This is a genomic window from Micromonospora sp. NPDC049662, assembly GCF_040675055.1.
Lineage (GTDB): Bacteria > Actinomycetota > Actinomycetes > Mycobacteriales > Micromonosporaceae > Micromonospora.
Map to the genome: position 1 here is coordinate 1 of NZ_JBFAOC010000021.1, position 115,343 is coordinate 115,343.

The window sequence follows — 115,343 nt, forward strand, 5'->3', positions numbered from 1 at the left end:
CCCCCCCGCCCCCGGCCCCCCCCCCGGCCCCCCCCGGCGGGCGGGGGGCCCCCCCGCCTCTCGGGTTGCGTGTGGGGTCAGCCGCCGGCGAAGGTCACCTCGGTGCCGCACTTGGCCTTCTGGTTCAGGCAGGACTTCACCAGGGGTCCGATGTGGGCCGGGTCCCAGGCGTTCATGAAGTCGCCGTGCATGGAGGACGGCTTGCCGGAGGAGAGGCTCAGGCCGTTGCCACCCAGCGACTGGTAGTTGACCATGAAGGACAGGTTCGGCACCGCCACCGGGTACTTGCCGGTGCAGACGCCGTTGACCGGGTCGCCCATGTGCGACTTGTGGTCGGGTGAGTCGATGTTCTTGCCGTCCCAGCAGTCCTTGAAGACGAGCTGGAAGATGAGGTTGCCGCCGGAGGCGCAGACCGGCCAGTTGCCGTCGGCGCTGCGGCCGGTCTCGGCGCTGCCGGCGCACCAGAACTGGTTGCTACCGGCGTTCTTCGGCGTGTCGACCTGCTTCTTGGCGTCGCCCTCGACCATCCGCAGGCCCGGCGGGAAGGGCTTGACGGTCGACGGGTCCTTCACCCGTGAGCCGTAGTAGACCCGGAAACTCTTCATCGGTACGGGCTTGCCGTCCTTGCGCAGCTCCGGGGTCCAGTAGGCGCTCAGGTCACCGGGGGCGTTGCAGGTGGTCGTCGAGGAGAGCAGCTTGTCGGTCGTGGTGAACGCGTCGATCTTCGGGCCGAAGAAGGTGTGCATGTGCGACGCGCCCGGCAGGCCGGGGACGACGATCGGGTCATCCGGCGCCGAGTTGGCCAGCTCGCAGTCCGTGTGGAACTCGGGAACGCGGGTCGTTCCCGGCGTCACCGGCTTCGGCGTGATCGCGTTGAAGGCAGCCAGTTCCCGGTCCCACCTGGCCTGGTCGACCGGTACCCAGCCAGCCGCGGGCGCGGTGCCCGGCGTGGTGGGCGTGGCGCCCGGGGTGGTCGGGGTGGTGCCCGGGGTGGTCGGCGTCGCCGGGCTGGCGCTCGGCGTGGTCGACGCGCTCGGCGTCGTACCCGTCGCGGAGCCGAACGTGAACCAGTTCAGGTTCACGAAGTCCGACCGGGAGCTGCTCTTCATGACGGCGAAGACGGTCTGCGGGCCGGACGGCACGCTGGCCGCCGTGGCGGTCACCGTCGTCCACTTCTGCCAGCCGCCGGTGTGGGCGATCGGGAAGCTGGCCAGCAGGGCGCCGGTCTGCGTACCGAGGCGCAGCTCGACGGCGCCGCCGTCGGTGTTGTTCGCCGCCACCCGGGCCTTCAGCTCGGCGCCGGTGATCGAGACGCCGTCGTACCGCAGCCAGTCTCCGTTGCCGAGCCAGCCGACGTTCCGGCCGCCGTCGGCGTCGCCGGTGCTCTCGGTCTGCGCGCCGGACTGGGCCGCGAAGGCCTCAGCCTGGATCCGGCCCGACACGGCGACCTCTTCGGCCTGGGCGCCGGCGATGTAGATGCCACTGCCCACCAGGGCGGCGGCGACCCCCGAGGCGAGCGTGATGCGAGCGATGCGGCGGCGCTTGCGCGCCCGGTCCGGCGGTGCGACGTGCGCGGGGGGAGGAGTCCGCATTACCAGTGATTTCCTTCGAGTCGACGATAACGCTCTGTCGGATGAAGTATGTGCACGTCGGAGGCGCGCGGCAATCTGCGGAAAAAGAATTAAGGAGGGCCGTGGAGAACTGTCCTGGTGGCCGTCGAGCCGGCTCCGGATAACAATTTTTTGCCCTCGTACCCTTAAGTTTCTATTAATCCTGATGGCATGTCTTCCCGGACCGGCTTCTCCGGCTCGCGCGTCAGCCGGGGCCGCGCACCGTCCCGACTGAACCCGACCCGACGGCCCGGAGAACGGCTCGGCGTACACCGGCGGCGAGGCCGCCAAAATATCGTGGGTGGGGCTGTCGATCGGGACCGGCTCTGTTCGTAGCCATGGTGAGAGCCCGGCATCGAGACGGGCACCCACCCGCTGGAGGGCATGATGACCACCACCGCGAACACCACCCGCGCCGCCACGTCGACGCGCGGCGCGCTGATCTGGGCCGGTGCCGTCGCCACGGTCGCCGCGAGCGCGGCCACCATGGTCGTCGCCGCCGCCGGCCGCGCGGCGGGAGTCAGCCTCGACGTGAGCGGCGCTCCGATCCCGGTCGCCGGGTTCGGGATGCTGACGGCCGTCTTCTCCCTGGTCGGCGTGGTCCTGGCCGTGCTGCTGTCCCGGTTCGCGCGACGCCCGCGGCACGTGTTCGTCCGTACGACGGTGGCGCTGACGGTCCTGTCCCTGGTGCCGGACGTGATCGCCGACGCCGACACGACCACCAAGGCGCTGCTGATGCTCACCCACCTGGTCGCTGCCGCGATCGTGATCCCCGTCGTCGCGCGCCGCCTGGCCGCCTGAGCCGTCACCACCCCATCCCGCTGTCGAGCTACCGGAAGGATCGTCATGAAGCAGTATCTGCTGTCCGTGCACGCCGTCGAGGGCGCGCCCGCCATGTCCGACGAGGAGACCGAGGTCATGTTCGCCGAGACCGGCCGCATCAACGACGAGATGCGGGCGGCGGGCGTCTGGGTCTTCGGCGGCGGGCTCGTGTCTCCGGAGAGTGCCACCGTCGTGCGGATCGAGAACGGGTCCAGCACCATGAGCGACGGACCCTTCGCCGAAACGAAGGAGCACCTCGTCGGCTTCTGGGTCCTCAAGTGCGCCGACCTGGACCAGGCGCTCGCCTGGGCCGAGAAGTGCGCGGCGGCCTGCGGACCGATCGAGGTACGCCCCTTCGACGACCTGTCCCAGGCCTGACCCGGAGCCGGCCGGCCGACATGGATCTGGCGAGCATCTACCGCGCGGAGTACGGCCGCTGCGTCGCCACCCTGGCCCGTCTCCTTGGCGACATCAACCTCGCCGAGGAGGCGGTCCAGGACGCCTTCGCCACGGCGCTCGAGAAGTGGCGGACGCCGCCACCCAACCCGGGTGGCTGGATCGTGACGACCGCCCGCAACCGGGCGATCGACCGGCTCCGCCGCGAGTCGACCCGCGAGGCCCGGCACGCCCAGGCCCTGCTGCTCCAGCACCAGGACGCGCCCCAGGAGGTGGGACCCGTGCGGGACGACCAGTTACGACTCATCTTCACCTGCTGCCACCCGGCGCTCGCCCTCCAGGCGCGCACAGCCCTCACGCTGCGCCTGCTCGGTGGCCTCGAGGTCCCTGAGATCGCCCGGGCCTACCTGGTCCGGGAGACGACCATCGCCCAGCGGATCGTGCGCGCGAAGAAGAAGATCCGGGAAGCCGCCATTCCCTACCGGGTACCCGCCGACCACGAGCTGCCGGACCGGCTGCCGCCCGTGCTCACCGTGCTCTACCTGATGTTCAACGAGGGCTACACGTCCACCGCCGGACCGTTGATCAGGACCGACCTGTGCGCCGAGGCGATCCGGCTCGCCCGCGAGCTGGCCGCGCTGATGCCCGACGAGCCCGAGGTGCTCGGCCTGCTCGCCCTGCTGCTGCTGATCGAGGCACGTCGCCCGGCCCGGCTCGGCCCGAACGGTGAGCTGGTTCTCCTGGGCGAGCAGGACCGGTCACTGTGGAACGACACGTTGATCGCCGAGGGACACGACCTGGTCCGGCGGTGTCTGCGACGCAACCGGCCCGGCCCGTACCAGATCCAGGCCGCGATCAACGCGGTGCACACCGACGGCGTGGCCACCGACTGGCGGCAGGTCCTGGCGCTGTACGACCAGCTTCTCGTACTCACGCCGAACCCCGTCGTGGCCCTCAACAGGGCGGTCGCGGTGGCCGAGGCGCACGGTCCCGACGCGGCTCTCGCCGCGCTGGAGACGGTCGAGCTTCCCGGGTACCACCGGCTGCCCGCCACCCGGGCCGAGCTGCTGGCTCGGCTCGGACGCGACACGCAGGCCCGCGCCGCCTACGACGAGGCCATCGCGCTGACCGGCAACGATACTGAGCGCGCCTTCCTGAAGGCGCGGCGTAGCGAACTCACCCACAGGAGGAGACCGGCGTGAGCGCCACCTACACCTTCGACGTCTTCACCAGCCTCGACGGCTTCGGAAGCACCACCGGCAACTGGGGAGGCTACTGGGGCAAGCAGGGTCCCGAGCTGCTGGAACGTCGCCTTGCCACGTACACGGATGACCACCGCATGGTCTTCGGCGCCCGCACGTTCGCGCTGTTCCGACAGATGCTGGCCGACAGCGTCGAGGAGTCCGGCGTCCGCGACGCCTGGGTCACCCGCATGATCAGCCTTCCGGCCATCGTCGTGTCGAACACCATCGAGGAACCGCTCGACTGGCCGGACGCCACCCTGGTACGCGGTGACGCCGTCGACGTCGTCGCCCGGCTCAAGGAGGAGTCCGAGGTGCCGCTGCGGTCGCACGGCAGCCTCTCGATGAACCGGGCACTGCTGGCCGCCGGCCTGGTCGACTTCATCCAGGTGACGCTCTTCCCGGTGGTCACCGGTCAGACCGGGACCGAGCCGATCTTCCACGGTGCGGCCGACTTCGACCTGGAGCTGGTCGAGGGCCGCACGCTCGACGGCCGGACTCAGGAACTCGTCTACCGACCCACCCCGCACACCTGAACCCTCCCCGTCGGTCGTTCGGTAGCCTCTGACACGCTCTGACAACGTCTGACAAAGTCGTCTGACATGGGGGACTGATGAAGGACCAGCGTGCCGGGGAGTCTGGTCAGGACGGACGGCCCGCCCAGAGGTTCGCCGAGCAGTTACGGGCGCTGCGCGGCGCCGCGGGAGACCCCTCGTTCCGCAAGATGGCGGGGCGATCAGGACGGATCTCGCACACGACCCTGCACGAGGCCGCCGCCGGCACCCGGTTTCCCTCGTGGGAGACCACGCGGGAGTTCGTCCGAGCCTGCGAGGCGGACGAGGCCCTGTGGCGGCGTCGATGGGAGGAGGCGCAGCGCCCGGTGACGGCCGCCCGGTCCAGCGGGGACGGTGACCCCGCGCCGGTCCTCGCCGCGTCCGCGCCGGCGGAACAGGGCGTGGTGCAGGTCGTGGAGCATCCGGGGGCCGAGGATCGCGTCGTGACGACGCGGCGACGCCGTCTGCCGTGGCTGAACATCGCGGCGGTGGTGCTGGTGGTGGCGGTGGCCGGTGTCCTGGGCGCGACCGTTCGTGGCCGGTCGGGCGCCGACGGCTCCAGCGCACCGACGGCGTCACCGTCACCGTCCGCGTCACCGAACGCGACGGCGTTCTCGGACTCCCTGATCCCCGGAGACTCGAGCAGGTTCGTCGCCGACGTCACCATCCCCGACGGCACCCAGGTGAAGGTGAACGCCCAGTTCGACAAGGTGTGGTCTCTCGCGAACGTGGGAAAGGTCGACTGGCACAACCGGTACCTGGCGCGGATGGACCCCGCCGCAGACGGTGCCGGCTGCCGGACACCGGATCGGGTGCCGATCGGCGACACGCCGCCCGGCGAACAGGTGATGATCCGTGTTCGGGTCACCGCGCCGAGCCGCCCGGGCAGGTGCTGGGTCAGTTGGAAGATGGTCGACGAGGCCGGCCGGGAGTACTTCCCGACCCGGCGGCCGGTGTACTTCATGGTCACCGTGACCGCCTGAGGTCCGGCCGCGATGTCAGGCACGGGCTCCAAGCCAAGCTGACAACACCGCATTCATCGAGGTCGGTGACGGTCTGACGGATCTGACAGGCCGCCGGGGGTACCGAACAGCAGGGCGCTTCTCGCAGGGTGATGTCGAACCGAGAACGACTCACCGGCTACGAGGAGGACCCATCTTGCGACGTCCCTGGTTGACCGTCGGACTCGCCGCGCTCTGCGTGGCCGTCGGCGTCCCGGCCCACGCGGCGGCATCCGGCGCCACACCGCAGCGGACCGCCACCGCGGCCGCGCGGCCGATCGTGGACATGGAGGCCACCGTCCTGGCCGCCCAGATCGACCCCCGTCGGGCGGACAACACACTGACCCCCGGTGCGAAGAGCTCGGTGCTCGCCGTGGAGCAGGCGTTGCAGGCGCGGGGCCTGCTGAACGCGCAGTGGGTCGACGGCTACTTCGGCACGGTCACCGTCTCGGCGTACGCGGCGTACCAACGCTCGCTCGGCTACACCGGGCTCGCCGCGAACGGCCTGCCCGGCACGACGTCGCTGACGAAGCTCGGGCTGGACCGCTACACGGTCGCCAACACGATCGGTCCGGGCGCGAAGGTCCCGCGCGACGGGTACGTCGTCAACGCCCGGACCCAGGCGATGCTGGCCGAGGCGCAGCGTCTGCTGGGCCAGACCCTGGTGCTCGAACAGGGCTCGTACAACCCCGGGGGTGACCCGACCTCGGCCGGCACGCACGACGGCGGGGGTGTGGTCGACATCGCGGTCACCGGCATGACCGCGACCCGGCGCACCGCCGTCGCCCGGGCCCTGCGCCAGGTGGGCTTCGCCGCCTGGGTCCGCAACCCGAACCAGGGCGACTGGCCGTGGCACATCCACGCCGTGGCGATCAGCGACACGGACCTGTCCAGCCAGGCGCAGCACCAGGTCGGCGACTACTACCTCGGTATGAACGGTCTGGCCAACCAGGGCCCGGACGACGGACCCCAGATCCCGATCAAGACCTGGGAGCAGTACCAGCGCGGGCAGTGACCCGCACCCCCTCACCACCCTCGAAAGGACACCCATGAACATCCGGAAGAGCCTGGCCGCCGTCGGCGTCGCGCTGGCCGCGACCACCTCGATCCTCAGCGTCGCATCGCCCGCCTCGGCGGCGGCCCGGGACGGGATCTGCGACAGCGGCGAGTTCTGCTACTACTACAACAGCGACAACGCGGGATCGATCTCGGACTTCACCGGATCGCTCGACGACTACGGCACCGAGCAGCCCTCCTGCTACGACTTCAAGGGCGCTGGCGCCGGCAAGGGCCTGTGCATCAAGAACGAGGCCGCCTCGGTCTGGAACCGCAGCACCAAGACGGTCCGCGTCTACTACAACAGCGGCTACGCCGGTTCCTACCAGGACTTCGCGGCCGGTGCGAAGACCAACCTCAACGCCACGCTGAAGAACAACAACGCCTCGCACCAGTTCTCGCCATCGACGCGCACGAACCTGTCGTACGCCCTGTACCAGGCCAGTGGCGGCAGTGTCACGTGCGGCTTCGACGGTTACACCACCACGCCCGGCCGGCACGAGGGCATCGACATCGCCCGCAGCGTCGGTTCGGACGTGCGCGCCCTGGTCTCCGGAACGGTCACCTACGTCGCGCAGGGCAGCACCGGCAGCGGTGGCCTGTCCACGATCTCGGTCTACAACTCCTCGTCCAACAAGACCGTGATCTACCTGCACACCGCGCCGAGGTCCGGGGTGAGCGTGGGTGACGCCATCAGCAAGGGCCAGGTCATCGCCGACGAGTCGTGGCACGGGGTGTCCTCCAGCTCGGGCGCGCACACCCACGTCGAGGTCCGGGCCGGTCGGCAGACCCACGCGGCCGTCAGCGTCGGCGACCCCACCCTGGACAACGCCGACCCGACCGCGTTCTGGAACTCCCAGGGCTACAACGAGAAGTAGGACGTCATGAGAATCCGCAAGGGCCTCGCCATCGTCGGTGCCGTCCTGGCCATGTCCACCTCCGTCCTGAGCGTCGCCTCGCCGGCAGCGGCGGCCGAACGGGACGGGACCTGCGACAGCGGCGAGTTCTGCTACTACTACAACAGCAACCAGGCCGGCTCGGTCTCCGACTTCACCGACTCGCTGGACGACTACGGCACGACCCAGCCGACCTGCTACGACTTCAAGGGCGCGGGCGCCGGCAAGGGCCTGTGCGTCAAGAACAACGCGGCGTCGGTGTGGAACCGGACCGGCAAGACCGTGCGGGTCTACTTCAACAGCAACTTCGCCGGTACGACGCAGGACTTCGCGGCCGGGGCGAAGGGCAACCTCAACGCCACGTTGAAGAACAACAACGCCTCGCACGAACTGCTGAGCGGGCCGACGGGCTGCAGCACCGACGGCACCAACAGCAAGCTGCCGAGCACCATCCTCGTCTACCGGGTCAGTCTCGGGCGCGTCGACCGGGTCGACTTCAAGACGTACGTCAAGAACGTCCTCCCGAACGAGTGGGTGACGAGCTGGCCGGCCGCCTCGCTGGACGCCGGTGCGATGGCCGTGAAGAGCTACGCCTGGTACTGGGCGTTGCACTCGACCCGGAAGACCTCCGGCGGCCAGTGCTACGACGTCCGGGACGACACGGGCGACCAGGTCTACCGGCCGTCGTCGGCGCAGACCTCGACGTCGGCGGCGGTGGACCGGACCTGGTCGAACCGGCTGACCCGCAGCGGCAATATCCTGCGGGCGCACTACTGCGCGACCACCACCGCGTGCGGTGGCTGGGTGGACGGCGACTGGATGTCCCAGTACGGCTCGCGTGATCTCGCCAACTCGGGCAGCAGCTACCAGGCGATCCTGCGCCACTACTACCGTGACGTGGTCATCTCCTGACGTCCCGCGTCAACCGTGCCGCCCGCCGCACATCCGCGGCGGGCGGCACTGTCGTGGGCAGCCCGGACGGGTCGCCGGGCCGTGGGGACGCGCCGACGCCGCTCCCACGGCGACAGGTGGCAGACTCGGCGGAGTGAACGACATGGCCGCACCGACGATGGACGGTGAGCTGGAGAGCGTCAGTCTGGTGGACCTCGCCGTCGCCCGGTTGACCCGGGAGATCCTCAGCGGCAGGAGCGATCCGGGGGAACGCCTCGTCGAGGAGCAGCTCACCCGTCGGCTCGGGATCAGCCGGGCGCCGCTGCGGGAGGCGCTGCGGTTGCTGGCCCAGCAGGGGCTGGTCGAGCACGTGCCCCGGCGCGGCGTACGGGTGGCCACCCTCTCCGATCGTGACGTGCGGGAGCTGTACGAGCTGCGGGACGTCCTCGAACGATTCGCGGTGCGGGCGGGGATCCCGGTCGGCCGCGAGAGCGACCTGGCGGGGTTGCGGGCGACGCTCGACGAGATGCGGGAGGCGACCCGGGCCGGCGACCGGATGGCGGTCGCCGAGTCGCACCGGGCGTTCCACGTCGCGCTCGTCGCGCTCGCCGGCAATCGCCAGCTGTCCGCCGTGTACGGCTCGATCCTGGTGAAGTTGCAGCTCTACATGGCGATCAACCTGCGGCGTGAGGCGGAGGTGGCGCAGCCCTTGGACGGGGTCCACCGGCACGAGCGGTTGTTCGAGGCGGTCGCCGGGGGAGACCCGGAGGAGGTCCTCGCCGTGCTGTCCGGGCACGGCGCGCGCTCCTACCTGGACTAGCTGTACGAGCCATTGCCGCCCCCGACTCGCCCGTGGGAACATGCATCGATGAGGGTAAATCTCTTGCGTCGCAACAGGTCCCGCCTGTTGCTGACCGTGGCCGCGGCGGCCATGTCCATCGCGTCCCTGGGCCTCAGCACGCCGGCCGCCGCCGCGACCCCCGACGGCCACTACTGCTGGTACGTCCTGCCGGACAAGGTGCCGTGGAAGCCGGCCAACAACATCGTCAACTACACCGCGACGGTCACGTGCGACGGCGCGGTGCGGCGCGTCGACCTCGCGGTGGAGTTGCTGTACCACGGGACGAGCGGGGGTGCCGGCACGACCGTGAACGGCCGGACGACGCTGTGGACCGACGGCACCTCGATCCCCGTGGTCGCACTCGGCGTCACCACCCCGAACACGCTCTGCGACTCGGGCTTCTACTCGGGTCGAGCGACCGCCACCGTCCAGTACCGCTCGGGTGAACCGGAGTACATCACCAGATCGATCGCGTCGCAGCAGGTATCGCTGAACTGCTCGTTTCCGGAAATTCCGCCCACCGGCCCGAGTCCCAGCACGGTGACGGTCACTAACCCAGGCACCCAGAGTTCGCTCAAGGGGGACAACGGAGGGCTGCAGATGCAGGCCACCGGCGGCAGTTACTCGTACACCTGGACGGCGGTCAACCTACCGCCCGGGCTGACCATCGAACCCGGGACCGGCCGGATCAGCGGCACGCTCGCCCAGATCGGCTCCTACAACGTCACCGTCACCGCCGACGACGGATTCGGCAGCCTGGGCAGCACCACCTTCACCTGGAGCGTCCGCAAGGAATCTCCCTGCCCGCGCTGCTGATCAACGCCCGCGGCGCCCGTCCGGCCCGGACGGGCGCCACCTGGCCGCGCCGCCGCGCCTTGCCGGATCGCCGCCCCGGCTTCGCCTCGGCTCGGCCGCCCCCATGAAACAGGCCCAGCCGGCGGCCAATCGGCCGTCATGTCCCCGTTACAGAACGCGCCGCCCGCTGTAACAGAACGGTCGACAATCGACTGTATGCCAGAGTCAGTCGGATCCATCTCGGACCTGCGGACGGCGTACCGCGACGGTCGTCTGACGCCGACGGACCAGGTCGAACGCGTCCTCGACGGGCTCGCCGGAGGCGGTGCGGGCCCGGTCTGGATCAGCACCGTGCCGGCCGACGAGCTACGGGCCCGCGCCGAGTCGCTGACCCGCCACGGTGACCCCACCTCCCCGCTGTACGGGATCCCGTTCGCGGTCAAGGACAACATCGACGTGGCCGGCCTGGTCACCACGGCCGGCTGCCCCGACTTCGGATACGAGGCCGCGCAGGACGCGCCGGTCGTGCGGCGGCTCCTCGACGCCGGCGCGCTGCTCGTCGGCAAGACCAATCTGGACCAGTTCGCCACCGGCCTGACCGGCGCCCGCTCGCCGTACGGCAGTTGCGAGAGCGTCTTCGGCGGCGGCCTCATCTCCGGCGGCTCCAGCTCCGGATCCGCCGTCGCGGTGGCCGCCGGCCAGGTCAGCTTCGCTCTCGGTACGGACACCGCGGGCTCCGGCCGGGTGCCGGCGGCGCTCAACGGGATCGTCGGCCTCAAGCCCACCCGTGGCCTGCTCAGCACTGCCGGCGTGGTGCCGGCCTGCCGCTCGCTCGACTGCGTGTCGGTCTTCACGCCCGACGTGGCGGGCGCCGTCGACGTGCTGCACGCCGCCCGTGGTGTCACCACGGCCGACCCGTGGGGCCGTCCGTTACCGGCGGAGCGGGTGGTCGCCCGCATGCCGGGCACGCTACGCCTCGGGGTGCCCTGGGCAGAAGACCTCGAGTTCTTCGGTGACACCGGGCAGGAAGCCCGCTTCGCCGCCGGAGTGCAACTGCTGCGTACCCTCGTCGGATCTCTGCGGTCGGTGCCGCTCGGCGCCTTCTTCGCGGCGGGTGACCTGCTCTACCAGGGTCCCTGGGTGGCCGAGCGGCTCGTCGGCCTGGGCGACTTCCTGCGGTCGAACCCGGAGTCGGTGTTGGCGGTCACCCGGGCCGTGCTGGAGACCGGCTGGCGCTACGACGCGGTCGACGCCTTCCGGGGGCACCACCGGCTGCGTGAGCTGCGCGCCCAGGTCGACACGCTCTGGCAGGACGTCGACGTGCTCGTCGTGCCCACCGTCGGCACCACCTTCACGCTCGACGAGATCGCCGAGGACCCGATCGGGCGGAACGCCATGCTGGGCCGCTACACCCAGTTCGCGAACCTGCTCGACCTGGCCGCGGTGAGCGTGCCCAACGGCTTCACCGCCACCGGCCGGCCGGCGAGTCTCACCCTGCTCGGTCCGGCGTTCAGCGACACCACCCTGGCCCGGCTCGCCGCCACCCTCAGCACGGGCGGCGCGGCCAACCCGGACGTCGAGCCCGTTCCGCCGCCGGCTCCACGGCCGACGGACGTGCTGATCGCCGTGGTCGGCCGGCACCTGAGGGGCGAGTCCCGCAACGGCGAGCTGCTCGGCTACGGCGGGGCCTTCGCGGGCGCCGCCCGTACCGCGCCGCTCTACCGGCTCTACCGGATGGACACCGCCGACGGCGAGGGGCTGCCGGGGCTGGTCCGGGTCGCGCCGGACACCTCGGCCGGTCACCCGATCGAGGTCGAGCTGTGGCGGCTGCCCAGCGCCGCCCTCGGTGAGCTGCTGGCCGGCGTGCCGGCGCCCCTCTCGCTCGGTTGGATCCGGCTGCACGACGGGCGGGACGTGCTCGGCTTCCTCTGCGAGGCGTACGCCGCCAGCCCGCCGGCCGAGGACATCAGCGCCAGTGGTGGGTGGCGGGCCTACCGCCGCTCCGCCGCCACCCGGCGGTGAAGCGGGCCGCACCAGCGATCACGACAGGAGGCGAGAGGATGGGAAGCATCGGGCCGGTACCGGCCAACCCCTACCCGTGGCCGTACGACGGTGTGGTCGACACCGCGCGGACCGCGCTGCTCTGCATCGACTGGCAGACCGATTTCTGCGGGCCGGGCGGTTACGTCGACGCCATGGGCTACGACATCGGCCTCACCCGGGCCGGCCTGCCGGCCACCGCCCGGCTGCTGGAGCACGCCCGGTCGCTCGGGATGCTGATCGTGCACACCCGCGAGGGGCACGACCCCGACCTGTCCGACCTGCCGGCGAACAAGCGCTGGCGTTCGGCCCGCATCGGCGCCGAGATCGGCGGGGCCGGTCCGGCCGGCCGGATCCTGGTCCGGGGCGAGCCCGGGTGGGAGATCGTGCCCGAGGTCGCCGCGCTGCCCGGCGAGGTGATCATCGACAAGCCCGGCAAGGGCGCCTTCTACGCCACCAACCTCGACCTCGTGCTCCGGACCCGGGGCATCACCCACCTGATCCTCACCGGCATCACCACCGACGTCTGCGTGCACACGACGATGCGCGAGGCGAACGACCGGGGTTACGAGTGCCTGATCCTGGCCGACTGCACCGGCGCCACCGACAAGGCCAACCACGAGGCCGCCCTGCACATGGTCACCATGCAGGGCGGCGTCTTCGGCTGCGTCGCCACATCCGACGACGTCATCGCCGCCACGGCGAAGTGAGGTGAGCCATGCCGACCATCGCCACCGCGCGACCCGGCCCCTACTCCTTCGACATCTCGACCACCGCGCTGCTCGTCATCGACATGCAGCGGGACTTCCTGGAGCCCGGCGGATTCGGTGAGAGCCTCGGCAACGACGTGAGCCAGCTCCGCCGTACCATCGCGCCGCTCGCGGCCCTGCTGGCCGACGCCCGCGCCGTCGGCCTGGCCGTCGTGCACACCCGCGAGGGGCACCTGCCCGACCTGTCCGACTGCCCGCCGGCCAAGCTGAACCGGGGCGCCCCGAGCAAGCGGATCGGCGATCCCGGGCCCACCGGCCGGATCCTGGTCCGTGGCGAGTACGGCCACGACATCATCGACGAGCTCGCGCCACTGCCCGGCGAGCCGGTCGTCGACAAGCCCGGCAAGGGCGCGTTCCACGCCACCGACCTGGACGTCCTGCTCGCCGAGCGGGGCATCCGCAGCCTCCTGGTCGCCGGAGTCACCACCGAGGTGTGCGTGCACACCAGCGTCCGGGAGGCCAACGACCGGGGGTACGAGTGCCTCGTACTCGCCGACTGCGTCGGGTCCTACTTTCCCGAGTTCCACCGGGTCGGGCTCGACATGATCGCCGCCCAGGGCGGGATCTTCGGGTGGGTCGCCGACTCGACGCAGGTCCGAGCCGTGCTGCCCACCACGTCCGCGTTGCAACCCTCCTCCTGACCGGGAGCAGCCATGGTCTCCTCGAAGTCCACCGTCGTCCCGCTCCCGTTCTGGGTGCGTGGTGACACCAACGCGTTCTTCGGTTTCGGCGTCAACGTCCTGGTCAACGTGCTCACCCTGACCGGGCTCTGCATCGGGGTGGTGAAGCTGCCCGAGGGGGAGGTGTTCGGCACCATCCTGCCGGCGCTCGGCATCGCCCTGGTCGCCGGCAACATCTACTACACCTACCTGGCCCGCCGCCTGGCCCGTCGGGAGAACCGCACCGACGTGACGGCCCTGCCGTACGGGCCGAGCGTGCCGCACATGTTCATCGTCATCTTCGTCATCATGCTCCCGATCTACCTGCGCACCCAGGACCCGCTCCGGGCCTGGGAGGCCGGGCTGGCGTGGGCCTTCATCATCGGCGTGATCGTGCTGATCGGCGCGTTCGTCGGCCCCTACATCCGTCGGTACGCGCCCCGGGCGGCGCTGCTCGGCACGCTCGCCGGGATCTCGATCACCTTCATCTCGATGAACCCGGCCGGGCAGATGTGGCGGATGGCCTGGGTCGCCCTGCCGGTCTTCGCGCTGCTGCTGATCGGCCTGCTCACCGACACCAAGCTGCCGTTCAACTTCCCGATCGGGCTCGCGGCCCTGCTGGTGGGCACCGCGATCGGCTGGGCCGGCGGGGCGATGTCGGTGCCGGACGTGACGGCGGCCGCCCGGGACATCGCGGTCGCCGTACCCTCGTTCAAGCTGGACCTGTTGTTCACCGGGCTGTCCGACATGGCGCCGCTGCTGGCGACGGCCATCCCCCTCGGCGTCTACAACTTCACCGAGGGCATGACGAACGTGGAAAGCGCGGCGACCGCCGGGGACAACTACAACCTGCGCAGCGTGCTGCTCGCCGACGGCGCGGGCGCGGTGATCGGCGCGGCGCTCGGCTCGCCGTTCCCGCCCGCCGTCTACGTCGGCCACCCGGGCTGGAAGGCCGCGGGTGGCCGCAGCGGTTACTCGATGGCGACCGGCGTGGTGATCGCCGTGCTCTGCTTCCTCGGCATGTTCGGACTGCTCGCGGCGATCTTCCCGACGGCGGCCATCGTGCCGATCCTGCTCTACATCGGCCTGCTGATCGGGGCGCAGGCGTTCCAGGCGACGCCGCGGGCGCACGCCGCGGCCGTGGTCGCCGCACTGGTGCCGAACATCGCGGCCTGGGCGACCGGGCAGATCGACAACGCGCTGGCGGCGGCCGGCACCAGCGCCGCCGCGGTGGGCGACGACGCGCTCAACGGCGCCGGTGTCGTGTACGACGGGCTGCTGGTGCTGGGGCAGGGCGCCATCCTTGCCGGCCTGGTGCTCGGCGCGGTGGTGGTCTTCGTCATCGACAAGCGGTTCGTCCGCGCCGCGATCTTCGCCGGCTCGGGCGCGGTGCTGTCGTTCGTCGGGCTGATCCACGGCGAGCGGGTCGAGTGGAACGCCAACGGCCAGGTGGCGCTCGGCTACCTCTTCGTCGCGGTGATCTGCGCGGTCTTCGCGCTCGGTCGTCCCACGCCACGCGAACCGGACCCGGAGGAGGCCGAGTTGGACGAGGCGTCCGCGCCGGCCGCCGATCGGGCGGCCGACGAGCAGCAGACCGCGGCGGCGCGTGGCTGAGCCGCCGGGCCGACCCGACCGGATGGAGAGGACGGACCGGATGGAGATCGATCGCGCGGACGTGGTCGCCGAGGTGGCGGCGGCCTTCGGCGGATACGAACGGGCGCTCGTCGACGGTGACGCCGAGGCGATCTGCGGGTACTTCTGGGACTCCGACCGGACGGTGCGGTTCGGCCTCGCCGACCATCAGTACGGGCTGGAGGAGCAGCGCAAGTGGCGGGCCGCGCAGCCACCGCTGCCGGCCGGCCGCCGGCTGGTCGAGACGAGGGTCAGCACGTTCGGCGCGGACCTCGCGGTGGTGACGACCCGATTCGGGTACGCCGACAGCTCCGCCACGGGACGGCAGACCCAGACCTGGGTACGCCTGCCCGTCGGTTGGCGGATCGTCACCGCCCACGTCTCCGAGCCCGCGCCGAACCTCGACTGACCGGTCGACGGGCCGGCACCGGCCGGACGTGGTCGCAGCCCCGGTGCGGCCCGGCGGTCGACCGTGTACCGGTCGCTGTCCGCCGCGCACGACGAAGCGCCCCGTCCGCCGTGGACGGGGCGCTTCGTGGCGTCAGCCGGACGGCGTGCCGGGCGTCGGACGGTCCTCGTCGCCACGGGGCAGCGGCGTGGCCACCTCGATCCGGGGTGACCGGTCCGGCGGAAGGTGCGCGAGGTCGGCGATGACGACCACGTCCACCTCGCCGTCGACCATCTTCTGCTCGACGGTCTCCCACGGTGCGCGGATGATCCCGTTCAGCCGGTAGTCATGTCGGCGCAGGTGGTTCAGACACGTCGCGATGGCGTGTTCCGACGGCTCCATGTCGGCGGGTACCCAGATGATGGCTAGCTCCATGATCTCTCCTGATCAACGTCGTGGACGTGGATGGGTGATCAGGAGCTGCCGGGGCGGCGGGGGACCCCGCTGGACGGGTCGACTGGTGGCCCGACTGTCGAAGGGACCGACGGCGCCCCCTCGACGCAGCGGCCCGACGGACGGCGGCGTGTCGGTCGCCGACGCTGTCAGGTCGGCGCCCCCGGCACCGGTGCTGGTGGGCGCGGACACGAATGCCAGTGCCAGCGCGGGTTGCGCCGGTAGCGGACGGGGGGTCGGGATCGGCGGTGATGACGGTTCGGCGGTCATCGCCGCCCGCCCGCGCGCCGGCATGCGACGGTCGGCGGCGTCGGCGCGGGATGCCCGCACCGTCACCGGTGCCGACGACGGCGGGGTGGCGCGCGTCGTCGACGAGGTGACCGGCGTCCCCGCCTCCGGTGGCGGGGACGATCGCCGGGTACGGGGTGCCCGGGTGGGCGTGGGAGCGGTAGGTCCGCCCGTCGACGCCGGTGACGTGGTCACCAGCGGCAGCGGCAACGGCAGGGAGCCGGTGGTCGGCAGCGGGACTGCCGTCGGCAGAGGGAGCGCCGTCGGCACCGGGACAGTCGTCGGCAGGGGGAGCGCCGTCGGCAGGGGCAGGTCGAGGTGCGATGGAGTGTCGAGCAGGTCCCGCGCCAGCGATCCGACGATGCCGCCAGCGGTGGCGGTCTCCACCGGTCCGCTGGTCGTCGGCGTCGGCGTCGGGATCGGGATCGGCGTCGGCTCGGCGGAGGCGGGCTCGGCGCCCAGGGCGGCCGCGAGCGCGGCCGCGCCGAGTGCCACCGCGCCGAGGGCCACCGGCGGCGGGCAGTGCTTCGGCGGCGTCACGCGGGTGCCGCCGACCGCCGGGTCGGATCGGCCCCGGCACGTCGCCGCCGCCCGAGCGGTCGCTCGTCGACCCGCGGCGTCCCACCCATGAGCGGATTGTTGCCCCTCGGGAACGCGGGCTACACCTGTCGCCGGCCGATCGACGTCGCGCGCGGTGAGAGGGCGGGGCGGGCTGGCCCTGTGAGCGATAACAAGGATCGCTTCCATCGATACTGCCGCACGGTCCGGCCGCTGTGACCCCGTAGCAGCATCGTCGTGAGTCACTGCGGCCACCGCGGCGTATGTCCGGCTCGTTACATCTTGACGAACAGCATGTTATCGCTCACCCTCGATGCAGAGGTCCGCGGCGTCGGTGGCTCACCGGGCGAGTCCCGTGGTCGCGCCTCGACGCGCGGCGTCCCTCCGGGCAACGGACGCCGTCTCAGGACTCGTGCGGTTCCCGGCGAACGCCGGCCGATTCCGCGTGTGCCGGTGCGAGGTGGCCCAGGATGACCGTCCCGGATTCCTTGGCCCAGCCGGCGCGCGCCGCCGGGAACAGGTCGTCCTGAGCGAAGTGGCACCTCACCACCGCCGATGCACCTACAGAAGGATCGACATGAGACCTAGAAAAGCTCTGCTGGCGACGGCGACCCTCGCGGTCGCGCTGACCGCGGGTATGACGGTCGCGCTGGCACCCATGGCCAGCGCCGGAACGACGTTGAAGGCGTCGGCGGCCGAGAAGGGCCGCTACTTCGGCGCCGCCGTCGCGACGGGCAAGCTCTCCGACAGCCAGTACGTCAGCATCCTGAACGGCGAGTTCAACAGCGTCACCCCCGAGAACGAGATGAAGTGGGACGCCACCGAGCCCCAGCAGGGTCGGTTCAGCTACACGGGTGGTGACCGTCTCGTCAGCCATGCCCAGGCCAACGGCATGAGCGTGCGCGGACACGCGCTGCTGTGGCACGCCCAGCAGCCGAGTTGGGCGCAGGGCATGTCCGGCACCGCGCTGCGTAACGCCGCCATCAACCACGTCACCCAGGTCGCCACCCACTTCCGGGGCAAGATCTACGCGTGGGACGTGGTGAACGAGGCGTTCGCCGACGGCGGCTCCGGCGGGCGACGCGACTCGAACCTGCAGCGCACCGGCAACGACTGGATCGAAGCGGCGTTCCGCGCCGCCCGCGCCGCCGACCCGGGCGCCAAGCTCTGCTACAACGACTACAACACCGACGGCATCAACGCGAAGTCCACCGGCATCTACAACATGGTCCGCGACTTCAAGTCCCGCGGCGTGCCGATCGACTGCGTCGGCTTCCAGTCCCACCTCGGCACCACGCTGGCGAGCGACTACCAGGCCAACCTGCAGCGCTTCGCCGACCTCGGCGTCGACGTGCAGATCACCGAGCTGGACGTGATGACCGGCTCCAACCAGGCCAACATCTACGCCTCCGTGACCCGCGCCTGCCTCGCCGTGGCGCGCTGCACCGGCATCACCACCTGGGGCGTGCGGGACAGCGACTCCTGGCGCGGCTCCGACAACGCCCTGCTGTTCGACCGGTCGGGCAACAAGAAGGCGGCGTACACCTCCGTCCTCAACGCTCTCAACGCGGGCAGCGGCACCCCGACCACCCCGCCGCCGGGCTCCGGGGTCGACACCACCGCCTGGTACGTCCTGATCAACCGCAACAGCGGCAAGGCCCTGGACGTGTACGAGCGGGCGACCACCGACGGCGCCCGGATCGACCAGTGGACCCGCAACGACGGCGCGTGGCAGCAGTGGCAGTTCGTCGACTCGGGTAGCGGCTACTACCGACTGAAGTCCCGTAACTCCGGCAAGGTGCTGGACGTCTACAACCGCTCGACCGCCGACTCCGCAGCGGTCGTGCAGTGGACCGACGGCAACGGCACCAACCAGCAGTTCCGGCTGGCCGATTCCGGGGGCTACGTGCGCCTCATCAACCGCAACAGCGGCAAGGCCGTCGAGGTGCAGGGCGCGTCCACCGCCGACGGCGGCAACGTCGTGCAGTACGCGGACTGGGGCGGCAACAACCAGCAGTGGCAGTTGGTCAAAATCGGCTGACATCCGTCGATCGAGTCGGCGCGGTGGCGCGGACGCTCGTCGTCCGCGCCACCGTTTCCGCTCCCCGCAGCGTCTATTGGTATGCGGCCGTTGCGTCGTGCGCGAGAACACGCCACGCTTCGGACAGCAGATGGACAAGCCCGGCACTATTGGAGAGCATCAATTTCATGATTATCCGGTCCGCCACCCCGCCACCAACCTCGGAAGACGTGCCCCCCGAGGAGATCCCCGAGGATCGGCCGCCGGCCGACTGGGGTCGTTGGAACTGGGCGCGTTCCGAATGGACCGTGGCGGTGGCGGCGAGCCTGCTACTGGCGGTGGTGCTGACCTGGCCGACCCTGCGCCACCCGGCGACCACGATCCCCGGCGACCTGGGTGATCCGCTGTTGCAGGCGTGGCAGGTCGCCTGGTCGGGGCATGCCCTGCTGAACAGCCCGGGTGACCTCTGGAACTCGAACACGTTCTACCCCGAGACGTACACGTACGCCTACAGCGACACCCTGCTCGGGTACGCCCCGATGGGGATGCTGGGCTCCGGTTTCACGGCCGCCGTGATCCACTACAACCTGCTGTACGTGCTGCTGCACGCGCTGGCGTCGTTCGGGGCGTACGCCCTGGCACGGCAGCTCGGCTCGAACCGTTGGGGCGGCGCGGTCGCCGCCGTCGCCTGGGCGTACGCGCCCTGGCGGCTGGCGCACTCGGGGCACCTGAACATCCTGTCCAGCGGGGCGATCGCGCTGTCGCTGGCCATGTTGGCCCGTGGCCACGGCTGGTCGCTGCGCCACGGGTACCGGCCCGAGCTGCGCAAGCCGGGCTGGGCGGTGGCCGGGTGGCTCGTCGCCGCCTGGCAGGTCAGCCTCGGGTTCGGCATCGGCCTGCCGCTTGTCTACTTCCTGCTGGCCACGGTCCTGGTGGCGGCCGGCTGCTACGGCTGGTCCTGGTGGCGCAAGCGGGAACGGCCCCCGTTCGGCCGGCGGCTGCTGATCGCGGATCTCGTCGGCGGCGGGGTGTTCGGCCTGGTGACCCTGCTGCTGGGCATGGTCTACCTGCGCGTCGTCGACCTCAACCCGCAGGCCGAGCGGACGCTGGACTGGACGAAGATGTTCTCGCCCCCGCTGATCGGGTTCGTCACCGCGCCCGCCGACTCGTGGCTGTGGGGGGAGCGGCACGCCGGCGCGCGCGAGCAGCTCTCCTGGCCGCCGGAGATGGCGCTGCTGCCGGGCATGATGGTGATCGGGCTGGCCGCGGCGGGTCTGTTCCTCTCGGCGTACCCGCTGCGGCACCGGGTCGCGCTGGGGCTCGGCGTGGTCGGCACCGTGCTGTTGGGGCTGGGCGCCACCCTCGGCGGTGACGGGGACCCGGGCTACCTGACCCTGTCCACGCTCCTGCCGGGCTGGGACGCGTTGCGGACGCCCGGCCGGATGATGCACTGGACGAGCCTGCTGCTCGCGGTGCTGGCGGCCGGCGCGGTGACCGCACTGGCCGAGTCGCTGCGACAGTCCACGCCCCGCCAGTGGGCGCGGACCCTCACGCCGCTGGTCCTGTTGATTCCCCTGACGGTGGTCACCCTGGAAGGCGTCAACTCCACGCCCCACCTGACCGTGCCGCCGCCGCCGGCCGCGATGCGGACGGTGCAGGACCCGATCCTCGTGCTGCCGGCCGGCGGGGTGGGCGACCTGACGTACATGTTGTGGACGACCGACGGGTTCCCCCGCGTGACGAACGGTCTCGCCGGCTTCGAGCCGGTCAGTCAGGCGCAGACCCGGACGGCGGTGGCGTCGTTCCCCGATCCGGTCAGCGTCGCGCACCTACGGGGGATCGGCGTGCGGTCGGTGGTCGTCGTGCCGAGCCGTGCCGTGGGAACGCCGTGGGAGAGCATCGCGACCCGACCCATCGACGGGTTGGGCATCACCCGGGAGGATCTCGATGGCACGCTGGTCTACCACCTCTGACCGCGTGAACGGCGGATGCCCGGGTACGGGCGGGGTGAGGTGACGAGCATGCGACTGTCCGTCGTGGTGCCCTGCTTCAACGAGGAGGCGTCGGTCGAGCGGCTGCACGAGACCGTGTGCGCCGCCCTCGCCGAGCTGCCCGACGTCGAGGTCGAGGTGGTGTACGTCGACGACGGCAGCGAGGACGGCACTCTCGAGGCGCTGCGTCGGCTCGCCGCCGCCGATCCGACCGTCTGCTACACGTCGCTGAGCCGCAACTTCGGCAAGGAGGCGGCGATGCTCGCCGGGTTGCAGCGCGCCACCGGTGACGCGGTCGTCATCATGGACGCCGACCTGCAGCATCCGCCCCGGCTGCTGCCGGAGATGGTGACGCTGTACCAGCAGGGCTTCGACCAGGTGATCGCCCGGCGGGACCGGCGCGGCGACCGGTTCGTGCGCATGGTCGCCTCCCGGTCCTTCTACCGGGTGATCAACTGGTGGATCGACGTGCGCCTCCAGGACGGCGCGGGCGACTTCCGCCTGCTGTCCCGGCTCGCGGTGGACGCGATACTGGCGATGCCCGAGTACAACCGCTTCTCCAAGGGCCTGTTCTCCTGGATCGGCTTCCGTACGGCCGTCGTCGCCCACCCCAACGAGACCAGGCAGGCCGGGCGGAGCAGGTGGACGCTCAGCAAGCTCTTCAACTACGCGTTCGACGGTCTGTTGTCGTTCAACAACCGGCCCCTGCGCCTGGCCATCTACGGCGGCCTGTTCCTCACCCTCATCGCGCTGGCCTACATGGCGTGGGTGGTCGCCGACGCCGTCGAGAAGGGCATCGACGTCCCCGGGTACACGACGATCATCGTCAGTGTGATCGGGCTCGGCGGCATCCAGATGACCATCCTCGGCGTGATCGGCGAGTACATCGGCCGGATCTACTACGAGACCAAACGTCGACCGCACTACCTGGTGCAGGAGACCGAGTACCTCCTGGCCGAGACCGGCGAGGCGTCGCGGCGGCCGGTGCCGCCCGCGCCGCGCTCTCCGGTACGGGGCCAGCGGGTGACGTTGGCCCGGGAGAATCCCCTCTCCCGGCCGGCGCGGCCCGACGTCGGCGACCGCGACCGGAGCTGAGCTGAGCGGGGCCTGCGGGCGGTCAGCGCCTGCAGGCCCGGCACGCTGTGCGGGTACGGAGGTGGTAGTCGCTGGACGCGGTGAGGAGGCCGAGCCCCAGGAGGCAGTACGCCGACATGGCCACCCAGAGGAACGCGTCGGAGAATTCGCTGGCCGACCCGGACGCCACCTGCGCCATCCCCATGCCGAAGTAGGCGACGATGGCCGCCCCGAGCCCGAATCCCGGCACCAGCAACAGCCGGCGGGGAATCCGACGACCGGCGAGCAGGGGAACCCATCCCGGCCAGACCTCACCCCAGTGGTGCACCAGCGCCAGCGGCAACAGCACACCGGCCAGCACCAGACCGATCTCCAACCCGATGATGGAGGCGTCCTGCGCCACGTTGTCGAAGCCCACCACGGCCTGCGCGGCGAAGCGGGTGACGAGCCCGGCCACCGCCACGTACGCCGCCCAGCGTGCCCACGGCGCGGGCGTCGAGCGTCGGTGGCCGGGTCGGACGGTGCGGCAGCAGGCGGGGCAGTCGCCCCGGGTGCGGCGCTGATAGTCGAAGACGGCCAGGCCGAGGAGCGCCGCTCCGGTGGCGCAGCCGAGCCGGCTGGCGAACGCCACCGGGTCGAACGACGGGCCGGGCGCGAACAGCAGGAGGCTCACCAGCTCCGGCAGTAGGATCGCCGCCGCCGCGACCAGCGCGCCGGCGACGATCCAGGCCAGCCCCGCGAGCGCCGGTCGCCAGGTCGCCGTGCGGTCCAGGGCGACCGTCACCGCGCCCGCGACCAGGCACAACGCCACCGACCGCCAGCCCGTGAAGCCGAGCAGGTCGGACCCGAACGGTGGGAATTCCGGCGGCGGGCCGACCGTCCACACCAGGCGTAGGCCGCCGTAGGCCACGGCCCAGCCGAGCATGGCGTACGTCAGGCCGTGGCCGCTGCCACGGGTGCGGGGTGCCGTCGTCGTCATGCCTGTGATCCTCGCGGCGTCTCCGCCGCCGGGCTTCCCTCCGGCCGGGGATGGCGCTCCCCGGCCGGAGGGATCTGGCTCACGCCCGCCGCCTCCCGGCGGTCAGAGCGTGAACACGAGGGTCGAGATGCTCCGCGCGCCGACGTTGATGGTGGCCTGGCCTCCGTTCACGCTTGTCGGCTGGCTCGCCGCGTTGGCGTTCTGCGAGGTCAGGTAGTACTCCGCTTTGCTGACGTTCTGCGGGGCCTGGATCACGGCGTTGTTGACCGCGCTGTTCGACCGGTTGAGGATGACCAGCGTGATCTTGCCGTCCCCCTGATAGGCCGTCACCTCCAGCGGGGACGCCTTGGAACTCTTGGTCAGGGCCACCCGCTGGTAGCCCGGCCGGACGTACTTGGCGTACTGGGAGAACGCGTACCCGCGCTTGAGCGGGGCGCCGGCCGTGGTGCCGTAGGCCGCCTCGCCGTCACCGATGAAGGAGTAGTAGCGCTTGCCGTACCACCAGATGTAGGCGGCCCAGTTGGCCTCCATCGACCTGTGCACCGTCCGCATGATGTCGTCGAGCGTCTCGTTCCAGACGGCCAGGTTGCTGGGGTTGCCCCAGATGTTCGAGCCGCCGCCGTCCGCCGCGTGCAGGTTCCACTCGGTCATCCACACCGGCTTGTTGTACTGGGCGGCCAGGTTGTACGGCGCCAGCCGTCCTGCGGACTCGGTGCCGTACAGGTGCCCGCCGATGTAACCGATGTTGTTCCGAGCGGTCGCGTCGTTCAGGGTCGGGTCGGTGTAGCCGTAGTTCAGGTTGACCGCCTCGGCGACCATCAGCTTGCTGTTCTGCACCTTCGAACCCTGGTCGCGGACGAAGGTGCGCAGCTCGGTGCCGCTCCAGTCCATCGAGTCGTAGTCGGGGTGCCAGTCCGGCTCGTTCTGCACGGACGTGACGTCGATGGTCACACCCTGACCCCGCATGTACTGCACATAGCTGTTCAGATGGTTCGCGTAGTCGTCGTAGTAGTCGGTCTTCAGCTTGCCGCCGCCGGTGCGGCTGTTGTTGGTCTTCCACGCGGCGGGTGCGGTCCACGGCGAGGCGAGGATCTTCACGTTCGACCCGTACGCCTTCGCCGTCTTCAACGAGTTGACGTGGGTCGCCCATTCGCTGGACTCCGGCGAGAGGCCGGTACGCACGATGGACAGGCCGAGCTGGTTGGCGCCCAGCCCGACCAGCGTCTGGGTGTCGGTGGTCGACCAGGCGCTACCCCAGATGGACTGGGCGGCCCCGAACCCGTCGACGGTCTGGTACCTGGTGTTGCTGTTCACCGTGATGTCGGCCGGGCCGGTGGGCGGTGGGGTGGTCGGTGGCGGTGTGGTCGGCGGTGGCGTGGTTGGGGGCGGCGTGGTCGGTGGCGGCGTCGTCGGGGCCGGTGTCGTCGGCGTCGGCTCGCCGGTGCACGTCACGCCGTTGAGCGCGAAGCTGGACGGATCGGGGTTGCTGCCCGTCCACGAGCCGTTGAAGCCGAACGACGCGGTGCCGTTGGTCCCGATGGCGCCGTTGTAGCTGACGTTCTTGGCGGTGACCGCGGCGCCGCTCTGGGTCAGCGTCGTGTTCCAGGCCTGCGTGACGGTCTGTCCGGCGCTGTAGGACCAGTTCAGCGTCCAACTGCTGACCGGGTCGCCCAGATTGGTGATGGTGACGTTCGCGCCGAAGCCGCCCTGCCACTGCGATGACACGGCGTAGTTCACGGCACAGCCGGCGGCTGCGGCGCCGGCGGGCGCGGCCAGTGCGACCGCCGTCGATGCCAGCAGGACGGCGCCCGCCGACACCAGGGCGGCGTTGGTGACCCTTCGTTTTCTCATCAGACTTCTCCCGAGGTGGTGGTGGTGGCGGCCGACGCGTCCGGGCTGGTCGGTTCGGAGAGCGTCGGTACGCCCGGCGTCGCCGGGAGCGCTCCCAAGCGCGCGAGGCGGGGGCTGTCGGATCTGCTGTCCGGATCAGCCGGGCCGGTCACCCTCGACCTGCCGGTCGCCGAGCCCCACGCCGCGACGATTCGCGGAGGGGGTCACCGGGGGAACGCCGGTGCGGCGGCCGGGAGTCGACGCCGGATCGGCCCTCGCGCCGGCGGTGCTGTGGGGCGCGACGAGTGACGATGCGACGAGCGGGTCCGGCGGGGCTGCGGCACCCTCCTTTGTCGACCGGCTCGTGGGGCGGGCGGCCGCTCTGCTCATTCGCGGCTCGCGGGTGAGTGCCGCACAGCGAGCGCGCGAAACAGTTTCTCGTAGCCAGGAATTTATTTCGTTCAATGCCCCCTTGTCAACGCCACACCACCCCGCCCTCGCTCCTCTCTCCCCGCCCCCCCGGTGATCATGAAGTCGTTGCCGTGGTTGTCGGCGTGTCGTGGCGATAACTTCATGATCACCGGAGCCCGGGGGGTGCGCTGCAACAAACCTGCAAGCGGTAGGTGTTGCTTCACGGAAAACGCTTTCCTACGATCGTGTCACGTCGATGTTTCGTCCCCGGATCGAGTGGGTGCGCCTCGGGCGCTGTCGGTTGTGTGCCGCTTGGCCAGCGGCTCCGCCTCGGACGTCAGGGTGGCGGCATTGCCGACGATCGATGCGTAATTGATTGTCGCCTATTCCGGGTCGGGTGACGGCCGTCCGCTGACGCCTTCCGACATCGACGCGTCACACCGATTCTTCGAAAGTGAGGCGAGATGAGACGAACACTCGTACGCCGTCTTCCGGCGGCACTCGTGACGGTGGCTGTCGGGGTCGCGGCCGGCGTGACTCTTCAGGGTCCCCGGCCGGCGGCGGCGGTGGGCGCCGCCACCGGTTACGCCACCCAGAACGGCGGGACCACCGGTGGCGCGGGAGGACAGACGGTGCGCGCCAGTACGGGCACCGCGATCCACGCGGCCCTGTGCGGACGGGCCAGCAGCAGCACCCCGCTCACCATCGAGGTCACCGGGACGATCAACCACGGCAACACCAGCAAGGTGTCGGGATCGAGCTGCAGCACGGCGGACGGCGTGATCGAGCTGAAGCAGATCAGCAACGTCACCATCATCGGGGTCGGCAGTGGAGCCGTCTTCGACCAGGTGGGCATCCACATCCGCGACTCCCGCAACATCATCATCCAGAACGTCACGGTCCGGAACGTCAAGAAGTCGGGTTCGCCGACCTCCAACGGCGGGGACGCCATCGGCATGGAGAGCGCCGTCCGCAACGTCTGGGTCGACCACGTCACGCTGGAAGCGTCCGGCGGGGAGTCGGAGGGGTACGACGGCCTCTTCGACATGAAGAACGACACCCAGTACGTGACCCTGTCGTACAGCATCCTGCGCAACTCGGGGCGCGGTGGTCTCATCGGGTCCAGTGAGAGCGACCTGTCGAACGGCTTCGTCACGTTCCACCACAACCTGTACCAGAACATCGATTCCCGTACGCCGTTGCTGCGCGGCGGCGTCGCCCACGTCTACAACAACAGCTACGTGAGCCTGAACGAGTCCGGTATCAACTCCCGGGCCGGGGCCCGAGCCAAGGTCGAGAACAACCACTTCCGCGACTCGAAGGATGTCCTGGGCACGTTCTACACCGACGAGCGCGGCTACTGGCAGGTCAGCGGCAACATCTTCGACAACGTCACCTGGTCCAACCCGGGCAGCGACAACTACCCGGCTGGCCCCAATCCGACGTCCACCACCACCGTCAGCGTTCCGTACGCCTACCGGCTGGACGGCGCGAGCTGCGTGCCGAACGTCGTCGGCCAGACGGCGGGTGCCAACACGGGCCTGCGGGTGTCCGACGGAAGCTGCTCGCCGCAGACGCCAGCGCCCACCACGCCAGCGCCCACCACGCCAGCGCCGACCACGCCGCCACCCACCGGGACGAATCTGAGCCTGGGCGCCGGCGCGGACGGTTCCAGCAAGGCCAGCGGGACCAGCTACGGCAACGTGCGCGACGGCGACATCGCCACCTACTGGTCGCCGGCCGGCTCGACCGGTTCGATCTCGATCAAGTGGGGATCCGCCATACGGGTGTCCCGCGTGACCATCCGGGAGCCCTCCGGCACCCAGGGCTCCATCGGGTCCTGGCAGCTCGTCAACCACGACACCGGCGCCGTCCTGGCCTCCGGTGCGGGTGCGGGTGCGATCACGTTCGCCGCGACGACGCTGAGCAAGATCACTTTTAAGATCAACAGCTCCAGCGGTACGCCCCGGGTCGGCGAGTTCGAGACGTACGCCAGCTGACCATCCGGTGGCGGGCGCGTCGGGCACGCGGTGAGGAGCGGTATTCCGCAGAGGTGTGAATATGACCCTGAGGAATGCCGCTCTTCAACCCGTCGCCATGGTGCGCCCGGCAACGGCCCGTGGCCGTGCTGAAGAGCGACGACCGGCTCAGGCCGGTGCCCCGATCCGCAATCACGTTCGGTTGTCGCGGCGTCACTGTTAGCATGCGGCAATGTCCGCAGGTCAACGGGGGATCCAGGCAGGCGACGGTGATCCCGCGGTGACCGACGCGGGTCGCCTGGCGGCGTTCAGCGACGGCGTGTTCGCCATCGTCATCACCCTGCTGGTGCTCGACCTGCGGGCACCGGATTTCCACGAGGGCGGGCTGGCCGAGGGGCTTCTCGATGAAGGGCCGTCATACCTGGCCTTCGTCGTGTCGTTCATCTACGTCGGGGTTCTCTGGCTGAACCATCACGCCGTGCTCCAGTTGGTGCGGGGCACCACCCCGGCGTTCAGCTCGATCAATCTCGGCATTCTCTTCGGCGTGGTGATCATTCCCTTTCCCACCGCAGTCCTGGCGTCGGCGCTGGCCGACGGCAACACCGACGACCTCCGGGTCGCCGTCGTCCTGTACGCGTTCGCCGCCTCGCTGATGTCGGCGCCCTGGTGGGTGCTCTTCTCCTATGTCCGCCGCCACCCGGCGCTGCGGGCCGACACCATCGGCCAGGACCAGGTACGGGTGCAGGAGTTCCGCCCGATCGTCGGCCTGGTCCTCTACGGCCTGACCGGTCTGCTCGGCTGGCTGGTGAACCCGTTCCTCGGCCTGATCGGCGTGGTCGTGATGATCATCTTCCACGGCGCCACCAGTCAGGGGCTCCGCTCCGGGCGGTGGTGGCCGGGGCGCGCCACCCACCGACGCTGACCCCGCCGCACCTCGGTTCGCGCAGCTCGCGGCGTTGCGGCTATGTTTGCGCACGCTCGGGGGAGCGTCAGGGGGACAGGGACATGAACATCATCGGTGATCGGATGGCGGCGGCGTACGACGACGCCATCGAGGATCTGTGCGGAGCGACACCGAAGGGCTACTACGCGCGGCGGGGCACCGCCCGTGCGGCGGTGACCCACGCGGGAGCGGCGACGCTGAACGTGGCGTACGACCTGTCGCGCGAGCCGGATCTCGACGCCCTGCACGAGCTGGCCACCGAGGTGTCCGGGCAGGTCGAGGCCTGGTCGATCGTGGTCCGGGACGGTGTCGACGGCGCGGTGGCCGATCTCGCCACCCGGCACAGGCTCGCCGCGCGCAGCGAGCTGCCCCTGCTGGCCTGCGGGGTGGACGAGCTGGTGTTCCGGGCGGACGAGGCGCAGCGCGAGCGCGTACGGCAGGTCGGCGCGGCGGACAGCGATCGGTACACGGACGTCCTGACCAGGGGCTTCGAGGTGCCGGACGGTCTGTTCGGGTCGCTGATGGGGGGCGCGGTGCTCGACGCCGAGCGGATCGACGGATACCTGTACGAGGAGGCCGGCCAGGTCCTCGGCACCGGTCTCGGGATGCGCACCCGCGGTGTGGTCGGCGTGTTCAACATCGCCGTCGTCCCGGACGCGCGTGGTCGCGGCCTGGGCCGCGCGATCACCGAGAAGGTGGTACGTGACGGCGTCGCGGCCGGCGCGGACGCGGCGTACCTGCAGTCCAGCGCGCTCGGCCGGCCGCTGTACGAGTCGATGGGCTTCCGTTTCCAGGAGAACTGGATCGCCTTCCATGCCTGAGCAGCCGCCGCCAGGGTCGGAGAGCCGCGACGCACGAGGGGGAAAGTAACCGTGAGCTTCAGTGACGACGTCCGCTCGGCCTTCCGTCGGGGGGAGAGCGACGCGGTGGTACGGATGAGTACGGCGGAGATCGAGCGTGCTCGTGCCGTCGGCGACGCGGCGGGCGAGGTGGAGGCCCGCTACAGCCTGGCCCGGGTGGCGATTCGTGGCGGCGACCTGGCGCTCGGGGAGACCCGGGCGCGCGAGGCCCTCGACGTCGCGGTTCGCTCGGGTGACCGCGCGCTCCAGGAGCGGCCGAGGCACGTGCTGGCGGCGGTGGCGCGGATGGCCGGCGACCTGGACCGGGCGCGGGACCTGTATCGCGAGAGCATCGCGCTGAACGAGTCGCTGGGCCGACCGGAGACGGTGAATTCCGAGACGCACAACCTGGCCTTCTGCGAGCTGGGTCTCGGTAACCTCGCCGAGGCGCGCAAGCTGTTCACCCTCAGCCGTACCCGGGTGTTCCAGCACGGCTGGGACGACTTCGTGCCGTACGTCTGCGTGGCGGGTGCGGCGCTCGCGTCCGCCGAGGGTGACCATTCGCGGGCGGCGCTCATGGTCGGCCTCGCGGACGCGGCGTTCGCGGCGATCGGCCAGGTGCCGGACCCGGACGACGCGGCCGACCTCGCCGCCGTGCGCGACGCCGCGATCGGGGCGCTCGGCCCCGCCGCCTACGCCGCCGCGCAGGAGCGGGGTCGGCACCTCGATCCCCGTACGGCGTTCGACGACGAGCACTGAGAGGACCAGCGGGTCAGGCCGACCGGGCGGCGGCGACGGCCTGGCCGCGCTCCGACTCGGGAAAGCGCCGGAGCATGGCGCGCACCTCGTCGGCGCTGACGTTGGCGCCGAACAACTCGCTACCCGGTTCGAGGCGTACGCCCTCGGCGAGCGGGCCGGCGATGACCGGGTCGAAGCCGAGGGCGTCCACCAGCGAGGCCACCGGGGCGACGTCCGCCTCGTCGTCGCCGGCGATCGCGATGGCCTTGCGGCCGGCCGTGCCCGCCGGCCGGGCCCCGTCCTCGAGATCGTGGTAGCCCATGTGGTTGAACGCCTTGACGACCCGCGACCCGGCCAGGAACGCCTGGACGATCTGGCTGGACGAGGTGCGCGGATCGGTCAGGTCGTCGCGGATGCCGTCGACCTCCCACCAGTAGTTCATCGCGTCGACGACGAGCTTGCCCCGCAGCGCCTCGGCGGGCAGCGTGCGGTACTTGCCCAGCGGTAGGGCGAGGACGACGATGTCGGCGTCCGCCACGGCGTCGACGGCGGTGGTCGCCACCGCTCCGGGCGTGAGCACCTCGACGGTCAGGGCGATCTTCGCCGGATCCCCGGAGCCGGCGACGAGCACCCGGTAGCCGGCGGCGAGCGCGAGCCGGGCGAGGACGGTGCCCACCTTGCCGGCGCCGAGGATGGCGAGGGTCCGTGGTCGGTCGGATCCGCTGTCGTTCATGTCTTCCTCTCCGAGGATCAGCCGGCGGGTCAGCTGGCCAGGATGTCGCGGACCATGGGGATCACCCGCGAGCCGTACAGCTCCACGGCGCGCATCCGGGCGCTCACGGGCTGCGCCCCGGCGGTGTAGATGAGGTCGAACCGGCCGACACCGAGACCCTTGATGGCGGCGGCCATCCGGCGGGCGACCGTCTCCGGCGAGCCGATGTAGAGCGAGCCGTGCTCCACTTCCGAGTCGAACTCCTGGCGGCGGATCGGAGGCCAGCCGCGCAGCGCGCCGATCCGGTCGCGCATGACCCGGTAGTACGGCCAGAACAGCTCCTTCGCCTCCTCGTCGGTGTCGGCGACGAAGCCGGGCGAGTGCATCCCGACCGGGTGCGCGGTGGTGCCGAGCTGGTCGGCGGCCCGCCGGTAGAGGTCGATGTAGGGCGCGAAACGCTCCGGAGCGCCGCCGATGATGGCGAGCATGAGCGGCAGGCCGTACCGGGCGGTCCGTACCACCGACTGTGGTGAGCCGCCGACGCCCACCCAGGTGGTGAGACGTCCCGACTCCGTCTTGGGAAACACGTCGGCGTCGGTGAGCGGGGCGCGGGTGGTGCCGCTCCAGGTGACCGGCTGTTCGTCGAGCAGCTTCGCGAACAGCTCGATCCGCTCCTCGAACAGCACGTCGTAGTCGGCCAGGTCGTAGCCGAACAGCGGGAAGGACTCGGTGAACGAGCCCCGGCCGAGGATGACCTCGGCCCGACCGTGCGACAGCGCGTCGACCGTGGCGAAACGCTGGAAGACGCGGACCGGGTCGTCCGAGCTCAGCACCGTGACGCCGGAGGAGAGCCGGATCCGCGAGGTACGGGTGGCGATGCCCGCCAGCACCGTCTCCGGCGTCGACACCGAGTACTCGGGCCGGTGGTGCTCGCCCAGGGCGATGACGTCGACGCCGAGGTCGTCGGCGAGCACCGCCTCGTCGACGACCTGCCGGATGGCGGCGGCGTGGGAGACGGGCTTGCCGGAGTCGTCCTCCGGCACGTCACCGAAGGTGTCGAGGCCGAACACGAGATCAGACATTGGTGGGCTCCTTCGCCAACAGCTCCCGGACCCGTGGCGCGACCTCGCTGCCGAGCAGCTCGATGGTGCGCGCCCGCGCCTCGCGAGGCAGGTGCATGATGTCGTACTTCAGGTCGAACCGACTCAGCCGCAGGTCGCGGGCCATGGTTGCGATCTTGCGGGCCACCGTCTCCGGTGACCCCACGAACAGCGCGCCGTGGTCGATCTCGGCCTCGTAGCGCGCGCGGTCCGGCTTGTAGAAGCCGCGCTCCTCGGCGAGCCGCGCCACGGTGGGCTGCCAGTACCGCCACCACGTCTCGACGGCCTCCTCGTCGGTGTCCGCGACGAGGCCGAGCGAGTGTTGCCCGACCGGTTGCGCGGCCTGACCGAACTGTTCGAGCGCCCGATGGTAGAGGTCGACGTGGCCGGCGAACCGCTGCGGGCGTCCACCGATGATCGCCAGCATGAGCGGGAGACCGTGCCGGGCGGCGCGGATCACCGAGTTGGGGCTTCCTCCGACGCCGATCCAGGTGGGGATTCCGCCCGGGCGCATGCGCGGATGGAGTCGTTGCGCGACCAGGGGAGTGCGTACGGTTCCCGACCAGGTGACCGTTTCGTCACGTTGAAGCTGGAGGAAGAGGTCCAGCTTCTCCTCGAACAACCGCTCGTAGTCCGCCAGGTCGTAGCCGAAGAGGGGGAACGACTCGGTCGCGGATGCCCGTCCGAGGACCAGTTGGGCCCGGCCGTCGCTGACCGCGTCCAGGGTGGCGAACTCGTGGTAGAGCCGTACCGGGTCGTTCGTGCTCAGGACGGTGACCGAGGTGCCGAGCCGGATCCGGTCGGTCGCCGTGGCCATGGCCGCGAGCAGGACGGGGGTGGCCGAGTCGTTGTGTCCCTCCCGGTAGTGCTCGCCCAGGCTGAACACGTCGAGCCCGACCGACTCCGCGAGCCGGGCCTCGTCCACCAGCAGCCGGACGGTCTCGGCGTCACTCAGGGTCCGGTCGCCGTCCGTGGCCACCTCGCCGAACGAGTTGAGCCCCAGTTCGAAGGGTGCGGCGGACATGTCTCCTCCTCGGCGTTCTTCGCCGTCGACACGCGGGAAGTGGCCTTCCCGGTTGACGTGTCAATGATGCTAACCTGCGAATTGACACGTCAATTCCCCGGAGGGTTCGATGGTCGACACCACACCCGAACGGCGCGGGGGCCGGCAGTTGCCGACGGCGGAGGAGCTGCGGATCTGGCGGGACTTCGTCGAGACGACAGAGGCGCTCACCTCCCGGGTCGGGTCGCGTCTCCAGGTCGACTCTTCCCTCTCGCCGGGTGACTACGCCGTCCTGCTCGCCCTCAGCGAGGCTAAGGAGCGGCGGATGCGCTCCGCCGCCCTGGCCGCGCAGATCGGGTGGGAGCGGAGTCGACTCTCGCACCACCTGGGACGCATGGAACGACGCGGGCTGATCCGTCGCGAGGAGTGCGCGACCGTCCCGCGCGGGGCGGAGGTGATCCTCACCCCGGCCGGGGCCGAGGCGTTCCAGCGGTCCACCTACCCGCACCTGCGCACCATCCGGGAGCTGTTCGTCGACGCTCTCACGCCGGACCAGCTCCGCGCGGCCGGCGACATCGCGCGGGCGCTGCGCGAGCATCTCGGGCCGCGCGCCGACGAGTAGTCGGCGCATGGAGAGCGGCACATCGGGTACGCGCCTGCGGCCGTCGAGTCCGACGAGCGCCGCGCAGCCCGAGGAGCAGGACATGTCGATCGCGGGGCGGGTACGACTCGCGCCGAACGTCTCCCTGGTGCTGCTGGCGTCGATCCTCGTGTCGTTCCTGGCCGCCTCGGCGGCCCCGACCCCGCTCTACGGGATCTACCAGGAGCGCTGGCACTTCTCGTCGGTCACGACCACCGTGGTGTTCGCGGTCTACGCGCTCGCGGTGCTGGCATCGCTGCTCACCTTCGGCAAGCTCTCCGACCACGTCGGCCGGCGTCCGGTCCTGGCCGCCGCGATCGCCGTACAGATCCTGTCGCTGCTGGTGTTCATCCTCGCCAACGGCGTACCCGCGCTGCTGGCCGCCCGCCTCGTGCAGGGGCTCGCGGCGGGCGCGGCGACGGGCGCCGTCGGCGCGGCCATGCTGGACATCGACCGCGCTCGCGGGACGCTCGCCAACTCGATCGCACCCGGCCTCGGCACCGGCAGCGGGGCGCTGCTCTCGGCGCTGTTCATCCGCTACCTGCCCGCGCCGACCCGCCTGGTGTACGTCGTCCTCGTCGCGGTCCTGCTCATCCAGGCCGTCGGGGTCGCGCTGATGCCGGAGACCGTCACCCGGATGCCGGGCGCGCGGCGCAGCCTGCGACCGGAGATCAGGCTGCCGCGCCCGGTACGCGGGCCGGTGCTGGTCGTCGCTCCGGTGCTGTTCGCGGTCTGGGCGCTGGCCGGCTTCTTCGGCGCGCTCGGCCCGGCGCTCGTGCGCAGCCTCATGGACACGTCGATCGTGGTCGCCGGTCTGGTGCTCTTCGTCTTCGCGCTCTTCGGGTCGGTCGCCGTCCTGCTGTTGCGCGACACCGCCGCGCGGACGGTCATCCTGACCGGGATCGTCGCCCTCATCCTGGGCATGGTCGTCACGGTGGTCTCGGTCATGGCCGACTCCGTACCCGGGTTCTTCGTCGGTCTCGCGCTCGGCGGCGTCGGCTTCGGCGGCGGGTTCCAGGGCAGCCTCAAGACGATCATGCCGCTGGTCGAGGCGCACGAACGCGCCAGCGTGCTGTCGCTGCTCTACGTCGTCTGCTACGTCGGTTTCGGCCTTCCCACCGTGATCGCCGGCTTCCTCGTGGTGTACGCCGGGGGCCTCCCGCGGACCGCCGACGAGTATTCCGTCGCCGTCATCCTGCTCGCGCTTGTCGCCCTGTTCGGGCTGCGCCGGGCGACGAGGGCGGCGCCGGGCTGATGCCCCGAACGCCGCACCTCACCGGCGCGTAGGACGTAGCGTGGTCGTCGACGGTGGGGCGAGGAACCCAGGAGGTCGCGATGAGTCCGAACGCCGGTGAGGGCGATCTGACGTCGTATCGGTCGGCGACCGACCTGGCGGACGCGCTGCGGCGCGCGGCGGCGGCCCACGACGAGCACGAGAAGCGCACCGGCCAGCGGGACGACAACTGGCCCGACTGGTACGCGAGGTACCTGGTGGCCGAGAAGTCCGGGGCGACGCTGCCCGAGTGAGCGACACCCAGCCGCGCCCGCCGGTCCACTGAGGCCGACGCGGGCGCAGCTGCCGCAATCATCCGATGTATACGCGGCGGGTGGCCTGACCCGCACCGTCGTCATGCGCGCCGATCCGCGCCACGACCACCGGTGATCGACACGACATCGCTGATATGGGGCTGACCGGGCGGCGGGGTGCCCCCACATGGCCGCACTGGCGTCGATCATGGTCGGTGCGCAGGGCGGCAGCGATGATCGCGCAAGCAATCGACCGTTGCCTATTGCGTGACACCGGAGTAATCTTCCCGAAACACATCGGACGTTTGGTCGTCCACCGGGTCTGCCTACGACCTGCGCAGCATGGTCGGTGTCACCGCGCGGATCCACCATCGGGGGTCGTCGTTGTCGCGCTTGGGTGGCCACATCGGTCACCGTTTGGAGGATCGATGTCAGACCTGACCCGGCGGCAGGCCCTCAAGATCGGTGCGGCCGGCGCGGGTGGCGCCCTGCTGCCGCTGCCGTGGACGGCGACCGCCAACGCCGACTCCGTCGCGCCGCCGCAGGTGCTCGCGGCCAACGACCTCGCCCTCTGGTACGACGAGGGCGCCGGGACGGACTGGCTGCGGGCCCTACCGATCGGCAACGGCCGGCTCGGCGCCATGGTGTTCGGCAACGTCGACACCGAGCGACTTCAGCTCAACGAGGACACCGTCTGGGCCGGCGGCCCGCACGACCCCAGCAACACCCGGGGCGCGGCGGCCCTGCCGGAGATCCGGCGGCTGGTCAACGCCAACCAGTGGACCCAGGCCCAGGACCTGATCAACCAGACCATGATGGGCAACCCCGGCGGGCAGTTGGCGTACCAGACCGTCGGCAACCTCCGGCTCGCCTTCGGGTCGGCCAGCGGAGCGTCCCAGCACAACCGCACGCTCGACGTCACCACCGCGACGGCCACGACCTCGTACGTCCTGAACGGCATCCGCTACCAGCGTGAGGTCTTCGCCAGCGCGCCGGACCAGGTCATCGCGATGCGGCTGACGGCCGACCGCGCCACCTCGATCAGCTTCACCGCCACCTTCGACAGCCCGCAGCGGACGACGGTGTCCAGTCCGGACGGCACGACGATCGGCCTCGACGGCATCTCCGGGAGCATGGAGGGCGTCACCGGGCAGGTCCGCTTCCTCGCCCTGGCCAACGCCACCGTCACCGGCGGCAGCGTGTCCAGCTCGGGCGGCACCCTGCGGGTCACCAACGCCACCAGCGTCGTCCTGCTGATCTCGATCGGCTCCAGCTACGTCAACTACCGCAACGTCGGTGGCGACTACGGGGGCATCGCCCGGCAGCGCCTCAGCGCGGTGCGCGCCTACAGCTACGACCAGTTGCGCACCCGGCACGTCGCCGACTACCAGGCGCTGTTCGGACGGGTGACCCTCGACCTGGGCCGCACCTCCGCCGCCGACCAGACGACCGACGTGCGCATCGCCCAGCACAACAGCGTCAACGACCCGCAGTTCTCCGCGCTGCTGTTCCAGTTCGGGCGGTACCTGCTGATCTCGTCGTCGCGGCCCGGCACCCAACCGGCGAACCTGCAGGGCATCTGGAACGACTCGCTGACCCCCTCCTGGGACTCGAAGTACACGATCAACGCCAACCTGCCGATGAACTACTGGCCGGCCAACACGACCAACCTGGCCGAGTGCCACAACCCGGTCTTCGACATGGTCCGGGAACTCGCCGTCACCGGCGCGCGCACCGCCCAGGTGCAGTACGGCTCCGCGAGTGGCTGGGTCACCCACCACAACACCGACGCGTGGCGGGCCACCGCGGTCGTCGACGGCGCGTTCTGGGGCATGTGGCAGACCGGCGGCGCGTGGCTGTCCACGTTGATCTGGGACCACTACCAGTTCAACGGCGACATCGAGTTCCTGCGGACGAACTACCCGGCCATGAAGGGCGCGGCGCAGTTCTTCCTCAACACCCTGGTGACCGAGCCGACCCTCGGTTACCTGGTGACCAACCCGTCGAACTCACCGGAACTCAGCCACCACTCGAACGCCAGCGTCTGCGCCGGTCCCACGATGGACAACCAGATCCTGCGGGACCTCTTCGACGGCGTCGCCCGCGCGAGCGAGATCCTCGACGTGGACAGCACCTTCCGGGCGCAGGTACGCGCCACCCGGGACCGCCTTCCACCGATGAAGGTCGGCTCGCGCGGCAACATCATGGAGTGGCTCTACGACTGGGTGGAGACCGAGCCCAACCACCGGCACATCTCGCACCTGTACGGGCTCGCGCCCAGCAACCAGATCACCAAGCGCGGCACCCCACAGTTGTTCGAGGCCGCCCGGCGGACCCTGGCGCTGCGCGGCGACGACGGCACCGGCTGGTCGCTGGCCTGGAAAATCAACTTCTGGGCGCGGATGGAGGAGGGCAAGCGGGCTCACGACCTGATCCGCTACCTCGCCACCACCGCCCGGCTCGCCCCGAACATGTTCGACCTGCACCCGCCCTTCCAGATCGACGGCAACTTCGGCGCCACCGCCGGCATCGCCGAGATGCTGCTCCAGAGCCACATCGGTGAGCTGCACATCCTGCCCGCGCTGCCGCCGGCCTGGCCCAGCGGCCGGGTGACCGGCCTGCGGGGTCGCGGTGGGCACACGGTCAGCATCACCTGGGCCAGCGGCGCCGCCACCGAGGTGCTGGTGCGACCCGACCGCGCCGGCACCGTCCGCCTGCGGTCGCGGTTCCTGACCGGCACCGTCAGCGTCGTCGACACCGCCGACGGCACGTCGCCCCGGGTCACCCGGGTCGAGTCCGACCTGGTCGAGGTCACCGTGCAGGCCGGGCGCACCTACCGGGTCACCAGCACGGGCGCCACCACGCCGACGTTGGAGCAGAGCTTCACCAACGCGGGCATCACCAACGACAGCAACACCAACGTCGGCAACTTCGACGGCAACGGGGCCACCCTGTCGGCGCAGGCCCTGGCGCAGGCCGGCGCGAGCCCGGGCGGCACGGTGAGCCGCAACGGGGTGAACTTCCGCTGGCCCAACGTCAGTCCCGGCACGGCCGACAACGCCATCGCCTCGGGTCAGACCCTCGGTATCAGCGGCACCGGCAGCACGCTCGGCTTCCTGATTACCGGCACCTACGGCGCGGTCTCGGGGACCGGCACGGTGGTGTACGCGGACGGGACCCGCCAGACGTTCACCCTGAGCACGCCCGACTGGTACGGCGGCCCGGCGTCCGGCGCGACCGCCGCCATCGTGTCCGCGTACCAGAACCGGCCCAACAACGGCCGACAGGCCACGGCGGCGTGCGTCTACTACGTGGGCGTCGCGCTGCAGAACAAGGCGGTGACCCAGGTCGTGCTGCCCAACATCAGCGCACGGGCGGCGGCGAACGTGCCGACGATGCACGTCTTCGCCATCGCGATCGGGTCCTGACATCGGCTCGCGTCGCGCCGCCGGTGACGGCACGGTCACCGGCGGCGCGGCGTGACAAGTCCCGACTCGTACGCCCACACGACCAGCTGGGCGCGGTCCCGGCAGTGCAGCTTCGTCATGGCCCGGTTCACGTGCGTCTTGGCGGTCAACGGGCTGATCACCATGCGCTGGGCGATCTCGTCGTTGGTCAGCCCTCGCGCCACCAGCTCGACGATCTCCTGCTCCCGGGCGGTCAGCACATCCCGACCGGCCGTCGGCACGGCCGGCGGTGGCCCGGCCGCGAACTCGCTGATCAGCGTGCGGGTCACGGCCGGCGCGAGCAGCGCGTCGCCACCGGCCACGACGGCGACGGCCTGCAACAGGTCGGCGGGATCGGCGTCCTTGAGGAGGAAACCGCTCGCGCCCGCGCGCAGGGCGGCGAAGACGTACGAGTCGAGCCCGTAGTTGGTGAGGATGAGCACGCGGGTGGCGGCGAGGTCCGGATCGGCGGCGATGCGCCGGGTCGCCTCGATCCCGTCGAGGCCGGGCATCTGCACGTCCATCAACACGACGTCCGGGCGGAGACGTCGGGCGAGCTGCACGGCCGAGGCGCCGTCGGTGGCCTCGCCCACGACCTCCAGGTCGTCCTCGGCGGCCAGCAGGGCCCGGAAGCCGGCCCGCATCAGCGCCTGGTCGTCGGCGAGCAGAACCCGGATCATCGGTGCGACCGTCCGGTCATGCCGGCTCGTCCAGCGGGAACGTGGCCCGCACCGTGAACCCCTGGTCGTCGTTGGCGGCGGCCAGCAGGGTGCCGCCCAGTCCGGTGACCCGCTCACGCATCCCGCGCAGTCCCACCCCCGGCGTCGGGGGACGGGCCGGCGACGCCTGCCCGTCGTCGCTCACCGCGACGGTCAGTCCGGCCGGCGCGTACTCGACGTGCACGCGTGCGGTCGCGGCACCGGCGTGACGGGCCACGTTGGTCAGGGCCTCCTGGACGACCCGGTAACCGGCCTGGTCGACCTCGTCCGGCAGACGCCGTGGCCGGCCGGTGACGGTCACCTGGACCGGCACGCCGACCGCACGGGTCCGTTCGGCGAGTTCGTCGACGCGGGCCAGCCCGACACGGTCGTCGTCGGGCGCGCGCAGGACGTCGAGGGTGGTGCGCAGTTCGCGCATCGCGGCGGCGCTGGCCTCCTGGATCGCCAGTAGCGTGGCCGAGGGCTCGTCGCCCTGCTTGCGGGCCAGGTGAACGGCGATCCCGGCCTGCACCTTGATCACCGAAATGCTGTGCGTCAGGGAGTCGTGCAGGTCGCGGGCGATGCGCAGCCGCTCTTCGCCGGCCCGCCGCAACGCCATCTCCTCGCGGGTGCGTTCGGCCTCGACGGCCCGCTGCTCGACCTGCTCCAGGTAGGCGCGGCGTTGCCGGCCGACCAGCCCGGCCACGTTCGCCGCCACGAACCATCCCAGCAGCAGGGCCGTCCGCTCGGCGATCAACTGGTTGGGACGGTCGACCGGGGCCACCGAGACGTCGCGGGCCAGAAAGCCACCGAGGAAGACGACGCTGGCCACGGCGGCCGCCGCCCGGTGCCCCCGCCAGGCGGTCACGTAGACCACGCCGAGGACGGGGAAGGCGGCCGACACCCCCGAGTGCACCCGGACGTGCAGGGCCAGCATGGCGACGGTCACCACGCCCAGCGCGAGCACCGGATGCCGCCGGCACACCCCGAGCGCCGCGGCCATGACGAGGACCAGAGCGACGTCGAGCGCCCCGACCGTCGCGGCGTCCGGTGCGAGCGCGGCGTTGCCGAGCAGGAGACCGCCGAGGGCGAGGCCGCTGAGGACGTACGGCAGGTCGCGGCGCATGGTCGCACTGTAGAACGGCCGTCGTTGGTGGAGCATCCCGCGCGCGCGGTAGATCCGGCGTACCACGGTCGTGGTATCCCGGCGGCGCGAAGTGTCTGCGCCGGCACGACGTCTTTGGCGGCCGTCGCCACGAGCATCGACCGCATGACATACCGCTTCTTCACCCCCGTACCCACGAGGGCGGCCACCGGCCGCACCGCGGAGGTCTACCAGCAGCTACGCGAGGACTTCCTCGGACCGCTGCCCACCTTCCAGGCGCTCTCGGCCGTGCCCGAGGTGCTGGCCGCGACCTGGTCGCTGATGCGCGAGGCCCTGCTCGCCGGCGACACGTCCCGGGTCGACCGCGAACTCGTCGCGGCGGTGGTGTCCCGGGCCAACGGCTGTCAGTTCTGCCTCGACGCCCACGTGCTGCTGCTGCACGCCCTGGGCGAGCACGGGTTGGCCGAGGTCGTCGCCCGGGGCGAGACACCCGCCGACCCGAGGCACGCCGAACTCGACCGCTGGGCCCGGGCCAGCCGCAGCCCCCGCACCGGCGAGTGGACCAGCCCGTACGGCCCCGAGGTCACCGGCACCCTGCTCGCGTTCCACTTCGTCAACCGGGTCGTCTCGGCGCTGCTCGACCCCGACCTGCTCCCCGGCGGCCTGCAACGCGCCCCGATGGTGCGGTCGGTCGGTGGCCGGCTGTACGCCAGATCCGCCCGGGAACCGAAGGCGCCCGGACGCAGCATCGGGCTGCTGCCCACCGGTACGACCCCGCCGCCGGCCTGGGCGGGGGACAGCCCGGTCGGGGTCGCGTACGCGTTGTTGCGGGACGCCGCCACCCGGGGCGGCGACCTGCTGGGTGACGTCGCCCGCCAGACCGTGACGGCCACCGTGCGCTGGGAGGACGGGCGGTTCCCGACCCGGCCCGCGGACTGGGCCGTCGACCTGGTCCGGGACGTGCCCGGCCGGGACCGGGTCGGAACGCGGATCGCGTTGCTGGCGGCGTTCTCGCCCAGCGCGGTCAGCCCGGGCGACGTCGCCCTCTGGCGGCTGTCGCACCCCGCCGACGCCGACCTCGTCCGGATCGTCGCGTACGGCGCGATCACCGCCACCGACCACGTCGCCCAGGCGTTGACCTCGGCGCAGCTCTAAGGAGCCCAGCATGCGAAAGGCCTTCGTCATCAGCAGCGGCGTGCTCCTCACCGCGTTCGCCCTCCAGTTCGTCTTCGCCGCCGTCGGCGCGTTCACCAAGCCCGCCGAGGACGGCGCGTACGCCCTGCACAGCGTGAACGGCATGGCGGTCATCCCCGTCCTCACCCTGCTCACCGTCCTGTTCGCGGCGCTGGCCAGGGCGCCCGGTCGGCTCGTCGGGCTGGCGGTCCTGCCGCTGGGCCTGGTCGTCGTGCAGGCGCTGCTCGCCATGCTCGCCAACGCCGGCACCGACGCCGTCGGCGTCAGCACGCCGTTCGGCCTGGTCATCGGCGGGCTGCACGCGGTCAACGGCATCGTCGCGGTACACGTCGTGGTCGGCGTCATCCGGGGAGCGCGCCGGCTGGCCGCCGAGACGCCATCGGGCGACGCGCCGGTGGTCGTACCCCAGGGGGAGCCGGCATGACCACCGCCTCGCTGCTCGCGGCGGACCTCCTGCTGGCGGTCCTGGCCGCCGCCGGCTGGCTGGGTGGCGGGGTCGCGGCGGCCGCCCGGCGGCGGCCGCTGGCGCTCGCGCTGGCCACCGTCGCGCTGCTCGCCACGCTCGCCCGCGCGACGACCGTGCTCGCGCTCGCGCGCGTCGGCTGGTGGTTCGCCGCGGAGAAGGTCGTCGTCGCCGCGCCGCTGTCGCTCGCGGCGGTCGTCGTCGCCGGGCCGCGGCTGCTGCGGGCCGCGGGCGACATCCGGTCCGTCGCGCTGCCGCTCCTCTTCGCGGGGTACGCCCTGAGCGCCGCCCTGCTCGTCACGGTCCTGCACGGCTACCCGGTGTCGGCGTCGGTGGGGCTGCTCGCGGTCGCCGGGGTCGTCGCGGCGACCGCCCTCTCGTGGCGTCTGCTCGACGCGCGCCCGTCCCGGGCGGTGTCCCGGGCGGCGGTGGCGGTGGCGGTGGCGGCGCTGCTGGCCGGCACCGGGTTGGCCGTCACCCCGGGCCCGGCGCCCGCCGCACCGCATGATCACCGGTACCCGCAGGCCCGGATCTCCGACGAGCCCACCCGGCGGTTCACCCTGACGGCCGGTACCGCCACGGTGCGCGTCGGTGGCCACGACGTCGCGGCGTGGGCGTTCGACGGGCAGGTACCCGGGCCGGAGCTGACCGCCACCGTCGGCGACGTCGTGCAGGTGACGCTGCGCAACCGGGACATCGGCCGGGGTGTCACCCTGCACTGGCACGGGTACGACGTGCCGAACAGCCAGGACGGGGTCCCCGGGGTGACGCAGCCGGCGGTGCTGCCGGGCCAGGAGTTCGTCTACCGGTTCCGGGCCGACCAGGCCGGCACGTACTGGTACCACACCCACTCGGTGTCCGACGTCGGTGTGCGGATGGGCCTCTACGGCGTCCTCGTGGTGCGTCCCGGGCCGACGAGCGGCCTCGACGTGACGGTGCCGGTGCACACCCTCGGGGGGCGTCCGCTACCGGACGCGCGGGTGGAGCAGGTCGAGGCCGGCGTTCCGGTCCGGCTGCGGTTGATCAACACGGACAGCACCACGCACCGCTACGCGCTGGCCGGAACCGACTTCCGGGTCGCCGCGATCGACGGCTACGACCTGGGCGGGCCGACGCCGCTGCGGGACACCGCCGTGCTGATCCCGGCCGGAGGTCGCTACGACCTGGTGTTCAGTGCCCCGGCCACACCGGTGGCGCTGTACGTCGACGGACGTCGGGTCTACTCGACCGGCGCGCAGTCGACGGCGACCGACAGGTGGCCCGTACTGGACCCGCTCAGCTACGGCCGGCCGGTCCCGACGCCCTGGTCCCGGTTCGACCGGACGTTCACGCTCGTCCTCGATCGCGGTCTCGACCTGCGTGGACTGCTTCCGCGCTACGCCCACACCGTCAACGGCGCGGCCGATCCGGACATCCCGCCGCAGGTCGTCCACCCCGGCGACGTCGTCCGGTTCACGATCGTCAACCGGTCGCAGACCGTGCACCCGTGGCATCTGCACGGCCATCACGTGCTCGTGCTGTCCCGCGACCGGCGGCCGGCCACCGGAAGCCCACTCTGGTTGGACTCGTTCGACGTCCGGCCCGGTGAGGTGTGGGAGGTGGCGTTCCGGGCCGACAACCCGGGGATGTGGGCCAACCACTGCCACAACCTGGGGCACGCCGACGCCGGGATGATGCTGCACCTCGTGTACTCGTGAGGACCCGGGCAGGGCCCGGCCCCCGTCGCGTGGCGGCGGGGGCCGGTACGTGGTGCGGTGGTGCGGGTCAGCTCGTGCGACAGCTGATCGTCGGCCAGGTCCAGTTGCCGTTGGCCATGATCGTGATCCCGAAGTTGTTGCCGTTGCCGTTCGGTCGGGCGGTCACCGTCCCGCTGGTGCCGCTGACGGACGCGTTCCAACTGTTCTGGATGGACTGACCGCCGTTGAGGTTGAGGCTGACGATCCAGTTGTTGGTGCCGCTGACCGCGACGTTCAGGTTGAACCGGTCACCCCACTGCTGGCCGGCGGAGAGCGTCGCGTTGCAGTTGCCGCCACCCGGGTTGCCGGTGGTGGGCCCGGAGGTCGGCCCCGAGGTCGGGTTGCCGCCGCTGCCCTCGGACACGGTGACGTCGGAGCTGCCGGCGCTCTGGTAGCCCTCGGTCGCCATGATCTGGTACGCGTGGTTGGTGCCGAGGTTCAGGCCGGCGCGGGCCCAGGCGTCGAAGTGGTTGGCCGTGGTGATGGTGCCACTCGAGCGCTTGTTCTGACGGACGCTCCAGTACTGGTAGAACGTCTGGTTGCCGTCGATCGACGGGGCGTTGACCCGCTGGCTGCGCAGGATGTCGTAGGTGCCGCCGTCGGTGGTGACCGTGCCCAGCCGCTGGGCGCCGTTGCTCGGGTTGTAGCTACCGAAGTTCTCCACCACGTAGTACTCGATGAGCGGGTTGCGCGTCCACCCGTACAGGGCGAGGTAGGTGTTGTTGTTCCCCGGGTTGTAGTTGGCCGAGTAGCTGACCGTCCGCCGCGAGCCGGTGGCCCAGCCCTTGCCGCCGACCCAGTTGTTGGTGCTCCGGTCCCAGCTGCTGGAGTACCGGCCGTTCTCGCGCAGCGTCATGCTGGCGTTGCCGCCGTCCTTCCAGAAGGAGAAGTAGTAGCCGTTGTGCGTGCCGGTCAGGCTCGAGGTGAGCGTCCGGTCGGCCTCGGCGTACGCGCTGGTGGCCGTGACCGCGACCGTGCCCGTGACGGCCAGGACGACCGCACAGGCGGCGCCGAGGAGCAGCCGTATCCGGCCGCGCCGCGGTGCTGCGGTGGGAGTGTGGTCGGTGTCGATCATGTAGGTGTTTCCTCCTCGTCACGGCTGGCACAGGGCCAGCGGTGCGGTGCGACCCGGCGGACTGTCGGCCACGGAGTCGTACCGCGTGGTGGTGGTAGACCGGTTGTCCCGCACGACGACCGGAGGCGGCAGTCGCGGCGCGGGTGGTGACGGCAATTGAGTGTCGTCGATGGGGACGGTATTGAGCCGGTCGTCCACTTGTCAACATTTTCCGGAAGGTCTGCGGCGGCGACCAGCGCGTCGCCATGCTCGAAAGGGTGCGCATCTTCCGAGGTCAGTAATCGATCAGGGGTGGCGACGGCGAGGGTGGTGACCGATCGATCGCCGGACAACATCCGACGAATACCGGCCGGAACTTCCGGAGACTTTCCGGACCCTCGGGCGGCACGCCGAGGCGCGGGATCGGGGAAAACTTGATCCGTTCCAAAAAAGTGAGCTAGTGTGCAGCGCGTGATGTCCGACCTCGAAGCGCAGCTGAGAGGGGTCTCGTTACGAGTGACGCGACCCCGGCTGGCCGTGCTCGCGGTGCTGCGGGATCACCCCCACGTCGACACCGACACGGTGATCGCGCTGGTCCGGGCGGACCACCCCACCATCTCCCACCAGGCGGTGTACGACGTGCTGCGCGCGCTCACCGACGCGGGTCTGGTGCGGCGCATCCAGCCGGCCCGCGCGACCGCCCGCTACGAGTCACGGGTGGGGGACAACCACCACCACGTCGTGTGCCGCTCCTGCGGCGCCATCGCCGACGTCGAGTGCGCCGTCGGCCACGCACCCTGTCTCACCGCCTCGAACGACCACGGCTTCGTGGTCGACGAGGCGGAGGTCGTCTACTGGGGCACCTGCCCCGGTTGCGCGGCCGACCGCATCTCCCAGCGATCCGCCAGTTCGGAAGGAAGTACATGAGCGACACCCAGGACAACGTCCCCACCAGCGCGCAGGGCGTGGACCAGAAGGCTGCGGCCGGTTGCCCGGTCGCGCACGACTCGGTGACCGCCCAGGGCAGCGAGAGCGAGAACCCGGCGATCGACTCGCCGACCCCGAAGACCGGTGGTCGTCCGCGCACCAACCGGGACTGGTGGCCGAACCAGCTCGACCTCTCGGTGCTGCACGCCCACTCGCACAAGGGCAACCCGCTCGGGCCGGACTTCAGCTACGCCAAGGAGTTCGCCAAGCTCGACGTCGAGGCCCTCAAGCGGGACATCACCGAGGTCCTCACCACCTCGCAGGACTGGTGGCCGGCCGACTTCGGCCACTACGGCGGCCTGATGATCCGCATGAGCTGGCACGCCGCGGGCACCTACCGCATCGAGGACGGCCGTGGCGGCGCCGGTGACGGTGGTCAGCGGTTCGCCCCGCTCAACAGCTGGCCGGACAACGCCAACCTGGACAAGGCCCGCCGCCTGCTGTGGCCGGTCAAGCAGAAGTACGGCCAGCAGATCTCCTGGGCGGACCTGCTGGTGCTCGCCGGTAACGTGGCCCTGGAGTCGATGGGGTTCAAGACCTTCGGCTTCGGCTTCGGTCGTGAGGACGTGTGGGAGCCCGAGGAGATCTTCTGGGGCCCGGAGGACACCTGGCTCGGCGACGAGCGCTACGCCTCCGAGAAGGAGATGGCGGCCGGCGTCGGCTCGACCGAGATGGGCCTCATCTACGTCAACCCGGAGGGCCCCCGCGGCAACGCGGACCCGGCCGCTGCGGCGCACTTCATCCGGGAGACCTTCGGCCGGATGGCGATGAATGACGAGGAGACCGTCGCCCTCATCGCCGGTGGCCACACCTTCGGCAAGACCCACGGCGCCGGTGTCGCGGACAACCACGTGGGCCCGGAGCCCGAGGGCGCCCCGATCGAGGCGCAGGGCCTCGGCTGGCTGAGCACCCACGGCAGCGGCAAGGGCAGCGACACGATCACCAGCGGTCTCGAGGTGACCTGGACCGACGTGCCGACGCAGTGGAGCAACCGCTTCTTCGAGATCCTGTTCGGCTACGAGTGGGAGCTGACCACCAGCCCGGGTGGCGCGAAGCAGTGGGTCGCGAAGGACGCCGAGGAGATCATCCCGGACCCGTTCGACCCGTCGAAGAAGTACCGGCCGACGATGCTCACGACCGACCTGTCGCTGCGCGTCGACCCGGCGTACGAGAAGATCTCGCGCCGTTTCCTGGAGAACCCCGACCAGTTCGCGCTGGCCTTCGCCAAGGCCTGGTACAAGCTGCTGCACCGCGACATGGGTCCGATCGAGCGCTTCCTCGGGCCGTGGGTCGCCGAGCCGCAGCTGTGGCAGGACCCGGTGCCGGCCGTCGACCACGCGCTGGTGGGTGACGCCGACATCGCCGCTCTCAAGGCGAAGGTCCTCGACTCGGGCCTCACGGTCGAGCAGCTCGTCTCCACCGCCTGGGCCTCCGCCGCGAGCTTCCGCAACACCGACAAGCGCGGTGGCGCCAACGGCGCGCGCATCCGCCTGGAGCCGCAGCGCAACTGGGAGGTCAACCAACCCGAGCAGCTCGCGACGGTGCTGAGCGCGCTGGAGGGCATCCAGCAGGAGTTCAACGCCGCCGGTGGGGCGAAGATCTCGCTCGCCGACCTGATCGTGCTGGCCGGTTCGGCCGCCGTCGAGAAGGCGGCGCGCGACGGGGGCGTCGAGGTGACCGTGCCGTTCCGGCCGGGCCGCACCGACGCCACCCAGGAGCAGACCGACGTCGACTCCTTCCGGGTCCTCGAGCCGCGCGCGGACGGTTTCCGTAACTACCTGCGCGCCGGCGAGAAGACCCAGCCGGAGGTGCTGCTCATCGACCGCGCCTACATGCTGAACCTGAGCGCGCCGGAGATGACCGTCCTCGTCGGCGGCCTGCGCGCCCTCGGGAACAACGTCGGAGGCGCGTCGCACGGCGTCCTCACCGACCGGCCGGGCGTGCTCACCGGTGACTTCTTCGCCAACCTGCTCTCCCCGGGCACCCGGTGGAAGGCGTCGGAGACCGACGAGCACGTGTACGAGATCCGCGACCTGGCCACCGACGAGGTGAAGTGGACCGCCACCGCGGTCGACCTCATCTTCGGCTCGAACTCCCAGCTGCGCGCCCTCGCCGAGGTCTACGCCAGCCAGGACGCGCGCGAGAAGTTCGTGCGTGACTTCGTGGCCGCCTGGACGAAGGTCATGGAGCTCGACCGGTTCGACATCGCCTGATCCCGCTTGACCCGACGAGCCCCGGCCGATCGGCCGGGGCTCGTCCGCGTCCCGGGCGGGTGGGCGTCGCGGCGCGGATCAGCCGGCGGGGCGTGAACGCAGAGGGCGGTAACCGTCGTACGAGTTTGCGATGCTGTGCCCGTCTATGAGCCCGACAGCACCTCACGTGAAGGAGCACCGCGATGGCGAAGGTCATCTCCACGCTGTTCATCTCGGCCGACGGCGTGGCCGAGATCGACCCGGACTGGCACTTCCCGTACTTCGACGAGAACATGGGTCGCGCCGTCACCGAGGACTACGACACGTCCGACGTGCTGCTGATCGGCCGGGTGACCTACGACAGCTTCGCCGGGGCCTGGCCCGACCGGGAGGCCGCCGGCGGCGAGGACGCCGGGTTCGCCAAGCAGCTCGGTGACGTCCGTAAGGTCGTCGTCTCCCGCCAGCCGGTGGACTTCACGTGGCGCAACTCGGAGCTCGTCGCCGGCGATCTCCCCGAGGCCGTCGCCGCGCTCAAGGCCGACCCCGGGATCAAGGGCATCCTCATCCCCGGGTCGATCTCGGTCGTCCAGCAGCTCCTCGCCGCCGGGCTGGTCGACGAGCTGCGTCTGCTGGTACACCCGGTGGCGGCCCGCAAGGGGCGCCGGCTCTTCGACGACGGCGACACGCCGTACCACCTGCGGGTCACCGCGACCGAGGTGTTCCCGACGGGCGTGCTCCGCGTGATCTACGCGCCGACGGCGGCGCCCGGCGCGGTCGGCTACGACGAGGTCGTCGACCAGGTGCCGTCCGGGAACTGAATCGGGCCGGCCCCGCCGCCGTGGGCGACGGGGCCGGCTCGACCTGGTCGGAACGGTTCGCTGTCGGTCAGGCGATCGCGCAGGTCGCGCCGTTGAGGGTGAACGCACCTGGCCGGGCGGTGTTGCCGGTGTGCGTGGCCTGGAAGCCGATGGTCAACGATCCGTTCGGCGGGATGCTGGCGTTGTAGGCGGCGTTGCGGGCTGTCACCTGGCCGGACGTGGGCGAGTAGGTCGCGTTCCAGCCCGAGGTGATGCTCTGACCGCCGGGCAGGGTGAAGACGAGCGACCAGCCGTTGACGGCGCTGGTTCCGGTGTTGGTGATGGTGATGTTCTCGGTCAGCCCGTTGTTCCAGGCGTTGATCGCGACGCCGACCCGGCACGCGCCCGAACTCGGCGGCGGGGTGGTCGGGTTCGGCGGCGGGGTGGTCGGGTTCGGCGGCGGGGTGGTCGGGTTGGGCGGCGGGGTCGTCGGGTTCGGCGGCGGGGTCGTCGGGTTCGGCGGGGCGGTCAGGCCGAAGAACGCGACGGCGGCGGCGGCCATGCCACCGGCCGGCAGGCTGTGCCCCGCGCCCTGGATGCTGTACGCCTCGACCTGGACGGTCCCGCTGGCGTCGGCGTACCGGCGGCGGTTCCAGTTGGTCTGCGGCGTGTCGGTGGAGGTGGGTGTCTGGCTGAGCCCGAACACGTTGGTCCACTGCTCGATCGTCTCCTGCAGCAGCGAGAACGGAACGAGCGTGTCGCTGGTGCCGTGCCACAACTGCACCCGTGGGCGGGGACCGGTATAGCCGGGATACGCCCCGCGCACCGCGTCACCCCACTGCTGCGGGGTCCGGTTCATGTTCCCGCCGGTGCACTGGCTGCTGCCCGGCGGGTAGTCGGCCGCGTTGGCGAAGCAGTTGTAGGGGACACCCATGAACGCCGCGCCGGCCTTGAAGACGTCAGGGTAGAGGGCCAGCATGTGGTTGGTCATCATGCCGCCGGACGAGCTGCCGGTGGCGTACACCCGGTCGGGGTCGCCCCCGTACTGCTGCTGCGCGTAGCGGATCATCGAGATGATCGACACGGGGTCGCTGCCACCGCCACGGCGCTTGGCGGCGTCCGACCAGGTGTCGAAGCAGTTGCCGAAGCCGGCCTGCTGGGTCGCCGACGGGTAGATCACGATGAACCCGTACCGGTCGGCCTGGGCGGCGAACTCGCTCCCGGAGTAGAAGCCGGGGCCCGACCCGCCGCAGCCGTGCATGGCCACGACGATCGCCGGCCTGGTCGGGCGGGTGTCCGGCACGTAGACGTGCATGCGCATCCGGCCCGGGTTGTCGCCGAACGTGGTCACCTCGGTGAGGGAGGCGGCGTACGCGGGTTGGAGCGCGGGGGCCACCAGGCCGGCCGCCACCAGTGACGTGACCAGGCCGAGCAGCAGTTTCCTTCGGATTTTCACGGGGATGGCTCCTTCGATCACCTGTGCGGGGTGGGTGTGGGGTCGCGCGCTGTGCGGTCACGGGTGCGCCCGACTCCCGTGGTGATCGCGCCTCGCCCACTACGTGTGCTCGCCCTGTGCCCGGCTGCGTACGGCGTCGCGTAGCAGATAGTGTTCCTCGCGGTCGCTGAAGTGTCAATCGATGCACCTCGATCGAATGGCGTTGGTGCCGACGCCGCCGCCCGGGTGGCGGCGTCTACAGTCGGTGCACCGTCCCTGAGTCGAGCCGGGAGCGCCTGTGGCAAACCCCTTCCCGATCGAGGAGATCTATCCCGACGACGGGGACGAGCCGCCGCGACTGCCCCGGCGGCAGGCCGGCAGCTCCCCGCAGGACCTCGCGGTGACCCTGCTGGCCGACTACACGCTGCGGACCCGGGCGCGGGTTCCGTCCGCAGCCCTCGTCGCGCTGCTCGCCGAGTCCGGTGTGAGTACGGCCGGCGCGCGTGCCGCGATCAGCCGGTTGGCCCGGCGCGGTGTGCTGGAGGGCAGCCGGGAGGGTCGACGCAGCTCCTACCGGCTCAGCCGGGCCGCCGCCGCGAACCTGTCCAGCGGCGGGAGTTGGATCCTGGCCGCGACCACCGAGGTGGTCGCGTGGGACGGCTGCTGGACCATCGTCGCCTTCTCCCTGCCCCAGGACCGTGGCGCGCAGCGGCGGGCCCTGCGCGGCCAACTCCGCTGGCTCGGGTACGCGCCCCTGTACGACGGGCTGTGGATCTCGCCGTACGAGCTGAGCCCGCAGGGCAGAGCCCAGATCGCCCGGTTCACCCGGGGCGCCGTCACGGTGTTCCGGGGACGGCAGGCCGACCTTGACGCCATCGCCCAGCGCTCTCCGATCGACGCCTGGGACATCGAGGCGATCGGCCGGCACTACGAGGAGTTCCTTCGGCGGTGGACGCCTCTGGTGCCGCAGGCGCGGTCGGAGCGCGTCGACGGCGCGGCGGCCGTGCGAACGCGTACCGAGGTCATGGACACCTTCCGCCGCTTTCCGACCCTCGACCCGCGGCTGCCCCTGGACCTCCTGCCGGCCGGATGGCTCCGGCGGCCGGCGCGGGAACTCTTCGAGGCCATCTACGACGGCCTCGCCGCGCCCGCCGAGCGGCACGTCCGAGCGGTCGTCGCCCGGTTCGCCGAGGAGGCGCAGTCCGGCATCCGGGCGCACACCGCCGCCGACATCCTCGCCGGGGTACGCGGCGTCGAGCCGGCCGAGGCAGGCGAGGGCTGCGCCTCCTGAGCGCGGCGTCGGCGGGCATTCGCCTCGCCGCCGAGGTGTGTACCTTGTGGAGGATGCGCAGCGATGGGGGAGGCCGGATGACATCGCACGGCGGACACCCGGCGGCCACCGACCGGATCGACACCTCGGTCGCGCACCCGGCGCGCAGGTACAACTACCTGCTGGGCGGCAAGGACAACTTCGCTGCCGACCGGGCGTCCGGTGACGCCCTCGCGGCGGCGATGCCCACCATCCGGCTCGCCGCGATCGAGAATCGGATGTTCCTGCAACGCGCGGTGCGCTTCCTGGCCCAGCGCGGTGTCCGGCAGTTCCTGGACATCGGGACCGGCATCCCGACCGCCGACAACACCCACGAGGTCGCGCAGGCCGTCGACCCGTCGGCGCGTGTCGTCTACGTCGACAATGACCCGATCGTCCTCGCCCACGCCCGCGCGCTGTTGTCCAGCACGCCCGAGGGGCGGACGGCGTACCTCGACGCCGACCTGCGCGCGCCGGCCGGGATCCTCGCCCATCCCGACCTGCGCGCGACGTTGGACCTGGCGCAGCCCGTCGCGTTGATGCTGGTGGCCATCCTGCACTTCGTCCGCGACGACGAGGACCCCAAGGGCATCCTGGATCAGCTCGTTGCCGCGCTGCCGTCCGGCAGCTACGTGGTCGCCTCACACGTCACCTGGGAGCATCTGCCGCCTGCGGTCACCGCCGGGTTGGCCGCCAACAATCGCGACGGCCGCTTCCAGGCGCGCAGCACCGAGCAGTTCGCGGCCCTGTTGGACGGGCTGGAACTCGTCGAGCCGGGCATCGTCTCGGTGGCGCGGTGGCACGCCGACGACGCGCCGCAGCCGCGTCCGTCCGCGCAGGACGTGTCGTTCAACGGCGCGGTCGCCCGCGTCCGCTGACGGCCAGCGTCACCGTCGCCGACGAGGCGACCGCTCAGCGGGTCTTTTTGGTCGGCCTCTTGCGGGGCGGGGTCAGCAGGTCGGCTATCGCCGCGATCGCCGAGGGCACGATGCGGTAATAGGCCCAGACCCCACGCTTCTCCCGCTCGATCAGGCCGGCCTCGGTGAGAATCCGCAGGTGATGGCTCACGGTCGGCTGAGAGAGGTTGAGCGGCGCGGTGAGGTCGGTGACCGAGGCCTCGCCCTCCGGGGCGGCCTGGATCAGGCTGAGCAGGCGCAGTCGGGCCGGATCGGCGAACGCCTTCAGCACCCCGGCGAGCCGTTCGGCGTCGGCGCGCTTGATCGGCTCACCGGCGAGGGGCGAGATGGCAGGCATGGCGGTATTGGCAGTTCCCACGACAGTCATCGTTCCACCAATTTGTCGGTTCGAGCGGCTGAACCGGACAAATCGCCGAACCGATGATGTGCTTCGCGCGACACCGACGGGGTGGCCACCGCCGATGCGCTCTCCGGCACGGCCACCGGAGAGCGCATCGCCCCGCTGCGGCGTCCGGGTCGCGGAGCCGTGCCGGCCGCAGCGCGCCGGCGCGACGGCTCAGGCCGCCGCGAGCCGCTCGCGGTGGTCGTGCGCGAACTCGGCGAAGGTTCGCGGCGGTCGGCCGGTCACCCGGGCGACGTGGTCGTTGGTGAAGTCGCCCCAGCCGCTGCCGTAGGCGACCCGGTACTCGGTGAGGACCTCCGCCGACCACTGGTCCAGACCGGCCGCGAGGAGCCCGTCACGCGTCTGCTCGGGGCTCTGCGGGAGGTACCGGACCGGGCGGTCGATCGTCCGGCTGATGTCCTGCGCCGCCTGGTCCAGCGTGATGCTCTCCGGGCCGGTGGGCGTGTAGATCATGCCCTCGTGCGGCCGCGGCGCGGCGAGGATCGCGGCCCCGACGGCGGCGATGTCCCGCGCGTCCACGAGGCCGACCCGCGCCGCGCCGAAGAGTCCGTAGAGCTGCTCGCCGGCCAGCGACCCAAGCAGGTTCTGCATGAAGTAACTCGGTCGCAGGATCGTCCAGGGGATGCCGGACGCCTGTACCTCGGCGTCGGACAGCGCGTGCAGGCGGCCGTTGCGGGTGGGGGCGTCGTGCGCGGCGCCGATCGCGGAGAGCCGGACGATGTGCTGCACGCCGGCCTGCCGCGCGGCCCAGACCGCGTTCATGCTCTGACTGGGCGCGATCGGACCCATCGGAGTGAGCAGCCACAGGGTGCGTACGCCCTCGAACGCCGGCGTCAGCGTCGAGGGGCGGTCCAGGTCGCCGACGACGTACTCGACGCCGTCGAGCGCGGATGCTCGCGACGGGTCCCGCACGAGCGCCCGTACCTGCTCGCTGCCGGCGAGTTCGCGCAGCACCTCCCGCGAGACCGTGCCGGTCGCTCCGGTGATCAGAATGGTCATGGTCGTCCTCCGGATTCGCGCGGACCCGGACGGGCCCGCTGGTCACCGGTGAGACGTTATAGTCCAAAACTTGTACCGTCCAATGATTGGACCAAAATATGAAGCGCAGCACACGTAAGGAGCAGGATCCCGACCTCGGCATCCTGGCCGTGCAGCTCTCCGGGCGCGTCCAGCGGGAGATCTTCACGCGCGCCGCCGAGGACGGCTTCGACGACGTGCGACCCCGCCACGGCGCCGTCCTGGCCTACCTGGATCCGGAGGGGACGCGCCCCGGCGAGCTGGCGCGACTGGCCGGGCGGAACAAGCAGACGATGGGCGCGATCCTCGACGAGCTGGAACGGCTCGGCTACGTGCGACGTACGCCAGACCCGGCCGACCGCCGGGCGAAACTGATCGTGCCGACCGAGCGGGGGCTCCGGCTCATGGAGGCGTCCGACGACTTCGTGGCGGCGATCGAACGGCAGCTCTCCGACGCGCTCGGCCCCGACCGGTACGCGGAGTTCCGCACCGCCCTGCGCGGCAGCCTGGCGGCCCTTCCGAACGGCGGCGACGACACCGAAGGCTGAAGGCCCCCGGAGGCCGGGGCCGGCCCGACCCACTCGGGTCCGACGGGTCAGCTCCCGGCCGGCGCCGGGGAGACGGGCATGGCGTCGGGACGCCGACGCCGGGACACCACGCCCGCGACGACGTCGACGACTCCGAAGGCGAGCAGGCTGAGGCCGAACAGGGGTAGGGCCCAACCCACCGCCACGGTCGCCGCCGCGCCGAGCAGCACCGCCCACCAGGGCAGCCGGCGTACGCCTCCACGGGCCGGCGGTGCGCCGACGAGCGCGCGACGGTCGGCGCGGGTCGGCCGGCGCTGCCACCACATGCGGTAACCCCAGACGACGACGCAGAGCAGCCCGAGGGCCAGCGCGGCGAGCAGGATCTGGTTGACCGGGCCGAAGAGGACACCCATGTGGGCCTGGGTGCCGAGGCCGCTCAGTTTCGCCAGGAGAGGCCAGTCGGCGAAGTCGCTGCGGGCGGTGATCATCGCGCTGGTGGGGTCGACGGCGACCCGGTCCTTCGCGACCGGCCAGGTGTTGTCGATCTGCGTGACGGTCCACGCGGTGCCCGCCTCTGCCGGGGTCATCTCGACCGGGCCGGAGAGGTCGGCCGTACGAGCAGCCGTCAGGACCCGGTCGAAGGCCGCCGGGTCGACGACCCCTTCCGCCGGGGCGTCCCCGTGGTGGTGGCCGCCGCCGCTCTCGGCGGGGACGGCGGTGAGGCTGGTGGAGATCTCGGGGGAGCGGGCGTCGAGGGCGTCGAGGCCGGCGCCGAAGTTGGCTCCGGCGTAGCGGGACCAGGTCAGGCCGGTCACCGAGAGGAACAGCAGGCCGACGACCAGCCAGACGCCGGTCGTGGCGTGCCATCCCCGGGTACGGCGGACACCCCTGCCGGTGGACAGGTTCGGCACGAACAGGTGCCGGGCGGCGGACCGGGAGGCGCTGCGTCGTCGCCACCACAGGAGCAGGCCGCCGAGGGCCAGCACCCAGAGCCAACTCGCCGCCAGCTCCGAGTAGTGCCGGCCCACCACGCCGAGGTGCAGGTTGCGGTGCAGGTCGTCCAGCCAGGTGGTGGCCGGCGTGGAGCCGAACCAGGTGGTGAGCTGACCTCGGACCTCGGCGGTGTACGGGTCGACGTAGACGGTGTGCACCTTCTCGCCGAGCTCGGGCAGGGAGAACGCCACCCGGGTGGTCCGGTCGCCGTCCCCGGGCTGGACGGTGGCGATGGTGCCGGTGGGGTGCGCGGCGCGGGCGGCGGCGATCTGGTCGGCGAGGGGGAGTGGACGGTCACCCCGCGCGGCCACGGTCAACTGGTCGCCGTAGAGCGCGCCGTCCAGTTGCGGCGCGACCGTGTAGGCGAGCCCGGTCAGCGCGGCGACCACGAGGAACGGCGCGACGAGGATGCCGGCGTAGAAGTGCAGCCGGACCAGCAGCGCACCGAACGGCGAGGTGCGCCGGGTCGGCTGGGTCGGGGGTTCCGCCGGGATGGACTCCTCCGGCGTCGGCGTGCCGGACAGCTCGGTCAGTGACATGTCTGGTAGTCGCGACATCGGCCGGTGTGGTTCCCGCCACTTCCGGATCGGACCGGGGTCGCGGCGGCGGCGTGGGCCGCGGTCAGGGGACGTGTCCCGCGTGGCGCTGCCGTGGCCGCCACGCGGGACGCGTCCGGGGTGTCAGCCGGCGCTACAGGAGCGGATCTGTGGTCGGGCGCTGCTGTTGCCGTTGAACATCGTGGTGAAGCCGAAGGTGTTGCCGCTGCCGTTGGACCGCACGGTCATCACCGTGCCGCTGCTGTCCCAGCTGGCGTTGCCGTTCCAGACGGTGGAGACGCGCTGCGGCGAGGTGAGGGCGATGACCACGGTCCAGGTGTTGCTGCCGCTGACCGTCACCGAGGTGTTGTACCGGTCGCCCCACACGTTGGGGGTCGACGCGGTGGCGGTGCAGGATCCGCCGCTGGGCGGTGGGGTCGTCGCGCTGGGGGGCGGCGTGGTGCCGCTCGGCGGCGGGGTGGCCCCGTCGGGCGCGACCGCCCGGCCGGTGGACGGCGAGATCATGCCCGGGCAGAGGTTGCGGCTGGTCAGGTTGGCCATGATCTGCCCGATGGCGTCCCGGGTGTTCTGGATGCCGTCGTGCATGAGGATGACCTGACCAGCCTGGAGGCGGCTGGCGTTCGACACGATCTGGCTGACGCTGGCGCCGTTCCAGTCCTGGGAGTCGACGTCCCAGATCACCTGCCGCATCCCGAGCGAGGAGGCGACCGACTGAAGGGTGGAGTTGGTCTCCCCGTACGGAGGCCGGAACAACTGGGGTCGGACGCCGGTCGCCGACTGGATGGCCGAACTCGTCTGGGACAGGTCGGACTGCATCTGGGACTGACTCATCGACGTCATGTGGGCGTGGTTCCAGCTGTGGTTACCGACCCACATGCCGGCGGACACCTGCGCCTGCGCCGCCGACCGGTTGTTCTGCACGTTCTGCCCGACGTTGAACATGGTGGCCCGTACGCCGTTGGCCCGCAGCACATTCAGCAGAGCGCTGGTGCTGCCGGTCGGGCCGTCATCGAAGGTGAGGCCGACGTAGCCGTTGCAGGTGGCGGCGTTCGACGGGGTGGCGGTGGCCGCGACGACGGCGCACGCCGCGGCGGCGGTGACGAGGATGGACAGCGCCGCCCGTAGTGGCCTGGACCGTACGAGCGTGCCAGCGGAGACAGTGCTCATCTGTGCCCCTTCTACCGGCCCGGTCCCGTCCCGGTGTGGAAGGAGAGCACGGTCCGGACGTGGTTGGTGGTGGGTGGGAGATCGACGGCTACCCCACGGACACCGGGTGCATCGATCACGGTGGATCGGAGTATCGCAGCGCAAATTCGAGGCCGTCAATAAGTTCCGGAAGTCCTCCGATAGCGCCGCAGGGCCGTCGCAGCGCGGTCATCCTGGTGCCGAGCAGTGGCGATCCACCTGCGGCGATGCGCGGACCGCAGGCGCGTCGGCTGCCGAAGGCCGAGCGTCGATCACGGTGATCCGGAAATTCATCGGAACTATCGGCGTCAATCAGATCGCCTGGCGAGGTTCTGCAACGTCGGTTGTGAGTTCAATCTCCTGGCCAGTGTCAGGGCCAGCGAAGACGGCTATTGGTTGGCACCCGCGTGCCGTCTGACCTTTCGCAAACTTTCCGAGAAACGTTGACATCGCAGTTCCGCCGTACCAATACTTTCGCCACCGACGGACCTCGATGAGCGTCGATCAAGGTCGTCCACGGCGACCCGAGCGCCGGCCGCTGTTGGCGGGGCGGGTCGGCCGACGCCATCGCGGCGCACGACGTCGGTACGCGCAGGGATCCATCCGCCGGGAGGCCCGCCCGGTCGGGTGGAGACTGCGCTGCGGGGCCGCCCGGAGCGGCGGACCGGGCGGTCCGGCTCGGCGCCGACAGGCGCTGGTGGCGCGGCGGTTGCTGGGCCGCCGCGCCACGCCGCGCCGCCATGCCGGCCCACCACACCACGCCGCCGCGAGCAGGCCCCGCCACGCCGCACCGCCGCACGGGCCTCGCCACACCGTGTCGCTACACCATTACGCCGCATGAAGGCCGATCCGTGGAGAGCCGGCTTTGTTGACGCGGTTTGTCCTCGATCGAACGAGATCGTTGACATGTGTCGGGAATCCATCTTTGATGGTCGATGTTGCCTTCTCGTCGGTCTGGTCGGGCGCTGGGTCGCCCGGCGTCGGGTCGGGCCGGTCGATGCCCCGACCTTGGAGGACGGATGAGCATTTTCGCGCGGCTCAGACCACGACGGCTCCTGCCGCCGGTGACCGTGGCGGTGCTGGTGGCCGTGACGCTCGGCGTGCCGGCGTCGGCGGCCGGTCCGTCGACGATCGTCGGCGCGGCGTCCGGCCGATGCCTGGACGTGGTGGGCGGCGGCCGGACCGCCGGCACCGGGATCAATATCTATGACTGCGGCGGACAGGCCAACCAGGCGTGGACCCTCACCGCGGCCGGCGAGTTGCGGGTCTACGACGCGACGATGTGCCTGGACGTCGTCGGGCAGGACACCACCGCGCCGGCTGCCGTGCAGATCTACGGCTGCACCGGCGGGGCGAACCAGCGCTGGCAGATCAACACCAACGGGACCATCGTCGGCGTCCAGTCGGGACTCTGCCTGGACGTGACGGGTGGCGGCACCGCCAACAGCACGATGGTCGGCCTCTGGACCTGTAACGGGCAGGCCAACCAGCGCTGGACGTCGTCGTTCGGCAGCGCCGACAGTCAGCCACCCACGCCGCCCGGCAACGCCCGGGTCAGCGGTCTGACCTGCAACTCGGTGACGTTCGCCTGGAACGCCTCGACGGACAACGTGGCGGTGGCGTACTACGACATCTACCACGACGGCCAGCTGATGACGTCGGTGAGCGCAAGCACCCTGTCCGCCAACCTCACCGTCGTGCCCGGCGCGACCTGGGGCCTCTACGTCAACGCGCGGGACGCCGCCGGCAACGTGTCGCAGGCTAGCTCCACCGTGACGATCACCCCGCCGCAGTGCCAGGCCGACACGGTGCCGCCGAGCACGCCGACGCAGCTCACGGGCAGCGCCTCGGGCACCACCGTCACCCTGCGCTGGACCGCGTCCAGCGACAACGTCGGGGTCCGGGCGTACGACATCTACCGCGGTGGCGTGAAGATCGGCGCCGTGACGGGCGCTCCGCCGGTGACCACCTTCACCGACAGCGGCCTGGCGGCGAACACCACCTACCAGTACCAGGTAGCGGCCCGCGACGGGCAGGACAACGCCTCCTCGCGCAGCGCCTCCGTCGCGGTGAGCACCGGTGCCACCTGCGCCAACCCGGTGTGCACGGTGCGCCAGGTCACGACCGACAGCGACGTTCCGTGGGGGCTGGTGACGCTGCCGGACGGGACCGTCCTGTACAACCGCCGCGACGCGCACGACATCATCCAGCTCGACCCGGCCACGGGGGCGAAGACCACCGTCGGCACCGTGCCGAACGTGCAGAGCACCGACGGCGAGGGTGGACTGATGGGCCTCGCGATCTCGTCGAGCTTCGCCAGCGACCGGTGGCTCTACATCATGCACACCTCGCCGAGCGACAACCGGATCGTGCGGATCAAGCTGGAGAACGGCAGGCTCACCACGGCCGGCGAACAGGTCCTGCTGAGCGGGATCCGGCGTAACAAGTACCACAACGGCGGCCGGTTGCGGTTCGGCCCGGACGGCAAGCTCTACGCGAGCACCGGCGACGCGCAGAACGGCGCGTACGCCCAGGATCGTGCCGCTCTGGAGGGCAAGATCCTTCGCCTCAACCCGGACGGCAGCGTCCCGAGTGACAACCCGTTCGGCAACCACGTGTGGAGCTACGGGCACCGCAATCCGCAGGGGCTCGCGTTCGACTCGCAGGGCCGCCTGTGGGAGCAGGAGTTCGGTAACTCGATCATGGACGAGACGAACCTGATCACCAAGGGTGGGAACTACGGCTGGCCGGCCTGCGAGGGCACCAGCGGCACCTGCGGCACCGCCGGTTACCTCGCGCCGGCGCGCACCTACCCGACCGCCGAGGGCTCCTGCTCCGGCATCACGATCGTGCGCGACGCCCTCTACGTCGCCTGCGCTCGTGGCGCGCGGATGTACCGCGCCGTGATCAGCGGCAGCAGCCTGACGAACGTGCAGACGTACTTCAGCGGCACCTACGGTCGGCTGCGCACGGTGGAGCCGGCCCCGGGCGGGGGTCTGTGGCTGACCACCACCAACACCGGTGACAAGGACAGCACCCCGAACAACAGCAACGAGCGCGTCCTGCACGTCACCCTCGGCGGTTAGCCGTGGGGCGTTCGCCGACGGTCACCGCATCGACAGGATGGCCGTCGGCGAACGGCAGGTGCTTCTGAGGTTCGGCGAGCGTTCACGTTCCGCACGCGGCGAGGTCATCGGGGCCGACCGTCTCCCACCTAGCGTGGCCAGCGCATCTGCACCTGAAGAGCTGAGGTTCTCGTACCATGTCCCTGCGTCACATTCTGGCGGGCCTCGTCGTCCTGCCCGCGCTCGCCGTTCCGGTGGCCGCGCACGCGTCGACCGTCGACAGTGCCAACGCGCTGCTCCCGCAGAAGACCCACTTCGACCTCCAGGCGCACCGCGGTGGCATCGGCATGACCACCGAGGAGTCGCTGGAGGGCTTCGCCAAGGCCCTGCGCCTCGGTGCCACCACCTTGGAGATGGACACCCAGATCACCAAGGACCAGAAGGTCGTGGTCAACCACGACCGCCAGGTCAGCGCGCAGAAGTGCGCCGACACCGCGCCGGTCACGGCCGGCGACCCGATGTACCCGTACGTCGGCAAGTACCTCAAGGACCTCACCCTCGCCCAGGTCAAGACCATGGACTGCGGCTACCAGCAGCTCCCGGGCTTTCCCGAGCAGGAGCAGGTCAAGGGCTTCCGGATGGTCGAGTTGAGGGACGTCCTCGACCTCGTCAAGAGCTACCGGGCGAAGCAGGTCACCCTCAACATCGAGACGAAGGTCGAGGCGGGAGCACCCGAGCAGACCGCGCCCCGAGAGCTGTTCGTCCGGCGCGTCTTCGAGGAGATCCACGCCTCCGGCCTCGAGAAGCAGGTCACCATCCAGTCGTTCGACTGGGGCGCGTTGAAGGAAATGCACCGGCTCGCGCCGAAGTGGCCGCTGGTGGCCCTGACGAACTACGACTTCCTCCAGGTAGGCAAGCCCGGCGCGTCCCCCTGGCTCGGTGGGATCGACGCCGACGACTACGACGGTGACTTCGTCAAGGCGGCCGCCGCCATCCCCGGCGTCACCGCCCTGTCGCCGAACTACGGTTTCCCGCAGAACGGCACCATCGCCGACCCGAACTTCCGCTTCTACCCCGACGCCACCATGATCGCGGAGGCGCACGCCCGTGGCCTGAAGGTCATCCCGTGGACCTGCGACGACCCGGCCACCGTGTCCGCGCTGATGGACATGGGTGTCGACGGGATCATCACCAACTATCCCAACCGGGTGCGGGCGATCATGGCCGAGCGCGGCATGCGCCTGCCCAAGAGCTACCAGCCCCGCCACTGATCGGGTCTGCCCCGATCCGCGAACCGCCACCGGGTCGGGGCATCCCACTCTGTGACAGGTGACATCACGGAGAAGGGACCCCCATACGTGTCATCGCCGGAACCCGCCTGGACCTGCTCGCGGTGAGCCCGCAGGGTCACCCACGAGCGCCGGTCAGGCTGGATGCTCGATGAGCCTCCTCGACGTCCGCTGCGCCGGGACACCGGCCGGACGGCCCGCGTCCACCTCTGCCGTCCACGGGGGCTGCGCGTCGGGAGTCCGCCACCGGGCGACCCGCGCCTCCGGCGCAGCCGCCGAGTCCGCGTGCTGCCCGGTGTCGGCGCCCGTCCCCGGGCAGCCCGCCGGGGCGATGCCCAGCTCCCGCATCCGCTCGACGTACGTGCGGTAGCGGCGTTGCGCCTCGCCGTGCCGCCCGGCCGAGCGCAGCACCTGCACCAACTCCAGGTGGGCGTCCTCGTCGTACGGGTCGCGGTGCACCAGCCGCATCAGGTAGACGAGCTTCTGGTCGGTGTCCGGGGTGTGCTGGGCCAGGGCCCGCAGCACACTGGTGTGGGCGGCCTGCGCCTCCTCCCGCAGCGGCTGGGCCCAGTCCTCGTACGGGTCGTCGGAGAGGAAGTCCCCGCCGTACAACTCGTCGGCGCGCATCAGCGCGCGGGACGTGTCGGGGTGCCCGGCCCGTAGGGCGGCCTGTGCCTCCTCGGCCGCGGTGAGGAACGTCTCGACGTCCACGTCGATCACGTCGAGGTCGATCGCCACCGAACCCCGGTCGGCCAGGACCGCCCCCCGACCGCTGGTGCGATGACCGGTGCTGAGCACCCGACGCAGCGTGGACAGCAGCACCGACAGTCGGTTCGCGGTGCGCGACGGTGACTCGTCCGGCCAGAGCAGCTCCATCAGCCGGGCCCGGGGCACGGCGCGGCCCCGGTGCGCGACGAGGATCTTCAGCAGGTCCCGGGCCTTCTTGGACTGCCACTCGCCGTACGGGACGACGGCGCCGGCCCGGAACACCCGGAAGTCGCCGAGGGTGTGGATGACCACCGCCGGTACGCGCAGTGTGATCGCGCTGAGCCCGTCGGCGACGCCCGGGTCGAGGCGTACCCCGCAGCGGCGCAGTTTCTGTTCGGCGCCCTCGGCGCCGCGACGGGCCTGCCGACCCTGCAGGCGTGCGGCGATCAGCCGGACGGTGGCCTCCTCGGCCGGGTCGCCCAGCTCTCGGCAGAGCGCCGCCGCGTCGTCGAGCAGCCCGGCGGACGCGCGTGGGTCGTCCGCCGCGAGCACGGTGAGCTGAAGCGCCTCGATGAGGGTGGCGCGTCGCCGCCCGACGGTGGCCCCGGTACGGGCTTCGGCGGCGTCGAAGTGGGCGGCGGCGGTGTCGCCCCGCAGCAGCGCCACCCAGCCGCGCGCCAGCAGGGCGTACGGCCGTTCGAGCTCCCGGGCCAGGGTGACCGCCCGGTCGGCGAGGTCCTGCGCGGCGGCCAGGTCGTCGGCGGCGCGGATCCGCGCCAGCTCGGCGAGCACCCAGGCCGGCGAGGTGGGGCGTGACGGAGACGTGGCCATGGCGCTCAGGGCGCCCTCCAACGCCTGCCGGGCCTGGCGTGGCTCGCGCCGTCGGCGGTGCACCATGCCGAGGGCGGCCAGCGAGAACGCCTCGTCGGCGGTGACGCCCGCCAGCTCCCGCAGGCGAAGCCCGGCGGCGCCGTCGGCGAGCGCCTCCTCCAACCGTCCGAGCTGGCACTTCGCCACGGCGGCCAGGGTCAGCGCGTACGGCTCGTAGCCGGAGTCACCCGCCACCTCGGTCAGTCGTACGGCGGCCTCGGCCTGCCGCAGCGCGTCGGCGGCGTCGCCGGCCCGCAGCAGGTGGCCGGCCAGGTCCAGGTGGACCATCAGCCGGAACAGGTTGGCGTCGGCGCGGCGCAGCCCGTCGGTCGCCTCCGCCCGCCCGAGGGTCGCCGTCGGGTCGCCGGTGGCGGCGGCGAGCAGCACGACCACCCGGGCGTACGCCTGGTGGGCGGTCGGTACGCCGCACGCGTGGGCGGCGCGGGCCGCCTCCTCGACGTCGGCGCTGGCCCGCTCGATGTCGTCGTCGAGCAGGTGGTGCACCGCGGCGTGGCAGTACATCTGCACGGCGTGCGGCCCGGTCGCGCCGATCGGCGCGGTCGCCAGGAGGGCTGTCGCCAGGTGTGGTTCCCCGGCGAGGTGGTGCCGCAGCGCCGTGCGCCAGATCTGGGCGACCGGGACGTCGGCGTCTTCAGGGCGTACGGCGAGCAGGTCGGTCTGGGTGGCGAGCCACAGGTGCGCCGCCCTGCGGTCACCGGCGGCGGCGAGGTGGCGCAGCGTCCGCCCCGGATCACCACTCGTGGGTTGTCGTTCTGCTGTCGATGCGTCGCCTCCACCTTCGCTGCGAGCCGGCGGCGACGCGCGCCAGGCATGGTTGACAAGGTCTCCGGACATGCACCGCTCCTGTGTTCTCTCGTGGAGGCTCAGGCGAGCGAAGAGACAACCGGGCCCTGCGAGTCGTCACCCGGCGTGGCTTCCCCCCGGCACGATCATTGCCTTCATCGAGCGGCATCGCCATAACCAAAAGAGTCGGTGTACTTACTGACTGCAATGCGCTATCGGCATAAAGCCGCGCTCAGGTTTCCCTCAGGTCGCCGCAACGGCACCCGAACTGTCCGTACAAGCAACTGGCACGGGCGCGGGCCAGACTCTCGGTCATTGCGTGTCACCCGCCGATCGGAGCTGAGATCCGATGACCGAACAGACAATTCTTCCTGTCCTTTCCGCCTTCTGGGAGCGGCAGCTCGCCGCCCTCCCGGACCCGCCGGACCTGCCCTTCCCGCCGACGGCAGACCCGCCCGGCGACGCCCGAGTTGACCTGGGCGAGGAGGTCGAGCCGCAGGTCAGCGTGTTGGCCGGCCTGTTCGCGCTGCTGCACCGCTGGGTCGGTGGTCGGGATCTGCTCGCCGCGACGCCGGCCGCCCCGACCGACGGTGGACGCTGGCTGCCGGTCCGGGTTCGGCTGCCCGAGGATCCCACCTGGACCGAGCTGCGGGACCTGGTCCGAACGGCGCTACGTGAAGCCCGGGCGCATGACAGGGAATTGCCCGAAACTCCTCTCGGCTATCGGCCGGTGGTATCGATTGGCTCCGATCAACCGCCGCCCGGTAATCGTGGTGTGTTGCGGCTGCTGATCGACGACGCCGACGAACGGCCGACGGCCACGGTGGCCGGACACCCGCACGTCGCGTCGATCGCGGCGGCCCTTGCCGTCCTGCTCGACCGGGCGCGGGAACGCCCCGGGGCGCGGCTGTCCGACCTACCGCTGCTCGACCCGGCGACCGAACGGCGGGTGGTGCGTGACTGGAACGCCACCGACACCGCCTATCCGCGCGAGTCGTCGGTGCCCGCGCTGTTCGCCGAGTGGGCCCGGCGAACCCCGGACGCGCCCGCGCTGCGCGACGACAACCAGAGGCTCGACTACCGCGAGGTGGACCGGCGCGCCAACCACCTGGCCGGGCGTCTGCTCCGGCGCGGCATCGGCGCCGAGACGATCGTCGGGATCTGCCTCGCCGACACCACGACCTGGGTGGTCGCCGCCCTGGCGACGCTCAAGGTGGGCGCCGCGTACCTGCCGCTGGACCCGGGTTACCCGCCGGAGCGGCTGGCGCTGATGTGCCAGGACGCCGCGCCGGGCGTCATCCTGCACGCCGCCGCGCTGGCCGACCGGCTTCCCGACGACGGCACGCCCCGGATCGCTGTGGACCGCCTGCCGACCGACGACGGCCCGGCCCAGCCCCCGGCGGTGACGGTTCACCCCGACCAACTCGCGTACGTCATGTACACGTCGGGATCCACCGGCCGCCCCAAGGGCACCGGCGTCAGCCACCGCAACATCGTCCGGCTGGTCCGCGACACCACCTTCATCGACGTGCGCCCCGACGACGTGATGGGGCAGGCCGCCACGATGTCGTTCGACGCGGCCACGCTGGAGGTCTGGGGCGCGCTGCTCAACGGCGCCTGCCTCGCGGACCTGGACATCAACGACGTGATCGTGCCGGACCGGCTCCGCGCCCGGCTGCGCGACACCGGCGTGACGATGATGTTCCTGGCCACCTCCGTGGCCCGGCAGGTGGCGACCGAGGCGCCGGACGCCCTGGCCGCGCTGCGCTACCTGACCTTCGGTGGCGAACAGGCCGACCGGACCGCCGTGGAGCGGCTGCGGGCGGCGTGCCCGGACACGACGCTCGTCAACGGGTACGGCCCGACCGAGGCGACCACCTACAGCACCACGTACGACTGCGCCCGGCTCACCGCCGCGGACCCGGTCGTGCCGATCGGCGGTCCGATCGCCAACACCCGGGTGTACGTGCTGGACCGTCTCCTGCGACCGGTACCGCCCGGCGTGCTGGGCGAGCTGTTCATCGGCGGCGACGGGGTGGCCCGTGGTTACCTCGGCCGCCCCGACGCGACGGCCGAGACGTTCGTGCCCGACCCGTTCGGCCCCCGCGCCGGGGGCCGGCTCTACCGCACCGGGGACGTGGTCCGGCAGCGCCCGGACGGGTTGATCGAGTTCGTCGGCCGGTCCGACCACCAGGTGAAGATTCGTGGGTACCGGGTCGAGCCGGGGGAGGTGACCGAGGCGCTGCGCCGCGGCGGGCTGGTTCGCGACGCGATCGTGCGCGCCGATCGCGACGCCGCCGGTGACGCCCGGCTGGTCGCGTACGTCGTGCCCGACGAGGAAGTGGGCGTCGAGGCGATCCGGGAACGGGCCCGCGAGCAACTGCCCGACCACCTGGTGCCGGCCGTGTTCGTGGTGCTGCCCCGGCTGCCGCTCAACCGCAACGGCAAGGTGGACGTCGCGGCGCTGCCCGCCCCCGACGCCACCCCGGCAGCCGACGACGACGCTCCCCGTACGCCCACCGAGCGGGCGGTGACCGAGATCTGGCAGGACGTCCTCGGCGTGCCGGTGCGCCGCCGCGCCGACGACTTCTTCGACCTGGGTGGACGGTCCCTCAAGGCGACCCGGGTCCGCTCCCGGCTCGCCGCCGCGATCGGCGCGGAGGTGCCGTTGCGGCTGATCTTCGACCACCCGACGGTTGCCGGGCTGGCCGCCGCGTTGGACGAGATCGGTGGCACGCCCGCCGAGTCCGCCGATCCGGTCGCGCCGGTCGTGCTGGACGGGCCGCCCCCCGCCGATCTCGCGGGCCTGCTCGACCAGCTCGAACAGGACGCCGCCCGATGATCGGCGCGCTCACCCCCGCCCAGTTGCGCCAGCGCGTGGAGGCCCTGCCACCCGAGCGGCGGCGGACGTTCCTCGCGGCGATCCGCGCGGACGGCGACCGGTACGGCATCCACCCGCTCACCGCCGCCCAGGAGTGGATGCTCCTGCTGGCCCAGCTCCGACCGGACAGCCCCGCCTACCACGTGCCGTACCGGGTGGACCTGCGCGGTGACCTGGACGTGGCCGCGTTACGCGGCGCGCTCGACGAGATCGTGGCGCGGCACGAGGCGCTGCGCACGGTCTTCGTGCCGCTGGACGGCCAGTCGTACCAGCTGGTCCTGCCGGCGACCGGTCTGCCGCTCACGGTGGTGGACGTCGCGCCGGAGCGGATCGACGGGTACGCCGCCGCCGAGGCGGTACGCCCGTTCGACCTGTCCCGGGGGCCACTGGTGCGCGCCACCCTGTGCCGCACCGGCCCGGATGACTTCTCGCTGCTGCTCACCCTGCACCACGTGGTCTGCGACGGCTGGAGCATGGGTCTGCTCTTCGAGGAGTTGTCGGCGGCGTACGCGGCCCTGCGGGACGGCCGTGCCGTGGCGTTGCCGACGGTCCCCCGGGACGTGCCGGCGGCGCTGGCCCAGGACCGGCTGCTCGGCCCGACCGAGCTGGCCCGGCGGCTCGACTGGTGGCGTGACGCGCTGGCCGGCGCGCCGCCCGGTCTCGACCTGCCCACCGACCGGCCCCGTCCGGTGGAGCTGGAGGACGCCGGCCACGAGATCGAATTCTCCTGGCCTCCCGCGTTGGCCGACCGGGTGGCCGAGGCGCAACGACGCACCGGCGCGACCCCGTACATGATCTTCGCGGCGGCCTGGGCGGCGTTGCTGCACCGGCGCAGCCAGCAGTCGGACCTGCTCATCGCCACGCCGGTGGCCAACCGTCAGACGATCGACAGCGAGACCGCCGTCGGTTTCTTCGTCAACACGCTGGTGCTGCGCAGTCGGGTCGACGGTGGACTGACGTTCGCCGCGCTGCTGGACCGGCTCCGCGACTCGGCGCTGACCGCGCTGACCGATCCGGTGCCCTTCGACGCCCTGGTGCAGGAGCTGCGCCCGGTCCGCGATCCCGGCCGTCATCCCCTCGCTCAGGTCATGTTCGCCGTCGAGGACGGCTGGGAACAGCGGCTGACGTTGCCCGGGGTGACCGTGCTGACCAGCGGCGAGACGCACACCGGTACGTCCATGTTCGACCTGACGTTGACCGTCGTCGCACACGAGGGGCGAATCGACGGGCGGATCGAGTACCGGATGAGACTCTTCGACGAGTCCACCGCCCGCGCGCTCGCCGACCAGCTCGACACCCTGCTCATGGCCGCGCTCGCCGCCCCGGACACCCCGGTCGACCGGCTGCCGCTGCTCGACCCGGCCGCCGGTCGGGACCTGGTCGACCGCTGGGCCGCCGCCGCGCCCGCGTCACCCGAGCAGCCGAGCCTGGGCGAACTGGTCGCCCGCCAGGCGAGGACGAACCCGGACGCGGTGGCGGTGGCGTACCGCGATCAGGCTGTCACCTACCGGGACCTGGACGCCCGGGCCGACCGCCTGGCCCGGACCTTCGCCGCCCGGGGTGTGCGGGACGAGACGACCGTCGGCGTCTGCCTGCCCGCCGGCCCCGACTGGGTGGTCACCTTCTTGGCCGTACTCCGATCGGGTGGGATGTACCTGCCCCTGGACCCGCAGCTACCGGCGGCCCGGCTGGCGCACCTGCTCGCCGACTCGGCCGCCGCGCTGGTGGTCACCACCGCCGACGCGCAGTTGGCGCTGCCGACCACCGACGTGCCGCTGCTGCGCCTCGACGAGCAACCGCCGGCCGTCGACGCCACGCTCCCGGCGGCCGTCCACCCCGACGCCGCCGCCTACCTGATCTACACGTCCGGTTCGACCGGGCTGCCGAAGGGCGTCATCGGCACCCACCGGGGGCTGGCCAACCTCGCCGAGGCGCAGGCCCGGCTGGTCGGCGTCCAGGCCGGCGACCGGGTCCTGCAGTTCCACTCGATCGGGTTCGACGTCGCGCTGTCCGACGTGGTCACCACGCTCACCGTCGGCGCGACCCTGCGCCTGCTCGGCCCGGACGAGCGCACACCCGGCCCCGACCTGGCCGCCGCGCTCGTCCGGCACCGCGTCACGGTCGCCGACCTGCCGCCGGTGGTCCTCGACGCGTTGGACCCCACCGCCCTGCCCGACCTGCGGGTACTCACCGTGGGTGGGGAACCCTGCGCGCCGGACGTCGCCGCCGCCTGGTCGCGCGGCCGGCTCCTGATCAACGGGTACGGCCCCACCGAGGCCACCGTCACCGCCACGGCCGCCCACTGCGCGCCCACCGACAGCGAGCTGCCGATCGGTCGCCCGCTGACCGGGGTACGCGCCTACGTCCTCGACACCGAGCTGCGGCCGGTACCGCCCGGGGTGCCCGGCGAGCTGCATCTCGGCGGCCTCGGCGTGGCCCGCGGCTACCACGGCGACGCCGCGCTCACGGCCGGACGCTTCCTGCCCGACCCGTACGCGCCGACGCCGGGGGCGCGCATGTACGCCACCGGTGACCTGGTCCGCTGGCGTGCCGACGGACAACTCGTCTTCCTCGGCCGGGCGGACAACCAAGTCAAGATCAACGGTTTCCGGATCGAGCTGGGTGAGGTGGAAGCCCACCTGCGGCAGCACCCGGGCGTACGCCGCGCCGCCGCCGTGGTGCGGACCGACTCGCCCGGTGGCCGACGACTCGTCGGCTACCTCGTGGGCGACGGGTTGGCGGTGGACGAGCTACGCCAGAGCCTGCTCCGGCGGCTGCCCCGCTACCTCGTGCCGAGCGCGTTCGTGGTGGTGCCCGACCTGCCGTTCACGTCCAGCGGCAAACTCGACGCGTCCCGCCTGCCGGCCCCCGCCGTGGCCCGCGCCGATCTCGGCGCCGCGTACGTGGCGCCCGACGGGGCCGTCGAACGGGCCATCGCCGACACCTGGCGACAGGTGCTCGGGCTGGACGACGTCGGTGCGGACGACAACTTCTTCGACCTCGGGGGCACGTCCCTGCTGCTGGCACGGGTGCAGACCCGCCTCGCCGACCGGCTGGGCCGACCGGTTCCGGCGGTGGAGCTGTTCCGCTACCCGACCGTCGCGCAGCTGGCCCGCTTCCTCGACGGCGGGTCCGCGCCCACGGCGACGCCGACCGGCGGCCGCCGACGGGACGAACGCAAGCAGGCGCTGGCCGACCGGGCCCGCCGGGCCCGCCCGGTGCCGGCGGGGGAGGGACGAGCGTGAGCGAGCAGGAGACCGGACTGGAGATCGCCATCGTCGGGATGGCCGGCCGCTTTCCGGGCGCGGCCGACGTCGACGAACTGTGGCGTCGGGTCCTCGCCGGACAGGAGACCATCACCCGGTTCACGGACGCGGAGTTGGCCGCCAACGGGCTGAGCGAACAGGAGCGGCGGCACCCCGACCACGTGCCGGCGCACGGCGCGCTGCCGGACGTCGACCGCTTCGACGCCGGCTTCTTCGGCTACTCGCCCCGCGACGCACGGCTGCTCGACCCGCAACAGCGGCTCTTCCTCCAAACGGCCTGGACCGCCCTGGAACGCGCCGGTCACCTCGCCGGGGACCCCGACCGGCTGGTCGGCGTGTACGCCGCCGCGGCGGCCAGCGGCTACCTCCTGCACCACCTGTTCCGCAATCCACGGCTCGACTCGGTCTCCGAGTACGAGCTGATGCTCGCCAACGACAAGGACTCGCTGCCCACCCGGGTGGCGTACCACCTGGACCTGCGGGGACCCGCCGTGGCCGTGCAGACGGCCTGCTCGTCGTCGCTCGTCGCCGTACACCTCGCCGCGCAGGCGCTGCTCGCCCGCGAATGCGACGTCGCGCTCGCCGGCGCGGCGCACATCCTGCTGCCCACCGGCACCGGCTACCGCCACGAGGTCGGCGGCATCATGTCCCGCGACGGGCACTGCCGGCCCTTCGACGTACGCGCCACCGGAACGGTGGGAGGCGACGGCGCCGCCGTGGTCGTCCTGCGCCGGCTGGCGGACGCCCGCGACGACGGCGACACGGTGTACGCCGTCATCCGGGGCTCCGCCATCAACAACGACGGCCGGGTGAAGGTCGGGTTCACCGCGCCCGGGGTGGACGGTCAGGTGGCCGCGATCCGGGCCGCCCAGGAGGTGGCCGAGGTCGACCCCGCCACCATCGGCTACGTCGAGGCGCACGGCACCGGCACCGAGCTGGGCGACCAGATCGAGCTACGCGCCCTGACCGAGGCGTTCCAGCACGCGGTCGGGGGTCGGGGCGCTGAGGGTCGGGGCGCTGGCGGGGGTCGGTGTGCGCTCGGCTCGGTCAAGTCGATCGTCGGTCACCTCGACGTCGCCGCCGGCGTCACCGGGCTGATCAAGGCCGCGTTGGCGCTGCACCACCGGGTGGTACCACCCAGCCCGTACTGCACCGAGCCGCACCCCGAGCTGGCCGGCGGCCCGTTCCGGGTGCCCACCGCGCCGCAGCCCTGGCCCGACCTGGGCGGACCGCCCCGCGCGGCGGTCAGCTCCTTCGGCATCGGGGGCACCAACGCCCATGTCGTGCTCCAGGCCGCCGAACCGGCGCGGCAACTCCCCGACGACGAGCGGTCCGCGCACGTGCTGGTGCTCTCCGCCCGGGACGCCGACGGGCTCGCTGAGGCCCGTAGCCAGCTCGCCACCCACCTGGAGGGGAACCCGGACGTGCCGCTGGCCGACGCCGCGTACACCCTGGCCCACACGCGACGGGCGTTCGGTCACCGCCTGGTCGCCGTCGCCCCGGACGCCCGCACCGCCGCCGCCCGGCTCGCCGACCGCGGCTCGTCGCTGGTCCGCACCGGCGTCGCCACCGGTACGCCGGCCGGTGTGGCGCTGCTCTTCCCCGGCCAGGGCGCGCAGTACGCGGGGATGGGCCGCACCCTGTACCGCGCCGAGCCGGTCTACCGGGCGGCCTTCGACCGCTGCGCCGAACTGCTGCGCCCGCACCTCGACGTGGACCTGCGCACGCTGCTCTGCCCACCCGGCGAACCGGTCCCGCCCGTACCGGAGCTGGATGAGACCCGACTCACCCAGCCGGCCCTGTTCGCTGTCGAGTACGCCCTCGCCGAGCTGCTGCGGCACCGTGGCGTACGTCCGGTCGCGATGGCGGGACACAGCCTCGGCGAGTACGTGGCCGCCTGCCTGGCCGGCGTTTTCACGCTGCCCGACGCGCTCGCCACCGTCGCCGTACGCGGTCGGCTCATGCAGGCGCAGAGCCCCGGCTCGATGCTGTCGGTGGCGCTCGGCGTCGACGAGGTGACGGCGCTGCTGCCCGACGGCGTGGAGGTGGCCGCCGCCAACGCGCCGCGCCTCGTCACCGTCTCCGGCGCGACGGCCGCCGTCGCCGCGTTCGCCGCCGACCTGCGGGGGCGCGGAGTGGCCTGCCGCGAGGTGCGTACCTCGCACGCGTTCCACTCGGCCATGATGGAGCCCGCCCTGGCCGGCTTCGCCGCGCACCTGCGCGAGGTTCCGCTCAGCCCGCCCGCCGTGCCGATCGTGTCGAACGTGACCGGACGCTGGCTCACCGACGACGAGGCCACCGACCCCGCCTACTGGGTGCGGCAGCTCCGCCGCCCGGTCAACTTCGCCGCCACCGCCGAACTGCTGCTGGGCGAGCGGTACGCGCTGCTGGAGGCCGGACCGGGCCGCACCCTGGCCACCCTCGTCCGTCAGCACGGGGCGGCCCGCGGTACGACGGTGCTGACCAGCCTGCCCGCCGACCGCACCCCGGCCGGGGAGGACGAGACGGTCGCGCTGGCCGTCGGTCGGCTCTGGCTCGCCGGGGCGCCCGTCGACTGGCCCACCGGACGACGGCGGGTGCCCCTGCCCACGTACCCGTTCGCCCGCGAGCGGCACTGGGTCGACGCGTACCGGCCCGGTCCGGTCACGCTCGACGAGAGCGCGCCGGTCACCGCCGCCCCACCACCGACCACCCCGGACACTGCCGTCGCGCCAACCGACGATCCGTACGAGGTGGTGCGGCGGATCTGGGTGGACCTGCTCGGGGTGGACGAGGTCGGTCCCGACGACGACTTCTTCGAGCTGGGCGGCCACTCGCTGCTCGGCACCCGGGTGGTGGCGCGGCTGCGCGACGCGTTCGGCGTCGACCTGCCGCCCGCCGCGATCTTCGAGTCACCCACCCCCGCCGCGCTGGCGCGTACCGTCGCCGACCTGGCCCGGCCGGCTCCCGCCGTACCGGACGGGGACCTCACCGACCTGCTCGCGGAGATCCGGGCGCTCTCGCCCGAGAGTCTCGCCCGTGAGCTGCACCTGGCCCGACACGAGGAAGGCAACCCTGATGGCTGACGAACACCGCGTGGTGGTCAACGACGAGGAGCAGTACGCCCTGTGGCCCCGGCACAGGGAGGCGCCGGACGGATGGCGGGACGCGGGCTGCGCCGGCAGCCGCCAGGAGTGCCTGGACTTCGTCACGCGCACCTGGACCGACATGCGCCCCCGCAGCGTCCGCGAACACCTCGCCGCGAGCTGACGGCCGGTCACCGCCTCGCCGCGCGAAGCCGTCCGCCAGCCCGACGCTGGCCCGGCCTCAGCGCTGGCTCAGTCTCGGCGTTGGTCTGGCGGACGGCTTGGGCGGTGAGCCCGGTCGACGGAGGTAAGTGTCCGTGCTGCCTGTCGAGCTGCCCCAGAAGTGGGGCAGCCCCACAGCCCCATGTGGTACCAGAAGTAGGGCAGCCGGCCAGCGTTCGGTCGGCCTGAGGGTGGGGCAGCTCGCCAGCGTTCGGCCGTCCCAGAAATGGGGCAGCTCGACAGCGTCGTCGGATAGTGGGGGCCACCCCGCCCGCCCGGGAAACCGTGGCAACAGGCAGCTGTCCGGCCGGGACCGCAGATCGCAGACCGCGACTCGCCGGAGCCCTGCACTGCCGCACCCTCGCAACGTCGAGCTGTCAATGTAATGTTGACACGGTGACGACGCCGCTGGCCGGTCTGGCTGAGGTCCGTGCCGCTCGTACCCGCCTGGATGAGCGCGAGGCCGAGCTGATCGACCGGGCCCGTCACGATGGCGTCACCTGGGCGCAGATCGCGACGGCCCTGGGCCTCGGCAGCCGGCAGGCGGCCGAGCAGCGCCGGCAGCGCCTGGCCGTGGCGCGGCGTGCGCGGCGGCAGGACCTGGACCGGGGCTACTCGCCGCAGATCGCGGCGTTGCGGGCCGCGGTGGCCGAGTTGGGGCGGTGGATCGCGACGGACCGGCGGTGGGATTCCCGCTTCCGTCGGGCGACACTGGTGCGGAGCACGGTCGACGCGGCTCTGGACGCCGACCCGGGGTCGCTCTACGCGCTGGCCCTGCATCTGCGCGCCGACCTCGACCAGGCGGGCGACCGACTGCCGCAGCCGGTGCACACGGTGGCGGACGCCCTCGACACCGCCTTGTCAATGTTGCATTGACACCGCACTGCCAGCATTGCCTGATCGAGGCTCAACCCAACAGGATGTGAGTGAACTCGGCTCAACCTGGAGGGTTGAATGCGGCGCAACGCCTACCTGTTCGTGGCGATCTCCATGCTGTCCGGCTTCGGCAGCAGCGCCATGTCGCTGGTGGCCGGCCTCTGGGTCCTCGACCTCACCGGCTCGACCGCCGTCGCCGCGCTCACCGGGCTCTGCGTGTACGCCCCGGTCCTCGCCGGCCCGTGGCTCGGCGGCCTACTCGACCGGGCGTCCCGGCGACCACTGGTGATCGCCGTCAACCTCGCGCTGGCCGCCGCCCTGTTCTCGCTCCTCGCCGTCCGTGGGCCGGGGCAGACCTGGCTCGTCTTCGCCGTCTCGTGCGCCTACGGTGTCAGCTACGTACTCATCGACGCGGGCGAGACGGCGCTGCTGCCGTCCGCGCTGTCGGCAGCGGAACTCGGCGACGTCAACGGGTGGCGCTCCAGCGCCCAGGAGGGCATGAAGCTCGTCGCGCCGCTGGTCGGCGCGGGCCTCTACGCCTGGCAGGGCGGGCACGCGGTGGCCGCGCTGAGCGCGGTGATGCCGATTCTGGTCGCCCTCCTCTACCTGGTGGTCCGCCTGAACCGGCCGCCATCCGGGCGACCGACGAGGCGGGCTCACAGCCTCCGTACCGGACTGGCAGTCCTGGCCGGACAGCGGACCATCCGCGTTCCGGTCCTGCTCGCCGGAGTGTCGATCGCCATGTCCGGCTTCGTGACCGCCGCTCTCTACGCGATCGTCGTCACGGAACTGCGCCTGCCAACGAGCTTTCTGGGGGTGCTTGCCAGCGCCCAGGGCGCCGGCTCCATCCTGGGCGGACTCGTCGTCGGTCGGCTCCTCACCCGACGGGGTCCCGTGGCCGTCGGGGTCGCTGGAACGGTGCTGTTCGCGACGGGTTGTCTGGCCCGGTGTCTGCCCTGGTGGCCGGTCACGGTGGCGGGCGCGGTGACCGTCGGCGTCGGACTGCCGTGGACCGTGGTCGCGGCGGTGACCGCCGTGCAGACGCACACCCCTGCGGCACTGCTCGGCCGGGTCGCCGCGACGGCCAACACCGCGATGTTCGGGCCGCTCGTCCTGGCGATCCCGCTCGGCTCGGCGGCCGTCCACCTGGGCGGACGTCCACCCCTGCTCGGCGCCGCCGCGCTGTGCGTGCTTGCCACCACCGCCGCCGCTCGTGATCGTTGGCGGCTCAGCATCACGACACGCCGTCCACGCCGCTGCTCGGCGGCCAACGATCACGACCGGCAGACCTGCGTGACCGGCTGACCGGCGGGCTCCACGGACAGCGAGATCGATTCGTGGCCGTACCGTCGTCGGTCAGGTACCCGCCGGAATTAGCCTTTCGCCATGCGCCCAGCCCTGTCACCGCACCCCCCGTCGGTTGACCCACCGCCCAGGGCCTCGCGTACGGGATGGATCGTCGCGGGCGCCATCATCTTCGGGTGCCTGGCGGCGCTCGCCGTGCCGGTCGGCGGCTTTCTCCTGTGGATGTACGCCGGACCGGACGTGGACGAGCCGCGCGCGGCGGCCGACCAGTTCGTCCATCGGCTGGAGCGCAACGACGACGCCGCCGCCCACGAATCCCTGTGCCAGGAGATCAGGGAGCGGACCGACCTGGCGGCGTTCACCTCGGCGGTGCAGCGCCTCGGCCGGCCCGTGTCGCACACCATGGGCCGGGCCGCCTTCACCAACGAGGCCGGCAACAGCGCCTCGGTGACCGTCGAACTGACCGGCCGGAACGGTCAGACCTTGCGGCTCGACCTGCGGCTGGAGTCGGAGGTCGGCTGGCAGGTGTGCGACGAGAAGCTCTTCGGCTGACCGGCGCGTCACTCCTCGGCGAGGTGGTCGGGGGACTCCAGGGCGGCCTTCACCGCCTGCAGGAAGGCGACCGCCTCCCGTCCGTTGACGACCCGGTGGTCGTAGACGGCGCTCAGGTTGACGAACCGGCGGGTCACCACCTGACCGTCCGCGTCCAGCGCCAGCTCGTCCTGGGTCCCGCCGATCGCCACCACGCAGGTCTGACCGGGAAAGACGATCGGCCCGGCGAGCACCACGTCGGGATCGGTGTGCAGGGACACGACGATGGTCCCGCCGGCCAGCTCGCCGGCCCGGAAGCCCTCGCCGCCGGCCCGGCTGCGGAAGTCCATCAGCGTCTCGGCGATCTCCGCGCAGGTCAGCTCCTCGACGTCGCGGACCACCGGGATGAACAGGCCCGTCCCGACGTCGATGGTGACGCCGACGTGGGCCGCCTCGGCCAGCCGTACGCTGCTGCCGTCGCCGGGGGAGGCGAACAGCAACGGGTGGTCCTCGCGCAGCCCGCCGATCACCTTGACCAGCAGTTCCGGCAGACCGACCAGGGTGCGGGTGGCGCGGGTGAGCTGCCGGGCGACCGCGAGGGCGGCGTCGGCCCGTACCTTGATCACCGCGAGCGCCGCCGGCACCTCGCGGTGCGACTCGGTGACCACGGCAGCCACCGCGCGCTGGGCGCGGGAGAGCGTGTGCACCGGGCGCGGGTCGTCCGGCTCCGGGCCGTCGCCGGCCGCCAGCGCGGCGGCCGCGGCCACCACCACCGGCTCGGTCGCGGCCGTGGGCGCCGCCGACCGGTCGGCCAGCAGGCGTTCCACGTCGGTACGCCGCACGACCGCCTTGCCGAGCCCGCGCAACTCGTCGTCGCCCAGGCCGTGCGCGGTGGCGAGTTCCCGGGCCGAGTCGGTGAGTACGGGCCCACCCGGTCGGGTGTCGGGCGTCGGGGCGGCCGCGGTGACCGCTGCGGCGAGGAACCGCTGCCGCGCCTCCTCGTCGTCGAAGACGTGCCCGATGACGTCGCCCGGGGCGCACTCCTGGTTGACCTCGACGAGCCGGTGCAGCACGCCGTCGCCGTCGCTGAGCAGCTCCTCGGCCGCCTTGGACGTCTCCACCTCGGCGATCGGCTCGCCGGCGCGGATCCGCTCGCCGTCCTCGGCCAGCCAGTCGAGCAGGACGTACGTCGTGTCGTTGTTGTTGAGCTTGGGGACGACCAGGTCAGTCACCACTGACGACCTCCTTCACGGCCTGGTGGATGTCGGCGTCCTGCACCAGCACGGTGCGTTCGAGGTGCGCGGCGGTCGGGATGACGCTGTCCGCGGAGTGCACGAGACGTACCGGCGCGCGCAGCGATCCCCAGAGCCGCCGGTGCACGACCTGCGCCAGTTCCGCGCCCCAGGTGCCGCCGGCGGTGCTCTCCTCGGCCACCACGACCCGTCCGGCCCGCGCGATCGGCGGCAGCAGGGCGTCGGTGTCCAGCGGCCAGAGCCGCGAGGGCACCAGCACCTGGCAGACGACGTCGTCGCGCAGCAGCAGCTCCCGGGCCACCGACACGGCCCGCGCGGCCAACCCGCCGGGTACGACAAGCACGCAGTCGGCCTGCTCCTCCTCGTCCACCCGAACCCGGGCGACGTCGGCGTCCGGGCCGATCAGGTCGTAGCGGAACAGCTCGTCCACCACGCCGTCGGCGTACATGCGGGTGGTGTAGAGGACCTTGTCCTCGAAGAGCAGTCCCGGCCGGCCGGAGGCGAGCATCCCGGCGAGCACCGCCCGGTTGTCGTGGAAGGGCGACACCTCGTGCACGCTCAGGCCGGGGATGCCGATGAAGTGCTTCAGCGGGCTCTGGCTGTGCGTCGGGCCGTACCCGCGGTTGCCACCGCTGGGGCAGCGCACCACGAGCCGCATCGGCACCCGCCGGCCGTACATGGCGGTGGACTTGCTGGCGAAGTTGAGGATCTGGTCGAACGCCAGCGCCACGAAGTCACTGAACATGATCTCGACGATCGCGCTCTGCCCGGCCAGGGCCAGCCCACCGGCCACGCCGACGATCCCGCCCTCGCTCAGCGGGGTGGACAGCACCCGATCCGGCCAGCGCGCCGACAGTCCCCGGGTCACCTTGAACGCCCCGCCGTACGGGTCGACGAGGTCCTCGCCGAGCACGCTCAGCGTGGGGTCGTCGGCCAGCAGCGCGTGCAGGGCCTGGTTGAGGTTCTCCACCACCCGCTCAGCCACGGTTCTCCTCCGTCCAGCGGCTCGCCGGGCGGCCGGCGACGTCCGCGACGACCTGGGCCACGTACGCCCGTTGGCGTTCGTCGCGCGCGTCGAACTGCTCCGGGTACGCCCGCGCGTAACGCGCGTACCAGTCGTGCGCCCGCGCGTGCGCGATCTCCTCGGGGCGACGGCTGTCGTCCCCCTTGCTGTGCGGCCCCACCCGGTGGGTGAGCAGCTCCACCACGTACGGCGTGGACCGCTCGCGGACCCGGCGCAGCGCCGGTGTCAGCGCGGCGCGGACGACCTCGGTGTCGGTGGAGGTGATCCGGAGGTGGTCCACCCCGAAGGCCCGCGCCCGGCCGCCGATGCTGCCGGCGAGCTGCGCGGTCGTCGGCGTGGACTGGGCGATGCCGTTGTTCTCCACGACCAGCACCAGCGGCAGGCCCCACAGCGCGGCCATGTTCAGCGCCTCGTAGACGGCGCCCTCGCCCCACGTGCCGTCGCCCAGGTAGACCAGCGCCAGGCGGCCGGGTTCGGTGCGCTTGAGGTGCAGCGCGACCCCGGCGGCCACCGGCGCGCTCTCGCCCTGCACCCCGGTCGACAGGTAGCGCTCGCGCAGGATGTGCTGGCTGCCGCCGACACCGTGGCACACCGCGCCGTCGCGGCCCATCACCTCGGCGAGCAGGCCGTGCGGGTCGTCGAACCGGGCCAGGTAGTGGCCGTGGCCCCGGTGGTTGCTGAACACGAAGTCGTCGTCGTCGAGCAGCGGGCGCAGCGCCACCGGCACGTACTCCTGGCCCAGGCAGGTGTGCGTGGTGCCGTGCAGCTCGCCCCGGCCGAACATGTCCAGCAGCGCCAGCTCGAAGTGCCGGATGAGCAGCAGCAGGTCCAGGTCGGCGTCGGTGAGCCGGGTCGGCGCGGTGGGCGCCGCCTCGGTGCGGGTGGCGGTCACCGGACGACCCCGTCCCGCTCGGCGGCGACCAGGTCGACCAGCTCGCCGACGGCGGTCACCGCCAGGTACGCCCGCAGGTCCAGGCGTACGCCGAGGTCGTCCTCCAGCGCCGAGAGCAGCCGCAGCGCCTCCAGGCTGGTCCAGTGGGCCAACGACGCGAACCGGACGTCGGGCGTGATCTCCTCGGCCGGTACGTCCGCGACCTGCTCGATGAGGCCCGCGACGGTGGTGAACAGGTCAGGCACGGATGTCTCCCTCCTCCAGGGCGATCCACGCCGGCAGCAGCCGGGGCGGGGGGTGCAGTGGCAGCACGTGCCGGGTGGTGCCGTCCTCGACGGAGGCCACGGTGAAGCCGGCGGACGGCCAGACGGCCCCGCCGGGCTTGTTGCGGGCGGTGGGCCGGAACAGCGCCTCCAGCCGGGTCGCGCCGGCCGAGCGGGCCAGCTCCGTCACCCGGTGCAGGGCCGCCTGCTCAACGCCCCGGGAGAACACCCGGCAGCTCAGCACGAAGTTCTCGATCACCCAGGCGTCCGGATCGGTCCGGTCCAGCCACAGGCCGCCGACCAGCCCCTCCGCGCCGAACCGGTCGGCCACCTCGACGGTGAGCACCAGGTGGTCGGGGGAGTCGGCGCGGGCCCGGGTCTGCGCCTCGGTGTGCGCCCGTTCGGCCATCGTGAACTGGTTGGTGCGTAGCCCGAGCTGCGCGACCCGGGGCAGGCTGTGCGCGTCGACGTCCCGGACGCTGACCCGCAACTTCAGCTCGTGCAGGTAGTCGGCCGCGGAGTCGAACGTGGCGGCGAACCGCTCCCGCCCGGCGCGGGCCCGGTACAGCTCGGTGCGTTCCCGGTCGGTTGCGCCGGTGGCCAGTACGGTGAAGTGCCCCTCGGTGAGCAGCCGCGTGGAGAAGCCGGCCGGGTCGCCGGCCAGCTCCACCACCCGTACGCTCGGCAGCTCGTGGCGTACCAGCTCGCACTCGAACGGGCTGTCGTCGGCGAACACGACGGCGTCCAGGCCCAGGTTGAGGCTGGTGGCGAGCTGGCGCAGGTTCTCGTCCTTGCGCCCCCAGTTGACCGCCTGCGCGACGAAGTCGTCGGCGCGCAGCAGCAGGTCCGGATGTTGCGCGAACGCCTCGGTCACCAGGTCCGGGTCGTTCTTGCTGCACACCGCGAGCAGCACGCCCTGCCGGCGCAGCGCCAGGGCGCGACGTTGCACGTCCCGGTGGCAGTTGCCCGGGTAGTCGGCGCCGAGTCGGATGCCGGTGAGCCCGTCGTCGCCGAGCACGCCCGCCCAGAGCGTGTTGTCCAGGTCCAGCACGAGCACCTTGGCCGTCCGGCCGAGGGCCGCCCGGCAGAAGGTGGCCGCCTCGTGGGCGTACCGGCGTTCCACGGTGGGCGTCCACGCCATGCTGGCGAACCGGTACAGGCGCTCGTCGCGCACCGGACCGTCGTGGTCCACCAGCAGCGCTTCCAGGTCCAGGGTGTACGTCGTGTCCCGTCCACCCAGCTCCAGGAGCTGGGCGTTCAGCTCCCGCCAGAGGAGGCCCAGCTCGGCCCGCCCCCGGAAGCTGACCAGACTGCGGTGTTCCAACGGCGACAGCGGCACGGTGTGCAGCAGCACCGCGCCGTCGGTGCGGGTGGCGTACCCGCGCAGCGCGGCGGTGAGCACGCCGGCCCGTTCGCGCAGCACGTCGGCGAGGCCGGCCAGGTCGCCGGGGTCCCACTCGGCGGGCAGGAACCAGCCGTCGTGCAGCAGGCAGAGCGTGACGTCCGGCCGGAACTCGGCGAGTGCCGAGCCGGGGTCGCTGAGGTCGAGCACGAGCTGGTCGAAGCCGGAGACGTGGATCTCGGCGGCGATGCCGATCCGCAGCAGCGCCACCCGCAGCAGCGGTTCCAGCGTGCCGGGCGTGAACGTGCCGGTGACCGCGACCCGCAGCGGGCGCAGCGGGAAGTCGGGGCTGGCCAGCTTCTCGACGGGTACGTCGGCGAGCAGCCGACCGGCGGACGCGACGGCGGTGACCGCCGCGTCGTCCAGGTGGACCAGGCCGGGCGCCAGCTCCGGGTCGGCGGCCGCGCCTGGTCGGCGCAGCCGGCGGATCCGGTGCAGGACCTCCTCGACTCTCATGTTCGGTGTTCCTTCCCGTGGGTGGGTGCGGCGGCCGGTCAGACCCGCAGCAGGGTGCAGACCCAGTGCATGCCGCTGCCGGTGCTGGTCAGGGCGACCAGGTCGCCGGTGGCCACCTCGCCGCTGTCGAGGTGGCGCTCCAGGCTGATGAGTTGGTCGGCGCAGCCGATGTGACCGTGCGCGAGGGCCAGCTCGACGTTCGTGCGTTCCAGCTCCACGCCGAGGTCCTTGGCCAGCTCGGCGAACTGCCGGGCGTTGTCGTGGAAGTGCACGAAGCGGCGGACGTCGGCGAGCGTGACGCCGGCCCGGTCGCAGGCCGCCTGGACCACCTGCCGGTTGCGCTCCCGGATGGTCGCGACGAACCGGAACATCCGCCGTACGTCCCCGGCGAAGAACTCGTTGAGCCGGTCCGCCGGGTCACCGACGCGGGGGGTGCCGGCGTCCGGGGTGAACGGCTGGGCGGCGCCGCCGACGGGCATCCGCATGAAGCCCGCGTACCGGCCGTCGGTGATGGTCTCGGTGGCCAGCCAGCGGCACCGGTCGTGGTCACGGACCAGCACGGCCGCCGCCGCGCCGTCGGAGAAGACGCTGGTGTTCACCTCCATCCGGTTCCAGTAGGGCTCGCACACCCGGTTCGCGCCGATCACCAGCGCCGTCCGGTAGTCGGGATGGGTGGCGAACCGCCCGGCCACCGTGTCGAACGCGGCCACCCCGCCGCCGCACGCCTGGTTGAGCAGCACCGCCTCGGCCCGGTGCGCGCCGAGGCGGGCCTGGGTGTGCGCGGCCGGGTCCCAGTAGAGGTATTCGGCCAGGTCGGGGATGGCCAGCACCACGAGGTCCACGTCGGCGGCGGACAGCCCGGCCCGGTCCAGGGCCGTGCCGCCGGCCACCACCGCCAGGTCGGTCACCCCGACGGTGGGACCGGCCCGGTGGAAGGTCCGGTACTCCCAGGACCGCAGACGATCAAGATCCTTGGTGTACGCGGCCGCGGCCGCCGCCACGTCGACCGGCTCGCCGAGGACGTGGGCCAGGGCGGCCACCCCGACGCCGACCGGCGGCGCGCTCATGGCCGTACCCCCGTGGTCCGGTCGTCGCTCGCGTGGATGGCGCGTAGCCGGACCCGAGGATCGGCGGGCGCGAGACTGTCCACCTCGGACAGGAAGCGCCGGGCGGTGCCGTTGCGGCCCGTGTCGGTCCACCGGACGACCACCTCGTCCGCGCCGGCCGCGCCGGCCCGGCGGGTCACCTCCCGCAGCACGGCCGCCTCGACGCCCTTGCCCAGCACGGGACAGGAGAGCGAGAAGACGTCGACGGTCCAGCGGTCGGCGCCGCGGTCCAGCGCGACGAGGCCCGAGGTGCCGTAGTCGCCCAGCCGGTCGCGGACCCGGATGGCCACGAGATCGGCGGCCCGCTGGGCCAACGCGGCGGCCGGTGGGGCCGGGGCGAGGGCGAAGTCGTGCGCGCGGGCCACCACCTCGGCGACCTCGCCGACGCCGTCCGCGACGACGGGCCGGTAGTCGACCTGAACGTCCAGGCCGGCCACGAAGTCGTCCAGGGACAGTTCGGCGGGCGCGGCGAGGGGTCCGGTCCCGCCGCCCATCCACCGTCGCTCCGGCAGCCGGTCGGTCAACCGCGCCGCCCGCAGCTCGTCCGGCCACGCCGTCGGGTCGGCCCCGAGCAGCACGCGCCGCGGCGGCCCCTCGACCGCCGGCCCGTCGCCGGTCGGCTCATCGCCGGTCGGCCTTTCGCTGGTCGGCCTTTCGCTGGTCGACCGCTCGCTGGTCGGCCCTTCGCTGGGCGGCCCTGCACTGGGCGGCCCAGCACTGGGCGGCTTGAGCTGGGCCGCGTCGACGCCGGCCAGGACGAGCTGCGCCGGTGCCACGTCCAGCGCCTCGGCGATCTCGGCGAGCTGTGCGCCGATCGGCCGGTCGTCGGTGACCCAGCCGTCGAGCACGCCCAGCAGGTCGACGGCATCGCCGTCCGACCAGCACCCGTCGCCGGTGGCCCGCAGCGCCACCCGTACGCCGGCGGCGCGCAGTTCGCGCAGCGCCGGCAGCAGGTGCGCCGCGCCGGTCAGCCCGTCGCCGTCGACGACCAGCGCCCGGCAGCCCGTGCCGAACCAGGACGCCACCAGCGTGGCGGCGGTCGCCCCGAGCCGGGCGAAGACCTCCTCGGTGTACGGCACCTTGGCGAGGCGGAACAGCACCGGGTGGTGCGCCCGCTCGTCGCCGACGGCGCGTACCGCCTCGTCGGCGTCGACGAGCAGCACCCACGGGTCGCCGGCCAGCCGGTCGCGCAGGCGTTGCCGTACGACGGTGGCGCTGGCGGCCACCCCGTCGGCGTGCATCGCGTCGGCCGGCCCGGACGGGCGGGCCGCGGGGATCGCCGGCAGCACGTACACCAGCAGGGCGCCGTGCCGACGTGCGGCGGTGACGGCCGCCTCGGCCCCGGCCAGCAGCTCCGTCGCCCAGGCGTCGCCGCCCGCGCCGGGTTCGCCCGCTTCCTCAAGGCGTTGCGCCACCACCAGCACGTCCGGCCGGACCTCGGCGAGGAAGCCGTCGGTGGCCAGGCACTGCTGCACGACCTGCTGGAACGGGCCGACGGTGAGCGTGGCGGAAAGGCCGCGCTCGTGCAGGTCCAGGCCCAGGTACGGCACCAGCGGGTCCGCCGTGTAGCTGGCCAGCAGGGCGACGCGCAGCGTCGGGGCCGGTCGCCGGCGGGTGAGTGCCTGCCAGCGGGCGCGTCGGGTGAACAGGACGGTGCTCATCGCGTCTCCGTGCCCTTGGCGCGCAGCACCGTCCGCAGTTCGCCGACGCTGCGCACGTCGCGGATCTCGTCGAAGGCGAAGGAGAGCCCGTAGACCTCCTCCAGGGTCACCACCAGTTGCAGGTGGCGCAGGCTGGTCCAGGTGCCGATGGTCTCCGGCCCGGACTCGTCGGTCACCTCGGCCGGGTCGACCTCCAGGACCCCGGCCACCACCTCGGTCAGCGTCACTTCGCCACCACCGCGCGGTCGTCGGTCAGCTCATCGGTGCCGGTCGGCGAGGGCAGCGGGGCCGGCGGGTCGGTCGGCTCGTCGTAGTCGGGCAGGTCGGTCTCCATCCGGCGGATGCTCGGCGAGGCGAACCCGGCGGCTGCCACGCCGATGCCGAACAGGCCGACGATCACGAAGATCAGGCCCATTCCGGCGCCCGGTCCGCTGCCGACCAGCCACCCGAAGTACGGCACGCCGGGGCCACCCTCGCGCATCATCGGCTCAAACCAGCGGTCCGCGGCGATACCGGCCAGGGCGGTGCCGCCGGGGTACGCCAGGTCCTCGATGAACTGGCGGGCGGCGAAGACCCGGCCCTGGTGGGACGGCTCGACCTTCTCCTGCCACACCGACTGGGCGTACCCGTCGATGAAGGGGATGGACAGGTGCAGGAAGAGCAGGGCGACGGACCAGACGATGATGCTGTCCCCGACGCCGTAGACGATCCGGCCGAGGACGCTGAAGACCAGGATGGCGACGAGCATCCGGCGGATCTTGTGGCGGGTGTTGGGCAGCAGCCCGAGCAGGAGCGCGCCGGCCACGCCGCCCACCGCGCCGATGGTCTGCACCAGACCGACCGCGTTGGTGCTGCTGTCGGTGCGGGCCAGGATCTGCGGCACCAGCAGGGCGAAGCCGACGGCGGCGAGCACGTTGATGGCGAACATGATCGCCTCCAGCCCGGTGAACGCCCGGCTGGCCAGGATGTAGCGGAAGCCGTAGATCGTGTCGTACCAGAAGCCGCCCTCGTCCGGCTGGGTCGAGCGGGGCCGGGGTGGGAGCTGCACCAGCAGCACCGCCCCGATCGCCACCACGTAGGAGAGCGCGTCGACGAGCAGGATGACCTTGATGTCCATGAAGCCCAGCAGGGCGGCGGCGAAGCCGGGAGCGAAGATCACCGGAATGGTCCGGACCGCGAACATCATCGCGTTGGCCCTCGGGTACTGGCCCTTCTCCATCATCACCGTGATGGTCGCCTGGTACGCGGGGAGCTGGAACGCGAGGAACGCCCCGGTCACCAGGTTGACCAGGTAGAGGTGCCACACCTCGACCGAGCCGCTGAGGAACAACAGCAGCACGACGGCGGTGGTGAGCGCCGAGCCGATGTCACTGAGCACGATGGTCAGTCGTCGGCCCCACCGGTCGACCAGCGCGCCGGCGATCGGGCTGAAGATGACTGTCGCGCCGAACGCGAACGCCATCAGCATGGTCAGGTCGAAGGCCCGGCCGGTGGCGTCCCACACCCAGATGCTCAGGGCGAAGTTCGTCATCCGGGTGCCGAGCGCCGACAGCAGCTGGCCGAACCAGATCGTGGTGAACCCGGCGAACCGGGACGGGCGTCGGAACGCCATGGGGGTCTCCTCCTACTGCCGTGGCGGTTGCCCGGGGCGTCCGGCCAGGCGCAACAGGCCTTGTCGGATGCCGTCGAGCAGGTTCTGGGCGGTCTCCGGCCGGAAGGCCGGAGTGGCATAGCTCAGATCGACGCGCAGCGTGGGGCCGGTGAGCGACCCCGTCACGTCGAAGGGGAAGGGCCAGTGCCCGTCGGGGTCCTCGGTCGGTCCGAACGGCGCCGCGCAGACGTCGAGGAGCTGGTTGGCCGGGGCGACGTCGTCGAAGCCGTACCCGCCCATGTAGTTGACCGCCACCATCGGCGCGGCGGTGGCGGCCAGCCGGGCGCGCACCTCGTCGTCCGGGCAGAGGTGACGCAGCAGCGCGTAGCCGATGCCGTTGTCCGGAACCCGGCCGAGCTGGCGGATCACCGAGCGGACCGAGCGGGTCGCGTCGGCGGTCGCGGGCAGCTCCAGGCGCAACGGGTAGAGCACCTGGAACCAGCCCGTCGTACGGCTCACGTCGACGTCGTCGAAGAGCGGTTCCCGGCCGTGGCCGGTCGTGGCGACGGTGACCGCGCCGCCGGTACGCCCCGCGACGGTGTCCACCACCGCCCACACGAGCAGGTCCCGCACGCTGGCGCGCAGTCGACGGGCGGCGGCGTGCAGTCCCCGGGTCGCGGCCTCGTCCAGGGTCACGGTGGCCAGGCCCAGGTCACCGAGGCGGAACGGCGTGGCGGACGGCTCGTCGGCCAACCGGGACAGCACCCCCTCGTCGGCCTGGGCCAGCCAGAACGGCACCTGCTCGCGCAGTTCCGGCGAATCCGCGTACCCGGCCAGTCGCCGCGCCCAGTCCCGGTACGACGTGGTCTTGGCCGGCAGCGTCGGCTCGACACCACGTTCGAGCTGGTCGCAGAGCGTCTCCAGATCAGCCAGCAGGACCCCCCGGGAGACCGCGTCGACGACGAGATGGTGGTTGACGAGCAGCAGCCGGTCGGGCAGTTCCGGGCCGAGCCGGAAGTGCGCCACCCGGGCCAGCGGGCCGGATTCGAGGTCCAGCGCGGTCTGCGCCTCGGCGCAGTGGGCCTCGACCGCCGCCTTCCGCTCGTCGACGGCGAGCCCGGTCAGGTCGTGGCTGACGAACGGCACGGCGTCGGCCGGGTCGCCGTGGCGCTGACGCCAGCTCCCGTCCGCCTGCCGGGTCAGGCGCAGCCGCAGCGCGTCGTGCTGGGCCACCAGCCGACGTACCGCCTCGCGGACCAGGCCGGCCGGGAGCGGCCGGGCCAGCTCGAGGTAGTAGGGGTGGTTGAACAGGGCGGGCCGACCCATGGAGGGGGCGATGACGTCGGTGAACCAGCGCTGCGCGCCGGTCAGCGGGGCGTCGCCGTGCACCTCGCCCTGCTCGGCGTTCGGCGTCGCGGTGGCCTCCCCGAGGCTGGCGGCCAGCTCGGCCACCGTGGGGTGGCGGACGAGCTGTCGCGGGGTGAGGTGGATGTCGGCGGCCGCGCAGCGGGCCACGAGCTGCATCGCGAGCAGCGAGTCGCCGCCGGAGGCGAAGAAGTCGTCGGTGATGCCGAGCTGGTTGGTCCGCAGCAGCTCCGACCAGATCGCCACGAGCTGGCGTTCCCGGTCGGTGCGCGGCGCGGCGGCGGCCCGGTCGGCCGAGCGCCGGTACCCGTCGGTGACCGCGCCGCGCACCGCCGCCGCATCGGCCAACTCGGTGGCGACCTCGGCCAGCAGGCCGGCGGGGATCCGGTCGACGGGCGCGTTCCCGTCCACGGTGGTCCCGGCGTCGAGCGACCAGAGACCCCGTAGCAGCTCCACCGGCCCGACCCGCTCGTCGACGGGCAGCGCCGGGACGTCCGGCGGCGCGGGTGTGCTGGCCGGATGCAGGAGCAGGGTGGCCGCGTCGGTGGGAGGCGTCGGGGCGTACCCGATGATCCCGGCGGTGACCAGCGCGGACAGCTCGGCGCGCTGCGGCGTCGTGGTGAGCAGCACCTCGCGCCCGGCGTGGGCCTGGGCGGCGAGCAGCCGTGCCAGCTCCGCCTGCCGGTGCGCCGGGCCGGCCGGCACGACCAGCCGGCGCAGCGCGGGATGCCGCACCGCCCGCCGCACCAGCAGCGTCGCGGTGACCGCCGCCAGCTCCGGCGACCAGGCGTCGCCGGGCAGCTCCGGCACCCGGTAGCGCCGCGCCCACGCCGCCACGGAGACGACGTCGACGTCCGGCCGGGCCTGGGCCAGCCGCGCGGTCAGCTCCGCGAAGACGGCGGTGTACGGCGACGTCCGGTACGGCGGCGACGGCGGGCAGATGGCGATCGTCAGCGCCGCCACGCTGTGCGCCCGGTGCACGTCCAGCGCCGCCAGCAGCTCGGCGAGGAAGTCGCGCAGCCCGACGATGCCCGCCGCGAGCGGGCCGGGTGTGAGCCGGTCCTCCCAGCGCAGGACCAGCGCGTTGCGGTCGCGCCGGCCGGTCGCCAGGCCGGCGGCCGGGTCGCGCAGCAGCCGCAGCAGCGCGCCGGGCGCGAGCTGTTCGAGGGTGTGCGGCAGGTTGAGCAGCCCGGCCCAGAAGCGGACGGCCTGGGCAAGCCGCGGAACCTCGACGGTGCCGCCGACCACCAGCCGGGGCGCGGGCGGTGTCGACCGCCGCGAGACGGGCGCACGTCGACCCGCGCCGATCGGCGTGTCCGGTCGACGCACCCCGTCGTCGAGCACCTTCGCCAGCCCGGTCAACAGCCGGACCATCCGCTCCGGGGTGAACAGGTCGGCCCGGTACGCCAGGTCGGCGTGCAGGTCGTCGCCCTGCCAGGTGACGCTGAGGAAGAGGTCGAAGTCGACACCGACGCTCGGCACCTCGACCGGCGTGGCGGTCAGCCCGGCGAACTCCGGCAGCTCGTCGGCGCCGTCGAGGACGTTGAGCACGCACTGGAACAGCGGGTGGTACGCGGCCTGCCGGGGTAGCCGCAGCGCCTCCACGATGGTCGCGAACGGCAGCCCCTGGTGCCGGTACGCCTCCCGGGCCGTGCGGTGGGCCCGGGTCACGAGCTGCCGGAACGTGGGCCGTCCCGCCACGTCCATCCGCAACGGCAGCAGGTCGGCGAAGCACCCGATCAGCGGTGCGAGTTCGGCGCGTTCCCGGCCGGCGGTGGGCGTGCCGAGCACCAGGTCCGGTTGCCCGCTCTCGGTGTGCAGCAGGGCCGCGAAACCGGCCAGCAGGACGGCGAACGGGGTGACCCCCTCGGCCCGGGCCAGCTCCCGCACGGCCGCGCCGAGCCCGACGCCCAGCCGCTGGGCCTGGTACCCGGCGACGTCCGAGCGCTCGTCGGGGCGGGGCTGGTCGGTGGGCAGGTCCAGCAGCGGCGGCGCGTCGGCCAGCCGCTTGCGCCAGTACGTCAGGTGCGGCTCGACGGCGGCCGACGCCAGCCAGTCGCGCTGGTGTCGGGCGTGGTCGGTGAACTGCACGGGCAGCGGCGGCAGTGGCCGGTCGACGCCGGTGGCGTGGTGGGCGTACCGGGCGGCGAGCTCGTCGAGCAGGATGCTCCACGAGGTGTTGTCACAGACGATGTGGTGCATGCCGAGCAGCAGGTGCCAGCGCTGGTCGGGCAGCCGCAGCAGGCGGGCCCGCACCAGCGGGCCGGTCCCCAGGTCGTACCGGTGCGCGGCCAGCTCGGCGGCCGCCCGGCGCAGCGCACGGGCGTGCTTCGCCGCCGGCAGCGCGGTCAGATCCAGCGTCTCCAGCCACGGGTCGACGTGCGGGTGCACGACGGGTTCGGGTTCGCCGTCACGGCCCCGGAAGGTGGTCCGCAGCACCTCGTGTCGGGCCAGCACGTCCTCGAACGCCCGGCGCAGCGAGGTCGTGTCGAGGTCGCCGCGCAGCTCGACGGCGGCCGTGGTGTTGTGCCGGACCACGTCGTCGCCGAGCTGGTCGAGCGCCCAGAGCCGTTCCTGCGCCGACGACGCCACGGCCGGCGTACCCGCCGGGGCGGGGGTGAGCGGGGCGAGCGCGGTGGCGTCCTCATCGGCATCCAGCACGGCGGCGAGCCCGGCCACCGTCGGGTTGGTGAACAGGGTGTAGAGCGACACCTCCCGGCCGAACTCGGCCTGTACCTGCGACAGCAGCCCGGTGGCGAGCAGCGAGTGTCCACCGAGGCCGAAGAAGTCGCTAGTCACGCCGACCTGTTCGACGCCGAGCGCGGTGGCCCAGAGGCCGGCGAGCCGCTCCTCGGTGGCGGTGCGCGGCGCGACCACCTCGCCGTCGTCCGTCGTGGCGGCGCGCGCTGGACGGCTCCGCTCGGCGACCGCTGCGGCGTTGCTCAGCTCCTCGACGACGTACGCGGCCCGCTCCGATCCGATCGTCGTGCACAGCTCATTCGGGCCGGCGCTCGCCAGCGGCGGGTCCAGCGCCCAGACGTGGGCGAGCTGCCGGCGCAGGTCCGCTGCGCCGGTGGGCACGGCCAACGCCAGCACGCCCGGGTATGCGTCGCGCAGCGCCGCCACGGCCTGCGGGTCGGTGTCCAGGACCATCGTGGTGGCCGGATCGGCGGCGGCCAGCGCCTCCGCCGCGTACGCCCGCACCTCGTGACCGGGCAGCGCGTCGGCGAGCCGGTCGACCGGCAACCGCTCGTCGTCGACGAGCACGAGCCGGCGCGGCTGACCGGCGAGCCGCCGCAGCTCACGCAGCACGATCGTGCCCAACGCCGCGAAGTACTCGCCCGTGTACGGCACATGGCCCAACTCGTCCGCGCGCTCGTCGCTGATCTCGCTCACCGGGTAGGCGCTGACGTGGTCGGCGGCCCAGGCCGCGTGGACCCCCGGCGTACGGGCGGCCAACGCGGCCAGCCGGTCGTCGAGGCGGCCGGACCGCTCGCCGAGCCGGTCGGCGGCGCGCGGCGACGCGGGGCACACCACAAGCAGCAGTGGTGCGTCGGTCCGTCGCCGGTACGCCGCCACCGCCGCGTCGAGGTCGTCCATCGCCGCGTCGAGGGCCCCGGCGGTGTTCTCCTGCCGGCGCAGCCAGTCCTCGAACCGCAGTAGGCACACCGTGGCGTCGGCCGTCGGCCCGGCCAGCAGGTGGGCCACCAGCTGGCCGTACCCGACCAGCTCCACCGACGCGGGTACGCGCAGGAAGCGCAGCCAGAACTCCACCGGGTCGCGCAGCGGATCCACGGTGAAGGTGGCCGCCAGGGCGATCCGGTGCCGGCGCAGGCCGGGCACCTGCGACAGCGGGCGGTCCGGGTCGTCCACCATGGCGCGCAGCAGCTCCGGCAGCCGGCCCACGGTCGCGGCGATCGTCTCGTCGAGGTACAGGTCGGCGTTGAAGTCGACCGCGCCGTCGATCCGGTCACCCTCGACGGTCAGGCTGACGAACAGGTCGAAGTCGGTGAGGCCGCTCTCCGCCGGCACCGGACGGAACGTCGCACCGGCCGCCTGCCGCTGCCGTACGCCGCCGTCGGTCATCGTCGCCAGCACCTGGAAGAGCGGGTTCACGCTGGGGTCGCGGACCGGGCGGACCTCCTCCACCACCCGCGCGTACGGGGCCTCCTGGTGGGCGTACGCCTCGCTGACCGTCCGGTGCACCCGGCGGACGAGGTCGCGGACGCTCGGGTCACCGGTGGTGTCCACGCGCAGCACCAGCATGGTGGCGAAGCAGCCGATCAGCGGCTCCAGATCGGTGCTCGCCCGCCCGGCGGCGGGCATCCCGAGCAGCAGGTCGTCCTGGCCGGTGGCCTGGCGCAGCAGGGCGGTCAGCCCGGCGAGGACCACCGCGTTGACGGTGGCTCCGGCGCGGCGGGCCAACCCGCCGAGGGCGTCGGTCAGCTCGGCGTCGACGGTGAACGGCAGGCTCCGGCCCCGGTGGGTCTGCACCGGCGGCCGGGGCCGGTCCGGCGGCAGCGTGGACCGGGCCGGCGCCGAGGCGAGTCGTTCCCGCCAGTGCGCCAGGTGACCCGCCAGCTCCCGCTCGGCCTCCGGCCGGCGGCGGGCGGCGACGTGCGCGACGAACCGGGTGGGCAGCGCGGGCAACCCGGCCGGGGCGTCCCCGGCGAACTCGCCGTACCAGCGCACCAGCTCCTCGACGAACACACCCGCCGACCAGGCGTCGAAGACGATGTGGTGCGCGGTCACCAGCAACAGGTGCTCGTGGTCCGCGAGGGCGACCAGCCGTGCCGCGAGCAGGGGCCCGCTGGTCAGGTCGAAGCGGACCGCCGCGTGCGCCGCGATCTCCCGCTCGGCCGCCGCCTCCCGATCCGACGCGGGGAGCCCGGTCAGGTCGAGCAGCGGCAACGGCAGCTCCAGCGCGTCCGACACCTGCTGGGTGACGACGCCGTCGACGGTCGCGAAGACGACCCGCAGCGCGTCGTGCCGGGCCACCACCGCGTTGACCGCCCGGTGCAGCGCCGCGACGTCGAGCGGACCGGTGATCCGCTCGGCGAAGGGCACGTTGTAGACCGGCGTGCCGGGCTCCAACCGGTCCAGGAACCAGAGCTGCTCCTGGGTGAAGGAGAGCGGGTAGGCCGCCGTCGCGGGAGTCGGTGTCGGATCGGCGCGACCGGCGCGGGCCTGGCCGGCTTGGCTCTGGCCGGCGCGGCTCTGGCGCAGCCGCAGGGCCAGCAGCTCCCGCTGCTCGGGGGTGAGGTCGGCGAGGTCCGGGTGCAGGTCCTGGGTCATCGGGTGGCCCCTTCGACGTACGCGCGGTCGGCGGCCGGCCCGCCGTCGAGCAGGCGGGACAGCGGGGGAGGCGTGTCGTGCAGGTAGAGGTGGCCTCCCGGGACGACGGTCAGCGAGAAACCGGCCGCGGTGCAGGCCGCCCAGCCGGCCACCTCGTCCGGGGCGACCAGGGGATCGTCGGCGGCCGCCACCGCGTCCACGGGCAGCGGCAGCGGCGGCACGGTCGTCGGGCGGTAGGACGCGACCACGCTCAGGTCGGCCCGCACGGTCGGCAGGATCAGTTCCAGCAGACCGGGGTCGGTGAGCACCTCGTCGGGTATCCCGCCGAGGTCGTGCAGCCAGCGGGTCAGCGCCGCGTCGTCGAGGCGGTGTGCCGTGCCGAGCGGCGCGGCGTCGCGCGGCGGACGTGCCGCCGAGACCACCAGCCGCTGTGGTACCGGGCCGCCCCGGGCGACCAGGCGGGCCGCCACCTCGTACCCGATCAGGCCGCCCATGCTGTGCCCGAAGATCGCGAACGGGGCCGGCACCCGCGCGACGATCGCGTCGACCAGCGGCGTCGCCACCTCGTCCATCGTGCTCAGCGGCGGGTCGGCCAGCCGACGCTCACGGCCGGGCAACTGCGCGGCCCACACCTCCACGTCGTCGCCCAGCAGCGCGGCCCACGGCCGGTACGCGCCGCCGCCGGCACCGGCGTACGGGAGGCACACGAGCCGCAGCCGGGCGGCCGGGCGGGGCGCGACGCAGGTCAGCCAGGAGGTGACGTCGGCGGTCGTCGGCGGGGATACGGGTGGTGTCGCCATGCCCGCACACGTTAGGAACGGGCCGTGAGAGCGGTCTTAGCGTCGGCTGAGGGTTCCTGGCGGTGTCCGCTGCGCGCGACGCGTGAGGTGGATTTGAACGTCAACGAATACGGCGGCAACGAGAAGCGGGCAGGGCTTCAGAACCTCGCTCGCGGCCTGGCCGTCAACTGCGCCGACCGCAACAACCACCCCGATCCAAGAGGCGGCAAGAACAGCCGAGCGACTACGACTCAGCGCACAATCTGGTCGGCTGTGCGCCCTCGACCCCTCCGCCACAGCCTACGAAGGCTGACCTGACGGGTACCTGGTGCGGATCCTCCGGCGACCAGATCGATCTGCGCGAGGACGGGTCGGCGCGGCTGGACGCGATCTCGGACGCCTACCTCTTTCACGTCGTCAGGGCCTCCGGGTGGACGTGGACCGACGAACACATCTGGTGCACCTACTTCGACGGCCGCCGGCCCGCTTCCGGTCAGCCACGATGGCAACGTGTTCGAGCTGTTGGCCCTCGACGGGATGCCGGACGAGGGATGGTCGAGCCGCTTCGCCCCCTGCGCCGCGCCGCCAGTGGAACGAGAAATCCGCCGTTCGGTACTGGTCAGCTGACGTCGAGGGTGGTCAGGGGTTCCGTGGGTGGGGATGCTCGGTGAAGGCGGTGGCGTGGTCCGTGACCCACTGGCGGAACGTTCGCGGTGGTGTTCCGAGGATGTCGAATATCGTGGACGTGATGTATGCCGGGTGTCCCGTCGTGGCGTCCCACGCGGCGAGGAGCATGTCCACTGCCGCGCGCGCGGCTTCCGGAGTCTCGCGCCGGAAGTCGTCGGGCGACAGTTCCTCGAACGCGATCGGGCGCCCCAGCGTGTCACCGATGATGCTTACCTGTTGAGCTTGACTGAGTGATTCGGGGCCGGTCAGGACGTAGTCACCGCCAGCGTGCCCGTCCTCGTACAGGGTGCGCGCGACGACCTCGGCCACATCTCGGTCGTCAACGGGGGCTGTCTCGGCCGCGCCGTACGGCCACCGGACCACGCCGTTGCCACGGATGGCGGCGGCCCACCAGAGGAGGGCGTTCGACGCGAACATCCCTGGTCGGATGATCGTCGAGTCGAGCCCGGCGGCCGAGATGAGCCGCTCGATCTCCGCGTGCAACGCCGCCATCGGGTTCGGTTGCTGGAAGAACGGGTGCGGGGTCTGGTGTGGTGCGGACAGGTAGACGACCCGCTGCGCCTGGGCGGCCAGCCGGTCCACGACCGCCGCCGCGGTCTGCGCCGGAGCGGTCCAGACCAGGAAGACCGTGCTGACGGCGTGCAGTGCGTCGTCGAGCGATTCGGGCACGGTGAGATCGCCGGTGACGATCTCGACGTTGGCGGGCAGTGTCGCCGCCGTCTCGGAGCGGCGCACGAGGGCACGGACCGGCACACCCGCATCGGTCAGCAGATCGACGACGCTGCGCCCGATGCGGCCGGTCGCCCCAGTGACAAGTACCGGAGGTACTCCTAGTGGTGTCGCGGCGACCTCGCCCTGGTTGACGGAGTGCTTCGGGGTGTCTACCTGTTCCATGGCTTCCATGAAACCGTTACCGAGTTAAAAAAGCAACTCGGTAACGAATGTTAGTCTGACACGGTGATGGAGCCTGTCGGGCTACGCGCCCGCAAGAAGCTGCGTACGCGGGACGCGATCGCCGACGCGGCGATCTCGCTGTTCCTGGCGCGCGGGTTCGAGCAGGTATCGGTCTCCGACATCGCCGTCGCGGCCGAGGTGTCGAAACCGACCCTCTTCCGCTACTTCGCCACCAAGGAAGACCTGGTCCTGCACCGTTTCGCGGACCACAACGGCGAGGCCGCACGTGTGGTGCGCGACCGTCGGCCCGACATCGCGCCGATGACAGCCCTGCACCGGCATTTCCGAGCCGGTCTCGATCGCTTCGAGCCGGTCACCGGCCTCAATGATCATCCCGAGGTGGTGGCGTTTCATCGGCTGGTGTTCACCACCCCGAGCCTGGCGGGACGGCTCACGCAGTACCTGCTCGACGATGAGGAGGCGCTGGCTGCGGCCCTCGGCCCGGGCATCGACGCCCTACTGCAGGCCGCCCAGGTGATCGCGGTTCACCGCGTCCTGGCCCGGACCAACTGGCAGAGGATCGCCGATGGGCGAACCGCACACGACGTGCAACCCGAGGCGATCGCCGACGCAGACCGAGCCTTCGCCCAACTGCGCCATGGAACGGGCGTCTCCTAGCCCGCCGCGCAGCGGCACACAGAACAGCCCCGCAATGCGTCCAGGCGGCTGGCCGACCGGCGATCCGGTCGCCTCGCCGCATTTCCCGACACGGCTGAGGAGGCGCCGTACGCTCACCCGTCGATGGTGACCGCCGCGATGGCGAAGTGCGGCCGATGGGCGCCACCGTCGGGGCGCTCCAAACGCTCGACCTCGGTGAAGCCGGCGCGCGCCAGCCGCGCGGCGATCTCGTCGACCGGCCAACGGTAGGCGGTCATGACCTTGTGGTCGAAGGCGTCGACCTCGTCGCCGGAGAAGAGGCCCAGCACCAACCTCCCGGACGGGGCCAGGGCACGCCGGAACGTGGTCAGCACGCCGTCGAGGCGCTCCGGCGGCAGGTGGATCAGTGAGTACCAGGCCAGGATGCCGGCGACGGAGTGGTCGGCCACGTCGAGGTCGCCCAACGACCCGAGGCGGTAGTTGCCGCTCGGATACGTCGCACGGGCGTGGGCGACGAACTCGGGGACCACGTCGATGCCCGTGGCGTCGACGCCCGACGACCGCAGGTAGTCGGTGAGGTGGCCGGGGCCGCAACCCAGGTCGAGCACCTTCCCGGGTCGACCCGCCAGGTGCCGGCCGATGAGGGCGAGGTCGTCGGGGTCGACCTGCTCACGCGTGCCGAACAGTTCGATGTAGAGATCCGCGACCGAGGCGTACGCCTGCCGTACCCGTTCCATGCTCACCGCGCGACTATAGAGACCACCGGGATCAGGGTTGCTCGGTGGAAGACCTGAGGCGGAAACCGGGGCCGTACCGGGGCTGCGCCCGGAGGCTGGACGGGTGTGGACGGCCAGATGATGGTGATCATGAGACGCGCCGCATTCTTCGTGATCACCGGTCCGGCCTGCATCGTGGGCTACGGGCTCGTCCGCCTGTGGGGTAGGTCCGACGGGACGTATGGTCCCGGGTTCGACTGGCAGGCCGCGCACCTGGTCGGCCTCGCCGGCATGGTGTTGTTCGTGCCGGTGGTGCTGGCGCTGGCCGGCCTGCTACGCCCCGGTCCGTGGCGTACGTCGGTCGTGGCCGTCACGCTGGTCGGGCTCGCCGCCACGATGGTGCAGTTCGGCGCCGACATCGTCGAGGGTCTGCTGGCCGCCGACCGGGCGGAGATGTCGGCGCTCGGCGCGGACTTCAAGGACGTGCCCGGCGTCGAGGTGCTGTTCTACGACGTCGTACCGCAGTTGTTCTTCCTCGGTCTGCTCGTCCTCGCGGGCATGCTCGCGGCGCACCGGCGGCTGCCCTGGTGGAGCGTGGCCCTGCTGCTCGTCGGCATCGTCCTACCGGCCGTCACGCTCGACCTGCTGCCGCTCGGCGGCCTGTGCATGGCGGTGGCGCTCGCGCCGACGCTGCCGGCCCTGCGCCGGGACGACGCGCGGGACCGCGCGGAAACCGTAATCTGATCTTTCTTGCCGCAGTCGCCCTGACCTGCCGAGATAACGCTCTCTCGGATAGTGCGGAAGTCCTTGACGAGGTGGTAATCGACCCGTAACGATGCATGCACACCACCACCGGCGTGATCGGCGCACGTCGTCCCGCGAAAGGACCAATCCGTGCGCAGATCCCCGAGAGCATGGCTCGGCGCTGTGTTGAGCGCGATCCTCGTCTTGGGCGGCGTCGTCGCCACGCCACCCGCGGCCAGCGCCGCCCCGTTCACCGTCCTGGTCTTCAGCAAGACCGCCGGATTCCGGCACGGCTCGATCACCCCCGGCATCACGGCGATCCAGCAACTCGGCGCGGCCAACGGCTTCACCGTCGAGGCCACCGAGGACGCCGGCCAGTTCACCGACGCCAACCTGGCCCGGTTCGCGGCGGTGATCTGGCTGTCCACCACCGGTGACGTGCTCAACGCCACCCAGCAGGCGGCCTTCGAGCGCTACATCACGGCCGGCGGCGGGTACGTGGGCGTGCACTCCGCCTCCGACACCGAGTACGACTGGCCCTGGTACGGCGGGCTCGTCGGCGCGTACTTCGCCTCGCACCCGGCCGAGCAGACCGCCACCGTGACGGTCGCCGACCAGGTGCACCCGTCCACCAAGGGGCTGCCGCAGCGGTGGAGCCGCTTCGACGAGCTGTACAACTACCGCGCCAACCCCCGGGGCACCGTGCACGTGCTGGCCACCCTCGACGAGAGCACCTACACCGGCGGCAGCATGGGGTACGACCACCCGATCTCCTGGTGCCAGAACTACTCCGGCGGCCGGGCCTGGTACACCGGCCTCGGCCACACCGACGCCTCGTACACCGACGCGGCCTTCCGGCAGCACCTGCTCGGCGGCATCCAGACCGCCGCCGGGGCGGTCACCGCCGACTGCGGCCCGACGGTCACCACGGGATTCCAGCAGGTGGCGCTGGCCAAGGGCGCGGCCGAGACCGGCGAGCCGATGAGCCTGACCGTCCTGCCCGACCGGGGTGTGCTGCACACCTCCCGCGATGGCGTGATCCGGCACACCGACGCCGCCGGCAACACCAAGGTCGCCGGCACCCTCGCCGTCTACAGCGGCGACGAGGAGGGGCTCCAGGGCATCAAGGCCGACCCCAACTTCGCCACCAACCGCTGGGTGTACGCGTACTACGCGCCCCCGTTGAGCACCCCCGGGGGCGGGGCGCCGGCCACCGGCACGCCGGCCGACTTCGCCGTCTGGGACGGGGTCAACCGGTTGTCCCGCTTCACCGTGAACGCCGACAACACCATCAACCTGGCCAGCGAGACCCTGATCCTCAACGTGCCCACCAGCCGGGGCATGTGCTGCCACGTCGGCGGCGACATGGACTTCGACGCGGCCGGCAACCTCTACCTGTCCACCGGGGACGACACCAACCCGTTCGACTCGGCCGGCTTCACCCCGATCGACGAGCGGTCCGGCCGCAACCCGGCCTTCGACGCGCAGCGCACGGCCGGCAACAGCAACGACCTACGCGGCAAGGTGCTGCGCATCAAGCCGAGCGCGGCGGGCGGCTACACCATCCCGGCCGGGAACATGTTCGCGCCCGGCACGGCCCGGACCCGCCCGGAGATCTACGCCATGGGCTTCCGCAACCCGTTCCGGATGAGCGTGGACAAGGCCACCGGCATCGTCTACCTCGGTGACTACGGACCCGACGCGGGCACCGCCGACCCGAACCGGGGTCCGGCGGGCAACGTCGAGTTCGCCCGGATCGACCGGCCCGGCTTCTACGGCTGGCCGTACTGCACCGCCCGCAACGACGCCTACAACGACTACACCTTCCCGTCCGGGCCGTCCGGGGCGAAGTTCAACTGCGCCGGCGGGCCCGTCAACAACTCGCCCAACAACACCGGCATCACCCAGCTCCCGCCGGCGATCCCGGCCTGGCTGCCGTACGGCGGTTCCGGCTCGCCGCCCGAGTTCACCGGCGGTGGCCTGTCGCCGATGGCCGGCCCGGTCTACCGGTACGACCCGAACAACACCTCGCCCGTGGCGTTCCCCCAGTACTACGACGGCACCTTCTTCGCAGGCGAGTTCGGCCGCCGCTGGATCAAGAACGTCAAGCTCGACTCCAGCGGTCAGCCACTGAAGATCAACCCGTTCCCGTGGACCGGCACCCAGGTCATGGACATGGAGTTCGGCCCGGACGGCGCGCTCTACGTGCTCGACTACGGCACCGGCTGGTTCAACGGCGACGCCAACTCGGCGCTCTACCGCATCGAATACGCCCGCGGCGGCCGCGCGCCCGTGCCGAAGGTCACCGCCACCCCCACCAGCGGCACCGCGCCGCTGACCGTGGCCTTCTCCTCGGCCGGCACCCTCGACCCGGACGGTGACCCGTTCACCTACGCCTGGGACTTCGACAACAACGGCACCACCGACTCGACCGCCGCGAACCCCAGCTTCACGTACACCACCAACGGCACCCGCAGCCCGACGCTGACCGTGCGGGACACCACCGGCAAGACCGCCACCGCGAGCGTGGTCGTCACCGTCGGCAACAGCGCCCCGGTGGTCACCGTGAACACCCCGTTGAACGGGCAGACCTTCACCTTCGGAGACGCGATCCCGTTCTCCGTCACGGTCACCGACGCCCAGGACGGCACCATCAACTGCGCCCGGGTCAAGGTGAACTACGTCCTCGGGCACGACTCGCACGGCCACCAGCTCGCCAGCGCGCAGGGCTGCACCGGGGTCATCCAGACCTCGGCCGACGGCGAGCACGACACCGCGGCGAACATCTTCGGCATCATCGACGCCGAGTACACCGACCTGGGCGGAGGCGGCCAGCCGGCGCTGACCACGCACACCCAGGCGGTGCTGCAACCCCGCATCCGCCAGGCCGAGCACTTCGGTGACTCGTCCGGCGTCCAGATCGTCGCCGGGGCGGCCGGGCACGGCGGTGCCGCCGTCGGCTACATCGACAACAACGACTGGATCTCGTTCCGTCCGTACAACCTGACCGGCATCCAGTCGTTCAGCGCCCGGGTCGGCGCGCCGGCCGGCGGCGGCGGGACGCTGGAGCTGCGCGTCGACTCACCCACCGGGCAGTTGGTCGGCTCGGCGACCGTCACCTCCACCGGCGGGTACGCCAACTTCGCCACGGTCACCGGCGGGGTCACCGCGCCGACCGGCACCCGCACCCTGTACCTGGTCTTCAAGGGTGCCGGGCCGTGGTTCGACATCGACGAGTTCACCCTCTCCACCAGCCCCGGCGGTCCCGGCCCGGACCCGGACCCGGATCCCGGCACGGGCACCAACCTGGCCAGGGGCAAGCCGGCGCGGGCCTCCAGCTTCGAGGGCGCCTTCGTCGCGGCGAACGCGTTCGACGGTGTGGCCGGCACCCGCTGGGGCAGCGCCTTCGGTGACCCACAGTGGATCGACGTGGACCTGGGCGCGACGTACGCCCTCAGCCGGGTCAAGCTGACCTGGGAGGCCGCGTACGGCAGCGCGTACCAGATCCAGACCTCGACCGACGGCGTCACCTTCACCACGATCCGCACGGTGACCGGCGGCGACGGAGGGGTGGACGACCTGACCGGGCTCACCGGCTCCGGCCGGTACGTCCGGCTCCTCGGCACCGGCCGCGGCACGGCGTGGGGCTACTCGCTCTACGAGTTCGAGGTGTACGGCGGCACCGGCACCCCGACCGGCGGCAACCTGCTGTTGAACAAGCCGACGACGACGTCCAGCAGCGAGGGGGCCGACGTGACCGGCGCGCAGGCCGTCGACGGCAACCTCGCCACCCGCTGGTCGAGCGCGTTCTCCGACCCGCAGTGGATCCGCGTCGACCTGGGCAGCCCGACCGCGATCGGACGGGTCAAGCTGGCCTGGGAGGCGGCGTACAGCAGCGCGTACCAGATCCAGACCTCCAACGACGGCACCACCTGGACCACCGTGAAGACGGTGACCGGCGCCGACGGTGGCGTGGACGAGCACAGCGGCCTCGGCACGAACGGCCGCTACCTGCGCATCTACGGCACGGCCCGGGGGACCGGCTACGGCCATTCCCTCTGGGAGGTGGAGGCGTACACGAGCTGAACCACCACCACGACGTGGCCGGCACGGTTCTCCGTGCCGGCCACGCCGCTGGCTCCGTCAGTCGTCGGCGACGGCCACCGGTTCGGTGCCGATGCAGCGGACCTTCAACTCGTGCCGTCCGGCCGAACCCTCGAACGTGACCTCGACGTCGTCGTCCGGGCCCCGGTCCACCTCGTGCACCCGGTAACCCTGCGCGGGCGCCCACGACACCAGGCGTACCCCGTCGGGGCCGCACTCGGCCACGGCGGTGCCGCCGCCGGTGGCGAAACTCCGGCGGACCCCGGCGCTGGCGCTCGGTGCGGCGCTCGCCGTGGACGGCCCGCCCGGCGCGGTGCCCACGGTGCCACTCGGCCCCGGCTCCGGCGCGGCGAGCGCCCGCTCGATCTCCGCCTCGCTGCGCACCCCGCCCGGTGTGCCGGTGATGCTCTCACCCACCAGCCGGATCGCGCCCAACCCGATCAGGGTCGCCACGGCGACGGTGGCCACCCACCCGGCGGCGACGAGGACCGAACGACGGCTCATGCCACCGACTATCCCCGATCCACGGTTGTCGCCGGCACATCCGGAGGCTAAGGCACGGTTAACGTGGGCCCCGCCGGCAGTGACAGCGGCTAGCCTGCCTGCTGTGGCCCGCCTGCTGCTCATCGAGGACGACCTGACGATCCGTACCCCGCTGATCCGTGCCCTGCGGGAACGCGGCCACGCGGTCGCCGCGGCCTCGACCGCGATGGCGGGCCTGCGCGACGCCCTCGACGACCGGCCCGACCTGGTGGTGCTCGACCTGGGCCTGCCCGACCTGGACGGACGTGAGCTGCTGCGGATGCTGCGCGCGGTCAGCTCGGTGCCGGTCATCGTGGCCACGGCGCGTGACGACGAGACCGAGATCGTCCGGGTCCTCGACGCGGGCGCCGACGACTACGTGGTCAAGCCGTTCACCGCCGCGCAGCTCGACGCCCGCGCCCGCGCGGTGCTGCGGCGGGGCCCCGCCGGTGTCGACGCGCCGGACCCGGCCCTCGTCGTCGGCGGTCTGCGCGTCGATCCCCGGTCCCGGCAGGTCACCCTGGACGACACGCCGGTGGAGCTGACGCCGCGCGAGTTCGACCTGCTGCACCACCTGGCCGGGCGACCCGGTCAGGTGGTCACCAAACGCGAGCTGCTCACCGAGGTCTGGCAGATCCCGTACGGCGGGGCCGACAAGACCGTCGACGTGCACCTGTCCTGGTTGCGCCGCAAGCTGGGGGAGACCGCCCAGCAACCCCGCTACCTGCACACCGTGCGCGGCGTCGGCGTACGTCTCGAAGCGCCCTCGGCCCGCCCGTGAGGGCGCGTCTGGCGCTGCTGGTAGCCGCGGTCAGCGTCCTCACGCTCGTCGCGTTCCTGGTGCCGCTGGCGTTGCTGGTGCGCACCGTCGCGCAGGACCGGGCGACCGTACGGGCCACCGCCGACGCGCAGAGCCTCGTGCCGGTGGTCGGTACCGCCGACGCGCCCACCATCCGGCTCACCGTCGAGCAGTTGGCGGCGGAGTCCGGCCGTCCGGTGAGTGTGTTTCTGCCCGACGGCACGGTGCTCGGCGCCCAGGCGCCCCGTACGCCCGCGGTGGCCCTGGCCGCACGAGGGCAGAGCCTCACCGGCGAGTCGGCGGCCGGACGGGAGGTGGTCATCGCCGTGCAGGGCCGGGCGGACGGCACGGGCGTCATCCGGATCGTGGTGCCCCGCCAGGAGTTGACCGCCGGGGTGACCCGGGCCTGGCTGGTGCTGGCGCTGCTCGGTGTGGTGCTGGTGCTGATCGGGTTGGCGGTCGCCGACCGGCTGGCGCGCACGCTGGTCCGGCCGATCAGCGACCTGTCCGCCGTGTCGCACCGCCTGGCGAACGCCGAGCTGGACGCCCGGGTCGTACCCGCCGGCCCGGCCGAGCTGCGGGAGGTCGCCGGGGCGCTCAACCACCTGGCCAGCCGGATCCAGGTCCTCCTGCTCCAGGAGCGCGAGCAGGTCGCGGACCTGTCCCACCGGCTGCGGACACCCCTGACGGCGCTGCGGTTGGAGGCGGAGTCACTGCGCGACCCGGACGACGCGGTCCGGATCGCGGCCGCCGCCGACGGGCTCGAACGGGCGGTCACCGGGCTGATCGAGCAGGCCCGCTGGCGTCGCGCTCCGGTGCCGGGCGCCGTCGCCTCCGATGCCGCGGCGATCGTCGCCGACCGGGTCGCGTTCTGGTCGGTGCTCGCCGAGGACACCGGCCGGGCCGTCCACCTCGACCTGGCCCCCGGCCCGCTGACCGTCGGGGTGGCCGCCGACGACCTGACGGCCGCCGTGGACGCCCTGCTCGGCAATGTCTTCGCGCACACCCCCGACGGCACGCCGTTCACGGTCCGCCTCGTGTCCGACGGCGGCGAGGTGCTGCTCACCGTCGCCGACGAGGGCCCCGGAATGCCGCCGGGCGCCGTGAAGCGAGGGGCCAGCGCGGCCGGCTCGACCGGGCTCGGCCTGGACATCGCCCGGCGGGCCGCCCAGGCCGGCGGCGGCCGGCTGGAGTTGCGCTCCGGCCCGCATGGTGGGGCGCAGGTGCTGCTGCGGCTCGGCCCGCCACCGCAGCGCCAGGCATAGCCGCTGCGCTGCCGGGTAGCTGCCACCCATGGCGCGGTATACGAAACCCGAGCTCAGAGAGCAGATCAAGGAAGAGATCAAGGCGTCCGACAAGGGCGGAAAGCCCGGTCAGTGGTCGGCGCGCAAGTCACAGCTGGTGACGCAGGAGTACAAGCGGCGCGGCGGTGCGTTCCTGGGCGAAAAGGACGATCGGCAGAAGGCGTTGCAGCGCTGGGGCAACGAGAAGTGGCAGACGAAGGAGGGCGACGCCCGGGCCCGCAAGGACGGCACGACGAGCCGTTACCTGCCCAAGAAGGCCTGGGACGAGATGTCCGAGAGCCAGAAACGCGCGACCGACACCAAGAAGCGGGAGGCGTCCCGGACCGGCCGGCAGTACGTCGCCAACACCGGCCCCGCCAAGAAGGCACGACGCGACGCCACCACCTCCGGCCGGATGTCGGAGATGTCGGTGGCCGAGGCCAGCAAACTCGTCCGTGGCCTCGACACGCGACAGCTCCGGACCGCCCTGCGCAACGAGCACGCCGGCAAGGACCGCAAGACCCTCGTCCAGCGGCTGGAGGCGGAACTCAACCGGCGTGGCTAGCCGCCAGCAGGCCCGGAGATCGCCCTGCGGTCCCGAAGCCGGTCGCGGTGACCCGCTCGTCATCCCGGCGACGCAGGATCCGCACCTCGGTGGTGGCCCCGGTGCCGGTCAACGGCAGCACCGCCACCGGAGGAGGCGTCACGGCGGTGATGCTCGCCGGTGCGATCGTCACCCCGAGGCCGGCCGCGACCAGGTGCACCACCGTGGTCCAGTTGCCGGCGTCCTGGACGATGCTCGGCGTGTAGCCGGCTTCCAGGCACGGCCGGAGATTGCGCTGGTAGGCCCGCTCGCCGGCCATTCGCGGGATGAAGACGAACGGGTCGTCCCGCAGCACCGCCGCGTTGATCGCGCGGCTTCGGGCGTGCGGGTGGTCGGCCGGCAGGACGGCGACGAAGGACTCGGTGGCGAAGGTGACGCCGACCAGGTCGTCGTGGTCGTCCGCGTCCCGAACCACGCCGAGATCGACCTCGCCGCTCAACAGCCGGTCGACGATCTGCGCCGTGTACGCCTCGTGCAGGCGTAGGTGGACGGCCGGATGGCGCTCACGGAAACGACGGATCGGCCCGGCCAGCCCGAGCTGGATGGCCGAACTGACGAAGCCGATGTCGAAGCGTCCCTGCTCCCCGCGCCCGATGCGGCTCGCCTCGTGCAGGTCGTCGGACACGGCGGCCAGCACCCGCCGGCACCGGACGAGATACGCCTCACCGGCGGGCGTCAGCGCCACCGACCGGGAGGTGCGGACGAACAGCGGCGTACCGATCATCGCCTCGAGCTGTCGGATCTGCTGCGACAGCGGCGGCTGGGCCATCCGCAGTCGCACCGCGGCCCGACCGAAGTGCAGCTCCTCGGCGACCGCGACGAAGTACCGCAGGTGGCGCAACTCGGGATCCATACGTCGAGGATACGAATCAGTCCAAACAAGATATTGGACGTTCGAATGAGGGCGGCCGGAGAATTGGGGTCATGAATCCGAGCACGCTGACCGTCACGTCCATGACGACCCCCGAGGAGGCCGATGCCTTCCGGACGCTGAACGAAGAGTGGATCTCCCACCGCTTCACCATCGAGGAGTCGGACCGTAAGACGCTCGGTGACCCGTTCGCTGCCATCGTCGCACCGGGCGGCGACGTGCTCGTCCTGCGCGACGGCGGGGAGATCGTCGGTTGTGTCGCCCTGGTACGCAGCTCGGCGGACGTCTTCGAGTTGTCGAAGATGGCGGTGACCCCGGCGCTGCGCGGCAGGGGCCTGGGCCGGCAACTCATCGAGGCCGCGATCGGGCGCGCCCGCGAGCTCGGCGCGGCCACCCTGTTCCTCGGCAGCAGCACCAAGCTCCCGAACGCCGTACACCTCTACGAAACGGCCGGCTTCCAGCACGTCGCCGCGGAACAGATCCCGCTGGCGCCGTACGACCGTGCCGACGTCTTCATGCGGATGGCGCTCTGACCGCCGGCTTAACCCGGCCTTAGCGTTGGGACAGCGCGCTGCTATCCCGGTTCCGCCGATCCTCGTAGTCGACAACCGAGGAAAGGTGGACACCACGATGAAGCGGACCAATCTGCTCCTGGCGTCGGCCGGCGGGGCGGCGGTGCTGGCAGTGGCCGGGGCCGCGTTCGGCGTCACCGCCGCGAAGGACTCGCGCACCGACACGACGCTCGCCGCCGCGACCGTCGCGCCGACGGCCGACAGCACCACCGCCGCGCCGGCGACCAGCGATCCGTCGTCGACCGGCACACCGTCGGGTACGCCGACGAGCGGTGCCCCGTCGTCCAGTGGAGCCCCGTCTGCGGGCGGGGCGCCGGCCGGCGCCGCCGTCGACGAGAAGCGGGCCGGGGAGATCGCGCTCGCCAAGGCTGGCGGCGGTCAGATCGTCGAGATCGAGGCCGAGCAGGAGCACGGCCGCCCGGTCTGGAGCGTCGAGGTCGTCGTCGGCGACACCGAGCACGAGGTGGACGTCGACCGTGCGGACGGTTCGGTGGTCAAGGCCGAGCAGGAGCCGGTCGACGCCGATGACGACGCCGATGACAAGAACGACGACGCGGACGACGACGGCGACGACAGCGACGACGGCGACGACGACTGATCGTCGAATCTCGCCGCCCGCCCCGGGGTCGACCCGAGGCGGGCGGCGACGTCGTGGAGCAGTTGCCCCGGCGCGGTGGTCTAGATCGGCACGCGTTGTTCCTGGACCGTCGGTTGCTCCTGGGCCGTCGGTTGCTCCTGGGCGAACTGGGTGCGGTACAGCTCGTGGTAGCGACCGCCCGCCGCGAGCAGGTCGCCGTGTCGTCCGCGTTCGACGATCCGGCCGGCCTCCACGACGAGGATCTGGTCGGCCGCCCGGATGGTGGACAGTCGGTGCGCGATGACAACGCTCGTGCGACCGGTCAGGGCCTCGGCGAGGGCGTCCTGGACCGCGGCCTCCGACGTGGAGTCGAGGTGCGCGGTGGCCTCGTCGAGGATGACCACGCGCGGCCGGGCCAGCAACAGTCGCGCGATGGTCAACCGTTGCCGCTCGCCGCCGGACAGGCGGTATCCGCGTTCGCCGACGATGGTGTCGAGACCGTCGGGAAGCGTACGGATCAGGTCGTCGAGTCGGGCCCGCCGCAGCACGTCCCACATCTCGTCCTCGCTGGCGTCGGGCCGGGCGAACGCCAGGTTGGCGCGGATGCTCTCGTGGAATAGGTGCCCGTCCTGGGTGACCACGCCCAGCGCCGTCCGGATCGACTCGGCGGACAGGTCGCGTACGTCGACGTCGCCGAGCTTCACGGTCCCGTCATCGACGTCGTACAGGCGGGGCACCAACTGCGCGATCGTCGACTTGCCCGCCCCGGAGGAGCCCACGAGCGCGACCATCTGACCCGCCTCGGCGCGGAACGACACCTCGTGCAGCACGTCCTCGCCGCCGCGCGTGTCGAGCTTCACCACGTCCTCGAGGGAGGCGAGGGACACCCGGTCCGCGGACGGATAGCCGAACCGTACCCCGTCGAACTCGACCGCGACCGGTCCGTCGGGGAGGGGGCGGGCGTCGGGCTTGTCGAGGATCAGCGGCCTGAGGTCGAGGACCTCGAAGACCCGCTCGAAGCTCACCAGCGCGCTCATCACCTCGACCCGGGCGCTGGCCAGCGACGTCAGCGGCGCGTAGAGGCGTGACAGGAGCAGCGCGAGGGCGACCACGGTCCCGGCGTCGAGGCTGCCGCGCAGGGCGTACAGGCCGCCCAGCCCGTAGACCAGGGCCAGCGCCAGCGAGCCGACCACGGTGAGCGCGGTGATGAAGACCCACTGCAGCATCGCCGTACGGACGCCGATGTCCCGTACCCGCCGTGCCCGGGCGGCGAACTCGGCGGACTCCTCGGCCGGTCGCCCGTACAGCTTGACCAGGGTGGCGCCGGGCGCGGAGAACCGTTCCGTCATGCGGGTGCTCATGGCCGCGTTGTGTTCGGCGGCCTCACGCTGCAAGCGGGCGAGCCGTGAGCCCATGCGGCGGGCCGGTAGCACGAAGATCGGCAGTAGGACGAGCGCCAACAGCGTGATCTGCCACGAGAAGCTGAGCATCACGGCCAACGTCAGCATCAGCGTGACCGCGTTGCCGACCACACTGGACAGGGTGTCGCTGAACGCGCGCTGCGCGCCGATCACGTCGTTGTTCAGGCGGCTGACCAGCGCACCTGTGCGGGTCCGCGTGAAGAACGCCACCGGCATCTGTTGGACGTGGTCGAAGACAGCCGTCCGCAGTTGAACGATCAGCCCCTCACCGATGCTGGCGGAGAGGAATCGGGTCACCAGCCCGAGGCCGGCCTCGGCGAGGGCGATCACCGCGATCAGTACGGCCAACCGGACCACGACGCCGCCGTCGGCGCCGTCGACGATCGCCTCGACCACCCGACCGGCGAGAATCGGCGACGCCACCGTGAGGACTGCCGTCACCACACTCAACAGCAGGAATCTGACGATCAGTGCGCGGTGCGGCCGGGCGAACCGCGCGATCCGCTTCAGGGTGGCGCGGGACAGCGGTCGCTCGTCCCGCGCGTTCATCGCGTGGCGCAGAGACGTCCACGCGGTAACTTCCATGCTCATGCGTACCTCCGATACCGGAGGCTAGGACCTCATCCAAGCTTCAGGTCAAGCCGCGCGATAAGGTTCCCGCGTGCCATTGACCAATCCATGGCTGGCCGGGCCCACGCCGGTTGGGCGGCTCGACCGTGAACGGCTCGACGAGCGCATTCTCAACCTGCTGTCGTCGCAGAACATGTGCGTACTCGCGACCACGGGTCCGGACGGCCCGCTGGCCACCCCGGTGCGGTACTACCCGCTCGGCTTCACGGTGCTGTTCACGGCCTCGCCGCGCTCGCCCAAGATGCGCAACATCGCCGCCGATCCGCGAGTGTCCGTCGGGATCTTCGCGCCGCTGGTCGGGCTGGCCAGCAGCCGTGGGGCGCAGGTGTTCGGTACCGCCCGGGTGCTCGATCCGGCGCATCCGGACCGTACGCACTACTGGGAGGCGTTCCGATGGGAGAACGAGCACGCCGAGCGGGGACGCTCGGTGTCCGAGCCGCCCGAAGACACCCTTGTGGTCGTTGAGCCCGAGCGGATTGTCTATACCGAGCACTGGCTGCGACGTGAAGGGTTCGCACCCCGCCAGGTCTGGCGCCGCACGCCACCCGCGCGGCAGTGCACCTAGGCCCTGACAAATGGCCCAGCGCACTAGGGCCTGTTTCATAAGAGCTGGCCGGCCTGCGGCGGGCCCGGACGACGACCGGCGGCGTTGCGGTGGCGTCCGGATACAACACCGGTATCCGGACGCCACCGCGCCTTGCCGGATCGCCGCCCGGACTCCGCCTCGGCTCGACCGCCCTTATGAAACAGCCCCTAGTGGGCGAGATGCTGGAGCCAGTCCCGCAGGAGTGCGGTCTCGACGGGGCGGAGCGGGACGATGGCTGGATCCGCCCCGCCGAGGGTGGCATCGAGCGCGAGGGCGCGAGCGGCGAGGGTGGAGTCCGGGGCTGGGCTCGTGTCGGTGGTCAGGGCTTCGATGAGTGCTTCCCGCATGCGCGGTGAGACCTCCGGGTCGCGTTCGCCCTCGGGGATGCCGATCAGGGAGAGCGTGGTGCCGGTTACCGCTGCCAGCGTGAGGTGGGCGGCCAGGACGGGCGGCACCCGTAGGCGGCCGTCGGAGGCGGCGCGGCCGAGGAACGTCATGAGGAGTTCCTGAGCCTCCCGCGCGGCAGGTGGGCGCCGGCCGGGGCGGTCGGTGCCGTACATCAGCAGGTAGAAGGCGGGGTGTTTCAGGCCGAAGTCGACATGCATGTCCCATCCGCGGCGCATGTCGTCGACCGGGTTGCCGCTCGACGACAAGGTGTGCTTCTGCGCCAGGTACAGGTCGAAGCCGTGGATGGCCAGCGCCGAAAGGAGCCCGTCCTTGTCGCCGAAGAGCTGGTACAAGGAGGCGGCACGGATGCCTGCCGCCGCTGCGACGGCGCGGGTGGAGAGCGCGTGGGCGCCCTCGCGTTCCAGAAGCTCGGCTGCGACTTCCAGGATCTGCCGGCGACTGCGGGTCTTCGCGTCATCCACGGTTGCAATGCTACGGCATAAGGCGTATCACTGGTTCCGTCAGCGATACGGGAGATACCGTATCAGTGATACGGCGGGAGAGGTCGATGAATCGTGTGGGATACGGCGCCATGCAGCTTGCGGGCCCTAAGGTCTGGGGGTTCCCGGACGACCCGGAGGCGGCACGGCGGCTGTTGCGCCTGGCTGTCGAGCTGGGCGTGACCTTCTTCGACACCGCGAACGCCTACGGGCCACGAACGGTGAACCAGCTGATCGGGCAGGCGCTGGGACCGATCCCCGAGGGCGTGATCGTGGGCAACAAGGTCGGCGCAGAGCGCGGCCCGGACAAGTCCTGGGTCGTCGACGGTCGCCCGGAGACGGTCCGGCGGCAGGTTCACGAGTCCCTTGCCGACCTGGGAACGGACGCGAGCGAGCTGACCTACCTCCGACTCGCCGGCGACACCCCCGGCGCGCACCAGGACGTACCGCTGGAGGAGGCGCTCGGCGCACTCGTCCAGCTGCGAGACCAGGGGCTGATCCGCCGCATCGGCCTGTCCGGCGCGTCCCCGCAGATGCTGGCCCGCGCCCAGCAGATGACCCCCATCGCGGCGGTGCAGAACCGCTTCAACCTGCTTGACCGCAGCGGCGTCCAGGTCCTCGCCGACTGCGAGACCCAGGGCATCCTCTTCATCCCCTACTTCCCGCTGGCCGCCGGACGGCTCAGCGGCCACCAGCAGCTGACCGGCCCGGCAGAGCGCCTGGGTGCCACACCGGCCCAGATCGCACTGGCCTGGCTGCTGCGCCGTTCGCCCTCCATCGTCGTCATCCCCGGCACGAGCAGCACCGACCACCTGCGGTCCAACATCGCAGCCTCCGAAGTTGCCGAACAATTGACCGACACCGAGGTCGCGCGCCTGACCGGACTCGTCGACGAGTCGCAAGCGGTCCTCGGCCAGCCCACGCCCCCCGTTCCCGGCCACCGCTGAGAGGGCCCCGGGGATGTCGCTGTCGGCCTCGGCCGCATCTGACAAATGATCTTCGGGGCTCTGAGACGGCGCCCATTTCGCCTGTCGACGACCAAGGTCCACCTGGCCGTCGACGGCCGCGCGGCGGGACCAGCAGGCCAACCGGCTCCGCCAGGGCTCCCGCGCGGGGCAGCCCGCCCGCCTTCGACGCACGGGCGGACCAGCAGGCGACGTCGTGGAACGCTGCTCTGGCGCTCCGCCAACCAGCAAAGCGATCATCATCAGACACGGGTCTAGTTGCGTCGGTGGTAGCGGTTGCGGCGGGGTAGCTGGTCGGGGTCCAGCCAGGCTGGCGGAACGAACATCGGTCGGCCGTCGCTGCCGAGCCGGACCGTCCATTCTCCCTTGTGTACGTGGCGATGGTGGTGGCCGCAGAGCAGGACGGCGTTGGTGAGACAGGTGTCGCCGCCATCGGCCCAGTGACGGACGTGGTGGGCGTCGCACCAGCGCGGTGGCCGGTCGCAGCCGGGGAAGGCGCAGCCACGGTCGCGAAGCACGAGGGCGCGCCGCAGGGGACCGGTGATGAGGCGGCGTTGCCGGCCGACATCGAGTGGTTGGCCATTGCCGCCCAGAACGGCGGGGAGGATGGCGGCGTCGCAGGCGAGCCGACGTACCGTCTGCGGGGTCAGGGAGAGCCCGGTGTCGAGCGTGCCGGCGCCGAGCTGCTGACTCAGGGCGTCGTAGCCGGTGGTGACGACGATCTGGGCGGGCTCACCGCCGTTCGCCGGTAGGTCGCCCGTGCGGAGGGCGAGTCGGCAGACGTCCGCGAGGGCGTCGTGGCGGCGTTGGCCCGGCGTACGGGTGTCGTCTGGGCCGCTGGGACCGCTGAGCGGGTCGATGGCGGCGCGGAGCAGTCCGGCGGTCTCGACGTCGAGGGTGCCGGCGAGTCTCAGCCGACCGTCGGTCTGCTCGGAAACGGTCAGGTGCCGATCGCGGTCGGCGCGGCGGGCGTCGGCCTCCAGCGCGGCCTTCGCGGCGGCCTCGGCGACGTCGGGGGCGACGTGGTCGAGGATGCGCGTGCTCAACCTGCGCAGCAGGGTCGGGTCGAACTGCCCGGCCCATTCGATGAGGACGCCGACGGCCTTGTCGGCGGCTGTCGAGCCGGCGCTGTCGTGCACCGTGGTGACGGTGTCGGTGATGACGCGGGCCTGCTCGGCGGTGATGTTCCCGTCGGCCAACGCCTGCCGGACTCCGCCGTTGTGGCCGTTGTCGAGGGCGGCGGCGAGGTCGACGAGCCGTCGGGCCGCCGGAATCGTGAGGCGTAGGCGTTCGCGGAGCCAGACGGCGGTGCCGGACGCGCCGTGGGCGCGGGCGATGCCCCGACCGTCCAGCTCGCGAACGAGGGTCAGTTGGAGCGCGGCGAGCCGTTGCGCGAGGCGGTGCGCGGCGTCGAGCGCGGCGACGAGTTCGTGCTCGGCGAGGCTCCAGGCGGACGCGTCGAGGCAGGCGGCGACCGCCGCGTCTGCCTGCGTCAGCTCCTCGACCATGACCTGACATTAGAACAGGTGTACGACAACCCCAGTAATCATGATCGATTGGATGTCCGGACGGTGCCGATCCTCGGCAGCCGGCGACGGACGGCTCGCAGGAGCGTCAAGTGGCCGCTGGCGGCGTGCTGCCGGCATCGCGTCAATGCCGCGCGGAGCTGACGAACCAGCAGCCTGACTCCACATCGACGGGTTCGTCCACCCACGGTTGCACGATCGCAGCAAGCTGCGCCGTCATGGGCCACGCGTCCACGACCCAGCCCTCAGGCGTCATCTGAACGAGCGGACGAAGCGATTCGCTGACCGCTGTCGGCAGATCCCACGCACGTTCGAGGAGATCGTCCGCGCCGAACTTCTCCACCGTGTTGACCACCACCGTGGCACCGTAGCGCTGCATGGGGCCGGCGGCCCGGACGATGATCGCGCCGCCACCCGTGCCCCTTCGAGGCAGGGGTGGCGGCGCGATCGATGTCGTCACCGCGCGATGCGCCGCCGGCGGGTCAGTTGATGCGGAACTGCTGGCCGTAGACGGCGAAGGTCAACGGCGTGTTCAGGTTGAAGTTGCCGTTGTTGAGGAACACCCGCTGGGCGGTGTCCACGCGGGAGGTGTCCGAGTGGGCCTCCTCCTTCTTCATCTCGATGACCCGCTCGTCAAGGAACGCGTTGAGCCAGGTCCGCTCGTCGCCGCCCTGCGCCGGGGGCTTCGCGCGGGTGAGGGCGCGGCTGCGGATCTGACGCATGCCCTCGTACCCGTGCATGACCGCCGCGTCGTAGTAGGCGAACTGGCCGAGTGCGCGTACCCCGTCGTTCTTGCCGTCGCGGACCGACGGGTTGAAGTAGACCCGGTCCCGCTCGGCCTCCTGCGCGGCCCGGAACACGGAGTCGTTGGCGGCGGTGCGCCAGTCGCGGGTGAAGTTCGGGTCGAGGCCCGAGTGCGACGCGGTGCCGTTGACGGCGCGCAGCGCCGGCAGGTAGCCAGCGAGCACGTTGCCGGGCTTGGTGTTCGTGTACGCCTGGACGAGTTCGAGCATGTCGCCGGTGCCGGAGCAGAAGCCGATGATGCCGGCGGTGTAGCCGCGACCGTCGCCGATGTCCTCGATGTAGGAGAACTGGGCGCGCCAGTCGAGCGAGGAGTTCTCCGCCGCCGAGACGAGCTGCATGGCGACGTCCTTCTTCGCCGGGTCGTCCAGGTTGGTGCCGGTGGAGCCGCTGGCGGTCGGCGTGGGGGTGGGGGTGCCGCCGCCGGGCAGGGTCCACTGCTGGTTGGTGGTGCCGCCGCAGGTCCAGATCTGTAGCCGGGCGCCGTTCGCGGTGCTCCGGTCGGTCACGTCGAGGCACTTGCCGGAGGCGGTGTTGACGAGGGCGCCACCGCTGCCGGCGGTCCACTTCTGGGCCCCGGTGTTGTTGCAGTCGTACAGCTGGATCTTGGCGCCGTTGGTGGTCGACGCGGCGGTGACGTCGAGGCACTTGCCGAGCGCGCGGATCGAGCTGTCGCTGTTGCCCACCGTCCAGGTCTGGGCCGCGCTGCCGTTGCAGTCGTAGAGCTGCACCGCTGTGCCGTTGGCCGAGTTCGCGCCGGCCACGTCGACGCACTTGCCGGCCAGGCCGGTGATCGGGCCGGCGGTCGCGGCGCTGGCCGACGGCAGGCCGTAGCCGACCGCCGCGACGCCGATCAGCAGGGTGCCCACGGCGTAGGCGGCTGTTCTCTTACGCACCATGGTGTTCCTCGGGGGAAAGGGGCGGCAGGCCGCCGACCGGTCGGGTGCCCGGCGTGGGGGAGGGCGCCGGGGCACCCCGAATATCAGGAAACTGTATTAACAGATAGCAGTACGTCGATCAACTGTCAATCGGAACTCCGCTGGGCAGGGCGGTGGTGGCTCTGTGTAGCGCGGAGACGCACGCCAGCACCGCGGGGTGCTCACCCGCACCCCTGCGGTAGGCGACTCTCGTGCGACGGCGCAGGGCCAGCGGGAGGAGGTGAACCTGCGCGGAGGGCCGCGTGATGGCGAGCTGTGGCACGAGCCCGACCCCCTCACCCGCCGCGACCAGGGCGAGCATGGCGGTGAAGTCGTCGACGTGGTGCCGTACCGCCGGGGCGAAGCCCGCCAGCTGGCAGACGTGCAGCGCGACCGAGTGGCAGAGCGTCCCGGGCGTGCCGACGATCCACTGCGCGTCGCGCGCCTCGCCGACCGGATCGGCGCCGCCGCCGTCCGGCACGACCCCAGGGGGTACGGCGAGGTAGACGGTCTCCTCCAGCAGCGCGATGGAGTCCAGCGCCGGATCGGGCGCGACCGGCGCGATGTCGTAGTCGTGCAGCAGCGCGACGTCGAGCTGCCGGCCCCGCAGGGCGGCCGGCACGTCGACCGGGTCCAACTCGGTGATCATCAGGTCGAGCGCCGGATGGTCGCGGGCCAGGGTGACCAGCGCCGCCGGGAGCAGGGTGCGGACGGCGCTGGGAAAGGCGCCGATGCGTACGCTCCCGCGCAGTCCCGTCCGGGCGGCCGCGAGGGTCGCGTCGGCGGCTTCCAGCGCGGCCAGGATGACCTCGCTGTGCCGTACGAGCGCGGTCGCCGTCGGCGTGAGGGTGACCCGGCGGCCGGTGCGCTCCAGCAGCCGGGTGCCGGCCTCCCGTTGCAGAGCGGCCAGTTGCTGCGACACGGCGGACGGCGTGTAGGCGTGTGCCCGCGCGACCGAGGCGATGGTGCCGAGACGGGCCAGGTCCCGCAGCAGAACGAGGCGACGGACGTCAAGCATCAGCTCAGCTTAGGTATTGCGTGAGTAATCGGAACTGGACCTACCTGGTTCGGTCCGTCGAGAGTGAAGGCATGACCCTGACCGGCCTGTACGTGCCCCTGATCACCCCGTTCGACAGGTCCGGAGCCGTCGCCGTCGACGCGCTGACCACCCTGGCCTTCGACGCGCTCGACGCCGGCGCGGCCGGCGTGGTCGCGTTGGGCACGACGGGCGAGCCGGCCGCCCTCAGCGACGAGGAGCAGAGCGTGGTCCTCGACGTCCTGGCCGCGGTGTGCCGGGAACGCGGCGCGCGCCTGCTCGTCGGCGCCAACAGCGTCGCGGCGGTACGCGCCCTCAGGGAGCGGCCCGAGGTGACGGCGGCCCTGAGCCTGGTACCCCCGTTCCTGCGGCCGGGCGCTGCCGGAGTGCTCGCCCACTTCGCCCACCTCGCCGAGGAAAGCCCGGTGCCGCTGGTCGTCTACCACGTCCCGTACCGGACCGGGCAGCAACTCGACGCCGACGATCTCCGCCGGCTCGCCGAGGTGCCGGGCGTCGTCGGCGTCAAGTACGCCACGGGTGGGATCGACGCGGACGCGATCGACCTCCTCGCCGACCTTCCGCCCGGCTTCGCCGTACTCGGTGGTGAAGATCCGCTCCTCTCGCCGCTGCTGGCCCTCGGCGCGCACGGTGCCATCGCGGCCTCGGCCCAGGTCGCGGCGGCCGAGTTCGTCCGGTTGGTCACCCACTGGCAGGCGGGTGACGTCGTCCGTGGGCGGTCGCTCGGTCATCGACTCGCGGGCCTGTCGGCCGCGCTGTTCGCCGGACCCAACCCGACCGTCATCAAGGCGGTGCTGCACGCGCGGGGACGCATTCCGACCCCGGCGGTCCGACTGCCGCTGCTGCCCGCCGACCAGGACACCGC

Annotated in this window: 94 protein-coding genes (1 of these 94 running past the window's edge); 56 read left to right on the top strand and 38 right to left on the bottom strand. The window is 72.0% G+C overall.

All coding sequences use genetic code 11. The annotated features are described in order from the left end of the window. Window positions 1–77: 77 nt before the first annotated feature. Window positions 78–1,592: a DUF1996 domain-containing protein gene (locus AB0J36_RS17610; RefSeq protein WP_357169145.1), complete on the bottom strand. Its 1,515-nt coding sequence runs from the start codon at window positions 1,590–1,592 to the stop codon at window positions 78–80. 405 nt (window positions 1,593–1,997) lie between these two features. Between AB0J36_RS17610 and AB0J36_RS17615 the strand changes: the two genes are divergently transcribed. From AB0J36_RS17615 to AB0J36_RS17685, 15 genes are all read left to right on the top strand, one after another. After that, on the top strand, window positions 1,998–2,411 hold the full coding sequence (locus AB0J36_RS17615; protein WP_357125437.1) for a DUF6069 family protein: 414 nt from the start codon (window positions 1,998–2,000) through the stop codon (window positions 2,409–2,411). A 45-nt stretch (window positions 2,412–2,456) separates the two neighbouring features. Then, window positions 2,457–2,810: a YciI family protein gene (locus tag AB0J36_RS17620; protein WP_363660865.1), complete on the top strand. Its 354-nt coding sequence runs from the start codon at window positions 2,457–2,459 to the stop codon at window positions 2,808–2,810. 20 nt (window positions 2,811–2,830) lie between these two features. Further along, window positions 2,831–4,030, top strand: coding sequence for an RNA polymerase sigma factor (locus AB0J36_RS17625; RefSeq protein WP_357125444.1), 1,200 nt, complete (start codon window positions 2,831–2,833; stop codon window positions 4,028–4,030). Further along, the gene (locus AB0J36_RS17630) at window positions 4,027–4,605 is read left to right on the top strand and encodes a dihydrofolate reductase family protein (protein WP_357125447.1); all 579 of its coding nucleotides are present in this window, start codon (window positions 4,027–4,029) and stop codon (window positions 4,603–4,605) included. Before AB0J36_RS17625 ends, AB0J36_RS17630 begins: the two co-directional genes overlap by 4 nt. 77 nt (window positions 4,606–4,682) lie before the next feature. Then, window positions 4,683–5,606 (top strand): NBR1-Ig-like domain-containing protein, encoded by a 924-nt coding sequence (locus AB0J36_RS17635; protein ID WP_363660866.1) that lies wholly within the window; start codon window positions 4,683–4,685, stop codon window positions 5,604–5,606. 175 nt (window positions 5,607–5,781) lie between these two features. Next, complete coding sequence (locus AB0J36_RS17640; protein WP_357125452.1) at window positions 5,782–6,639, top strand: peptidoglycan-binding domain-containing protein; 858 nt, start codon at window positions 5,782–5,784, stop codon at window positions 6,637–6,639. A gap of 34 nt (window positions 6,640–6,673) precedes the next feature. Further along, entirely contained in the window at window positions 6,674–7,558 is an 885-nt protein-coding gene (locus AB0J36_RS17645) for a peptidase inhibitor family I36 protein (protein WP_355048036.1), read from the top strand. A 6-nt stretch (window positions 7,559–7,564) separates the two neighbouring features. After that, the gene (locus tag AB0J36_RS17650) at window positions 7,565–8,488 is read left to right on the top strand and encodes a SpoIID/LytB domain-containing protein (protein ID WP_357125457.1); all 924 of its coding nucleotides are present in this window, start codon (window positions 7,565–7,567) and stop codon (window positions 8,486–8,488) included. A gap of 142 nt (window positions 8,489–8,630) precedes the next feature. After that, on the top strand, window positions 8,631–9,287 hold the full coding sequence (locus AB0J36_RS17655; RefSeq protein WP_357170544.1) for a GntR family transcriptional regulator: 657 nt from the start codon (window positions 8,631–8,633) through the stop codon (window positions 9,285–9,287). Between the two features lie 48 nt (window positions 9,288–9,335). Further along, window positions 9,336–10,124 carry an Ig domain-containing protein gene (locus AB0J36_RS17660; RefSeq protein WP_357169154.1) on the top strand — a complete coding sequence of 263 codons (789 nt, stop codon included), beginning with the start codon at window positions 9,336–9,338 and terminating at the stop codon, window positions 10,122–10,124. Window positions 10,125–10,319: 195 nt separating this feature from the next. After that, the gene (gene atzF, locus AB0J36_RS17665) at window positions 10,320–12,125 is read left to right on the top strand and encodes an allophanate hydrolase (RefSeq protein WP_363660867.1); all 1,806 of its coding nucleotides are present in this window, start codon (window positions 10,320–10,322) and stop codon (window positions 12,123–12,125) included. Between the two features lie 38 nt (window positions 12,126–12,163). Next, on the top strand, window positions 12,164–12,853 hold the full coding sequence (locus AB0J36_RS17670; protein ID WP_357169160.1) for an isochorismatase family cysteine hydrolase: 690 nt from the start codon (window positions 12,164–12,166) through the stop codon (window positions 12,851–12,853). An 8-nt stretch (window positions 12,854–12,861) separates the two neighbouring features. After that, window positions 12,862–13,554 (top strand): isochorismatase family cysteine hydrolase, encoded by a 693-nt coding sequence (locus AB0J36_RS17675; RefSeq protein ID WP_357125469.1) that lies wholly within the window; start codon window positions 12,862–12,864, stop codon window positions 13,552–13,554. A 12-nt stretch (window positions 13,555–13,566) separates the two neighbouring features. Continuing rightward, a complete protein-coding gene (locus AB0J36_RS17680; RefSeq protein ID WP_357169162.1) occupies window positions 13,567–15,186 on the top strand; it encodes a regulator in 1,620 nt (539 codons plus the stop codon). 40 nt (window positions 15,187–15,226) lie between these two features. Next, a complete protein-coding gene (locus AB0J36_RS17685; protein ID WP_357169165.1) occupies window positions 15,227–15,613 on the top strand; it encodes an AtzH-like domain-containing protein in 387 nt (128 codons plus the stop codon). Between the two features lie 132 nt (window positions 15,614–15,745). On the opposite strand, the gene AB0J36_RS17690 is transcribed toward AB0J36_RS17685, so the two are convergent. Both AB0J36_RS17690 and AB0J36_RS17695 read right to left on the bottom strand, forming a co-directional pair. Further along, window positions 15,746–16,027, bottom strand: a complete 282-nt coding sequence (locus AB0J36_RS17690; RefSeq protein ID WP_357169168.1) for a hypothetical protein — start codon at window positions 16,025–16,027, stop codon at window positions 15,746–15,748. Window positions 16,028–16,039: 12 nt separating this feature from the next. Further along, entirely contained in the window at window positions 16,040–16,873 is an 834-nt protein-coding gene (locus tag AB0J36_RS17695; protein ID WP_357169171.1) for a hypothetical protein, read from the bottom strand. Between the two features lie 595 nt (window positions 16,874–17,468). On the opposite strand from AB0J36_RS17695, the gene AB0J36_RS17700 reads away from it, so the two are divergent. The 3 genes from AB0J36_RS17700 to AB0J36_RS17710 all read left to right on the top strand — a co-directional run bounded on the left by AB0J36_RS17700 (window position 17,469) and on the right by AB0J36_RS17710 (window position 21,997). After that, the gene (locus AB0J36_RS17700; protein WP_357125488.1) at window positions 17,469–18,932 is read left to right on the top strand and encodes an endo-1,4-beta-xylanase; all 1,464 of its coding nucleotides are present in this window, start codon (window positions 17,469–17,471) and stop codon (window positions 18,930–18,932) included. A 167-nt stretch (window positions 18,933–19,099) separates the two neighbouring features. Then, on the top strand, window positions 19,100–20,884 hold the full coding sequence (locus AB0J36_RS17705) for a hypothetical protein (protein ID WP_357169174.1): 1,785 nt from the start codon (window positions 19,100–19,102) through the stop codon (window positions 20,882–20,884). A 39-nt stretch (window positions 20,885–20,923) separates the two neighbouring features. Then, window positions 20,924–21,997 carry a glycosyltransferase family 2 protein gene (locus AB0J36_RS17710; RefSeq protein ID WP_357169177.1) on the top strand — a complete coding sequence of 358 codons (1,074 nt, stop codon included), beginning with the start codon at window positions 20,924–20,926 and terminating at the stop codon, window positions 21,995–21,997. 22 nt (window positions 21,998–22,019) lie between these two features. Here AB0J36_RS17710 and AB0J36_RS17715 read toward each other — a convergent pair whose 3' ends face one another. Together AB0J36_RS17715 and AB0J36_RS17720 are read right to left on the bottom strand one after the other, a co-directional pair. After that, window positions 22,020–22,955, bottom strand: coding sequence for a hypothetical protein (locus AB0J36_RS17715; protein ID WP_363660868.1), 936 nt, complete (start codon window positions 22,953–22,955; stop codon window positions 22,020–22,022). A 102-nt stretch (window positions 22,956–23,057) separates the two neighbouring features. Continuing rightward, the gene (locus tag AB0J36_RS17720) at window positions 23,058–24,806 is read right to left on the bottom strand and encodes a cellulose binding domain-containing protein (RefSeq protein WP_357169183.1); all 1,749 of its coding nucleotides are present in this window, start codon (window positions 24,804–24,806) and stop codon (window positions 23,058–23,060) included. Between the two features lie 24 nt (window positions 24,807–24,830). On the opposite strand from AB0J36_RS17720, the gene AB0J36_RS17725 reads away from it, so the two are divergent. From AB0J36_RS17725 to AB0J36_RS17745, 5 genes are all read left to right on the top strand, one after another. Continuing rightward, the gene (locus tag AB0J36_RS17725; RefSeq protein WP_363660869.1) at window positions 24,831–25,094 is read left to right on the top strand and encodes a hypothetical protein; all 264 of its coding nucleotides are present in this window, start codon (window positions 24,831–24,833) and stop codon (window positions 25,092–25,094) included. A 566-nt stretch (window positions 25,095–25,660) separates the two neighbouring features. Beyond that, window positions 25,661–27,196 carry a pectate lyase gene (locus AB0J36_RS17730; RefSeq protein WP_357125503.1) on the top strand — a complete coding sequence of 512 codons (1,536 nt, stop codon included), beginning with the start codon at window positions 25,661–25,663 and terminating at the stop codon, window positions 27,194–27,196. 211 nt (window positions 27,197–27,407) lie between these two features. After that, entirely contained in the window at window positions 27,408–28,097 is a 690-nt protein-coding gene (locus AB0J36_RS17735) for a TMEM175 family protein (protein WP_363660870.1), read from the top strand. A gap of 83 nt (window positions 28,098–28,180) precedes the next feature. Beyond that, on the top strand, window positions 28,181–28,939 hold the full coding sequence (locus AB0J36_RS17740) for a GNAT family N-acetyltransferase (protein WP_357125509.1): 759 nt from the start codon (window positions 28,181–28,183) through the stop codon (window positions 28,937–28,939). Between the two features lie 51 nt (window positions 28,940–28,990). Further along, window positions 28,991–29,716 (top strand): tetratricopeptide repeat protein, encoded by a 726-nt coding sequence (locus AB0J36_RS17745; protein WP_363660871.1) that lies wholly within the window; start codon window positions 28,991–28,993, stop codon window positions 29,714–29,716. A gap of 13 nt (window positions 29,717–29,729) precedes the next feature. On the opposite strand, the gene AB0J36_RS17750 is transcribed toward AB0J36_RS17745, so the two are convergent. Genes AB0J36_RS17750 through AB0J36_RS17760 form a run of 3 tightly spaced genes read right to left on the bottom strand, consistent with a single transcriptional unit; the run spans window position 29,730 to window position 32,531 of the window. Next, window positions 29,730–30,428: an NADPH-dependent F420 reductase gene (locus AB0J36_RS17750; protein WP_363660872.1), complete on the bottom strand. Its 699-nt coding sequence runs from the start codon at window positions 30,426–30,428 to the stop codon at window positions 29,730–29,732. A 29-nt stretch (window positions 30,429–30,457) separates the two neighbouring features. Next, window positions 30,458–31,489: an LLM class flavin-dependent oxidoreductase gene (locus AB0J36_RS17755; RefSeq protein WP_363660873.1), complete on the bottom strand. Its 1,032-nt coding sequence runs from the start codon at window positions 31,487–31,489 to the stop codon at window positions 30,458–30,460. Next, window positions 31,482–32,531: an LLM class flavin-dependent oxidoreductase gene (locus AB0J36_RS17760; protein WP_363660874.1), complete on the bottom strand. Its 1,050-nt coding sequence runs from the start codon at window positions 32,529–32,531 to the stop codon at window positions 31,482–31,484. Before AB0J36_RS17760 ends, AB0J36_RS17755 begins: the two co-directional genes overlap by 8 nt. 109 nt (window positions 32,532–32,640) lie before the next feature. Between AB0J36_RS17760 and AB0J36_RS17765 the strand changes: the two genes are divergently transcribed. The 4 genes from AB0J36_RS17765 to AB0J36_RS17780 all read left to right on the top strand — a co-directional run bounded on the left by AB0J36_RS17765 (window position 32,641) and on the right by AB0J36_RS17780 (window position 38,105). Then, entirely contained in the window at window positions 32,641–33,132 is a 492-nt protein-coding gene (locus AB0J36_RS17765) for a MarR family transcriptional regulator (RefSeq protein ID WP_363660875.1), read from the top strand. Window positions 33,133–33,139: 7 nt separating this feature from the next. Continuing rightward, complete coding sequence (locus tag AB0J36_RS17770; RefSeq protein WP_363660876.1) at window positions 33,140–34,405, top strand: MFS transporter; 1,266 nt, start codon at window positions 33,140–33,142, stop codon at window positions 34,403–34,405. Window positions 34,406–34,485: 80 nt separating this feature from the next. Continuing rightward, on the top strand, window positions 34,486–34,677 hold the full coding sequence (locus AB0J36_RS17775; protein WP_357125532.1) for a hypothetical protein: 192 nt from the start codon (window positions 34,486–34,488) through the stop codon (window positions 34,675–34,677). A gap of 428 nt (window positions 34,678–35,105) precedes the next feature. After that, window positions 35,106–38,105 (top strand): glycoside hydrolase family 95 protein, encoded by a 3,000-nt coding sequence (locus AB0J36_RS17780; protein WP_363660877.1) that lies wholly within the window; start codon window positions 35,106–35,108, stop codon window positions 38,103–38,105. 35 nt (window positions 38,106–38,140) lie between these two features. Here AB0J36_RS17780 and AB0J36_RS17785 read toward each other — a convergent pair whose 3' ends face one another. Together AB0J36_RS17785 and AB0J36_RS17790 are read right to left on the bottom strand one after the other, a co-directional pair. Further along, window positions 38,141–38,803 carry a response regulator transcription factor gene (locus AB0J36_RS17785; RefSeq protein ID WP_357125538.1) on the bottom strand — a complete coding sequence of 221 codons (663 nt, stop codon included), beginning with the start codon at window positions 38,801–38,803 and terminating at the stop codon, window positions 38,141–38,143. A gap of 16 nt (window positions 38,804–38,819) precedes the next feature. Continuing rightward, entirely contained in the window at window positions 38,820–39,947 is a 1,128-nt protein-coding gene (locus AB0J36_RS17790) for a sensor histidine kinase (protein WP_357394489.1), read from the bottom strand. A gap of 144 nt (window positions 39,948–40,091) precedes the next feature. Between AB0J36_RS17790 and AB0J36_RS17795 the strand changes: the two genes are divergently transcribed. Genes AB0J36_RS17795 through AB0J36_RS17805 form a run of 3 tightly spaced genes read left to right on the top strand, consistent with a single transcriptional unit; the run spans window position 40,092 to window position 43,280 of the window. Continuing rightward, a complete protein-coding gene (locus AB0J36_RS17795; RefSeq protein WP_363660878.1) occupies window positions 40,092–41,081 on the top strand; it encodes a carboxymuconolactone decarboxylase family protein in 990 nt (329 codons plus the stop codon). A gap of 10 nt (window positions 41,082–41,091) precedes the next feature. Then, window positions 41,092–41,544, top strand: a complete 453-nt coding sequence (locus AB0J36_RS17800) for a DUF6220 domain-containing protein (RefSeq protein ID WP_357169209.1) — start codon at window positions 41,092–41,094, stop codon at window positions 41,542–41,544. Further along, complete coding sequence (locus tag AB0J36_RS17805) at window positions 41,541–43,280, top strand: multicopper oxidase family protein (RefSeq protein ID WP_357394492.1); 1,740 nt, start codon at window positions 41,541–41,543, stop codon at window positions 43,278–43,280. Before AB0J36_RS17800 ends, AB0J36_RS17805 begins: the two co-directional genes overlap by 4 nt. 67 nt (window positions 43,281–43,347) lie before the next feature. Here AB0J36_RS17805 and AB0J36_RS17810 read toward each other — a convergent pair whose 3' ends face one another. Continuing rightward, window positions 43,348–44,394, bottom strand: coding sequence for a glycoside hydrolase family 11 protein (locus AB0J36_RS17810; RefSeq protein ID WP_357125553.1), 1,047 nt, complete (start codon window positions 44,392–44,394; stop codon window positions 43,348–43,350). Between the two features lie 450 nt (window positions 44,395–44,844). Between AB0J36_RS17810 and AB0J36_RS17815 the strand changes: the two genes are divergently transcribed. The 3 genes from AB0J36_RS17815 to AB0J36_RS17825 all read left to right on the top strand — a co-directional run bounded on the left by AB0J36_RS17815 (window position 44,845) and on the right by AB0J36_RS17825 (window position 48,370). Continuing rightward, entirely contained in the window at window positions 44,845–45,300 is a 456-nt protein-coding gene (locus AB0J36_RS17815; RefSeq protein WP_357125556.1) for a Fur family transcriptional regulator, read from the top strand. Continuing rightward, window positions 45,297–47,573 carry a catalase/peroxidase HPI gene (gene katG / locus AB0J36_RS17820; RefSeq protein ID WP_357125559.1) on the top strand — a complete coding sequence of 759 codons (2,277 nt, stop codon included), beginning with the start codon at window positions 45,297–45,299 and terminating at the stop codon, window positions 47,571–47,573. The genes AB0J36_RS17815 and katG overlap by 4 nt, the downstream gene beginning before the upstream one ends. A 182-nt stretch (window positions 47,574–47,755) precedes the next feature. Continuing rightward, window positions 47,756–48,370 (top strand): dihydrofolate reductase family protein, encoded by a 615-nt coding sequence (locus tag AB0J36_RS17825; protein ID WP_363660879.1) that lies wholly within the window; start codon window positions 47,756–47,758, stop codon window positions 48,368–48,370. Window positions 48,371–48,437: 67 nt separating this feature from the next. Here the strand turns inward: AB0J36_RS17825 and AB0J36_RS17830 are convergent, their stop codons facing one another. Then, window positions 48,438–49,805 carry a PHB depolymerase family esterase gene (locus AB0J36_RS17830; protein WP_357125571.1) on the bottom strand — a complete coding sequence of 456 codons (1,368 nt, stop codon included), beginning with the start codon at window positions 49,803–49,805 and terminating at the stop codon, window positions 48,438–48,440. 277 nt (window positions 49,806–50,082) lie between these two features. Here AB0J36_RS17830 and AB0J36_RS17835 point away from each other — a divergent pair, with 277 nt between their 5' ends. Further along, window positions 50,083–51,075 carry a PaaX family transcriptional regulator C-terminal domain-containing protein gene (locus tag AB0J36_RS17835; RefSeq protein WP_357169218.1) on the top strand — a complete coding sequence of 331 codons (993 nt, stop codon included), beginning with the start codon at window positions 50,083–50,085 and terminating at the stop codon, window positions 51,073–51,075. Between the two features lie 77 nt (window positions 51,076–51,152). Continuing rightward, the gene (locus tag AB0J36_RS17840) at window positions 51,153–51,971 is read left to right on the top strand and encodes an SAM-dependent methyltransferase (RefSeq protein WP_357125577.1); all 819 of its coding nucleotides are present in this window, start codon (window positions 51,153–51,155) and stop codon (window positions 51,969–51,971) included. Window positions 51,972–52,005: 34 nt separating this feature from the next. Here AB0J36_RS17840 and AB0J36_RS17845 read toward each other — a convergent pair whose 3' ends face one another. Both AB0J36_RS17845 and AB0J36_RS17850 read right to left on the bottom strand, forming a co-directional pair. Beyond that, window positions 52,006–52,347 carry a metalloregulator ArsR/SmtB family transcription factor gene (locus tag AB0J36_RS17845; protein WP_355240301.1) on the bottom strand — a complete coding sequence of 114 codons (342 nt, stop codon included), beginning with the start codon at window positions 52,345–52,347 and terminating at the stop codon, window positions 52,006–52,008. Window positions 52,348–52,566: 219 nt separating this feature from the next. Next, complete coding sequence (locus AB0J36_RS17850) at window positions 52,567–53,412, bottom strand: SDR family oxidoreductase (RefSeq protein WP_363660880.1); 846 nt, start codon at window positions 53,410–53,412, stop codon at window positions 52,567–52,569. Between the two features lie 98 nt (window positions 53,413–53,510). Here AB0J36_RS17850 and AB0J36_RS17855 point away from each other — a divergent pair, with 98 nt between their 5' ends. Then, window positions 53,511–53,978, top strand: coding sequence for a MarR family transcriptional regulator (locus AB0J36_RS17855; protein WP_363660881.1), 468 nt, complete (start codon window positions 53,511–53,513; stop codon window positions 53,976–53,978). A gap of 47 nt (window positions 53,979–54,025) precedes the next feature. Here the strand turns inward: AB0J36_RS17855 and AB0J36_RS17860 are convergent, their stop codons facing one another. Both AB0J36_RS17860 and AB0J36_RS17865 read right to left on the bottom strand, forming a co-directional pair. Beyond that, window positions 54,026–55,489, bottom strand: coding sequence for a PepSY domain-containing protein (locus tag AB0J36_RS17860; protein WP_357125586.1), 1,464 nt, complete (start codon window positions 55,487–55,489; stop codon window positions 54,026–54,028). A 141-nt stretch (window positions 55,490–55,630) separates the two neighbouring features. After that, window positions 55,631–56,674 (bottom strand): polysaccharide deacetylase family protein, encoded by a 1,044-nt coding sequence (locus AB0J36_RS17865; protein ID WP_357125589.1) that lies wholly within the window; start codon window positions 56,672–56,674, stop codon window positions 55,631–55,633. A gap of 1,037 nt (window positions 56,675–57,711) precedes the next feature. On the opposite strand from AB0J36_RS17865, the gene AB0J36_RS17870 reads away from it, so the two are divergent. Next, window positions 57,712–59,778 (top strand): PQQ-dependent sugar dehydrogenase, encoded by a 2,067-nt coding sequence (locus AB0J36_RS17870; RefSeq protein WP_363660882.1) that lies wholly within the window; start codon window positions 57,712–57,714, stop codon window positions 59,776–59,778. A 176-nt stretch (window positions 59,779–59,954) separates the two neighbouring features. Continuing rightward, on the top strand, window positions 59,955–61,028 hold the full coding sequence (locus AB0J36_RS17875; RefSeq protein ID WP_363660883.1) for a glycerophosphodiester phosphodiesterase family protein: 1,074 nt from the start codon (window positions 59,955–59,957) through the stop codon (window positions 61,026–61,028). A gap of 153 nt (window positions 61,029–61,181) precedes the next feature. Here AB0J36_RS17875 and AB0J36_RS17880 read toward each other — a convergent pair whose 3' ends face one another. Next, complete coding sequence (locus AB0J36_RS17880) at window positions 61,182–63,479, bottom strand: BTAD domain-containing putative transcriptional regulator (protein ID WP_357394509.1); 2,298 nt, start codon at window positions 63,477–63,479, stop codon at window positions 61,182–61,184. Between the two features lie 298 nt (window positions 63,480–63,777). Between AB0J36_RS17880 and AB0J36_RS17885 the strand changes: the two genes are divergently transcribed. The 7 genes from AB0J36_RS17885 (at window position 63,778) to AB0J36_RS17915 (ending at window position 75,595) form a co-directional block, all read left to right on the top strand. Continuing rightward, entirely contained in the window at window positions 63,778–66,270 is a 2,493-nt protein-coding gene (locus AB0J36_RS17885; protein ID WP_363660884.1) for an amino acid adenylation domain-containing protein, read from the top strand. Next, window positions 66,267–69,554 (top strand): amino acid adenylation domain-containing protein, encoded by a 3,288-nt coding sequence (locus tag AB0J36_RS17890; RefSeq protein WP_363660885.1) that lies wholly within the window; start codon window positions 66,267–66,269, stop codon window positions 69,552–69,554. The genes AB0J36_RS17885 and AB0J36_RS17890 overlap by 4 nt, the downstream gene beginning before the upstream one ends. After that, the gene (locus AB0J36_RS17895) at window positions 69,551–72,640 is read left to right on the top strand and encodes a type I polyketide synthase (RefSeq protein ID WP_363660886.1); all 3,090 of its coding nucleotides are present in this window, start codon (window positions 69,551–69,553) and stop codon (window positions 72,638–72,640) included. The genes AB0J36_RS17890 and AB0J36_RS17895 overlap by 4 nt, the downstream gene beginning before the upstream one ends. Beyond that, window positions 72,633–72,824, top strand: a complete 192-nt coding sequence (locus tag AB0J36_RS17900; RefSeq protein ID WP_355048249.1) for an MbtH family protein — start codon at window positions 72,633–72,635, stop codon at window positions 72,822–72,824. The genes AB0J36_RS17895 and AB0J36_RS17900 overlap by 8 nt, the downstream gene beginning before the upstream one ends. A gap of 434 nt (window positions 72,825–73,258) precedes the next feature. Further along, on the top strand, window positions 73,259–73,738 hold the full coding sequence (locus AB0J36_RS17905) for a hypothetical protein (protein WP_363660887.1): 480 nt from the start codon (window positions 73,259–73,261) through the stop codon (window positions 73,736–73,738). 78 nt (window positions 73,739–73,816) lie between these two features. Then, entirely contained in the window at window positions 73,817–75,043 is a 1,227-nt protein-coding gene (locus AB0J36_RS17910; protein WP_363660888.1) for an MFS transporter, read from the top strand. An 81-nt stretch (window positions 75,044–75,124) separates the two neighbouring features. Further along, a complete protein-coding gene (locus AB0J36_RS17915; RefSeq protein ID WP_357125619.1) occupies window positions 75,125–75,595 on the top strand; it encodes a hypothetical protein in 471 nt (156 codons plus the stop codon). An 8-nt stretch (window positions 75,596–75,603) separates the two neighbouring features. Here AB0J36_RS17915 and AB0J36_RS17920 read toward each other — a convergent pair whose 3' ends face one another. From AB0J36_RS17920 to AB0J36_RS17975, 12 genes are all read right to left on the bottom strand, one after another. Next, entirely contained in the window at window positions 75,604–76,809 is a 1,206-nt protein-coding gene (locus AB0J36_RS17920) for a 2-oxo acid dehydrogenase subunit E2 (protein WP_363660889.1), read from the bottom strand. Continuing rightward, a complete protein-coding gene (locus tag AB0J36_RS17925) occupies window positions 76,799–77,812 on the bottom strand; it encodes a transketolase C-terminal domain-containing protein (protein ID WP_357125625.1) in 1,014 nt (337 codons plus the stop codon). The genes AB0J36_RS17920 and AB0J36_RS17925 overlap by 11 nt, the downstream gene beginning before the upstream one ends. After that, window positions 77,805–78,743 (bottom strand): thiamine pyrophosphate-dependent dehydrogenase E1 component subunit alpha, encoded by a 939-nt coding sequence (locus AB0J36_RS17930; protein WP_363660890.1) that lies wholly within the window; start codon window positions 78,741–78,743, stop codon window positions 77,805–77,807. Before AB0J36_RS17930 ends, AB0J36_RS17925 begins: the two co-directional genes overlap by 8 nt. Continuing rightward, window positions 78,740–78,988, bottom strand: a complete 249-nt coding sequence (locus tag AB0J36_RS17935; RefSeq protein ID WP_357125631.1) for an acyl carrier protein — start codon at window positions 78,986–78,988, stop codon at window positions 78,740–78,742. The genes AB0J36_RS17930 and AB0J36_RS17935 overlap by 4 nt, the downstream gene beginning before the upstream one ends. Further along, window positions 78,981–80,864: an HAD-IIIC family phosphatase gene (locus AB0J36_RS17940; protein ID WP_363660891.1), complete on the bottom strand. Its 1,884-nt coding sequence runs from the start codon at window positions 80,862–80,864 to the stop codon at window positions 78,981–78,983. Before AB0J36_RS17940 ends, AB0J36_RS17935 begins: the two co-directional genes overlap by 8 nt. Window positions 80,865–80,902: 38 nt before the next feature. After that, complete coding sequence (locus tag AB0J36_RS17945) at window positions 80,903–81,931, bottom strand: 3-oxoacyl-[acyl-carrier-protein] synthase III C-terminal domain-containing protein (protein ID WP_357125637.1); 1,029 nt, start codon at window positions 81,929–81,931, stop codon at window positions 80,903–80,905. After that, window positions 81,928–83,631 carry a hypothetical protein gene (locus AB0J36_RS17950; RefSeq protein WP_357397993.1) on the bottom strand — a complete coding sequence of 568 codons (1,704 nt, stop codon included), beginning with the start codon at window positions 83,629–83,631 and terminating at the stop codon, window positions 81,928–81,930. Before AB0J36_RS17950 ends, AB0J36_RS17945 begins: the two co-directional genes overlap by 4 nt. Then, complete coding sequence (locus tag AB0J36_RS17955) at window positions 83,628–83,858, bottom strand: acyl carrier protein (RefSeq protein WP_355048096.1); 231 nt, start codon at window positions 83,856–83,858, stop codon at window positions 83,628–83,630. Before AB0J36_RS17955 ends, AB0J36_RS17950 begins: the two co-directional genes overlap by 4 nt. Next, window positions 83,855–85,243 carry an MFS transporter gene (locus tag AB0J36_RS17960; RefSeq protein WP_357125645.1) on the bottom strand — a complete coding sequence of 463 codons (1,389 nt, stop codon included), beginning with the start codon at window positions 85,241–85,243 and terminating at the stop codon, window positions 83,855–83,857. The genes AB0J36_RS17955 and AB0J36_RS17960 overlap by 4 nt, the downstream gene beginning before the upstream one ends. Window positions 85,244–85,255: 12 nt before the next feature. Then, entirely contained in the window at window positions 85,256–91,882 is a 6,627-nt protein-coding gene (locus tag AB0J36_RS17965) for a condensation domain-containing protein (protein ID WP_357397996.1), read from the bottom strand. After that, a complete protein-coding gene (locus AB0J36_RS17970) occupies window positions 91,879–92,682 on the bottom strand; it encodes an alpha/beta fold hydrolase (RefSeq protein WP_357397998.1) in 804 nt (267 codons plus the stop codon). Before AB0J36_RS17970 ends, AB0J36_RS17965 begins: the two co-directional genes overlap by 4 nt. Before the next feature lie 618 nt (window positions 92,683–93,300). Beyond that, window positions 93,301–94,242 (bottom strand): NmrA family NAD(P)-binding protein, encoded by a 942-nt coding sequence (locus tag AB0J36_RS17975; protein WP_357398001.1) that lies wholly within the window; start codon window positions 94,240–94,242, stop codon window positions 93,301–93,303. 66 nt (window positions 94,243–94,308) lie between these two features. Here AB0J36_RS17975 and AB0J36_RS17980 point away from each other — a divergent pair, with 66 nt between their 5' ends. Continuing rightward, complete coding sequence (locus AB0J36_RS17980; protein ID WP_357125721.1) at window positions 94,309–94,920, top strand: TetR family transcriptional regulator; 612 nt, start codon at window positions 94,309–94,311, stop codon at window positions 94,918–94,920. 113 nt (window positions 94,921–95,033) lie between these two features. Here AB0J36_RS17980 and AB0J36_RS17985 read toward each other — a convergent pair whose 3' ends face one another. Beyond that, a complete protein-coding gene (locus tag AB0J36_RS17985; RefSeq protein WP_357125657.1) occupies window positions 95,034–95,642 on the bottom strand; it encodes a class I SAM-dependent methyltransferase in 609 nt (202 codons plus the stop codon). 123 nt (window positions 95,643–95,765) lie between these two features. On the opposite strand from AB0J36_RS17985, the gene AB0J36_RS17990 reads away from it, so the two are divergent. Beyond that, complete coding sequence (locus AB0J36_RS17990) at window positions 95,766–96,359, top strand: hypothetical protein (RefSeq protein ID WP_357169266.1); 594 nt, start codon at window positions 95,766–95,768, stop codon at window positions 96,357–96,359. Window positions 96,360–96,509: 150 nt separating this feature from the next. After that, window positions 96,510–100,445 (top strand): ThuA domain-containing protein, encoded by a 3,936-nt coding sequence (locus AB0J36_RS17995; protein ID WP_357169270.1) that lies wholly within the window; start codon window positions 96,510–96,512, stop codon window positions 100,443–100,445. A 57-nt stretch (window positions 100,446–100,502) separates the two neighbouring features. On the opposite strand, the gene AB0J36_RS18000 is transcribed toward AB0J36_RS17995, so the two are convergent. After that, window positions 100,503–100,967, bottom strand: a complete 465-nt coding sequence (locus tag AB0J36_RS18000) for a septum formation initiator (RefSeq protein ID WP_357169273.1) — start codon at window positions 100,965–100,967, stop codon at window positions 100,503–100,505. 103 nt (window positions 100,968–101,070) lie between these two features. Between AB0J36_RS18000 and AB0J36_RS18005 the strand changes: the two genes are divergently transcribed. From AB0J36_RS18005 to AB0J36_RS18015, 3 genes are read left to right on the top strand one after another with little or no spacing between them, the layout of a single operon-like run. Beyond that, the gene (locus AB0J36_RS18005; RefSeq protein ID WP_357125669.1) at window positions 101,071–101,766 is read left to right on the top strand and encodes a response regulator transcription factor; all 696 of its coding nucleotides are present in this window, start codon (window positions 101,071–101,073) and stop codon (window positions 101,764–101,766) included. After that, complete coding sequence (locus tag AB0J36_RS18010; RefSeq protein ID WP_363660892.1) at window positions 101,763–103,049, top strand: HAMP domain-containing sensor histidine kinase; 1,287 nt, start codon at window positions 101,763–101,765, stop codon at window positions 103,047–103,049. The genes AB0J36_RS18005 and AB0J36_RS18010 overlap by 4 nt, the downstream gene beginning before the upstream one ends. 28 nt (window positions 103,050–103,077) lie before the next feature. Beyond that, on the top strand, window positions 103,078–103,632 hold the full coding sequence (locus AB0J36_RS18015; protein ID WP_357125675.1) for a DUF5872 domain-containing protein: 555 nt from the start codon (window positions 103,078–103,080) through the stop codon (window positions 103,630–103,632). On the opposite strand, the gene AB0J36_RS18020 is transcribed toward AB0J36_RS18015, so the two are convergent. Then, window positions 103,616–104,524 carry a LysR substrate-binding domain-containing protein gene (locus AB0J36_RS18020; protein WP_357398008.1) on the bottom strand — a complete coding sequence of 303 codons (909 nt, stop codon included), beginning with the start codon at window positions 104,522–104,524 and terminating at the stop codon, window positions 103,616–103,618. The genes AB0J36_RS18015 and AB0J36_RS18020 overlap by 17 nt on opposite strands. 71 nt (window positions 104,525–104,595) lie before the next feature. On the opposite strand from AB0J36_RS18020, the gene AB0J36_RS18025 reads away from it, so the two are divergent. Together AB0J36_RS18025 and AB0J36_RS18030 are read left to right on the top strand one after the other, a co-directional pair. Continuing rightward, window positions 104,596–105,075: a GNAT family N-acetyltransferase gene (locus AB0J36_RS18025; protein ID WP_357169279.1), complete on the top strand. Its 480-nt coding sequence runs from the start codon at window positions 104,596–104,598 to the stop codon at window positions 105,073–105,075. A 97-nt stretch (window positions 105,076–105,172) separates the two neighbouring features. Then, window positions 105,173–105,712: a PepSY domain-containing protein gene (locus AB0J36_RS18030; RefSeq protein WP_357398013.1), complete on the top strand. Its 540-nt coding sequence runs from the start codon at window positions 105,173–105,175 to the stop codon at window positions 105,710–105,712. Between the two features lie 80 nt (window positions 105,713–105,792). Here the strand turns inward: AB0J36_RS18030 and AB0J36_RS18035 are convergent, their stop codons facing one another. Next, window positions 105,793–107,703: an ABC transporter ATP-binding protein gene (locus AB0J36_RS18035; protein WP_357125687.1), complete on the bottom strand. Its 1,911-nt coding sequence runs from the start codon at window positions 107,701–107,703 to the stop codon at window positions 105,793–105,795. A 70-nt stretch (window positions 107,704–107,773) separates the two neighbouring features. On the opposite strand from AB0J36_RS18035, the gene AB0J36_RS18040 reads away from it, so the two are divergent. Beyond that, window positions 107,774–108,307 (top strand): pyridoxamine 5'-phosphate oxidase family protein, encoded by a 534-nt coding sequence (locus AB0J36_RS18040; protein ID WP_357125690.1) that lies wholly within the window; start codon window positions 107,774–107,776, stop codon window positions 108,305–108,307. Window positions 108,308–108,495: 188 nt separating this feature from the next. Here the strand turns inward: AB0J36_RS18040 and AB0J36_RS18045 are convergent, their stop codons facing one another. Further along, window positions 108,496–109,197 (bottom strand): TetR/AcrR family transcriptional regulator, encoded by a 702-nt coding sequence (locus AB0J36_RS18045; protein WP_357399279.1) that lies wholly within the window; start codon window positions 109,195–109,197, stop codon window positions 108,496–108,498. Between the two features lie 86 nt (window positions 109,198–109,283). Between AB0J36_RS18045 and AB0J36_RS18050 the strand changes: the two genes are divergently transcribed. Then, window positions 109,284–110,162, top strand: coding sequence for an aldo/keto reductase (locus tag AB0J36_RS18050; protein WP_357399277.1), 879 nt, complete (start codon window positions 109,284–109,286; stop codon window positions 110,160–110,162). A gap of 272 nt (window positions 110,163–110,434) precedes the next feature. Here AB0J36_RS18050 and AB0J36_RS18055 read toward each other — a convergent pair whose 3' ends face one another. The 4 genes from AB0J36_RS18055 to AB0J36_RS18070 form a co-directional block, all read right to left on the bottom strand. Continuing rightward, window positions 110,435–111,688, bottom strand: a complete 1,254-nt coding sequence (locus AB0J36_RS18055) for a DUF222 domain-containing protein (protein WP_357132990.1) — start codon at window positions 111,686–111,688, stop codon at window positions 110,435–110,437. 142 nt (window positions 111,689–111,830) lie between these two features. Beyond that, entirely contained in the window at window positions 111,831–112,166 is a 336-nt protein-coding gene (locus AB0J36_RS18060; RefSeq protein ID WP_357169285.1) for a hypothetical protein, read from the bottom strand. A gap of 22 nt (window positions 112,167–112,188) precedes the next feature. Beyond that, window positions 112,189–113,406, bottom strand: coding sequence for a chitosanase (locus AB0J36_RS18065; protein WP_357132992.1), 1,218 nt, complete (start codon window positions 113,404–113,406; stop codon window positions 112,189–112,191). A 118-nt stretch (window positions 113,407–113,524) separates the two neighbouring features. Continuing rightward, window positions 113,525–114,442, bottom strand: coding sequence for a LysR family transcriptional regulator (locus tag AB0J36_RS18070; protein WP_357399276.1), 918 nt, complete (start codon window positions 114,440–114,442; stop codon window positions 113,525–113,527). Window positions 114,443–114,513: 71 nt separating this feature from the next. Between AB0J36_RS18070 and AB0J36_RS18075 the strand changes: the two genes are divergently transcribed. Beyond that, a protein-coding gene (locus tag AB0J36_RS18075; RefSeq protein ID WP_357132996.1) for a dihydrodipicolinate synthase family protein crosses the window boundary here: on the top strand, window positions 114,514–115,343 show its 5' portion. Its footprint extends 49 nt past the window's final position; 830 of the gene's 879 nt are visible here — the first part of the coding sequence; the start codon lies at window positions 114,514–114,516; its stop codon lies off the right edge, out of view.

Coding starts and splice junctions, on each gene's coding strand:
- AB0J36_RS17610 (WP_357169145.1), bottom strand. CDS start 1,592: ATGCGGACTCCTCCCCCCGCGCACGTCGCACCGCCGGACCGGGCGCGC.
- AB0J36_RS17615 (WP_357125437.1), top strand. CDS start 1,998: ATGACCACCACCGCGAACACCACCCGCGCCGCCACGTCGACGCGCGGC.
- AB0J36_RS17620 (WP_363660865.1), top strand. CDS start 2,457: ATGAAGCAGTATCTGCTGTCCGTGCACGCCGTCGAGGGCGCGCCCGCC.
- AB0J36_RS17625 (WP_357125444.1), top strand. CDS start 2,831: ATGGATCTGGCGAGCATCTACCGCGCGGAGTACGGCCGCTGCGTCGCC.
- AB0J36_RS17635 (WP_363660866.1), top strand. CDS start 4,683: ATGAAGGACCAGCGTGCCGGGGAGTCTGGTCAGGACGGACGGCCCGCC.
- AB0J36_RS17645 (WP_355048036.1), top strand. CDS start 6,674: ATGAACATCCGGAAGAGCCTGGCCGCCGTCGGCGTCGCGCTGGCCGCG.
- AB0J36_RS17650 (WP_357125457.1), top strand. CDS start 7,565: ATGAGAATCCGCAAGGGCCTCGCCATCGTCGGTGCCGTCCTGGCCATG.
- AB0J36_RS17655 (WP_357170544.1), top strand. CDS start 8,631: ATGGCCGCACCGACGATGGACGGTGAGCTGGAGAGCGTCAGTCTGGTG.
- AB0J36_RS17660 (WP_357169154.1), top strand. CDS start 9,336: ATGAGGGTAAATCTCTTGCGTCGCAACAGGTCCCGCCTGTTGCTGACC.
- atzF (WP_363660867.1), top strand. CDS start 10,320: ATGCCAGAGTCAGTCGGATCCATCTCGGACCTGCGGACGGCGTACCGC.
- AB0J36_RS17670 (WP_357169160.1), top strand. CDS start 12,164: ATGGGAAGCATCGGGCCGGTACCGGCCAACCCCTACCCGTGGCCGTAC.
- AB0J36_RS17675 (WP_357125469.1), top strand. CDS start 12,862: ATGCCGACCATCGCCACCGCGCGACCCGGCCCCTACTCCTTCGACATC.
- AB0J36_RS17680 (WP_357169162.1), top strand. CDS start 13,567: ATGGTCTCCTCGAAGTCCACCGTCGTCCCGCTCCCGTTCTGGGTGCGT.
- AB0J36_RS17685 (WP_357169165.1), top strand. CDS start 15,227: ATGGAGATCGATCGCGCGGACGTGGTCGCCGAGGTGGCGGCGGCCTTC.
- AB0J36_RS17690 (WP_357169168.1), bottom strand. CDS start 16,027: ATGGAGCTAGCCATCATCTGGGTACCCGCCGACATGGAGCCGTCGGAA.
- AB0J36_RS17700 (WP_357125488.1), top strand. CDS start 17,469: ATGAGACCTAGAAAAGCTCTGCTGGCGACGGCGACCCTCGCGGTCGCG.
- AB0J36_RS17705 (WP_357169174.1), top strand. CDS start 19,100: ATGATTATCCGGTCCGCCACCCCGCCACCAACCTCGGAAGACGTGCCC.
- AB0J36_RS17715 (WP_363660868.1), bottom strand. CDS start 22,955: ATGACGACGACGGCACCCCGCACCCGTGGCAGCGGCCACGGCCTGACG.
- AB0J36_RS17720 (WP_357169183.1), bottom strand. CDS start 24,806: ATGAGAAAACGAAGGGTCACCAACGCCGCCCTGGTGTCGGCGGGCGCC.
- AB0J36_RS17730 (WP_357125503.1), top strand. CDS start 25,661: ATGAGACGAACACTCGTACGCCGTCTTCCGGCGGCACTCGTGACGGTG.
- AB0J36_RS17735 (WP_363660870.1), top strand. CDS start 27,408: ATGTCCGCAGGTCAACGGGGGATCCAGGCAGGCGACGGTGATCCCGCG.
- AB0J36_RS17740 (WP_357125509.1), top strand. CDS start 28,181: ATGAACATCATCGGTGATCGGATGGCGGCGGCGTACGACGACGCCATC.
- AB0J36_RS17750 (WP_363660872.1), bottom strand. CDS start 30,428: ATGAACGACAGCGGATCCGACCGACCACGGACCCTCGCCATCCTCGGC.
- AB0J36_RS17755 (WP_363660873.1), bottom strand. CDS start 31,489: ATGTCTGATCTCGTGTTCGGCCTCGACACCTTCGGTGACGTGCCGGAG.
- AB0J36_RS17760 (WP_363660874.1), bottom strand. CDS start 32,531: ATGTCCGCCGCACCCTTCGAACTGGGGCTCAACTCGTTCGGCGAGGTG.
- AB0J36_RS17765 (WP_363660875.1), top strand. CDS start 32,641: ATGGTCGACACCACACCCGAACGGCGCGGGGGCCGGCAGTTGCCGACG.
- AB0J36_RS17770 (WP_363660876.1), top strand. CDS start 33,140: ATGGAGAGCGGCACATCGGGTACGCGCCTGCGGCCGTCGAGTCCGACG.
- AB0J36_RS17775 (WP_357125532.1), top strand. CDS start 34,486: ATGAGTCCGAACGCCGGTGAGGGCGATCTGACGTCGTATCGGTCGGCG.
- AB0J36_RS17780 (WP_363660877.1), top strand. CDS start 35,106: ATGTCAGACCTGACCCGGCGGCAGGCCCTCAAGATCGGTGCGGCCGGC.
- AB0J36_RS17785 (WP_357125538.1), bottom strand. CDS start 38,803: ATGATCCGGGTTCTGCTCGCCGACGACCAGGCGCTGATGCGGGCCGGC.
- AB0J36_RS17790 (WP_357394489.1), bottom strand. CDS start 39,947: ATGCGCCGCGACCTGCCGTACGTCCTCAGCGGCCTCGCCCTCGGCGGT.
- AB0J36_RS17795 (WP_363660878.1), top strand. CDS start 40,092: ATGACATACCGCTTCTTCACCCCCGTACCCACGAGGGCGGCCACCGGC.
- AB0J36_RS17800 (WP_357169209.1), top strand. CDS start 41,092: ATGCGAAAGGCCTTCGTCATCAGCAGCGGCGTGCTCCTCACCGCGTTC.
- AB0J36_RS17805 (WP_357394492.1), top strand. CDS start 41,541: ATGACCACCGCCTCGCTGCTCGCGGCGGACCTCCTGCTGGCGGTCCTG.
- AB0J36_RS17810 (WP_357125553.1), bottom strand. CDS start 44,394: ATGATCGACACCGACCACACTCCCACCGCAGCACCGCGGCGCGGCCGG.
- katG (WP_357125559.1), top strand. CDS start 45,297: ATGAGCGACACCCAGGACAACGTCCCCACCAGCGCGCAGGGCGTGGAC.
- AB0J36_RS17825 (WP_363660879.1), top strand. CDS start 47,756: ATGGCGAAGGTCATCTCCACGCTGTTCATCTCGGCCGACGGCGTGGCC.
- AB0J36_RS17840 (WP_357125577.1), top strand. CDS start 51,153: ATGACATCGCACGGCGGACACCCGGCGGCCACCGACCGGATCGACACC.
- AB0J36_RS17845 (WP_355240301.1), bottom strand. CDS start 52,347: ATGCCTGCCATCTCGCCCCTCGCCGGTGAGCCGATCAAGCGCGCCGAC.
- AB0J36_RS17850 (WP_363660880.1), bottom strand. CDS start 53,412: ATGACCATTCTGATCACCGGAGCGACCGGCACGGTCTCGCGGGAGGTG.
- AB0J36_RS17855 (WP_363660881.1), top strand. CDS start 53,511: ATGAAGCGCAGCACACGTAAGGAGCAGGATCCCGACCTCGGCATCCTG.
- AB0J36_RS17860 (WP_357125586.1), bottom strand. CDS start 55,489: ATGTCACTGACCGAGCTGTCCGGCACGCCGACGCCGGAGGAGTCCATC.
- AB0J36_RS17865 (WP_357125589.1), bottom strand. CDS start 56,674: ATGAGCACTGTCTCCGCTGGCACGCTCGTACGGTCCAGGCCACTACGG.
- AB0J36_RS17870 (WP_363660882.1), top strand. CDS start 57,712: ATGAGCATTTTCGCGCGGCTCAGACCACGACGGCTCCTGCCGCCGGTG.
- AB0J36_RS17875 (WP_363660883.1), top strand. CDS start 59,955: ATGTCCCTGCGTCACATTCTGGCGGGCCTCGTCGTCCTGCCCGCGCTC.
- AB0J36_RS17880 (WP_357394509.1), bottom strand. CDS start 63,479: ATGTCCGGAGACCTTGTCAACCATGCCTGGCGCGCGTCGCCGCCGGCT.
- AB0J36_RS17885 (WP_363660884.1), top strand. CDS start 63,778: ATGACCGAACAGACAATTCTTCCTGTCCTTTCCGCCTTCTGGGAGCGG.
- AB0J36_RS17890 (WP_363660885.1), top strand. CDS start 66,267: ATGATCGGCGCGCTCACCCCCGCCCAGTTGCGCCAGCGCGTGGAGGCC.
- AB0J36_RS17900 (WP_355048249.1), top strand. CDS start 72,633: ATGGCTGACGAACACCGCGTGGTGGTCAACGACGAGGAGCAGTACGCC.
- AB0J36_RS17910 (WP_363660888.1), top strand. CDS start 73,817: ATGCGGCGCAACGCCTACCTGTTCGTGGCGATCTCCATGCTGTCCGGC.
- AB0J36_RS17915 (WP_357125619.1), top strand. CDS start 75,125: ATGCGCCCAGCCCTGTCACCGCACCCCCCGTCGGTTGACCCACCGCCC.
- AB0J36_RS17940 (WP_363660891.1), bottom strand. CDS start 80,864: ATGAGAGTCGAGGAGGTCCTGCACCGGATCCGCCGGCTGCGCCGACCA.
- AB0J36_RS17945 (WP_357125637.1), bottom strand. CDS start 81,931: ATGAGCGCGCCGCCGGTCGGCGTCGGGGTGGCCGCCCTGGCCCACGTC.
- AB0J36_RS17950 (WP_357397993.1), bottom strand. CDS start 83,631: ATGAGCACCGTCCTGTTCACCCGACGCGCCCGCTGGCAGGCACTCACC.
- AB0J36_RS17960 (WP_357125645.1), bottom strand. CDS start 85,243: ATGGCGTTCCGACGCCCGTCCCGGTTCGCCGGGTTCACCACGATCTGG.
- AB0J36_RS17965 (WP_357397996.1), bottom strand. CDS start 91,882: ATGACCCAGGACCTGCACCCGGACCTCGCCGACCTCACCCCCGAGCAG.
- AB0J36_RS17970 (WP_357397998.1), bottom strand. CDS start 92,682: ATGGCGACACCACCCGTATCCCCGCCGACGACCGCCGACGTCACCTCC.
- AB0J36_RS17975 (WP_357398001.1), bottom strand. CDS start 94,242: ATGGAACAGGTAGACACCCCGAAGCACTCCGTCAACCAGGGCGAGGTC.
- AB0J36_RS17980 (WP_357125721.1), top strand. CDS start 94,309: ATGGAGCCTGTCGGGCTACGCGCCCGCAAGAAGCTGCGTACGCGGGAC.
- AB0J36_RS17990 (WP_357169266.1), top strand. CDS start 95,766: ATGAGACGCGCCGCATTCTTCGTGATCACCGGTCCGGCCTGCATCGTG.
- AB0J36_RS18000 (WP_357169273.1), bottom strand. CDS start 100,967: ATGAGCCGTCGTTCGGTCCTCGTCGCCGCCGGGTGGGTGGCCACCGTC.
- AB0J36_RS18015 (WP_357125675.1), top strand. CDS start 103,078: ATGGCGCGGTATACGAAACCCGAGCTCAGAGAGCAGATCAAGGAAGAG.
- AB0J36_RS18020 (WP_357398008.1), bottom strand. CDS start 104,524: ATGGATCCCGAGTTGCGCCACCTGCGGTACTTCGTCGCGGTCGCCGAG.
- AB0J36_RS18025 (WP_357169279.1), top strand. CDS start 104,596: ATGAATCCGAGCACGCTGACCGTCACGTCCATGACGACCCCCGAGGAG.
- AB0J36_RS18030 (WP_357398013.1), top strand. CDS start 105,173: ATGAAGCGGACCAATCTGCTCCTGGCGTCGGCCGGCGGGGCGGCGGTG.
- AB0J36_RS18035 (WP_357125687.1), bottom strand. CDS start 107,703: ATGAGCATGGAAGTTACCGCGTGGACGTCTCTGCGCCACGCGATGAAC.
- AB0J36_RS18050 (WP_357399277.1), top strand. CDS start 109,284: ATGAATCGTGTGGGATACGGCGCCATGCAGCTTGCGGGCCCTAAGGTC.
- AB0J36_RS18055 (WP_357132990.1), bottom strand. CDS start 111,688: ATGGTCGAGGAGCTGACGCAGGCAGACGCGGCGGTCGCCGCCTGCCTC.
- AB0J36_RS18065 (WP_357132992.1), bottom strand. CDS start 113,406: ATGGTGCGTAAGAGAACAGCCGCCTACGCCGTGGGCACCCTGCTGATC.
- AB0J36_RS18070 (WP_357399276.1), bottom strand. CDS start 114,442: ATGCTTGACGTCCGTCGCCTCGTTCTGCTGCGGGACCTGGCCCGTCTC.